The 113262-nt window shown below is 59.8% G+C and carries 103 protein-coding genes and 1 pseudogene (2 of these 104 running past the window's edge); 53 read left to right on the top strand and 51 right to left on the bottom strand.

Annotated features, from left to right (window positions below; genetic code table 11):
* Window positions 1-1201 carry the 3' portion of a VRR-NUC domain-containing protein gene (locus CFBP1590_RS15710; RefSeq protein WP_167383098.1) on the top strand. It extends 500 nt beyond the left edge of the window, so only the last 1201 of its 1701 coding nucleotides appear in the window; its start codon lies off the left edge, out of view; the stop codon is at window positions 1199-1201.
* Between the two features lie 88 nt (window positions 1202-1289).
* Here the strand turns inward: CFBP1590_RS15710 and CFBP1590_RS15705 are convergent, their stop codons facing one another.
* Window positions 1290-1595, bottom strand: coding sequence for a hypothetical protein (locus CFBP1590_RS15705; protein WP_025992972.1), 306 nt, complete (start codon window positions 1593-1595; stop codon window positions 1290-1292).
* A gap of 122 nt (window positions 1596-1717) precedes the next feature.
* Window positions 1718-2014, bottom strand: coding sequence for a hypothetical protein (locus CFBP1590_RS15700; RefSeq protein ID WP_004883970.1), 297 nt, complete (start codon window positions 2012-2014; stop codon window positions 1718-1720).
* A 526-nt stretch (window positions 2015-2540) separates the two neighbouring features.
* On the opposite strand from CFBP1590_RS15700, the gene pstS reads away from it, so the two are divergent.
* From pstS to pstB, 4 genes are all read left to right on the top strand, one after another.
* The gene (gene pstS, locus CFBP1590_RS15695) at window positions 2541-3560 is read left to right on the top strand and encodes a phosphate ABC transporter substrate-binding protein PstS (protein ID WP_025992971.1); all 1020 of its coding nucleotides are present in this window, start codon (window positions 2541-2543) and stop codon (window positions 3558-3560) included.
* Window positions 3561-3642: 82 nt separating this feature from the next.
* Window positions 3643-4638 carry a phosphate ABC transporter permease subunit PstC gene (pstC, locus tag CFBP1590_RS15690; RefSeq protein ID WP_029244210.1) on the top strand — a complete coding sequence of 332 codons (996 nt, stop codon included), beginning with the start codon at window positions 3643-3645 and terminating at the stop codon, window positions 4636-4638.
* A complete protein-coding gene (pstA, locus tag CFBP1590_RS15685) occupies window positions 4635-5519 on the top strand; it encodes a phosphate ABC transporter permease PstA (RefSeq protein ID WP_004883967.1) in 885 nt (294 codons plus the stop codon). The genes pstC and pstA overlap by 4 nt, the downstream gene beginning before the upstream one ends.
* The gene (gene pstB / locus CFBP1590_RS15680; RefSeq protein WP_004883964.1) at window positions 5519-6298 is read left to right on the top strand and encodes a phosphate ABC transporter ATP-binding protein PstB; all 780 of its coding nucleotides are present in this window, start codon (window positions 5519-5521) and stop codon (window positions 6296-6298) included. Before pstA ends, pstB begins: the two co-directional genes overlap by 1 nt.
* Here the strand turns inward: pstB and CFBP1590_RS15675 are convergent, their stop codons facing one another.
* Window positions 6299-7228: a LysR substrate-binding domain-containing protein gene (locus CFBP1590_RS15675; protein ID WP_088235467.1), complete on the bottom strand. Its 930-nt coding sequence runs from the start codon at window positions 7226-7228 to the stop codon at window positions 6299-6301.
* A gap of 243 nt (window positions 7229-7471) precedes the next feature.
* Between CFBP1590_RS15675 and CFBP1590_RS15670 the strand changes: the two genes are divergently transcribed.
* Window positions 7472-8470: an alpha/beta fold hydrolase gene (locus CFBP1590_RS15670; protein ID WP_088235466.1), complete on the top strand. Its 999-nt coding sequence runs from the start codon at window positions 7472-7474 to the stop codon at window positions 8468-8470.
* A gap of 264 nt (window positions 8471-8734) precedes the next feature.
* Here CFBP1590_RS15670 and CFBP1590_RS15665 read toward each other — a convergent pair whose 3' ends face one another.
* Complete coding sequence (locus CFBP1590_RS15665; RefSeq protein WP_025993125.1) at window positions 8735-9562, bottom strand: HDOD domain-containing protein; 828 nt, start codon at window positions 9560-9562, stop codon at window positions 8735-8737.
* A gap of 270 nt (window positions 9563-9832) precedes the next feature.
* Between CFBP1590_RS15665 and CFBP1590_RS28720 the strand changes: the two are divergent.
* The 16 genes and pseudogenes from CFBP1590_RS28720 to CFBP1590_RS15585 form a co-directional block, all read left to right on the top strand.
* A pseudogene (locus tag CFBP1590_RS28720) lies at window positions 9833-10870 on the top strand (HAMP domain-containing protein); the annotation flags it as partial.
* A gap of 90 nt (window positions 10871-10960) precedes the next feature.
* Window positions 10961-11725 (top strand): methyl-accepting chemotaxis protein, encoded by a 765-nt coding sequence (locus CFBP1590_RS28715; protein WP_407072014.1) that lies wholly within the window; start codon window positions 10961-10963, stop codon window positions 11723-11725.
* A 932-nt stretch (window positions 11726-12657) separates the two neighbouring features.
* On the top strand, window positions 12658-13491 hold the full coding sequence (gene phnC, locus CFBP1590_RS15650) for a phosphonate ABC transporter ATP-binding protein (protein WP_088235465.1): 834 nt from the start codon (window positions 12658-12660) through the stop codon (window positions 13489-13491).
* A 65-nt stretch (window positions 13492-13556) separates the two neighbouring features.
* Complete coding sequence (gene phnD, locus CFBP1590_RS15645) at window positions 13557-14564, top strand: phosphonate ABC transporter substrate-binding protein (protein ID WP_088235464.1); 1008 nt, start codon at window positions 13557-13559, stop codon at window positions 14562-14564.
* A gap of 61 nt (window positions 14565-14625) precedes the next feature.
* The gene (gene phnE, locus CFBP1590_RS15640; RefSeq protein WP_004888371.1) at window positions 14626-15414 is read left to right on the top strand and encodes a phosphonate ABC transporter, permease protein PhnE; all 789 of its coding nucleotides are present in this window, start codon (window positions 14626-14628) and stop codon (window positions 15412-15414) included.
* A gap of 37 nt (window positions 15415-15451) precedes the next feature.
* On the top strand, window positions 15452-16156 hold the full coding sequence (gene phnF / locus CFBP1590_RS15635) for a phosphonate metabolism transcriptional regulator PhnF (RefSeq protein WP_088235463.1): 705 nt from the start codon (window positions 15452-15454) through the stop codon (window positions 16154-16156).
* A 14-nt stretch (window positions 16157-16170) separates the two neighbouring features.
* Window positions 16171-16656 (top strand): phosphonate C-P lyase system protein PhnG, encoded by a 486-nt coding sequence (gene phnG, locus CFBP1590_RS15630; protein WP_088235462.1) that lies wholly within the window; start codon window positions 16171-16173, stop codon window positions 16654-16656.
* Window positions 16656-17252: a phosphonate C-P lyase system protein PhnH gene (gene phnH, locus CFBP1590_RS15625; RefSeq protein ID WP_088235461.1), complete on the top strand. Its 597-nt coding sequence runs from the start codon at window positions 16656-16658 to the stop codon at window positions 17250-17252. Before phnG ends, phnH begins: the two co-directional genes overlap by 1 nt.
* Window positions 17252-18331: a carbon-phosphorus lyase complex subunit gene (locus CFBP1590_RS15620; RefSeq protein ID WP_004888380.1), complete on the top strand. Its 1080-nt coding sequence runs from the start codon at window positions 17252-17254 to the stop codon at window positions 18329-18331. Before phnH ends, CFBP1590_RS15620 begins: the two co-directional genes overlap by 1 nt.
* Window positions 18328-19200, top strand: a complete 873-nt coding sequence (locus CFBP1590_RS15615; RefSeq protein WP_088235460.1) for an alpha-D-ribose 1-methylphosphonate 5-phosphate C-P-lyase PhnJ — start codon at window positions 18328-18330, stop codon at window positions 19198-19200. Before CFBP1590_RS15620 ends, CFBP1590_RS15615 begins: the two co-directional genes overlap by 4 nt.
* Window positions 19201-19208: 8 nt before the next feature.
* Window positions 19209-20018, top strand: coding sequence for a phosphonate C-P lyase system protein PhnK (phnK, locus tag CFBP1590_RS15610; protein WP_050575372.1), 810 nt, complete (start codon window positions 19209-19211; stop codon window positions 20016-20018).
* A 22-nt stretch (window positions 20019-20040) separates the two neighbouring features.
* Window positions 20041-20757, top strand: a complete 717-nt coding sequence (gene phnL / locus CFBP1590_RS15605; RefSeq protein WP_029242098.1) for a phosphonate C-P lyase system protein PhnL — start codon at window positions 20041-20043, stop codon at window positions 20755-20757.
* A complete protein-coding gene (locus CFBP1590_RS15600) occupies window positions 20751-21896 on the top strand; it encodes an alpha-D-ribose 1-methylphosphonate 5-triphosphate diphosphatase (RefSeq protein ID WP_029242097.1) in 1146 nt (381 codons plus the stop codon). Before phnL ends, CFBP1590_RS15600 begins: the two co-directional genes overlap by 7 nt.
* Window positions 21896-22462: a phosphonate metabolism protein/1,5-bisphosphokinase (PRPP-forming) PhnN gene (gene phnN, locus CFBP1590_RS15595; protein ID WP_004888387.1), complete on the top strand. Its 567-nt coding sequence runs from the start codon at window positions 21896-21898 to the stop codon at window positions 22460-22462. Before CFBP1590_RS15600 ends, phnN begins: the two co-directional genes overlap by 1 nt.
* Window positions 22453-23202 (top strand): phosphonate metabolism protein PhnP, encoded by a 750-nt coding sequence (gene phnP / locus CFBP1590_RS15590; protein ID WP_088235459.1) that lies wholly within the window; start codon window positions 22453-22455, stop codon window positions 23200-23202. The genes phnN and phnP overlap by 10 nt, the downstream gene beginning before the upstream one ends.
* A gap of 592 nt (window positions 23203-23794) precedes the next feature.
* On the top strand, window positions 23795-26155 hold the full coding sequence (locus CFBP1590_RS15585) for a glucose/quinate/shikimate family membrane-bound PQQ-dependent dehydrogenase (protein ID WP_050575370.1): 2361 nt from the start codon (window positions 23795-23797) through the stop codon (window positions 26153-26155).
* A gap of 40 nt (window positions 26156-26195) precedes the next feature.
* Here CFBP1590_RS15585 and CFBP1590_RS15580 read toward each other — a convergent pair whose 3' ends face one another.
* The 9 genes from CFBP1590_RS15580 to CFBP1590_RS15540 all read right to left on the bottom strand — a co-directional run bounded on the left by CFBP1590_RS15580 (window position 26196) and on the right by CFBP1590_RS15540 (window position 37060).
* Window positions 26196-27098, bottom strand: a complete 903-nt coding sequence (locus CFBP1590_RS15580) for an AEC family transporter (RefSeq protein ID WP_029242094.1) — start codon at window positions 27096-27098, stop codon at window positions 26196-26198.
* An 85-nt stretch (window positions 27099-27183) separates the two neighbouring features.
* Window positions 27184-28707 carry an amidase gene (locus tag CFBP1590_RS15575; protein WP_088235458.1) on the bottom strand — a complete coding sequence of 508 codons (1524 nt, stop codon included), beginning with the start codon at window positions 28705-28707 and terminating at the stop codon, window positions 27184-27186.
* Window positions 28708-29042: 335 nt separating this feature from the next.
* Window positions 29043-30191: a M20 family metallopeptidase gene (locus CFBP1590_RS15570; protein WP_058431739.1), complete on the bottom strand. Its 1149-nt coding sequence runs from the start codon at window positions 30189-30191 to the stop codon at window positions 29043-29045.
* Complete coding sequence (locus tag CFBP1590_RS15565; protein WP_088235457.1) at window positions 30188-31615, bottom strand: M20 family metallopeptidase; 1428 nt, start codon at window positions 31613-31615, stop codon at window positions 30188-30190. Before CFBP1590_RS15565 ends, CFBP1590_RS15570 begins: the two co-directional genes overlap by 4 nt.
* The gene (locus CFBP1590_RS15560; RefSeq protein ID WP_088235456.1) at window positions 31612-32622 is read right to left on the bottom strand and encodes an ABC transporter ATP-binding protein; all 1011 of its coding nucleotides are present in this window, start codon (window positions 32620-32622) and stop codon (window positions 31612-31614) included. The genes CFBP1590_RS15565 and CFBP1590_RS15560 overlap by 4 nt, the downstream gene beginning before the upstream one ends.
* Window positions 32619-33620, bottom strand: a complete 1002-nt coding sequence (locus tag CFBP1590_RS15555; RefSeq protein ID WP_088235455.1) for an ABC transporter ATP-binding protein — start codon at window positions 33618-33620, stop codon at window positions 32619-32621. The genes CFBP1590_RS15560 and CFBP1590_RS15555 overlap by 4 nt, the downstream gene beginning before the upstream one ends.
* Window positions 33621-33636: 16 nt before the next feature.
* The gene (locus tag CFBP1590_RS15550) at window positions 33637-34545 is read right to left on the bottom strand and encodes an ABC transporter permease (RefSeq protein ID WP_029242088.1); all 909 of its coding nucleotides are present in this window, start codon (window positions 34543-34545) and stop codon (window positions 33637-33639) included.
* Window positions 34546-34553: 8 nt separating this feature from the next.
* A complete protein-coding gene (locus CFBP1590_RS15545; protein WP_088235454.1) occupies window positions 34554-35471 on the bottom strand; it encodes an ABC transporter permease in 918 nt (305 codons plus the stop codon).
* A gap of 68 nt (window positions 35472-35539) precedes the next feature.
* Window positions 35540-37060: an ABC transporter substrate-binding protein gene (locus CFBP1590_RS15540; RefSeq protein WP_004885230.1), complete on the bottom strand. Its 1521-nt coding sequence runs from the start codon at window positions 37058-37060 to the stop codon at window positions 35540-35542.
* A 200-nt stretch (window positions 37061-37260) separates the two neighbouring features.
* Here CFBP1590_RS15540 and CFBP1590_RS15535 point away from each other — a divergent pair, with 200 nt between their 5' ends.
* The 4 genes from CFBP1590_RS15535 to CFBP1590_RS15520 all read left to right on the top strand — a co-directional run bounded on the left by CFBP1590_RS15535 (window position 37261) and on the right by CFBP1590_RS15520 (window position 41086).
* Window positions 37261-38169 carry a LysR substrate-binding domain-containing protein gene (locus tag CFBP1590_RS15535; RefSeq protein ID WP_088235453.1) on the top strand — a complete coding sequence of 303 codons (909 nt, stop codon included), beginning with the start codon at window positions 37261-37263 and terminating at the stop codon, window positions 38167-38169.
* Between the two features lie 180 nt (window positions 38170-38349).
* Entirely contained in the window at window positions 38350-39255 is a 906-nt protein-coding gene (folE2, locus tag CFBP1590_RS15530; protein WP_025995420.1) for a GTP cyclohydrolase FolE2, read from the top strand.
* 11 nt (window positions 39256-39266) lie between these two features.
* Window positions 39267-39827: a gamma carbonic anhydrase family protein gene (locus tag CFBP1590_RS15525; RefSeq protein ID WP_004885233.1), complete on the top strand. Its 561-nt coding sequence runs from the start codon at window positions 39267-39269 to the stop codon at window positions 39825-39827.
* Between the two features lie 92 nt (window positions 39828-39919).
* On the top strand, window positions 39920-41086 hold the full coding sequence (locus tag CFBP1590_RS15520; RefSeq protein ID WP_088235452.1) for an acetyltransferase domain-containing protein: 1167 nt from the start codon (window positions 39920-39922) through the stop codon (window positions 41084-41086).
* Window positions 41087-41410: 324 nt separating this feature from the next.
* On the opposite strand, the gene CFBP1590_RS15515 is transcribed toward CFBP1590_RS15520, so the two are convergent.
* The 5 genes from CFBP1590_RS15515 to CFBP1590_RS15495 form a co-directional block, all read right to left on the bottom strand.
* Window positions 41411-42139 carry a DUF4198 domain-containing protein gene (locus CFBP1590_RS15515; RefSeq protein ID WP_004885236.1) on the bottom strand — a complete coding sequence of 243 codons (729 nt, stop codon included), beginning with the start codon at window positions 42137-42139 and terminating at the stop codon, window positions 41411-41413.
* 24 nt (window positions 42140-42163) lie between these two features.
* Window positions 42164-44284 (bottom strand): TonB-dependent siderophore receptor, encoded by a 2121-nt coding sequence (locus tag CFBP1590_RS15510; protein ID WP_088235451.1) that lies wholly within the window; start codon window positions 44282-44284, stop codon window positions 42164-42166.
* Between the two features lie 206 nt (window positions 44285-44490).
* Window positions 44491-45030: a hypothetical protein gene (locus CFBP1590_RS15505; protein ID WP_231991729.1), complete on the bottom strand. Its 540-nt coding sequence runs from the start codon at window positions 45028-45030 to the stop codon at window positions 44491-44493.
* Between the two features lie 95 nt (window positions 45031-45125).
* Window positions 45126-46154, bottom strand: a complete 1029-nt coding sequence (locus tag CFBP1590_RS15500; RefSeq protein WP_082654230.1) for an ABC transporter substrate-binding protein — start codon at window positions 46152-46154, stop codon at window positions 45126-45128.
* 100 nt (window positions 46155-46254) lie between these two features.
* Window positions 46255-47232 carry an ABC transporter substrate-binding protein gene (locus tag CFBP1590_RS15495; protein ID WP_088235450.1) on the bottom strand — a complete coding sequence of 326 codons (978 nt, stop codon included), beginning with the start codon at window positions 47230-47232 and terminating at the stop codon, window positions 46255-46257.
* A 203-nt stretch (window positions 47233-47435) separates the two neighbouring features.
* Here CFBP1590_RS15495 and CFBP1590_RS15490 point away from each other — a divergent pair, with 203 nt between their 5' ends.
* From CFBP1590_RS15490 to CFBP1590_RS15475, 4 genes are all read left to right on the top strand, one after another.
* Window positions 47436-48251, top strand: a complete 816-nt coding sequence (locus CFBP1590_RS15490; RefSeq protein WP_088235449.1) for a class II aldolase/adducin family protein — start codon at window positions 47436-47438, stop codon at window positions 48249-48251.
* Between the two features lie 32 nt (window positions 48252-48283).
* Entirely contained in the window at window positions 48284-49291 is a 1008-nt protein-coding gene (locus tag CFBP1590_RS15485; protein ID WP_088235448.1) for an ABC transporter substrate-binding protein, read from the top strand.
* A 54-nt stretch (window positions 49292-49345) separates the two neighbouring features.
* Entirely contained in the window at window positions 49346-50254 is a 909-nt protein-coding gene (gene glsB, locus CFBP1590_RS15480; protein WP_004885243.1) for a glutaminase B, read from the top strand.
* A gap of 81 nt (window positions 50255-50335) precedes the next feature.
* Window positions 50336-51409, top strand: a complete 1074-nt coding sequence (locus tag CFBP1590_RS15475; RefSeq protein ID WP_032663943.1) for a DUF1615 domain-containing protein — start codon at window positions 50336-50338, stop codon at window positions 51407-51409.
* A 132-nt stretch (window positions 51410-51541) separates the two neighbouring features.
* Here CFBP1590_RS15475 and CFBP1590_RS15470 read toward each other — a convergent pair whose 3' ends face one another.
* Complete coding sequence (locus tag CFBP1590_RS15470) at window positions 51542-51967, bottom strand: DUF1810 domain-containing protein (protein WP_088235447.1); 426 nt, start codon at window positions 51965-51967, stop codon at window positions 51542-51544.
* 92 nt (window positions 51968-52059) lie between these two features.
* On the opposite strand from CFBP1590_RS15470, the gene CFBP1590_RS15465 reads away from it, so the two are divergent.
* From CFBP1590_RS15465 to CFBP1590_RS15450, 4 genes are all read left to right on the top strand, one after another.
* A complete protein-coding gene (locus tag CFBP1590_RS15465) occupies window positions 52060-53871 on the top strand; it encodes an ABC transporter ATP-binding protein (protein WP_088235446.1) in 1812 nt (603 codons plus the stop codon).
* 120 nt (window positions 53872-53991) lie between these two features.
* Window positions 53992-55029, top strand: a complete 1038-nt coding sequence (locus CFBP1590_RS15460; protein WP_025996125.1) for an NADP(H)-dependent aldo-keto reductase — start codon at window positions 53992-53994, stop codon at window positions 55027-55029.
* 73 nt (window positions 55030-55102) lie between these two features.
* Window positions 55103-55903, top strand: a complete 801-nt coding sequence (locus CFBP1590_RS15455; protein WP_004885259.1) for a glucose 1-dehydrogenase — start codon at window positions 55103-55105, stop codon at window positions 55901-55903.
* Window positions 55896-57722, top strand: coding sequence for a glycoside hydrolase family 15 protein (locus CFBP1590_RS15450; protein ID WP_088235445.1), 1827 nt, complete (start codon window positions 55896-55898; stop codon window positions 57720-57722). The genes CFBP1590_RS15455 and CFBP1590_RS15450 overlap by 8 nt, the downstream gene beginning before the upstream one ends.
* 25 nt (window positions 57723-57747) lie before the next feature.
* On the opposite strand, the gene CFBP1590_RS15445 is transcribed toward CFBP1590_RS15450, so the two are convergent.
* The 5 genes from CFBP1590_RS15445 to CFBP1590_RS15425 form a co-directional block, all read right to left on the bottom strand.
* Window positions 57748-59178 carry a hypothetical protein gene (locus tag CFBP1590_RS15445; protein WP_043305886.1) on the bottom strand — a complete coding sequence of 477 codons (1431 nt, stop codon included), beginning with the start codon at window positions 59176-59178 and terminating at the stop codon, window positions 57748-57750.
* A gap of 96 nt (window positions 59179-59274) precedes the next feature.
* Complete coding sequence (locus CFBP1590_RS15440) at window positions 59275-60234, bottom strand: lysylphosphatidylglycerol synthase transmembrane domain-containing protein (RefSeq protein ID WP_029242729.1); 960 nt, start codon at window positions 60232-60234, stop codon at window positions 59275-59277.
* Window positions 60231-60971, bottom strand: coding sequence for an SDR family oxidoreductase (locus tag CFBP1590_RS15435; RefSeq protein WP_088235444.1), 741 nt, complete (start codon window positions 60969-60971; stop codon window positions 60231-60233). Before CFBP1590_RS15435 ends, CFBP1590_RS15440 begins: the two co-directional genes overlap by 4 nt.
* Entirely contained in the window at window positions 60968-62284 is a 1317-nt protein-coding gene (locus CFBP1590_RS15430; RefSeq protein WP_088235443.1) for an FAD-binding oxidoreductase, read from the bottom strand. The genes CFBP1590_RS15435 and CFBP1590_RS15430 overlap by 4 nt, the downstream gene beginning before the upstream one ends.
* Window positions 62281-63732 (bottom strand): UbiA family prenyltransferase, encoded by a 1452-nt coding sequence (locus tag CFBP1590_RS15425; protein WP_088235442.1) that lies wholly within the window; start codon window positions 63730-63732, stop codon window positions 62281-62283. Before CFBP1590_RS15425 ends, CFBP1590_RS15430 begins: the two co-directional genes overlap by 4 nt.
* A 359-nt stretch (window positions 63733-64091) precedes the next feature.
* Between CFBP1590_RS15425 and norR the strand changes: the two genes are divergently transcribed.
* Window positions 64092-65645, top strand: a complete 1554-nt coding sequence (norR, locus tag CFBP1590_RS15420) for a nitric oxide reductase transcriptional regulator NorR (RefSeq protein WP_029242733.1) — start codon at window positions 64092-64094, stop codon at window positions 65643-65645.
* A gap of 112 nt (window positions 65646-65757) precedes the next feature.
* A complete protein-coding gene (locus tag CFBP1590_RS15415) occupies window positions 65758-65982 on the top strand; it encodes a DUF6555 family protein (protein ID WP_004885276.1) in 225 nt (74 codons plus the stop codon).
* 18 nt (window positions 65983-66000) lie between these two features.
* On the opposite strand, the gene CFBP1590_RS15410 is transcribed toward CFBP1590_RS15415, so the two are convergent.
* On the bottom strand, window positions 66001-67419 hold the full coding sequence (locus tag CFBP1590_RS15410; RefSeq protein WP_088235440.1) for an MFS transporter: 1419 nt from the start codon (window positions 67417-67419) through the stop codon (window positions 66001-66003).
* 316 nt (window positions 67420-67735) lie between these two features.
* Here CFBP1590_RS15410 and CFBP1590_RS15405 point away from each other — a divergent pair, with 316 nt between their 5' ends.
* On the top strand, window positions 67736-69043 hold the full coding sequence (locus CFBP1590_RS15405; protein ID WP_162234371.1) for an Nramp family divalent metal transporter: 1308 nt from the start codon (window positions 67736-67738) through the stop codon (window positions 69041-69043).
* Window positions 69044-69106: 63 nt separating this feature from the next.
* On the top strand, window positions 69107-70564 hold the full coding sequence (locus CFBP1590_RS15400; RefSeq protein ID WP_088235439.1) for an MFS transporter: 1458 nt from the start codon (window positions 69107-69109) through the stop codon (window positions 70562-70564).
* Here the strand turns inward: CFBP1590_RS15400 and CFBP1590_RS15395 are convergent.
* The 3 genes from CFBP1590_RS15395 to CFBP1590_RS15385 all read right to left on the bottom strand — a co-directional run bounded on the left by CFBP1590_RS15395 (window position 70561) and on the right by CFBP1590_RS15385 (window position 71641).
* Window positions 70561-70758 carry a hypothetical protein gene (locus CFBP1590_RS15395; protein WP_004885282.1) on the bottom strand — a complete coding sequence of 66 codons (198 nt, stop codon included), beginning with the start codon at window positions 70756-70758 and terminating at the stop codon, window positions 70561-70563. The genes CFBP1590_RS15400 and CFBP1590_RS15395 overlap by 4 nt on opposite strands.
* A gap of 121 nt (window positions 70759-70879) precedes the next feature.
* Window positions 70880-71083, bottom strand: a complete 204-nt coding sequence (locus CFBP1590_RS15390; protein ID WP_004885283.1) for a hypothetical protein — start codon at window positions 71081-71083, stop codon at window positions 70880-70882.
* Window positions 71084-71146: 63 nt separating this feature from the next.
* Window positions 71147-71641, bottom strand: coding sequence for a DUF3828 domain-containing protein (locus tag CFBP1590_RS15385; RefSeq protein ID WP_088235438.1), 495 nt, complete (start codon window positions 71639-71641; stop codon window positions 71147-71149).
* A 201-nt stretch (window positions 71642-71842) separates the two neighbouring features.
* Between CFBP1590_RS15385 and CFBP1590_RS15380 the strand changes: the two genes are divergently transcribed.
* Complete coding sequence (locus tag CFBP1590_RS15380) at window positions 71843-72427, top strand: LysE family translocator (protein ID WP_058431754.1); 585 nt, start codon at window positions 71843-71845, stop codon at window positions 72425-72427.
* A gap of 10 nt (window positions 72428-72437) precedes the next feature.
* Here the strand turns inward: CFBP1590_RS15380 and CFBP1590_RS15375 are convergent, their stop codons facing one another.
* The 3 genes from CFBP1590_RS15375 to CFBP1590_RS15365 form a co-directional block, all read right to left on the bottom strand.
* Window positions 72438-73259 carry a helix-turn-helix transcriptional regulator gene (locus CFBP1590_RS15375; RefSeq protein WP_058431755.1) on the bottom strand — a complete coding sequence of 274 codons (822 nt, stop codon included), beginning with the start codon at window positions 73257-73259 and terminating at the stop codon, window positions 72438-72440.
* 118 nt (window positions 73260-73377) lie between these two features.
* Window positions 73378-73686: an RcnB family protein gene (locus CFBP1590_RS15370; protein WP_004885291.1), complete on the bottom strand. Its 309-nt coding sequence runs from the start codon at window positions 73684-73686 to the stop codon at window positions 73378-73380.
* A 97-nt stretch (window positions 73687-73783) separates the two neighbouring features.
* Window positions 73784-74641 (bottom strand): SDR family oxidoreductase, encoded by an 858-nt coding sequence (locus CFBP1590_RS15365; RefSeq protein WP_088235437.1) that lies wholly within the window; start codon window positions 74639-74641, stop codon window positions 73784-73786.
* Window positions 74642-74728: 87 nt separating this feature from the next.
* On the opposite strand from CFBP1590_RS15365, the gene CFBP1590_RS15360 reads away from it, so the two are divergent.
* The 3 genes from CFBP1590_RS15360 (at window position 74729) to poxB (ending at window position 79177) form a co-directional block, all read left to right on the top strand.
* Window positions 74729-75169 carry a winged helix-turn-helix transcriptional regulator gene (locus CFBP1590_RS15360; RefSeq protein ID WP_088235436.1) on the top strand — a complete coding sequence of 147 codons (441 nt, stop codon included), beginning with the start codon at window positions 74729-74731 and terminating at the stop codon, window positions 75167-75169.
* Window positions 75170-75304: 135 nt separating this feature from the next.
* Entirely contained in the window at window positions 75305-77194 is a 1890-nt protein-coding gene (mrdA, locus tag CFBP1590_RS15355) for a penicillin-binding protein 2 (RefSeq protein WP_025996107.1), read from the top strand.
* Between the two features lie 264 nt (window positions 77195-77458).
* Window positions 77459-79177, top strand: a complete 1719-nt coding sequence (poxB, locus tag CFBP1590_RS15350) for a ubiquinone-dependent pyruvate dehydrogenase (RefSeq protein ID WP_043305900.1) — start codon at window positions 77459-77461, stop codon at window positions 79175-79177.
* Here poxB and CFBP1590_RS15345 read toward each other — a convergent pair.
* Window positions 79174-79596, bottom strand: a complete 423-nt coding sequence (locus CFBP1590_RS15345) for a GFA family protein (protein WP_058431760.1) — start codon at window positions 79594-79596, stop codon at window positions 79174-79176. The genes poxB and CFBP1590_RS15345 overlap by 4 nt on opposite strands.
* A 380-nt stretch (window positions 79597-79976) precedes the next feature.
* On the opposite strand from CFBP1590_RS15345, the gene CFBP1590_RS15340 reads away from it, so the two are divergent.
* From CFBP1590_RS15340 to CFBP1590_RS15305, 7 genes are all read left to right on the top strand, one after another.
* A complete protein-coding gene (locus CFBP1590_RS15340) occupies window positions 79977-80903 on the top strand; it encodes a LysR substrate-binding domain-containing protein (protein ID WP_004885300.1) in 927 nt (308 codons plus the stop codon).
* 135 nt (window positions 80904-81038) lie between these two features.
* On the top strand, window positions 81039-81665 hold the full coding sequence (locus CFBP1590_RS15335) for an antibiotic biosynthesis monooxygenase (RefSeq protein WP_004885302.1): 627 nt from the start codon (window positions 81039-81041) through the stop codon (window positions 81663-81665).
* A 145-nt stretch (window positions 81666-81810) separates the two neighbouring features.
* The gene (locus tag CFBP1590_RS15330) at window positions 81811-83649 is read left to right on the top strand and encodes an amidohydrolase (RefSeq protein WP_088236426.1); all 1839 of its coding nucleotides are present in this window, start codon (window positions 81811-81813) and stop codon (window positions 83647-83649) included.
* A gap of 69 nt (window positions 83650-83718) precedes the next feature.
* A complete protein-coding gene (gene ycaC, locus CFBP1590_RS15325; RefSeq protein WP_004885305.1) occupies window positions 83719-84348 on the top strand; it encodes an isochorismate family cysteine hydrolase YcaC in 630 nt (209 codons plus the stop codon).
* Window positions 84349-84868: 520 nt separating this feature from the next.
* The gene (locus tag CFBP1590_RS15320) at window positions 84869-85186 is read left to right on the top strand and encodes a hypothetical protein (protein ID WP_029242746.1); all 318 of its coding nucleotides are present in this window, start codon (window positions 84869-84871) and stop codon (window positions 85184-85186) included.
* Window positions 85187-85721: 535 nt separating this feature from the next.
* On the top strand, window positions 85722-86243 hold the full coding sequence (locus tag CFBP1590_RS15310; RefSeq protein ID WP_029242748.1) for a chalcone isomerase family protein: 522 nt from the start codon (window positions 85722-85724) through the stop codon (window positions 86241-86243).
* 17 nt (window positions 86244-86260) lie between these two features.
* On the top strand, window positions 86261-86800 hold the full coding sequence (locus tag CFBP1590_RS15305; RefSeq protein WP_088235435.1) for a DUF3833 domain-containing protein: 540 nt from the start codon (window positions 86261-86263) through the stop codon (window positions 86798-86800).
* Window positions 86801-86813: 13 nt separating this feature from the next.
* On the opposite strand, the gene moaA is transcribed toward CFBP1590_RS15305, so the two are convergent.
* From moaA to CFBP1590_RS15255, 9 genes are all read right to left on the bottom strand, one after another.
* Entirely contained in the window at window positions 86814-87812 is a 999-nt protein-coding gene (gene moaA / locus CFBP1590_RS15300) for a GTP 3',8-cyclase MoaA (protein ID WP_088235434.1), read from the bottom strand.
* A gap of 234 nt (window positions 87813-88046) precedes the next feature.
* Window positions 88047-89399 carry a cation:proton antiporter gene (locus CFBP1590_RS15295; protein ID WP_043305904.1) on the bottom strand — a complete coding sequence of 451 codons (1353 nt, stop codon included), beginning with the start codon at window positions 89397-89399 and terminating at the stop codon, window positions 88047-88049.
* A gap of 574 nt (window positions 89400-89973) precedes the next feature.
* Window positions 89974-91026: an ABC transporter substrate-binding protein gene (locus CFBP1590_RS15285; protein WP_043305905.1), complete on the bottom strand. Its 1053-nt coding sequence runs from the start codon at window positions 91024-91026 to the stop codon at window positions 89974-89976.
* On the bottom strand, window positions 91023-92240 hold the full coding sequence (locus CFBP1590_RS15280; protein ID WP_088235432.1) for an NAD(P)/FAD-dependent oxidoreductase: 1218 nt from the start codon (window positions 92238-92240) through the stop codon (window positions 91023-91025). Before CFBP1590_RS15280 ends, CFBP1590_RS15285 begins: the two co-directional genes overlap by 4 nt.
* Window positions 92237-93598: an FAD/NAD(P)-dependent oxidoreductase gene (locus tag CFBP1590_RS15275; protein ID WP_088235431.1), complete on the bottom strand. Its 1362-nt coding sequence runs from the start codon at window positions 93596-93598 to the stop codon at window positions 92237-92239. The genes CFBP1590_RS15280 and CFBP1590_RS15275 overlap by 4 nt, the downstream gene beginning before the upstream one ends.
* A complete protein-coding gene (locus CFBP1590_RS15270; protein ID WP_058432846.1) occupies window positions 93595-93903 on the bottom strand; it encodes a (2Fe-2S)-binding protein in 309 nt (102 codons plus the stop codon). The genes CFBP1590_RS15275 and CFBP1590_RS15270 overlap by 4 nt, the downstream gene beginning before the upstream one ends.
* Before the next feature lie 21 nt (window positions 93904-93924).
* Window positions 93925-94719: an ABC transporter permease gene (locus tag CFBP1590_RS15265; RefSeq protein WP_004886635.1), complete on the bottom strand. Its 795-nt coding sequence runs from the start codon at window positions 94717-94719 to the stop codon at window positions 93925-93927.
* A gap of 3 nt (window positions 94720-94722) precedes the next feature.
* Window positions 94723-95595 carry an ABC transporter permease gene (locus CFBP1590_RS15260; RefSeq protein ID WP_043305908.1) on the bottom strand — a complete coding sequence of 291 codons (873 nt, stop codon included), beginning with the start codon at window positions 95593-95595 and terminating at the stop codon, window positions 94723-94725.
* Complete coding sequence (locus CFBP1590_RS15255) at window positions 95592-96620, bottom strand: ABC transporter ATP-binding protein (protein WP_088235430.1); 1029 nt, start codon at window positions 96618-96620, stop codon at window positions 95592-95594. Before CFBP1590_RS15255 ends, CFBP1590_RS15260 begins: the two co-directional genes overlap by 4 nt.
* 241 nt (window positions 96621-96861) lie before the next feature.
* Between CFBP1590_RS15255 and CFBP1590_RS15250 the strand changes: the two genes are divergently transcribed.
* Complete coding sequence (locus CFBP1590_RS15250) at window positions 96862-97701, top strand: IclR family transcriptional regulator (RefSeq protein ID WP_032652160.1); 840 nt, start codon at window positions 96862-96864, stop codon at window positions 97699-97701.
* 45 nt (window positions 97702-97746) lie between these two features.
* Here the strand turns inward: CFBP1590_RS15250 and CFBP1590_RS15245 are convergent, their stop codons facing one another.
* The 5 genes from CFBP1590_RS15245 to CFBP1590_RS15225 form a co-directional block, all read right to left on the bottom strand.
* Complete coding sequence (locus CFBP1590_RS15245; RefSeq protein WP_088235429.1) at window positions 97747-98703, bottom strand: class I SAM-dependent methyltransferase; 957 nt, start codon at window positions 98701-98703, stop codon at window positions 97747-97749.
* A gap of 48 nt (window positions 98704-98751) precedes the next feature.
* Window positions 98752-99450, bottom strand: coding sequence for a YoaK family protein (locus CFBP1590_RS15240; RefSeq protein ID WP_122434749.1), 699 nt, complete (start codon window positions 99448-99450; stop codon window positions 98752-98754).
* A 57-nt stretch (window positions 99451-99507) separates the two neighbouring features.
* Window positions 99508-99735, bottom strand: coding sequence for a hypothetical protein (locus CFBP1590_RS15235; RefSeq protein ID WP_004886622.1), 228 nt, complete (start codon window positions 99733-99735; stop codon window positions 99508-99510).
* A 129-nt stretch (window positions 99736-99864) separates the two neighbouring features.
* Window positions 99865-100206 (bottom strand): FKBP-type peptidyl-prolyl cis-trans isomerase, encoded by a 342-nt coding sequence (locus tag CFBP1590_RS15230; RefSeq protein WP_004886620.1) that lies wholly within the window; start codon window positions 100204-100206, stop codon window positions 99865-99867.
* Window positions 100207-100325: 119 nt separating this feature from the next.
* Window positions 100326-100604 carry a hypothetical protein gene (locus CFBP1590_RS15225; RefSeq protein ID WP_029242761.1) on the bottom strand — a complete coding sequence of 93 codons (279 nt, stop codon included), beginning with the start codon at window positions 100602-100604 and terminating at the stop codon, window positions 100326-100328.
* Between the two features lie 632 nt (window positions 100605-101236).
* On the opposite strand from CFBP1590_RS15225, the gene CFBP1590_RS15220 reads away from it, so the two are divergent.
* The gene (locus tag CFBP1590_RS15220) at window positions 101237-102805 is read left to right on the top strand and encodes a TerC family protein (RefSeq protein WP_088235427.1); all 1569 of its coding nucleotides are present in this window, start codon (window positions 101237-101239) and stop codon (window positions 102803-102805) included.
* Window positions 102806-102962: 157 nt separating this feature from the next.
* Complete coding sequence (locus tag CFBP1590_RS15215; protein ID WP_004886613.1) at window positions 102963-103235, top strand: hypothetical protein; 273 nt, start codon at window positions 102963-102965, stop codon at window positions 103233-103235.
* A gap of 107 nt (window positions 103236-103342) precedes the next feature.
* On the opposite strand, the gene CFBP1590_RS15210 is transcribed toward CFBP1590_RS15215, so the two are convergent.
* From CFBP1590_RS15210 to CFBP1590_RS15190, 5 genes are all read right to left on the bottom strand, one after another.
* The gene (locus tag CFBP1590_RS15210; protein ID WP_004886611.1) at window positions 103343-103918 is read right to left on the bottom strand and encodes a GNAT family N-acetyltransferase; all 576 of its coding nucleotides are present in this window, start codon (window positions 103916-103918) and stop codon (window positions 103343-103345) included.
* Between the two features lie 122 nt (window positions 103919-104040).
* On the bottom strand, window positions 104041-105273 hold the full coding sequence (locus tag CFBP1590_RS28120; RefSeq protein WP_231991727.1) for a hypothetical protein: 1233 nt from the start codon (window positions 105271-105273) through the stop codon (window positions 104041-104043).
* The gene (locus tag CFBP1590_RS15200) at window positions 105270-108542 is read right to left on the bottom strand and encodes a hypothetical protein (RefSeq protein WP_088235426.1); all 3273 of its coding nucleotides are present in this window, start codon (window positions 108540-108542) and stop codon (window positions 105270-105272) included. Before CFBP1590_RS15200 ends, CFBP1590_RS28120 begins: the two co-directional genes overlap by 4 nt.
* Window positions 108539-110629, bottom strand: coding sequence for a type VI secretion system Vgr family protein (locus CFBP1590_RS15195; protein ID WP_088235425.1), 2091 nt, complete (start codon window positions 110627-110629; stop codon window positions 108539-108541). Before CFBP1590_RS15195 ends, CFBP1590_RS15200 begins: the two co-directional genes overlap by 4 nt.
* A gap of 61 nt (window positions 110630-110690) precedes the next feature.
* Complete coding sequence (locus CFBP1590_RS15190) at window positions 110691-111218, bottom strand: Hcp family type VI secretion system effector (protein WP_088235424.1); 528 nt, start codon at window positions 111216-111218, stop codon at window positions 110691-110693.
* Window positions 111219-111746: 528 nt separating this feature from the next.
* Between CFBP1590_RS15190 and tssA the strand changes: the two genes are divergently transcribed.
* Window positions 111747-113262: the 5' portion of a type VI secretion system protein TssA gene (gene tssA / locus CFBP1590_RS15185; protein ID WP_088235423.1), read on the top strand. It continues 32 nt past the right edge of the window; only the first 1516 of its 1548 coding nucleotides appear in the window; its start codon is at window positions 111747-111749; its stop codon lies off the right edge, out of view.

Below are 113262 nucleotides of genomic sequence, written 5' to 3'. Positions count from 1 at the left end.
GCTGTACTTCGGCAATCTTTATCAGGAGTGGTCGGAGTTCGTACTCGCCGATCTGGGTATCTATCGCTACGAGAAGGTCGAGTTTTCTGTCGATTCCCGGGCAATCACGGCGCGGGAAGACATCGATGTGTGCCTGCAACTGCATGCCTGCCGCGAAGCGCTGGAAACCAGTCTTGTCCTGCATGATCTGGCTGAGCAGGCCATTGCCATTCACTGTCGCAGTCCCTGGCTGCAGATGCGCCGCGCCAAGCTGCTGTTTCGCATCGGTCAACAGGCCGAGCGGTTGCAGGATTGGCCGCTGGCGCTGTCGGTCTATCGGCAGTCCAGTTATCCCGGCGCCCGCTCGCGACAGATTCGGGTGCTGGAGCGTCACGAACAATACGCCGAGGCCATGGAGCTGCTGCAACAGGCCCGACTGGCTCCGGAGAACGATGCCGAGGTACAGCATCTGGCGCGTGTGTTGCCGCGCCTGCAGCGCAAGCTCGGCCTGACAGCGGAACGTCGTCGGGCGGCAAGGGTGGTCGAGCGCATGGATGTGCAGGTCACGCCGCTGCCTGGCTGCAGCGTCGAATACCTGATCCGCGAGCACTTGCAGCAAGAGGGCGGCGAGGTGCATTACGTCGAGAATGCGCTGATCAATTCCCTGTTTGGACTGCTGTGCTGGTCGGCGATTTTCTCACCCTTGCCGGGTGCGTTCTTCCATCCATTCCACAGTGCTCCGAGCGATCTTTACAGCCCGGATTTCTATCAGCGCCGTGCGCACCTGTTCGATGCCTGTCTGGCCCAGCTCGAATCCGATGCATATCGCGCCACCATTCTTGAGAACTTCGTCGGCAAACACGGCCTGCAATCGCCGTTCGTATTTTGGGGCGCGCTGACGCCAGCCTTGCTGGATCAGGCGCTGGATTGTCTGCCTGCCGAGCATTTGCGCCATTGGTTTCGTCGTTTGCTGCAGGACATCAAAGCCAATCGCACGGGAATGCCGGACCTGATCCAGTTTTTTCCCGAGCAGCGCGGCTACCGGATGATCGAAGTGAAAGGGCCTGGGGATCGCTTGCAGGACAACCAGCTGCGCTGGCTGGACTTCTGTGCGGAGCACGGAATGCCGGTGCATGTCTGCTATGTGAAGTGGACGATGGACTGCGAGGTTGCGACAGAAGAAGGGACGGGCGTTTCGCAGGCGGATTGCATTCAGGTCTGACGGAAGGGAAGGGCGAGGCGGTCCTTGAATGCGCTAAAGCAGGCCGCCGCGCTATGCTGCATTTACAGTTTCGCGATCCAGATCAGCCTCACGGCGCGCTGTCGTCGTCATCGTCCTGATCGTCACCATCGGTGTCCATACCGGCCTTGCCAGCATCATTTTTTTTGTCCATGCCGCTGTTGTTGCCTGGCTGAGGGTCCATGCCCTTGGTTCCCGGGCTGGTGCCCTGAGTACCCGGAGTTGTGCCGTCAGTATTCTTTTCCATCCCGGTGCCCGGTACTTTCGGGCCGCTGCTGTCCGGATTGGTCGGCCCTGTCGAGCCCGCCATGGCCACTGCACTGACGCTGCCCATGATTGCGGCAAGTGTCCATGCGCCAACTGTCTTAAGTTTCATGTTCGAAAACCTCCTGTCAGTGTCCTTCGTGTTGTTGCTAAAGGCATTGAGTGATGATCGACGGTGCAAGTGCCGAACGGCCGACCAGTGGCAGGAGTGACCCGCCACTGTCGTCACACAGATCAGTTGACCTTTGGCTTCTCGGTCACACCGCTCTTGTCGTGGGTGCCGTGGGTGTTCTTGTCGTGCGTCATGGTGCCTGAGCCGTTGTTCATCGACTTGTTGGTCTGCTCACCTTGCTGCGTGCCCTTGGTATTGGACGAATTGCGATCGGCCGGTGCTGAATTGGTGCCCGGCAGCTTGGTCGCGTTGTCGTTAACAGGACTTGCAGGCGTTGGCGACGTTTCAGCAAAAGCTGCGCCCGATGCAACGGCCATCAGGCCAGCGAGAGTCAGGGCAGCGAATTTGGTCTTGATCATGAGGCTTACTCCGTTTTTTAAGATTTTTAACATACCCACGTTGGTCATTGGCCACTTGCCATAGGTGCCAGCGATTCCGACGAACGGTAGCACAATGATTGCGCTTGCTATTAATACCACCCCTTTAAATTCGTTTTTGAATAGCCCTCAAAGAGCGGGGAAGGAGCAGTAATCAGGGGGTGGATTACGCAGTTTTTCAGGCGATCTGGTTATAAGCATTTGCTGCCCGGAAAACCTGAGGGTCTAAAAGGGCACATTTTTTTACACTTTTATAACGGTGATGGCTTTGAGCTATGTAGAGGTGGCTGGCACATGGCTAGCCGTTGAAACAGGCCCTTTGAGCCCCGAAAACATTGGGTCCGATGAATGCTCGGGAAAAAACGCGTGTAGGAAATTGGCCATAAAAAGCGCCTTCATCCGACGTAGTTCGACGGATTGTCATTAAACAGAAACATTTGAGCGTTTAAATCCGCCTCGGGCCTCTTCAAGTGGGCCACCACACAATCTCCTGGACTGAGGTATTACCGTGATTCTGCTGACTAAAAAACGCTTGTCGCTTCTGATCGCTTCGCTGTGCCTGAGCGGTGTAGCCCACGCGACTGATGTTACCGGCGCTGGTTCGAGTTTCGTCTTCCCGGTCATTTCCAAATGGTCCCAGGACTACAGCAAAACTGCCGACAACCGCATCAACTACCAGTCCATCGGTTCGGGTGGCGGTATTGCCCAGATCAAGGCTGCTACCGTTGACTTCGGCGCTTCCGACGCCCCTATGTCCGCTGAAGACCTGCAGGCTGCCGGCCTGGGTCAGTTCCCAAGCGTCATCGGCGGTATCGTGCCGATCATCAACGTTGAAGGCATCGAAAGCGGCAAGCTGAAACTTGACGGCGAAACCCTGGCCAAGATCTTCATGGGCACGGTCAAGAAGTGGAACGACCCAGCCATCGTTGCGCTGAACCCGGGCGTGACACTGCCTGACACCGCAATCACTGTCGTTCACCGTTCGGACGGCTCGGGCACCACTTACAACTTCACCAACTACCTGAGCAAAGCCAGCTCCGAGTGGAATGAGAAGCTGAAGTTCGGTTCGACCGTGCAGTGGCCAGCAGGCGTGGGCGGCAAGGGGAACGAAGGTGTGTCGGCTTACGTGAAGCAGATCAAAGGTTCGATCGGCTACGTTGAATACTCCTACGCTGTAACCAACAAGCTGTCCTACACCCAGCTGAAAAACGCTGCCGGCAAGTTCATCGCGCCGACCGCCAAGTCGTTCGCTGCTGCTGCCGACACCGCTGACTGGGCGAACGCCAAGGACTTCGGTCTGATCATGACCAACGCTCCGGGCGAAGAGGCATGGCCGATCACTGCCACCACCTGGATCATCATGTACAAGAAAGCCAAGAACGCAGAGAAGAGCGCAGCGGCTTTCGACTTCTTCAAGTGGTCTCTCGAAAACGGTCAGAAGCAGGCTGCAGAGCTGGATTACGTCGCCTTGCCGAAATCGCTGGTCGATCGCGTAGAAAACTACTGGAAAGCTGAATTCACCAAGTAAGTGATTCAAGCTTGTACGACCCCTGTCATCGACCGCGATATCGGTCCGATGACGGGGGCTTTTCCTTGCGAGTGGACTCAACATGACTGAAAACACCCAATACCTGTCCGCTGCCGTCAAAGCTGTCGAGACCGAAGGCGAGAAGCGCGCCAAGCGGGATCATCGCCACGACCTGTGGTTCAAGCGTTCATTGCAGGCCGCAGCCATGCTGGTGCTTGCTTTGCTGGGTTGTATTGCCCTGTCGACCCTCTGGGGTGGCAGTCTGGCATTCCAGACGTTCGGGTTTGGCTTTCTGACCAGTACCGAATGGGACGTGAACGCCGGCAAGTTCGGCGCGCTGGTTCCGATCTACGGCACCCTGGTGACCTCTTTTCTGGCTTTGCTGATCGCCGTCCCGGTGAGTTTCGGCATTGCGATTTTCCTGACCGAAGTAGCGCCGCCGTGGCTTCGGATGCCCATTGCCTCGGCCATCGAGCTGTTGGCGGGCATTCCGTCGATCATCTACGGCATGTGGGGGTTGTTCGTCTTCGGTCCGTTCATGGCTGAACACATGTCACCCTGGATCACCGAAAACCTGGGCGCGCTGCCGCTGATCGGCCCGATGTTCCAGGGCCCGCCTCTGGGTATCGGCATGCTGACGGCCGGTATCGTGTTGGCAATCATGATCACCCCGTTTATCACTTCGGTGATGCAGGAAGTTTTCCGCACCGTACCTGTCGCGCTCAAAGAGTCGGCCTATGCGCTGGGCGGTACGACCTGGGAAGTGGTCTGGGACATCGTGCTGCCTTACACCCGTTCGGCAGTGGTCGGCGGTGTGTTCCTCGGCCTGGGGCGAGCGCTCGGTGAAACCATGGCGGTGACCTTCGTACTGGGCAACGCTCACCAGTTCTCGGCGTCGCTGATGATGCCAAGCAGTTCCATCGCTTCGGTCATCGCCAACGAATTCAACGAGGCATACACCGACATTCACCGTTCCGCGCTGATCGCTCTGGGCTTCCTGTTGTTTGTGGTCACCTTCATCGTGCTGGCCCTTGCACGTCTGATGTTGTCGCGTCTGTCGCGTAAGGAGGGGTTATGAGTAAGGACCTGGCAGGCAGCGAGCGCATTTACCGTGTTCGCAATATCAAGAACAAGATCGCCATGGTGCTCAGCTGTGGTGCCACGGCGTTCGGTCTGTTGTGGCTGGTCTGGATTCTGCTGACCACCATCATCAAGGGCATCGACGCCCTGAACCTGCAACTGTTTACTGGCATGACGCCTCCGCCAGGCACTGAAGGCGGTCTGGCCAACGCCTTCTACGGCAGCGTGCTGATGTCCGGCATCGGCCTGCTCATCGGCACGCCGATCGGCCTGATGGCGGGTATCTGGCTGGCCGAGTTCGCGCGCTACACCAAGCTGGGCAACGCAGTGCGCTTCATCAACGACATCCTGCTGTCGGCACCGTCCATTGTGCTGGGCCTGTTCGTGTACACCGTCGTCGTTCTGCCGCTCAACGCAGTGACGGGCCATCAGGTCGGCTTCTCGGCGATTGCCGGTGCACTGGCGCTCGCGCTGCTGGTGATTCCGGTGGTGGTGCGTACCACCGACGAAATGATGCAACTGCAACCCTCGACCATGCGCGAAGCCGCGCTGGCGCTGGGTGTACCTCAATGGAAGCTGACCCTGCAGATCGTTCTGCGCGCCGCCAAGGCAGGTGTCGTGACCGGCGTATTGCTGGCACTGGCACGTATCACTGGCGAAACCGCGCCGCTGCTGTTCACCGCATTCGGCAACCAGTTCTGGAGCAGCGATCTGCTCAAGCCAATCGCCAGTGTTCCGGTGGTGGTGTTCCAGTACGCAATGAGCCCGTTCGACGACTGGCACTCCCTGGCATGGGCCGGTGCATTGGTCATGACGCTGTTCGTACTGATACTGAGTCTGCTTTCTCGCTTAATTCTTCTGCGCAATAGGGCGTCCTGATGAACAACCTTTCCCTGGCCAACGAAAAGACCAAGATTCAAGTGCGCGGTCTGGAGTTTTTCTACAACAACCAGAAGTCGCTGAAGTCCATCGACATGACCATTCCCGAGAAGCGCATCACTGCGATCATCGGCCCGTCGGGTTGCGGTAAATCGACCCTGCTGCGTGTGTTCAACCGTATTTACGCGATGTACCCGAAACAGGAAGCGCGCGGCGAAGTGCTGCTCAATGGCGAAAACATCCTGGCGCCGGGCTACTCGATGAACCGCCTGCGCAGCCATGTGGGCATGGTGTTCCAGAAGCCAGTGCCGTTTCCGATGTCGATCTACGACAACATCGCCTACGCCATCAAGCACCATGAAAAACTGTCGCGTCGTGAAATGGAAGATCGCGTCGAGCAGGCGCTGCGTGGTGCCGCGCTCTGGGATGAAGTGAAGGACAAGCTCAAGCAGAGCGCCACCGGTCTGTCCGGTGGTCAGCAACAGCGCCTGTGCATCGCACGTACCATCGCGCTGCGCCCTCAGGTGCTGCTGCTGGATGAACCGACGTCTGCGCTTGATCCGATCTCTACCGGCCGTATCGAGCAGTTGATCACCGAGCTGAAAGAGCAATTCACCGTGATCATCGTGACCCACAACATGCAGCAGGCTGCCCGTTGTTCGGACTACACCGCGTTCATGTTCATGGGTGAACTGATCGAGCACGGCGACACCGACACCATCTTCACCAAGCCCTCCAAGACCCAGACCGAAGACTACATCACCGGTCGTTTCGGCTGATCAGCCGGCCAGGGCGGGCGCTTCCCGGCGCTCGCCCATGAATGCCTCGATCCTGCTGCGCAACCAGCGTTCGGCAGGGTCGTTGTCCATCACACTCAGCCATGTCATTGACAGGTCCAGCCCCGGCGTGGGGAAGGGCAGCGGCTCGTCGTATACCAACCCCAATGCACTCATGGCACTCGCCGCGTAATCGGACAGCCCCGAAATCAGATCGGTGCCAGCCATCAACGCGGGCAGGGTGGTGAACTGCGGCACCGACAACACCACCTGGCGCTTGCGGCCCAGCGCGGTCAGCCACTCATCAGCGAAACTGCTGACGCTGGCGACGTGCGACACCACCACATGCGGCCGCGAACAGTACTCATCCATCGACATCGGGCCTGACGGCTTGTCGGCCCGTACCAGACGTGGCTGCACGTTGCGCAGTGTCTTGCGTTTGGCGTTGGCGGGCAGCTCGCGGGTCAGGCACATGCCGACCGTGATGTCGCCCGACATCAGGACTTCGGAGATATTCAGGTAGTCGACATGCTTGACCACGATCACCACACCCGGCGCTTCCTTGCGGATCGCCTTGAGCATGGCGGGGAACAGGCCGAATTCGACATCGTCGGACAGGCCGATGCGAAAGGTCATCTTGCTCACCGAAGGATCGAAGTCCGTGGTCAGGCTCAGCGCTGTGGACATGGCATCCAGCGCGGGCGTCAGGTGTTTGAGGATTTCATGGGCGCGGGCGGTCGGCTCCATGCGATGGCCGACGCGGATGAACAGCGGGTCGTTGAGCAGGCCGCGCAGACGGTTGAGCGCCGCGCTGATGGTGGGCTGGCCGAGGAACAGTTTTTCCGCCGCGCGAGTCACATTGCGCTCCTGCATCAGGGTCTCGAAGACCACCATCAGGTTGATATCGGCCTTGCGCAGTTCATTGCGATTCATGTGGGTTCCTTGGCATCAGACATGTTCATCCGGATGGCGCCTGCAAGAGCATGCGCCAGTCTAGGGAAGCGCCGCAGTGGGCGTCCAGCCTTTTGCCTTGCAACGCAGAAACGTATTCTTACGTTTCTGTAGGTAGGAAAAGGGCGAATCTGTTGTGGGATCTGGGGTCTACTTGCGGGTCCGGAACGCGTTGTGCCAAGCGCTTCCGGCATTCCCGACCCACACCTTAAGGAGGTGCCCCCTATGCGGGCTGCAAAGATTGCCGGTCTGTTGATGTCGATGGCGTTGCCTTGTGCGGCGCTGGCTGAAACGCCCAGTTATGGTCAGCAACTGGAAGGCTTCACCTATCCCCACCCACTCAAGAAGTTCGACTTCCAGTCTCAGGGCCAAGCGCTGGAGATGGGTTATATGGATGTCGCGCCCACCGGCAAGGCCAACGGCCGCACTGCTGTCCTGATGCACGGCAAGAATTTCTGTGCCGCCACCTGGGAAGACACTATCAAGGGTTTGACCAGCGCAGGTTATCGGGTGATCGCCCCCGATCAGATCGGTTTCTGCACCTCGACCAAGCCTGGCTATTACCAGTACAGCTTCCAGCAACTGTCGATCAACACCCACGCGCTGCTGGAAAAGCTCGGCATCGACAAGGTGTCGGTCGTGGGGCACTCGACCGGCGGCATGCTGGCCACGCGTTACGCGCTGATGTACCCCAGGCAGACCGAGAAGCTGGTGATGGTCAATCCGATTGGTCTGGAAGACTGGAAAGCACTTGGCGTGCCTTACCGCACCGTTGATCAATGGTATGAACGGGAACTGAAAACCACCGCCGAAGGCATTCGTGCCTACGAGCAGAAGACCTATTACGACGGGCGCTGGAAGCCTGAGTACGACAAGTGGGTCGACATGCTGGCAGGGCTGAACAAAGGACCCGGTCAGAAAGCCGTTGCCTGGAACTCGGCGCTGATCTACGACATGATTTTCACTCAGCCGGTGTTCTACGAGTTCCCGAAACTGCAGGTGCCGACCGTGTTGATGATCGGTGACGCTGACACCACCGCCATCGGCAGCGACATCGCGCCGCCGGACGTGAAGGCCAAAATCGGTAAGTACAAGGTGTTGGGCAAGCAGGTCACCGAGATGATTCCGGGTGCCAAGCTGGTGGAGTTCAAAGGCATGGGCCATGCCCCGCAGATGGAAGAACCTGCCGCGTTCAACAAGGCGCTGGTCGAGGCGCTTCAGTAGCCATTTGTTGAGCGGTGATCGTGCCGACGCTCCGCGCTCATCGGTATACACAAGTCCTCCTGGAGGAATACGATGATGATCGTTCCCACGCTCTGCGTGGGAATGCCTCCCAGGACGCTCCGCGTCCGCTCTCGAATGTGGCGCAGATGTGTGCCCAAGCTCCAGCGTTTTCCACGTCATGCGCTCGGCTCACTGAATCCTCAGTCTGTGCCATTTATGACGCTCTGCGTCACATTCGAGAGCGGACGCAACGATCAGCAGCGATCAGCTCAACAACTGTGCAAACGCCTTGTCGGCCTCCAGTACTGCGGGCAGTCCGGCGAACAGGGCGTCCAGGTCGATGCCTTCCATGATCGGTCCGTCGGAAGCCTTCTGTGCTTCAGGCGTTGCGCCACCGTGGGCTTCCAATGCGTCGGAAATCACGATGGCCTGGGCGACGATGCGTGGCAAGGGCGCGTCATTGGGGGCTTGCATCGGTTTGGCCTGATACGCGATTGCCTCCTGAATCACCTTGGGCAGTTGCCAGCGTCGGGCCAGCTCGGTGCCCACTTCCGGGTAGCCAAAGCCCAACTGCACGGTTTCATTGGCCGCACGTCCGGCCGTTCCGGCCTTGGTCGCGCTGTTCAGACGTTCGGCCACTTCTGGCGCGCCGGTCTGGATCAACAGCTCGCCGATGTTGTGCATCACGCCACAGGTGAAGGCGATTTCCGCATCCGTACCGCTTTGTTTGGCCAGCATCCGGCAGATTCCGGCCACCTGGAAGCTTTTCAGCCAGAACGCCTTGAGGTCAAAACTCGGCCCGGCCTTGAACGCGCCGGTCACTGCCGAAGCCATCACCAGTGTGCGCAGGGTGTTGAAGCCCAGACGCATGGCGGCGTCTTCAATACTCGACGATTCGCGTGAGCCGCGGAAGCGCGCCGAGTTGGCCAGACGCAGGACCTTGGCGGCAATCACCGGGTCTTTCTCGATATTGCGGGCGATGCTTTCCAGATTGGAGGAGGGGTTGTCGAACTGCAGCATCAGGTCCTGAGCCACCTTGGGAATGCTCGGCAGACTGTGTAAATCGTCAAACAGCTTTTCAATACTCATCATAGCGGGACCATCCTCTGGACGACGGGATGATTTGACCATAGCCAGTTTTTTCCGCTCTGCACGTTTTGCCGTCATTTGTGGGAAGGGTTTCTCACCCGGATCGAAAATAAAAATAAAAGACTCTTCAAGCCTGGCCGATATACCACCAAGGGGCTGTTTGACTGTTCCGATTCGTGTCCCAGAAGCCCCTTCGAAAAAACGGCACCGTTTCCGAAGTTGACTGGCGTTTTTTGAATCGTCCTTATTGTTTATGCCGTGGAAGTACTCGCTATGATGAAAAGCCTGGGTTTCAGCAAGAAAATCCTCTTGGCCGCCGCTTTGATTGTGATTGTCGCGTTCAGTGTGTTCATTGTCGTCAATGACTATCGACAACGTCAGTCACTGAAATCCAGTGTTCAGTCCGAGCTGCAACAACTCGGCACCCTGACCACGCAGAACATTCAGACCTGGCTGGAAAGCCGCATCCAGTTGCTGCAGTCCATGTCCCAACAGATCGCCATCGACGGCAAGGCGCTGCCGCAGTTGCAGCGTGCCGTGGGTCTTTCGGTCTACAGCGATAACTTTCAACTGGGTTACTTCGGCACCACCGAAGGCGTGATGCTTTCCAACCCGTCCGCCACCCGTCCGGCTGACTACGACCCACGCGCGCGTGGCTGGTACAAGGCGGCGCAGAACGCGACAGGCACCATCGTGACCGAACCCTACATTGCCGCTTCGTCCGGCAAGCTGGTCATGACCATCGCGACCCCGGTCAAGATCCAGAACCAGTTGGCCGGTGTGGCCGGTGCCGACATCTCGCTGGACAGCGTCAGCAAGATCATCAACTCGTTGAACTTCAACGGCCATGGCTATGCGTTTCTGGTCAGCGCCGAAGGCAAGATTCTCGTACACCCGGACAGCAAGCTGGTGCTGAAAAACATCAGCGAAGCCTACCCGAACAACACGCCGAAGATCGCCACAGGCGTGACAGAGATCGATTCCGGCAACAAGCCGGAAATCATCTCGTTCACCCCGGTACAGGGCGTTTCCACGGCCAACTGGTACGTGGCACTGGTACTTGAACAGGACGCTGCCTATTCGATGCTCAGCGAATTCCGCGCTTCCGCGATTACGGCAATGGTCGTCGTGGTGGTCGTGATCATCCTGCTGCTGGGCCTGTTGATCCGTGTACTGATGCAGCCGCTGCACCAGATGGGCCGTGCGATGCGTGACATTGCTGACGGTGAGGGCGACCTGACCAAGCGACTGGCAATCACCTCGCAGGACGAGTTCGGCGCGCTGGCGCAATCGTTCAACCACTTCGTCGAGCGCATCCATGCGTCGATTCGTGAAGTTGCTTCGACCGCTGCTCAATTGGGTTCGGTCGCGACGCAGGTGGTAAAGGTCTCCAACGCGTCGATGAGCAACTCCGATCAGCAGGCAAACCGCACCGAGAGCGTGGCGGCCGCGATCAACGAGCTGGGTGCCGCCGCTCAGGAAATCGCGCAGAACGCTGCGCGCACGTCGCAGCAGTCCAGTGACGCGAGTGAGCTGGCCGGTGACGGTCAGGCCGTCGTGCAGCAGACCATCAAGGCGATGAACGAGCTGTCCGGCAAGATCAGCGAGTCGTGCGTGAACATCGAAAGTCTGAACGACAAGACTGCCAACATCGGGCAGATTCTCGAGGTGATCACCAGCATTTCCCAGCAGACCAACTTGCTGGCGCTCAACGCAGCCATCGAAGCGGCGCGTGCCGGTGAAGCCGGTCGTGGTTTCGCGGTGGTCGCCGACGAGGTGCGCAACCTGGCTCACCGGACTCAGGACTCGGCTCAGCAGGTCCAGAAAATGATCGAGGAACTGCAGGTCGGTGCCCGTGAAGCGGTTACCAACATGACCGAGAGCCAGCGTCAGAGTGAAGACAGCGTGGGCATCGCCAACCGTGCCGGCGAGCGTCTGGGCAGCGTGACCCGCCGCATCGACGAGATCAATGGCATGAACCAGTCGGTTGCGGCTGCGACCGAAGAGCAGACCTCGGTGGTGGAGTCGATCAATGTCGACATCACCCACATCAACACGCTCAACCAGCTCGGTGTCGACAACCTGCGTCAGACCCTGGAAGCCTGCAACTCGCTGGAAGAACAGGCTGCACGCCTGCAACAACTGGTGGGCAGTTTCCGTATCTGATCGCTCAACGACATGCGCTTATCGCCTCAACACTGATCGTGCCCACGCGATGGGCACGATCATTAACCTTATACCGATCGTTCCCACGCTCATCGTTATACACAAGTCATCTGGCTATCCAGTGAGACAGCGGCACTGCCGTGCTTTTTTGCGCGATAGTGCGGACACCGCCGATTGCGACGTGGGTGAAGGCTGAGTCCTGGCGCTGATTCGGGGGGCAATCGGCATGGATGCCGATTGAGCTGCACTGGGCCATGGATGGCCCATTTGCAGCGACCCCCGAATCAGTGTCAGGACGAAGGAACCCCGGCGAAGCCGGGGCCGGAACCGGAGCGAAGGAGTTTGCTCACTTTGCTCCGTCAAAGTGAGTCGCCGAGGGGCGAAAAGGTGACCTGAGCCGGGCGCTCGGCTCACTGAGTCCACAGTCTGTGCCATTTGTGACGCGGAGCGTCACGGGAGGCATGCCCACGCGGAGCGATGGGTACGATCAGTGTTGGGGCGGACTTGTGTATAACGATGAGCGCGGGGCATAGAAACGATCGGGTACAGATGCCAGCCCTCACACTGATCGTTCCTCACGCTCTGCGTGGGAATGCCTCCCAGGACGCTCCGCGTCCGCTCTTGAATGTGGCGCAGATGCTAGCCCAAGCTCCACCGTTACCCACGTCATGCGCTCGGCTCACTGAATCCGCAGTCTGTGCCATTTGTGACGCGGAGCGTCACGGGCGGCACGCCCACGCGGAGCGATGGGCACGACCAGTGTCGGGACGCTCCGCGTCCCGGCGTCGGTATTGGCGCACCTGCAACGCAACCTGCGCAAAACTGTTACGGGTTCGTCATCCTCGCTTCACGTATCTGCAACACGTCCGGTTCAGTCTGGCTGACAACCGAATACGACCTGCACCGGGCCGTAGGGCAGACAGAGACAGACCATGAACCCAGCTATCCATGTCGAAGGGCTGAACAAGAGCTTTTCCCGTAAAAGTGCTCTGGTTGGCCTTGAGTTGTCTATACAATATGGCGAGATGGTCGCGCTGATCGGTGCATCAGGCTCGGGCAAGTCCACCCTGTTGCGGCATCTGGCGGGGCTGGCGTGCTGTGATCGGGAAAACGGTGGTCAGGTCAAGGTGCTGGATCGCGAGGTGCAGGCCTCGGGTCGTCTGAATCGTCATGTACGCCGTCTGCGTGCCGACATCGGTTACATCTTTCAGCAGTTCAATCTGGTCAATCGCCTCAGCGTGCTAGACAACGTGTTGCTCGGCTGCCTCGGCCGCATGCCGCGTTGGCGTGGCAACCTCGCGCTGTTCAACACCGAAGAAAAGCAGCGCGCCATGGCGTCACTGGAGCGTGTCGGTCTGGCGGACCTTGCCGCGCAGCGCGCCTCGACCCTGTCCGGCGGGCAGCAGCAGCGCGTGGCCATCGCCCGTGCGCTGACCCAGCGCGCCGAAGTCATCCTCGCTGACGAGCCCATCGCTTCGCTCGACCCTGAATCCGCTCGGCGGGTCATGGAAATCCTCGCCGACATCAACCGCCGCGACGGCAAGACCGTCGTCGTTACCCTGCATCAGGTCGACTACGCGATGCGCTATTGCCCGCGGGCCGTGGCGCTTAAAGGCGGACGCATCCATTTCGACGGCCAGGCGCAGGGTCTCAGCGCGTCCTTCCTCGACGATCTCTACGGCGCCGAGCATGGCAGCAGCCTGGTCGGCACCGGGAAAAAGCTTCGTCTCGAAAAGCCTGCGCGTCTGGCGCTGGCCAAAGTCTGAACACTTTTGCTTCAGTCCTCTGACATCAACCGCTGTTGCACGAACCTCACCTCAGGAGTGCTTTCATGTTCAACCGTATCGGTCGCGTCCTCGCGTCTGCCGCTTTGCTGGCCACTTGCGCAATGGGCACTGCCCAGGCGGAAGAGAAGGTCATCAATTTCGGCATCATGTCCACGGAGTCGTCGCAGAACCTCAAAACCATCTGGCAGCCTTTTCTGGATGACATGAGCAAGAAAACCGGGCTCAAGGTCAACGCGACCTTCGCCTCGGACTACGCGGGCCTGATTCAGGGCATGCGTTTCAACAAGGTGGACGTGGCCTGGCTGGGCAACAAGGCCGCCATGGAAGCGGTGGATCGCTCCAATGGCGAGATCTTCGCTCAGACCTCCGCAGCCAATGGCGCGGCCGGTTACTGGAGCCTGCTGATCGTGCGCAAGGACAGCCCGATCAACTCCGTTGAAGACATGCTCAAGAACGCCAAGACTCTGACCTTCGGCAACGGCGACCCGAACTCCACCTCCGGTTATCTGGTGCCGGGCTATTACGTATTCGCCAAAAACCATGTCGATGCGTCCACCGCGTTCAAGCGCACGCTGAACTCCAGCCACGAAGTCAACGCGCTCAGCGTCGCCAAGGGCCAGCTGGATGTAGCGACATTCAACACCGAGAGCTGGGACCGTCTGGCTGTCACTCAGCCGGACAAGGTCGAGCAGCTGAAAGTGATCTGGAAATCGCCACTGATCCCGGCCGATCCAATGGTCTGGAGCAAGGCGCTGTCGGACGGGAACAAGGCGAAAATTCGCGAGTTCTTCGCCAGCTACGGCGATACCGATGAAGAGAAAACCGTCCTCAAGAACATGCAGTTGGGCAAATTCCTGAAGTCCAGTGACGACCAGTTGCTGCCGATTCGCCAGCTGGAATTGTTCAAGCAACGCACTGAAGTCGCGGCCAGCACCACACTCGACGCCAAGGAAAAGGAAACCCGGCTGAAGGAAATCGACGCCGGCCTGAGCAAGCTGCAGGAGCGTATTACCGAACTGAACCAGAAAACGGCATCCAGCACCGCTGGCTGAACGAGCGGGGCGCGGACCTCCCGTTCGCGCTCCGGCAACTGCCATCAGGACATCGATTGCTATGAACACTCACGTTGCATACACCCAGGTGGCGGGCAAGCGCACCTGGCCTCGCTACCTGGGCTGGGGGCTGTTTCTGGTCGCACTGGCCTGGGCCTGGCAAGGCGCTGAAATGAACCCGCTGTCGCTGGTTCGTGACTCGGGGAACATGGCGACTTTCGCTTCCGACTTCTTCCCGCCGGATTTCCGCGAATGGCGCAGCTACCTCACGGAAATGGTGGTCACGATTCAGATCGCTTTATGGGGCACGGTGCTGGCCATCGTCTGTTCCATCCCGCTGGGCATTCTGTGTTCCGAAAACATCACGCCATGGTGGATTCACTTGCCGTTGCGCCGCTGCATGGACGCCTTTCGCTCCATCAATGAAATGGTGTTCGCGATGCTGTTCGTGGTCGCCGTGGGCTTGGGGCCATTCGCGGGCGTGCTGGCGTTGTGGATCAGCACCACGGGGGTGCTGGCCAAACTGTTCGCCGAGGCCGTGGAAGCCATTGATCCAGGCCCGGTCGAAGGGGTGCGGGCCACCGGCGCCAGCGCGCTGCAGGAGGTGATCTACGGGGTGATCCCGCAGGTCATGCCGCTGTGGATCTCCTACGCTCTATACCGTTTCGAGTCCAACGTGCGCTCGGCAACGGTGGTCGGCATGGTCGGTGCAGGCGGTATCGGGGTAATTCTCTGGGAAAACATCCGTGCCTTTGCATTCGTCCAGACCAGCGCCGTGTTGCTGGTGATCATCGTCGTCGTCAGCGTGATCGACATCGCGTCGCAACGCTTGCGCAAGCAATTTATCTGACCGGAGAGGGGTGTCCCGATGGGCACTTTTTTTGACCATGCAGTTGTCTAGACAAACAGAGCCGTTGTACCGCGAACTGGCCGATACGCTGCGCGCGGAGCTGGGTACTTACCGCCCCGGCGACTATTTGCCGGCCGAGTTTCAACTGGCCGAACGTTTCAGCGTCAATCGCCACACGGTTCGCCGCGCTGTCGATGAACTGGTGCGCGAAGGCAGCGTGTTGCGTCGGCAGGGCAAGGGCACTCAGGTGCTGGAACGCCCGTTGATCTACCCGATGCAGGCCGACAGCGCCTACAGCCAGTCACTGTCGGCACAGGGCATCGGGGTCGAGGCGATCCTGTTGCTGCGCCGTGACTGTCAGGCCAATGCCGAGGACGCCATGCATCTGGGCCTGAACGAGCTGGCTCCGATCATCGAACTGCGCACGCTGCGCAAACTCGACGGGCAACCCGTGAGCCTCATTCTGCATCGGTTCAGCGCCGACTACCGCGAGCTGCTGGCTGAGTACAGCGGCGGCTCGCTGCGTCAGTACCTGGCCGAGCGCGAGCTGCCGTTGACCCGCAAACAGAGCCTGATCGGCGCCCGACTGCCGACCCGTGAAGAAGCGGCGCATTTGTTGATGCCGCGCCATATGCCCGCGCTGACGGTGTTGACCGTCTCCTGCGACCGGTCCGGTCAGCCGGTGGAGCTGTCCCGTTCCACCAGCCGCAGCGACCGCTTCCACTACCAAGTGACCACCTGATGCCGAGGTTATCCATGCAATCGTCTCAGCAATCCCCTCAAGCCGATCCTGAAACCGCCGCCCGCCAGCACTGGATGGGCGTCCTCGCCCGGGCGCATGTCGATGAGCACAGTCGCGAGCACATGAAGCGCCATGAAGCCGCCTTGCGCGACACCGACTACCAGATGATCCGTGCGCCGGAAATCGGCATGACGCTGGTGCGCGGGCGCATGGGCGGCACCGGTGCGGCGTTCAATCTGGGCGAAATGAGCGTGACCCGTTGCGTGGTCCGTCTGGCGGACGGGCGCACCGGCTACAGCTATCTCGCCGGACGCGACAAACACCACGCCGAACTCGCCGCGCTGGCCGACGCCCATTTGCAGGGCGCTCAGCAGGCATCGTGGCTGGCTGAACTGATCGAACCCCTTGCCCAGGCACAGGCCCGGCGCAAGGCCGCCAAAGACGCAGAAACCGCCGCGACCAAAGTGGAATTCTTTACCCTGGTCCGAGGAGAAGACTGATGAACGCCGTCCTTTTGCAACCTGCCTTCACCGACCCGGTACTCGACGCTCAGCGCAGTTTTCGCGCTGCTCTAAAGGCGCTGGCCGGCCCCGGCATTGCCCAGACCCTGAACGCCGCCCATCAGCCGCCCGCGTTGTCGGGACTCGACAGCGCCACCCACGCGCTGTGTCTGGCGTTGCTGGACCTGGACACACCGGTCTGGCTGGCTCCGGCTTTCGACACGCCAGCCATTCGCGCCAATCTCTCATTTCACTGCGGCTGCCCGATCGTCAGCGATCGGCAGAACGCCCGCTTCGCGCTGCTCGATGCCTCGGTGGCACAGGACCTGGCCGGATTCGACCTGGGTAACGACCGCTATCCGGATCAGTCCTGCACGCTGCTGATCCAGTTGCCAGCCCTTGAAGGCGGAACCCCGCTGGACTGGAGCGGCCCCGGCATCAAGCACCGCAATCGCGTGGCCTTGCCGCTGGAAAAGGAGTTCTGGACCGAACGGTCGGCGCGCAACGACTTCCCGCGCGGGCTCGATGTGTTCTTTCTGTCGGGCAGCCGGATGATCGGCTTGCCACGCAGCACCCGTGTGCAGGAGTGTGCCTGATGTATGTCGCCGTCAAAGGTGGCGAACAGGCCATCGATAACGCCCACCGCTTGCTGGCCAGCAGGCGTCGTGGTGATACCGCCGTCGCTGAACTTGACGTCGAGCAGATCCGCCAGCAACTGCCGCTGGCTGTCGCCCGGGTCATGACCGAAGGCTCGCTTTACGACGAGCAATTGGCCGCGCTGGCGATCAAGCAATCGGCGGGCGATCTGGTCGAAGCGATTTTCCTGCTGCGCGCCTACCGCACGACGCTCACGCGCTTTTGCGCCAGTTTGCCCATCAATACCTCGAACATGCAGCTCAATCGTCGTCTTTCCGCCACGTTCAAGGATGTGCCCGGCGGGCAGTTGCTGGGGCCGACTTTCGACTACACCCACCGTCTGCTGGATTTCACGCTGCTGGCCGAAGGCGAGCATCCGGGCCCGAGCGTAACGCCTGATGCTGCCTTGCAGCCGTGCCCTCGGGTACTGGGTCTGTTGGCGAAAGAAGGCCTGATGAAGCCTGAAGTCGACAACGATGAGCCGATTGCCGATATCACCCGCGAGCCGCTGGAGTATCCGTCCAGTCGCGCCGAACGCCTGCAGGCGTTGGCCCGTGGCGACGAGGGGTTTCTGCTGGCGCTGGGGTACTCGACCCAGCGTGGCTATGGCCGCAACCACCCGTTTGCAGGCGAGATTCGCATCGGCGAAGTGGAGGTGTGGATCGAGCCGGAGGAACTGGGCTTTCCCATCCTCATCGGCGACATCGAAATCACCGAGTGCGAAATGATCAACCAGTTCGTCGGCTCGGCCACTGTGCCTGCGCAGTTCACGCGTGGTTATGGTCTGGCCTTCGGCAATGCCGAGCGCAAGGCGATGGGCATGGCGTTGGTGGATCGCTCGCTGCGTGCCGACGAGTACAACGAAGAAATCCGTTCGCCAGCCCAGCAGGAAGAGTTCGTGCTGGCCCACTGCGACAACGTCGAAGCCGCCGGTTTCGTTTCGCACTTGAAGCTGCCGCATTACGTGGACTTTCAGTCCGAACTGGAACTGATCCGCAAACTGCGCAAACCCACCGCGACCGGGGAGAACGAGCAATGAGCAGCCTCAAACCGCCCGTTGAGCGGGACACCGCCTACAACTTCGCTTATCTGGACGAGCAGACCAAACGCATGATCCGCCGCGGCTTGCTCCAGGCCGTCGCCATTCCCGGTTATCAGGTGCCGTTCGGTGGCCGCGAGATGCCGTTGCCGTATGGCTGGGGCACCGGCGGCATGCAACTGACCGCCGCGATTCTGGGCGCCGAAGACGTGCTCAAGGTCATCGACCAGGGCGCGGACGACACCACCAACGCGGTCTCGATCCGGCGCTTCTTCGCCCGCACGGCAGGCGTAGCCACCACCGAACGCACGCCCGAAGCGACGGTGATCCAGACCCGTCACCGCATCCCGGAAACCCCGCTGCACGCTGACCAGATCATGGTGTATCAGGTGCCGATTCCCGAGCCGCTGCGCTTCATCGAGCCGTCCGAAACCGAGACCCGGACCATGCATGCGCTGGACGATTACGGGGTGATGCACGTCAAGCTCTACGAAGACATCGCCACCTTCGGCCACATCGCGACCAGCTATGCCTATCCGGTGATGGTCGATGAGCGCTATGTGATGGATCCGTCGCCGATTCCCAAATTCGACAACCCCAAGCTGGACATGAGCCCGGCGCTGATGTTGTTCGGCGCAGGGCGCGAGAAGCGTCTGTACGCGGTGCCTCCCTTTACCCGCGTGGTGAGTCTGGATTTCGAAGATCACCCGTTCGAAGTCCAGCGTTGGGAGCAATGCTGCGCAATCTGCGGCAGCCATGATTCCTTTCTCGACGAACTGATCCTCGACGACGCGGGCACCCAGAGCTTTGTCTGCTCCGATACCGATTATTGCGCCCAGCGGGCCAGCCAGCAGGAGAACGCCCGATGATCAGTGCCATGTCGGTCAATCCGACCAACGCGCCACGGCCTGAACTGGACGAAGCGCTGCTCAGGGTCCGCGGTCTGACCCGGTTGTACGGGCCGGAGAAGGGCTGTCAGAACGTCAGTTTCGACCTGTATCCCGGTGAGGTATTGGGCATCGTCGGCGAGTCCGGCTCGGGCAAGTCCACGTTGTTGTCAATGCTCAGCGGCCGCTCCGCGCCGGAGAGTGGCCGTATCGACTATCGCGGCCAGGACGGCAGCTGGCTCGATCTATACAGCGCCAGCGAGGCGCAACGGCGTACCTTGCTGCGCACCGAATGGGGCTTCGTCGAGCAGAATCCGCGTGACGGCCTGCGCATGGGCGTGTCGGCGGGGGCCAACATCGGCGAGCGTTTGATGGCCCAGGGCGTACGCAATTATCAGCAGTTGCGCGGTGCGGCGCTGGACTGGCTCGGTCAGGTGGAAATCGATCCGCTGCGTATCGATGATCTGCCGCGCACCTTTTCCGGCGGCATGCAGCAACGCTTGCAGATCGCCCGCAATCTGGTTTCCGGCCCGCGGCTGGTGTTCATGGACGAGCCGACCGGCGGCCTGGATGTCTCGGTGCAGGCGCGTCTGCTGGACCTGTTGCGCGGTCTGGTGCGCGAGCTGGACCTGGCGGTGGTGATCGTCACCCACGACCTGGCCGTGGCCCGGTTGCTGGCGGACCGGCTGATGGTGATGCGTCGCTCGCACGTGGTCGAGGCGGGGCTCACCGATCAGATCCTCGATGACCCGCAGCATCCGTATTCACAGCTGCTGGTTTCCTCGGTACTGCAGCCATGATCCGCACAGAGAGATGAGCCTGATGACTACCTTGATCGAGGTCCGTGACCTCTCGAAAAACTTCACGCTGCATCAACACAACGGCGTGGTGCTCAATGTGCTGCGTGGCCTGAATTTCTCGGTGCGCAGCGGCGAGTGTCTGGTGTTGGGCGGGGCGTCCGGTACGGGCAAGAGCACTTTGTTGCGCACGCTGTACGGCAACTACCTGCCTGCTGCTGGCAGCATTCGCGTGCAGCACGACGGCGAGTGGACCGAGCTGGTCGGCGCCACGCCGCGCCAGGTGCTGGAAGTGCGGCGCAGGACGCTGGGCTATGTGAGTCAGTTTCTGCGCGTCATTCCTCGCGTGTCGAGTCTGGACGTGGTCATGGAACCGGCGCTGGCACGTGGCTGGCCGCGCGAACAGGCGAGGGCGCGAGCCGAGTTGCTGCTCACCCGTCTGAACATTGCGCCGCGTCTGTGGCCGCTGGCACCCAGTACGTTTTCCGGTGGCGAACAGCAACGCATCAACATCGCTCGCGCCTTCATGGTGCCCTGGCCAGTGCTGTTGCTGGACGAGCCGACGGCTTCGCTGGATGACGCCAATCGTCAGGTGGTGCTGGAACTGATCGACGAAGCCAAACGTGAGGGCGCCGCGCTGATTGGCATTTTCCATGACCGCGACGCTCGTGAATCGGTGGCCAGCCGTCAACTGGACATGACCCCGGTGGACCTGACCGCCAAGGAGTTGCTGCAATGCTGAACGAACAGATATTCACCAATGCCCGTGTAGTCACTGGTGATGCGGTGTTTTCCGGCACTGTGGTGGTGCGCGACGGCCTGATCGCCGAGGTCGATTCGGGCCGCAGCCCGTTGAGTCAGGCGCAGGACATGCAGGGTGATTATCTGCTGCCGGGGTTGATCGAACTGCACACCGACAACCTGGAAAAACACCTGTCGCCGCGTCCCGGTGTGGACTGGCCGTCAACCTCGGCAGTGATCAGCCACGATGCGCAGATAGTCGCCGCAGGCATCACCACGGTGTTCGACGCGCTGTCGATTGGCGACATCAACCCCAAGGGCAAGCGCATGCAGCAACTGCCCTCGATGCTCGCTGCCATAGCGGCGGCCAGCGATGCAGGCCTGACCCGCGCCGAGCACCTGCTGCACCTGCGCTGCGAAGTCAGTCACCCGGACACCCTGAGTGTGTTTCGCGACCTGGTGGATCAGCCGCTGGTGAAGCTGGTGTCGGTCATGGATCACGCCCCCGGCCAGCGTCAGTTCGCGCTGGAGTCCAAGTACCGCGAGTACTACATGGGCAAGTACCACATGAGCAGTCAGGAGATGGACGGCTTCATCGTCGAGCAAGTGGCCAACTCCATCGAATACGCTGATCGATATCGTCGCGCGATTGTCGAACTGTGCCTGGCGCGCGGGTTGTCCATCGCCAGTCATGATGACGCGACCATGGCCCATGTCGAGGAATCGGCGGGCTTCGGCATGAACATCGCCGAGTTTCCGACCACCCTGGAAGCGGCCCGTGGCTGTCGGCGTCTGGGCATGAGCGTGCTGATGGGTGCACCGAACATCGTGCGCGGCGGCTCGCACTCCGGTAACGTGGCGGCCGCGTCGCTGGCCAAAGAAGGACTACTGGATATTCTCTCCAGCGACTACTATCCGGCGAGTCTTCTGCAATCAGCGTTCATGCTGGCCGAACAAGACAACGACTGTGGGTTGCCTCAGGCGATGAACATGGTCAGCCGCACGCCGGCACTGGCGGCGGGGCTGGCTGATCGCGGTGAAATTCGTATTGGCCTGCGTGCCGACCTGATTCAGGCGCGCAGTCACGGCAATCTGCCGGTTATCGATAAAGTCTGGCGACAAGGCAAGAGGGTATTCTGATGGCAGGCAGGTTGATCTATCTCATCGGGCCGTCCGGTTCAGGCAAGGACAGCCTGATGGACGCGGCTCGCGACACCCTGGCGGAGCGTAACTGCCGGGTGGTGCGGCGGGTTATCACCCGTTCCGCCGAGGCCGTGGGCGAAGCGGCACAGGCCGTGGACGTCGAGCAGTTCGAACACATGCGAGAGCACGGCGCGTTCGCGTTGAACTGGCAGGCCAACGGCTTGCATTACGGCATCCCGATTGTCATCGACCAGTGGCTGCTGGAGGGCCATGACGTGCTGATCAACGGTTCACGGGCGCACCTTGAGCGCTCGCAACGCCGCTATCCCAATCTGCTGGCGGTGCTGCTGACTGTGGATCAGGACGTCTTGCGTCAGCGTCTGCTGGCGAGAGGCCGGGAAAGCCTGCCGGAAATCGAGGCGCGACTGGACCGCAATCAGCAGTTTGCCGGTGATCTGCTGGCCAGCCACCCTGGCGTCTATCCGCTGGACAACTCCGGCGAGCTGCAGCAGACGGTTGCTGCGCTGGTTCGCTATCTGGAGAAACACCCGGCGTGCGCCTGACGCTGCTCGGCACTGGCGACGCTCGGCAAGTGCCGGTGTATGGCTGTCAGTGTCCGGCCTGTCTGGCGGCACTGAGCGACAAAGCGTTGCGTCGTCTGCCTTGCAGTGCGCTGGTCGAGTTCTACGATCAGCGCTGGTTGATCGACAGCGGTCTGACCGACCTCACCGAGCGTTTTCCGCCACGCAGCCTGAGCGGCATTCTGCAGACCCACTACCACGCCGATCACGCTCAGGGTCTGCTGCACCTGCGCTGGGGGCAGGGTCTGGTGATTCCGGTGCACGGTCCGGTGGATCCGGAAGGCCTGGCGGACCTGTACAAACACCCGGGCATTCTGGATTTCAGCCAGCCGTTCGCAGCCTTCGAAACCCGCGTTCTGGGCGCGCTGCAGGTCACTGCGCTACCGCTGCAGCATTCCCGGCCGACATTGGGTTACCTGCTGGAGGGCGACGGGCGACGCATCGCCTACCTGACTGACACAGTCGGCCTGCCCGAGGCCACGTACGACTACCTGCAACGCCAGCCGCTGCACGCCCTGATCCTCGACTGCTCCATGCCCCCGCAACTCCAGACCCCGCGCAACCACAACGACCTGACCCTGGCGCTGGACATCATCGAACGCCTGAAACCGGTCAAAGCCGTCCTGACCCATATCGGCCACACTCTTGACGCCTGGCTGATGGAACAACCGAGGCAACTACCGGACAACGTAATGATTGCTCGGGATGGGATGGTGGTTTGAACGTTTGGTGATCCATTGCCTGACACTACGCAGTCGCACAGCAGACACGTGACCGTAGGAGGCGGCTTGCCGGCGATGAACGATCACGCGATTTTCCCGACATACCGCGTCGACTGCATCGCCGGCAAGCCGCCTCTTATCAAACTACCTGTAACTTACTGAAGAAACGCGATTTTGTGGGAGCGGACCGGGCGGCGTTCCGTTTGTCCGCGAATACTGTATTTCAGGCGATGAATATTCGTCGGATGTATTGGCCTTTTCGCGGACAAGTCCACTGAGTTTGCTGCGCGACAGCGCTACGTCGAAGACGTGGTGGCGCCTCCCACAGTCCGGTGTTTGCTTCGCAACCGCGCCGTTTCAGTGATATGGCGCTATTGATCGGCTAGGGGCCGATATCGACCCTCCATAAATCGCCCTGTCCGATTCCGTTCGCTGATCGCCCACAACATCAATGTCGCGCCGTTCCAGGCGTGCAGGCAAATTTTGATGTGCTCAGAATCAGCTTTTCAAGCCGAAACAGCCTGCGACAATTTGTCATTATGAACTGGTTAGTACATTCTGCGCGGCTGTAAAAATCCGACAGGTTCGACACATGACTGGCAAACAAGACACAGGGGCGGGGAGCAGGGTGGGGATGCTCGTATTGGGGGCGCTTATCGCATTGATCGGGCTTGGCCTGGCGGGTGGGGGCGGTTATCTGGTGGCGTTGGGCGGGAGCTGGTTCTTCCTGCTCATGGGCCTGGCGATGCTGATCAGCGGCGCGTTGATTGCGAAGCGGCAGCCCAAAGGTGCGCTGATCTATGGTGTGGCCCTTGTTCTGACTGCGATCTGGGCAGTCTGGGATGCAGGGCTGCATTATTGGCCGCTGGTTTCACGCGTGCTGACGTTCGCCGTGATCGGTCTGGTGGTTGCGCTGATCTACCCGACACTGGTCCGCGCTTCCGGCGCTCAGGCAGGGCGGGGTGCCTATGGTCTGGCAGGCGTGCTGGCCATTGGCGTTGTGGCGACCATCGGCTATATGTTCGTGCCGACTCATGTGGTCAGCGCCAGCAGCGTGCCGGACGTTGTGCCGGTCGCTCCGGGCAGCGAGCAGAAGGACTGGGCGCACTGGGGCAACACCCCGGCGGGCAACCGTTTCGCGGCGCTGGATCAGATCAACAAAGGCAACATCGACAAGCTGCAGGTAGCCTGGACGTTCCACACCGGCGATATTCCGCAGAGTACCGGCGCAGGTGCCGAAGACCAGAACACGCCGTTGCAGATCGGCGACACGGTCTACACCTGTACCGCCTACGGCAAGGTTTTCGCGCTGGATGCCGATACCGGTGAGCAGCGCTGGAAGTTCGACCCCAAGGGCAGTGCGCCCAACTGGCAGCGCTGCCGTGGTCTGGGCTACTTCGCAACGCCTGCCGCCGAGGCGAGCGCTCAGCCTGCCGCCTGCGCCAGCCGTATTTTCCTGCCGACTGGCGATGCACGCCTGATCGCGCTGGATGCCAGAACCGGCGAGGCCTGCACAGACTTCGGCACCCAGGGTGTGGTTGACCTGAAGACCGATATGGGTGAAGTCAAGGAAGGCTATTACCAGCAAACCTCGACACCTCTGGTCGCTGGCAACGTTGTCGTGGTGGGCGGTCGTGTCGCCGACAACTTCTCCACGGGCGAACCGCCCGGCGTGGTGCGCGCTTTCGATGTGCACAGCGGTGAGCTGGTCTGGGCCTGGGATCCTGGCAACCCCGATACCACCAAACGTCCGCCAGCAGGCGAGACCTACACGCGTGGCACACCAAACGTCTGGTCAGCCATGTCCTACGACGAAAAACTGGGCCTGATCTACCTGCCGACCGGCAACGCCACGCCGGACTTCTTCGGTGGCACACGCACCGAGGCGGATGACAAGTGGTCGTCTTCGGTCGTTGCTGTAGACGTCAAGACCGGTCAGGTGCGCTGGCATTTCCAGATGACTCACCACGACCTGTGGGACTTCGATATTCCGGCCCAGCCGCTGCTGTACGACATCCCGGACGGCAAGGGCGGCACTCAGCCTGCGCTGGCGCAGGTCACTAAGCAGGGCGAGATTTTTCTGCTGAACCGCGAAACCGGCGTGCCGATTTCCCGTGTCGAAGAGCGTCCGGTGCCTCAGGGCAGCGTGCCGGGTGAGCGTTATTCGCCGACCCAGCCGTTCTCGGTGGACATGCCGTCCATTGGCAACCAGACCCTGAAAGAGTCCGACATGTGGGGCGCCACGGCGTTTGACCAGTTGATGTGCCGAATTGCCTTCAAGGGCATGCGACATGAAGGCGTCTACACGCCGCCAGGCATGGACCACGCGCTGCAATTCCCGGGCTCGCTGGGCGGGATGAACTGGGGCAGCGTGTCGGTCGATCCGACCAACAGCTACATGTTCGTCAACGACATGCGCCTGGGTCTGGCCAACTACATGATCCCGCGTGACAAGATCGCTGCCGGTGCCAGCGGCATCGAGATGGGCGTTGTGCCGCAGACCGGCACGCCGTTTGGCGCCATGCGTCAGCGCTTCCTGTCGGCGGTCGGTATTCCGTGTCAGGCACCGCCGTTCGGCACCCTGTCGGCCATCGACCTGAAGACCAAAAAACTGGTCTGGCAGGTGCCGGTCGGCACGGTCAAGGACACCGGACCGATGGGCATCCGCATGGGTCTGCCGATTCCGATCGGCATGCCGACCCTGGGCGCTTCGCTTTCCACGCAGTCGGGTCTGCTGTTCTTCGCGGGTACTCAGGATTTCTATCTGCGTGCCTTCGACAGCGGCAACGGCAACGAAATCTGGAAGGCCCGTCTGCCGGTTGGCAGCCAATCCGGCCCGATGACCTACGTGTCACCCAAGACCGGCCGACAGTACATTCTGCTCACCGCCGGTGGTGCCCGTCAGTCGCCTGATCGTGGCGACTACGTGATTGCCTACGCGTTACCCCAGTAACGTGTGGCAGGCCCGAGAGGCAGTGGCTGCCTCTCGGGTCTTATCCGATCAAGCTCACCAGCCACATCCACAAGGGCAGCGTCGCGGCCGACAGCACCGTGGTCAGGCAGATCGCCGAACTGGTTTTCTGCACATGCGGCACGCTACGGGCAAAGCCCAGCACGTTGACCCCGGCAGGGCCTGCGGCCATCAGCACCAGCACGCCTCGCGACAACCCCTCGATACCCAGCAGCATGCACGCCAGCAATACCAGCAGCGGCATCAGGAACAGCTTGCCGACGGTGATGCCCAGCGCCTGCGGGCTGGGTGTCAGTTTGAAACTGGAAAGGTTGGAGCCCAGCACGATCAAGGCGCAGGGCAGGGCAGCCTGGGCGAGCCAGGTGGTCAGATGATCGGCCCATTCGGGCAGCACTATCCCTGACAGGTTGACCCCAATCCCCAGCAACAGCCCGATGATCAACGGGTTAGCCAGGCTGGCGAACAGCGAGCGGGTGTTGAATGGTTGATCACCGGCCATGCTGTCGTACAGGCTCTGGAAGGTGAACAGGGTCAGGCTGTGTACCGCGATGACCGTGAACAGCAACACCAGCCCCTGATCGCCGAACACACCGACCACCAGCGGAATACCGATCAGGATGTTGTTGGAGAAGCTGGCGGTCAGGCCGAAGGGCGTCGAGGTGCTGCCAGACCGGTGCATGATCAAGTTGATCAAGACAAACACGATCAGGGCAGGAACGAAATACGCCGCCAGCACGCGCAGATCGAGGCCGTCGTGCAGCGGTGCCTTGACCATCCCGGTGAACAGCACCATCGGTAGAAACAGTTTGAAGGCCAGCACGCTCAAGGCCTTGGTGCTCTCGACAGTCAGGGTCTTGCGTTTACCCAGCACATAGCCGAGAACGATCAATAGAAAAACGGGCAGGATGGCTTGCAGAACGGCCACGGGCTCTGGCTCCTTGAGAACATGGCCGCGCAGTATGAACCAGCGTTGCAACTTTACCTATGCACCGCTGCGTATCAAATGGCTATCACATCGCCCCTATATCCGGCCTGACCGTCTGCGAGCCTTCATGGATCGGCGGATGGGTCACGATATGTTTCAGATCGACAGCCGATGCCAGCAGTTTCTGCAGATCGGGACGCGGGCGACACACACGTGAATCTGCCGAGGTGGCCTGTTCCAGTGCATGAGCGCAGGCCATCAACGCGGCATCGCCCCGGAAGCCGCCAATCAGTTGCAGGCCGAACGGCATGCCGTTGTGATCGGTGCCGCAGGGCAGCGACAGGGCCGGATTGGTGGTCAGGGTGATGGTGTAGCAGAGCGCCAGCCAGCGGTAATAATTGTCCAGTTGCACGCCGTTGACTTCACGCAGGTACAGCTCGCTCCACGGGAACGGCGACACCGGCGTGGTCGGCGCAAGGATCAGGTCGTAACGCTCGAACTGCTTTTGAAAGCTGCGGAACAGACGACTCTGCTCGGCATGCGCTTTTACGCAATCCTGCAGCGACATGGCCGCGCCCATGTCGAAATTGGCGCGGGTGTTGGGGCCGAGTGCGTCGGGATCCTTGTCGTGGGCGTCCTGCAAACCCGCAACGAAGGCCTCGGCGCGAAGGACGTCGAATGTGCGATGCGCAGTGCCGAGGTTCAGGTCGATGGGCTCGCAGGATTTGAACAGCGATTTCAGGACGCCGATCTTTTCCCGGAACACTGCGCGGATCTGCTCGTCCACCGCGCAGGTGCCGAAGTCTTCGCTGTAGCCGATGCGCAATTGGCTCAGGTCGACGGTGCGCGGCGCAAACTCGTTGTCTGCCACTGCATAGCTCAGTGGGTCGGAGTGCGCCAGACCGGCGCTGGCACGCAGCTGCAGCAGCGTATCGGCGACGTTGCGTCCCATGGGACCGACCACCGACAGCGGCGTCCAGCCAAGTTTTTTGCGCTCGCTCGGCACCAGTCCGGGTGAAGGGCGCAGGCCGACGATGCCACACAGCGCCGCAGGGATGCGTAACGAGCCACCCGTGTCCGAGCCGCTGCACAATGGCACCATGTCCACCGCCAGCGCTGCGGCGGAACCCCCGGACGAGCCGCCCGCGTTCAGCTCGGGATTGAACGGGTTGCCGGTTGCGCCCCACACCACGTTGCGGGTGTTGGCGCCTGCGCCCAACTCCGGGACGTTGGTCTTGCCGACCATGATCGCCCCGGCGCTGCGCAGACGCGTCACCAGCAGGTTGTCCTGACGCGGAATATTGTCGCGAAACAGTTGCGAGCCGTAGGTGGTGAGGACGCCTGCGGTTTCTTCCAGGTCCTTGATCCCGATCGGCAGACCATGCAGCAAACCCAGCGGCTTGCCTTGCATCACGGCCTGTTCGGCCTGCACCGCTTCCTCCCGCGCCCGCTCGAAGCAGGTTGCGGCGAAGGCGTTGATCTTTGGGTTTAGGGTCTCAATGCGTTCGATGCTGGCGTTCAGCAGCTCGAGGGGCGACAGCTGTCGATTGCCTATAAGCGTGCGCAATTCGGTGGCAGATTTTTCCAGCAGGTCGGATGAAAAAGGCATGTGGTTTCCTCAAATAATAGGGCCAGCCCAGAGATGACACTGATCGTTCCCGCCCTCGCGCTCAAAGTGGGCGCGCAAGCCTTTGATGATCGTTCCCACGCTCTGCGTGGTAACGCCTCTCAGGACGCTCCGCGTCCGCTCTGGAATGTGACGCAGATGCGCGCCCAAGCTCCAGCGTTATCCACGTCATGCGCCCGGCTCACCGAATCCGCAATCTGTGCCATTTGTGACGCGGAGCGTCACGGGATGCATGCCCACGCGGAGCATGGGCACGATCAGTGTCGAGGCGGAGTTGTGCATAACGATGAGCGCAGAGCTAGGGAACAATCGCCCGATCATTCCGCCAACCCCACGATGGTCGCTACCAGCGCCTGACCGCGCGGCACGAGGGTGTCGAGCTCCAGGTATTCGCGGTCTGTATGCACCTTGCCGCCCACCGGCCCCAGTCCGCACAGGGTCGGGATGCCCAGGCTTGCGGTGAAGCCCGAGTCGGCACAGCCGCCGGTGAATTCGCCTTCCACGCTGAACCCCAGTTCCGCCGCGACGCTCTGGTAGCGCTGCAACAGGTCGGTGCTGTGCTGCGCTTCCATCGGCAGGAAGGTCGTGGCTTCCAGCAGTCTGGCCGAGGTGCCGGGCAGTTCCTCCGCGTCGACGATGGCCTGAATGGCCGTGAGTATGTCGTCCCACTGACGCAATTCGATAAAGCGCACGTCGAGTCTGGCTGTGGCGGTCGGAGCCACGGTATTGCTGGAGGTTCCGCCCGACATCAACCCGACGTTGGTGGTGATACCCGCCGCGTAGTCGGTCAGCGCATGCAGCTTGATCACCTTGTGTGCCAGCGCCTCAATGGCGCTGGCACCGTCGGCATGGTTGACGCCGGAGTGCGCAGCCCGGCCGCTGACTTCGATGACCAGCGTGGCGCCGCCTTTGCGGGCGCTGACCACATTGCCGCTGGCCCGGCCCGGCTCGGGATTGAGCACGGCCCGGGCGGCTCTGGCGTGTCGTTCGATGTGCACGCGTGCACTGCCTGAGCCGATCTCTTCGTCGCCGGTATACAGAATCTGCACCGGAAACGGCAGCGGACCGGCGCGCTTGAGTGCCTTGAGCGCAAAACAGTTCAGCACCAGACCGCCTTTCATGTCGGCAACGCCAGGGCCATACGCCAGCTTCTCGTCCCGCGTGTAACCACGGGTCGTGGTGGTGCCCTTGGGGAATACCGTGTCGCGATGACCCAACAACAGGACCGGCTTGCCCGGTCCACCGGGCAGTTCAGCCAGCAACACATCGCCAAAGCCCTCGACTGCAATGCGCTCTACACCTATCCCGTCGGCCTGCAACTGCGCCGCAAGCAGGTCGCCGACGGCATCGACACCGGCCTTGTCGTAGCTGTTGGAGTCGATGTCGACCAGTTGTTGCAGTAATGCCTCCATGGCGTCGAATTGCCCGGACAGCCATTGTGTTGCGTTCAGTTGTGCCTGATTCATTGGCCTGTTTCCTGTGCCTGATGTTCACGGGCCAGACGAGCGCCGTCATTGCCCAGGTCCCAGAATAGACCGGCCATGATCTGCAGGCTTTCTTTCACCACCGGGGCCAGCAGATGTTCATCGGGTGCATGCTGTGAGCAGGCCGGGTAGGAATGGGGCACCCAGACCGTCGGCAAACCGAGCACCTCGGCAAACACGTCATTGGGCAATGAACCGCCCAGATTGGGCAGCAGCGCAGGTTTCTTGCCGGTGGTTCTGCTCAGTGACTCCAGCGCCCAGCCGACCCACGGGCTGTCCGGTGACAGGCGCGTGGCATGCATGACGTCCATGCGCGTCTGCTTCACCTCCACCTGAGTAAAACCGTGCGCATCCAGATGCGCCCGCACGGCCGGAATGAACGTCGTGTAATCGCTGTCGACCACGAAGCGTATGTGGCACAGCGCATGGGCCTTGCCGGGAATGGCGTGGACCGGAGCATCAGGATTGCCGGTCTTGAAGGTCAGAACGTCCAGCGTGTTCCAGCCGAAGACTTTCTCGCTCAATGAAAGATCCGGCTCGCCCCAGTGCGGATCAATGACCGGATCGCCGGGCCCGCCGCCCACTTCGATATCGGCCAGTGCCGTACGCACCGCCTCGGGAATGGCGGTCGGCATCAGCCCCGCAACTTTGACCCGGCCGTGTTCGTCGACGAGGCTGGCGATGGCGTTGGCCAGAATGATGCCGGGGTTGGCCAACAGCCCGCCCCAGTTGCCGGAGTGATGCGCGCCATCGCGCAAGTGCACGCTGAGCTCGAAGTTGAAGACGCCACGCGAGCCGAGAAACAGCGTTGGCCTTGCCGCCGCCAGACGTGGTCCGTCGGAGGCGATGAAAATGTCGGCGGCCAGGTCTTCTGCGTGCTGCTGGCAAAACAGGCTCAACCCCGGTGATCCGTCTTCTTCGCCCATTTCCAGCAGCAGCTTGACGTTGAAACCCAGCTTGCCGCCCCGTGCCTTGAGCGTCTGCTCGAGCGCCGTAAGGTTGATCAGGTGCTGGCCCTTGTTGTCCGCTGTGCCCCGGCCATACCAGCGCTCGCCGCGCTCGACCACCTGCCAGGGCGACAGGCCCGGCTGCCATTGCGCATCGTAGCCGCGCACCACGTCGCCATGCCCGTAACTGAGCAGGGTCGGCAGGGACGGATCTTCGATTCGTGTGGCAATCAGCAGCGGGCCGCGCCCGGCCACCGGGTTGTCGTGAAGGCTGGCTGTGAAGCCCAGCCGCTCGACCTGCGGCGTGATGAAGTCGGTGAGGTAGCGGTACAACTCGGACAGGCTTTCCGGCTCCTGACTCTGGGTCGGGTACGCGACGCTCTCGCCGAGCAGGGCGAAGAACGCGCCGTTGTCGAACTGTTCGGTGACGTTGTCGATGGCGTGCGAACGGCTAGTCATGAGGGCATCAGCTCCAGGGTTTTCGGGGTGTCACGCAAATGGCAACGGACGGTTCCGCCTTCCAGCGTGTCGGTGGCGGGGTACTGGTTCTTGCAGACCGTCATGCAGCTTGGGCAGCGTGGATGAAACGCACAGCCCGACGGCGGCGACATGGGGTTGGGAAAGGCGCCCTGCAGGCCCAGTTCGGGAATGCCCAGATGCGGATCGGGTGTGAGCATCGAGTCCAGCAGCGCCTGGGTGTAGGGATGACCGGGCAGGGCAAACAGCGATTCGCGGGTGCGCTCCTCGACGATCTTGCCCAGGTACATCACAGCCACTCGGTCGGCCAGATGTTCGATGACCGCCAGGTTGTGACTGATCAGCAGATAGGTCAGGCCGAACTCCTGCTTGAGGTCCTGCAACAGATTGAGAATCTGCGCCTGAACCGACACGTCCAGCGCCGAGGTAGGTTCGTCGCAGATCAGCACATCGGGGCGCATCACCAGCGCCCGCGCAATCGCCACACGCTGGCGCTGGCCGCCGGACAACTGGCTGGGGTAACTGTCGATCACCCGCTTGGGCAGGCCGACCACGTCCATCATGTCTTCGGTGCGCTTGCGGCGTTCTGCGTTGCTGCCGATGTCGTGCACGATCAGCGGCAGGGTGACGATTTCGCGCAGGGTTTTGCGTGGATTAAGTGAAGAGTAGGGGTCCTGAAAGATCGGCTGAATGCGCCGCGCCATTTCCTTGCGGTCGGTGCCCGCCAGATGCTTGCCATTGACCAGCACGTCGCCGCTGCTGGGCGCCAGCAGACCCAGCAGCATCTTCGCCAGGGTACTTTTGCCGCAGCCGGATTCGCCGACCAGCCCAAGAGTTTCACCGCGCATCAGGCGCAGCGACACGCCATCGACGGCTTTCAATGTGGCAGTCGGTTTGAAGAAGCCCCGGCTGATGGTGAACTCGCGCCGGATGTCACACAGCTCCAGGGCGATGTCTTTTTTTAAGCCGGTTTTCAGTGCCTGATTCATGACCGTGCGCCCTCGCGATGAAACACCGGTTCCGCGCCCGGTGCCGCAAACAGGCAGCGGGTCATATGGTCGTGGTCGTTGATGGCCGGAACGTCGTCGGCGCAGGCTGGAATCGCCTGCGGGCAGCGGTTGCGAAACGCACAACCGTGCTGCTCGCCAACGAGGCTGGGCACCAGACCGGGAATCGAGCCCAAGGGTTGACCCGGTTGAGTGCGTCCCGGAATCGGAATGCTCGCCAGCAAGCCACGCGTATAAGGATGCTGCGGGTTTTCGAACAGCTCGACGGCAGGCGCGGTCTCGACGATCTGCCCGGCGTACATCACCGCCACGCGGTCGGCAATGCGCGCCACCAGTCCCAGGTCGTGGGTGATGAAGATCACCGCCAGCCCCAGTTCTTTCTGAAGGTCGCGGATCAGCCGCAGGATCTGCGCCTGAATGGTCACGTCCAGCGCCGTGGTGGGTTCGTCGGCGATGATCACATCCGGTTCGCACATCAGCGCCATGGCGATGATCACCCGCTGACGCAGACCTCCCGAAAGCTGATGCGGATACTGGCGCAAGCGTTCGGTGGCGTTGCTGATGCCGACCTTTTCCAGCATCTGCGCAGCCCGCAGCAGGGCCTCCTTGCGTGACACCTTGCGATGCCGGGTCAGCACTTCGCTGAGCTGATCGCCAATGCTGTAGGCCGGGTTGAGCGAGGTCATAGGCTCCTGAAAGATCATCGCCAGCCGGTTGCCGCGCAGGTCGCACATCTGCCGCTCGCTCTGGCCCAGCATGTCGATGCCGTCCAGACTCAGCCGGGTTGCGGTGCGCCGGGCCTTGCGAGGCAGCAGGTCCATGAGCGCCAGCGAGGTCAGGGATTTGCCGCAGCCCGACTCGCCGACGATGCACAACATCTCTCCTCGTTCGACCTGAAAGTCCAGGCCGCGTACCGCGTGCAGCGTGTCCTGCCCCAAGGGGATGTCGACACGCAGGTTTTCAACATGCAACAGCGCCATGTCCGAATCTCCTCTGTCAGTTGCGCCCGTCGGGCAGGATCAGATCACGCAGGCCGTCGCCGACCAGATTGATGCCCAGTACCAGCACCATCAGTGCGATACCGGGAATGGCGATGACCCATGGGGAAAAGAACATGTACGGCTTGCCTTCGGCGATCATCAGGCCCCAGGACGGAATCGGCGGTTGCACGCCGACGCCGAGGAACGACAGCGCCGACTCCAGCAGGATGGCGTGGGCCATTTCCAGCGTGGCGACCACGATCAGCGCACCGACCAGATTGGGCAGGATTTCACTGGCCAGAATGCGCAGGGTCGAGCAGCCGAGCGCCTGCGCCGAAGCGACGTACTCGGCATCACGAATCTGTTGCACGGCAGCACGCACCACCACGGCGAAGCGGTCCCACAACAGGCAGCCGAGGAGGATGATCACCACCTTCAGCGAACCGCCGATCAACGAAGCGGAGGCCAGCGCGATCATGACCACCGGCATCGCCAGACGCGTGGTGATCAGGTAGCTGATGACAGCGTCCACCTTGCCGCCGAAGTAACCGGCGAGCAGGCCCATGATGGTGCCGATGACGCCGGAAATCAGCGCCGCCGAGAACCCGATGAACAACGAAATGCGTGCCCCGTACAGCAAACGCGACAGGTAATCGCGGCCCAGTTTGTCGGTGCCGAGTACGTAGTCCCAGGTGCCGTTGGCCATCCATACCGGCGGTTTCATGCGCAGCATCACGTCCTGGGTGTAAGGGTCGTACGGCGCGAGCCACGGTGCGAACAGCGCGCCCAGCACGATGATCAGCAGCAATACGGCACCGATGGCAAAGCCGCGATGGCCAAAGCTCAGGCGCAACGTGCGCAAGACACTTCTGGCGGGCGGCTGGTAATCGTTGATCACCAGCGGCGAAGCGGTGGTTGTGCTCATGGAACCTCCTATTTCACGCGGATGCGCGGGTCGAGCAGTGCGTTGAGCACATCGGCCAGCAGGGTGAGGACGATGTAGATGACGGCAATCAACAGCACCACCGCCTGCACCACCGGGAAGTCGTCACGGGCAATTGCGTCCCAGGCCAGTTGGCCGATGCCTTGCAGCGAGAACACAGTTTCGATGACTACCGAGCCGCCGAGCATGAAACCGAATTCCACGGCGGCCAGCGCCACCACCGGAATCAGCGCGTTGCGCAGCGCATGCTTGAACAGCACTGTGCCGGGGCGCAGGCCCTTGGCGCGTGCGGTACGGATGTAATCGGAATTGAGCACGTCGAGCATCCCGGCACGGGTCAGACGCATGATGGCGGGCGTGGCGTAGTAGCCCAGCGCAATGGCGGGCATCACGAAATGCGCCCAGGTTGAATTACCCGACACGGGCAGCCATTTGAGCGTCACCGAGAACACCACGATCAGCATCAGTGCGAACCAGAAACTCGGCATCGCCTGACCCAGCACAGCGATGCTCAGTGCCAGCCGGTCGATCCAGGTGTCGCGTTTCACTGCCGCCAGAACGCCCAGCGGAATGGCGATCAACAGCGCGATGCTCAGCGCCATGGCACCCAGCCCCAGGGTGATCGACAGGCGAGATGCGATGAGGTTGTAGACCGACTCCTGAAAGAAGAACGAGTCGCCCAGATCGAGGCGCAACACATCACTCAGCCACTCGAAGTACTGGGTGACCAGCGGTTTGTTGAGGCCGTATTGCATGCGGATCTGTTCGATCTGCTCGCTGGTGGCTTCTGGACCGCCAATGGCGGTGGCCAGATCACCGGACAGGTGCAGCAGGGAAAAGCTGATCACCGAGACGGTAATCGCGACGCACAGGGCAATGCCCAGGCGGCGCAGCAGAAATCCAGACATGGCACGTGACCTTGTATCCATGGGATGACGGGGTGAGCCGCGCGGAGGGCGGTCACCCGTTCAGGGCATTACTTCCAGCTCGACAAAACGAAGCGCGGCAACTCGTCCGGGTACGGCTTGAAGTTCAGGTCCGAGACGTAGGCGTAATTCATCGAGTAGTTGAACAGCGGCGCCCAGTAGGCCTGTTCGCTGATGCGCTGCAACGCCTTGCGGTAGTTGTCCTTGCGCACCTGCGGGTCCAGTGCATTGTCGGCGGTCTGCAGCCAGCCCTGGACTTGCGGGTCCTTGATGTTGTCGTCGGGATTGCCCTTGAACCAGGTGCCTGCCGAGGCCGACGTGTCGAGGATCGAGAACGACCCCCATGCCTGGAACGACATCGGCACCTTGCCGCCGCGTTGCTGGTCCCGCAGGGCGGCGTATTTCAGGTAGCGAAGCTTGGCGTTGATGCCGACGGCGCGCAGGTTGCCGATGATCGCCTCGACGTAGTCACGGTCGCGGTAGGCGAAGATCTCGGTTTCAAAACCATTCGGGTAACCCGCTTCGGCCAACAGCGCCTTGGCTTTGGCCGGGTCGTAGTTGTAGACCGTGGCCGCCGTGGTGTCGCAGCCGAACTGGCCCGGATAGCAGGCGACCTGCAGCGGTTTGCTTTCGCCGCCCACCAGTTGCGAGGCCAGACCTTCGCGGTTGATGGCGTGGTTGATTGCCTGCCGCACCTTCAAATGCTTCATGGGCGAGTCGGCCGTAGACGTGCCGCGGGCATCGAGAATCAGAAAACCGATGCGCATTGTCGCGCCGCTGGTGACCACCAGATTGGGCATGGCCTTGAGATTTTCGGCCTGATCCGGCGCAACGCGCCAGGTCCAGTCGATGCCGCCGGTCATCAATTCGGCGAGTCGTGTTTCGGCGTCGGCGATTACCCGGAAGTTGATGTGGCTGATCTTTGGCTGGCCCTGCGGGCTGTCCTTGAAGTAGTCAGGGTTCTTGTCCATCTTCACGCCTTCGCCGGTCGCGATGGCGATGACCTTGTAAGGGCCAGTGCCGATAGGTTTTCGACTGAAGCCTGCAAGCCCGACCTGCTCGAAGTACTTTTTCGGAAACATCGGCACCGCGTTGGACAGGTATTCCAGTGCGGGTGGGAAGGGCTTTTTCAGGTGCAGGCGGACGCTGTAGTCACCGAGTTTTTCGGCGCTCTTGATCCAGTCGACGTTCTGCACGGTGACCACTTTGGATTCGGGAGACACAACGTAGTTGAGGGTGAACACCACGTCGTCGGCGGTGAACGGATCGCCGTTGTGGAACTTCACGCCTTCGCGCAGCTGAAAATCGATGGTGGTGTCATCGACCTGCTTCCAGCTGGTGGCGAGCATTGGCTCGTATTGACCGTTGTCGGGGTTGCGATAGACCAGGTTGTCCCAGATCAGGCGACCGAGGATCACGCCTTCGCGCAAGTCGTTGTGATAGGGGCTGATGTTCTCCGGCTCGCTGTCGGAGGCGTAAACCAGTGTGTCGTCGGCCTTGCCGGCGAACGCGGAAAAGCTGCTGAACAGGCCCAACAGCGCAATGCTGCGAGCGAAACCCTTGATGCCCATGCCGTGGTCTCCCTAAGGCAAAGTGATTGGATCAAAGGGCAGTGGGATCGCAAATGCGAGAAGAGGGGTATGTCTTGAGCGGCCATGATTTTCTTTTGGTCTAGCCGACGGCCTCGACACGACTCTAGGCAAAGCGTATCAATGCCACAAGTACAATATTTCGAACCTTTCATTGCCAAAAAGGCAACACAGGAGTCGCGATGCAGCTCTACGGCGTTCAATCCACGGCCCTGCGCTACTTTCTGGAAGTGGCGCGGTGCGGTTCGATCAGCGAGGCTTCAACCCGGCTCAATGTCGCGTCCTCGGCGGTCAGCCGACAGGTCAGCAAGCTGGAGCGAGAGCTGGATGCGGTGTTGTTCGAGCGTCAGGCGCGAGGGATGGTGCTCAGCGAGGCGGGTACCCGGCTGGCGGCCTACGCGCGCAAATCGCAGCTGGAAGCCGAGCAGGTGGTGCTGGAAATTACCGAGCTGCAGGGGTTGCAGCGGGGGCATGTGCGGCTGGCCTGTTCCGAAGGGTTTGCCCTCGATTTTCTGCCCCAGTGCATCGCCCGTTTCCGGCAAATCTATGAAGGCATCCACTTTTCCATGGAAGTCTGCGCACCCGCGCAGGCTACCGAGCGGGTGCGCTCGGGCGATGCGGACCTGTGCCTGACGTTCAGTCTCACGCCGCAGAATGAAATCAAGGTCGAGCACGTGCACAGCGGCGCGATCTGTGCGGTGGTCAGCCCCAACCATCCGCTGGCGTCACGCAAGGAAGTGGCGCTGGCCGAGCTGCAGCCCTACGCCATTGCCCTGACCAACACCGATACCACGCTGCGACAATTGTTCGACATCTGCTGCGGCGTGCAGGGCCTGATGTTCGATCCGGTGCTGACCAGCAACTACATCGGCGCGCTGCTGCGCTTTGTGAGTGAGGAGGGCGGCATCAGTCTGTCCAGCGAGATGACCCTGGACAAGCGCGTGCAGGAAAAACAACTCGTTTCCCTGCCGATCAGCGACGAGGGCATGAAGGCGCGGCGCATCGAACTGCAAAGCATGGCAGGGCGCAACCTGCCTGCGGCCGTGTCGGCATTCCGGGACTTTCTGATCGAGGAATTGATGAAGACCTGAAACCTGTCGCCGGATTTTCCGGCGAGTGTGTCCGTTGCGGTCAGGGCGGACCGCGTGTTCGGTTGATGCTGTCGGTATTGATGATGTTATAGTGTAACGAATCTGTGCGGGCTGATGGATGGCCCATGACATCAGGCATCGCGTTCCAAGCGAGGCCAGCCAACGAGACGACCGACTCACATGAACAACTCTCTCCCTGATGTTGCCCTGACGGAAGCGTCTTCGGCCCTGATCGCTCTCGACTGGGTCGGCATGCAAGCCATCGAAGTGCCGATACGTTTGAGCGAAGAGGGTGTCAGCCACTCGGTGCATGCCTTCGTGGACCTGCATGTTGATCTGGCCGACCCGAGTGTCAAAGGCATTCATATGTCGCGGCTGTATCGCCTGCTCGACCGCTTTGCCGAAGAGCGTGAGCTCAACGTCGCGTCCTTGTCGGACCTGCTCGAAGCGATGGTGGAAAGCCACGCCAGTTGCCGTTCCACCCGCTCGCGCATCAGGCTGAATTTCAACCTGCTGTGTCGCCGACCTGCGCTGGTCACTGAAGGGCTCAGCGGCTGGAAATCCTATCCGGTTACCCTTGAAGGCATCTGGGAAGCGGGGCGCCTGTGCCTGGATCTGTCGGTGGGCATTACCTATTCGTCTACCTGCCCGTGCTCGGCGGCGCTGTCGCGACAGTTGCTGGAAAGCGCGTTCATCGCCCATTTCGACCGTCAGACCTTTGTCGACACCATGCAGGTCGCTAACTGGTTGCGCGCCAACGGCTCGGTCGCCACGCCGCACAGCCAGCGCAGCGTGGCGACGGTTCAGGTACGTATTCCGGAGCATGCTACCGAGCTTGGTTTGATGGCGCTGATCGACACCACCGAGCGTGCCTTGGGGACGCCGGTCCAGACCGCCGTCAAGCGCGCCGATGAGCAGGCGTTCGCCCGGCTCAACGGCCAGAACCTGATGTACGTCGAAGACGCTGCCCGCAAGATCCAGCAGGCACTGGAAGGCCTGTACGCCGCTTCCAGCGTCAGCGTGCGCCATTTCGAAAGCCTGCACCCACATGATGCCGCTGCACAAACGTCCAATTACCTGACCTGAGGTTTGCCACCGTGATCCGTAAGAACCCGTCCGGCCATTTGCCGGTGATTGCCGAATCCGCTTACATCGACAAGACCGCGATCATCTGCGGCAAGGTCATCATCAAGGACAACGTCTTCGTCGGCCCCTATGCAGTGATCCGCGCCGACGAAGTCGATGCCACAGGCGACATGGAACCCATCGTGATCGGCGCCAACTCCAACATTCAGGACGGCGTGGTGATCCATTCCAAATCCGGCGCGGCAGTGACCATCGGCGAGTTCACCTCGATTGCCCACCGCTCCATCGTGCACGGGCCGTGTCAGGTCGGTGACCGGGTGTTCATCGGCTTCAACAGCGTGCTGTTCAACTGTCAGGTCGGCAATGGCAGCGTGGTGCGCCACAACTCGGTGGTTGACGGCCGCGACCTGCCGGAAAACTTTTACGTGCCGTCCACCACCCGGATCGGGCCTAATACCGACCTTTCGCAGTACCCGCCAGTGAGCATCTCGGCTTCGGAGTTTTCAGAAGACGTGGCGCACACCAACATCGATCTGGTGCGCGGCTACAAGGCGCTGCAGAACGAGTTTTAAACAGGGTCGAGGGGCTTCCCGTTCTGGATCGGGAAGCCTGCAACAGCCAGGACAATCGACACTGCCCACCCACCCACGGACCTTGACCCTTCATGACGACAGCTGTTCATCCTTCCCGTGCGCCGGCTTCCCGGCTGCGTTCCATCGATGCTCTTCGCGGGCTGATCATTCTTTTCATGCTGCTGGACCATGTGCGGGAAACCTTCTTTCTGCACCGTCAGGTGCTGGACCCGATGGAGGTGGCAAGCACCGAACCCGAGCTGTTCTTCAGCCGCCTGCTGGCCCATCTGTGTGCGCCGTTGTTTGTCCTGCTGACCGGGCTTTCGGCTTACCTGTATGGCGAGAAATACAGCGGCCGGGCGGACGTATCGGCATTCCTGCTCAAGCGCGGCCTGTTCCTGATCGCCCTCGAGTTCACGCTGGTGAGCTTTGCCTGGACCTTCCAGTTCCCGCCGACCGTTATCTACCTGCAGGTGATCTGGGCCATCGGCCTGAGCATGGTGGCGCTGTCGATGATGGTCTACCTGCCGCGCTGGGCGCTGGTGGTGATTGGCGTGGTGATCATTGCCGGTCATAACCTGCTGGATTCGCTGCACTTCGGCGTCGAGTCGGCGATGCACATTCCCTGGGCCATCCTGCATGACCGTGGCTGGATCGACGTCTCGGATAATCTGCGCTTGCGCACCTCGTACCCGCTGCTGCCGTGGATCGGCATCATCGCGCTGGGTTACGCCGCAGGCCCATGGTTCTCGGCGGGTTATGACGCCGCGTCACGCCGCGCCAAACTGTGGATGTGCGGTCTGGGTGCGCTGCTGGGCTTCCTGGTGCTGCGCCTGATCAATGGCTACGGTGAAAAACCGTGGAGCGTGGGCGAGACCGAACTGCAGACTGTGATGAGTTTTCTGAACATCACCAAATACCCGCCATCGTTACTGTTCATCAGCCTGACGCTGGGCATCGGCATGCTGATTCTGATCGCCTTTGAGCGCTCTCAGGAAAAGGGCTGGCTGCGCCCGCTCGTGGTGCTGGGTTCGGCACCGATGTTCTTCTACCTGCTGCACCTGTACGTGCTGAAGATCCTGTACCTGATTGCACTGGCGATCTGGGGCAAGAATCAGGGCAGTTACTTCGGCTTCGACCACATGTGGGGCGTTTGGCTGACGTCGATCGTGCTGGCGGTGATGCTGTTCCCGGCCGTGCGCTGGTTCGCGTCGCTTAAGGCACGTCGTCGGGATATTACCTGGTTGAAGTATTTGTAAGTCAGTGCGGCCGTGACACGGAGCCAAAAATGTGGGAGGCGCCACTACGTCTTCGACGTGGCGCTGTCGCGCAGCAAACTAGGTGGGAGCGGACTTGTCCGCGAAAAGGCCGGTACATCCGACGCATATGCGGTGGCTGAAACACTGCATTCGCGGACAAGTCCGCTCCCACGACGGCCGGTGTTTGATGCGCGACAGCGCTACGTCGAAGACGTGGTGGTGCCTACCACAGTCTTTGTTTTGCTGCCAGACAGTGCTGTGTCAGACGTAAAGAAGCATTTCGCAACCCTGTGTTCGCTGCGCATCAGCGCAGCGTGTCAGGCATCAATCGTGATGCGCTTCACCCACGAAAGTCAGCGAGGTGAACAGCCCACGCTCGGCGATATCGGCGTTGTCCTTCACCGGCAGCGTCACTTCGGCTGCGATGATGTTCAGGCCTTCGTTACGCACCACCACAGTGGCCATGCCCTGAGCATCGGTCTCGGCGCTGACCACGTCCGGCGCGCTGCGGTAATCACCGATCAGCTTGATGCCCGCAGCAGGTTTGCCATCGACCAGAACCTTGACCGGCAGCGGCTTGCCAACGCCGACCTTCAACGGATCGGCCTGCGGCACGATGACGAAGTTCAGCTTCTCGAACGTCGGCAGCTTCGCGCCTTCTTCGTAGATGGCCACGCTGTACTTGAAGGTGTGGATCGAGTCGGTGCCGTTGGGCACCTTGCTGCGTCCCTCATTGATCCATTTCTTCTCGGCGTTGCGGGTCCACATGCCGTTGTCCAGCGCGACCGACATCACGGCCGGCGGCTTGATCGGCACCAGGCGCGCGTGGTCGTCGAGACGTTGCACGGTCACCGGAATCATCCGGCCCTGAAGGTCATACGCCCAGGCGCCGCTGACTTTCTGCGCCTTGAACGCGTTGTCCTCGGCGCCGTGGCCGTAGACCACTTCGATGTTGCCGCGACGCTGTTCGGTCCACAGTCCATGGGCACTGACCTGAGCGGCGAACAGTGCGCTGAGCAGGCTCAGGGCCACGAGCGGTTTCGATGAAAGCATGATGCATCCTTGTTGTTTTAGTGATCAGAGATTCAGTGTGAGGCTGACCGTGAAGTTACGCGGCTCGCCTGGTGCGACCCAGTAATTGCTGAAGGAACGCTCGTAATATTTCTCGTCGAAAATATTGTTGAGGTTCAACCCCACGGTCACGTTGTCGCTGGCCTTGTAGTGGGCGAGCAAATCGACGGTCTGGTACGCAGGCAGCTCGAAGCGGGTGCCCGACTCGCCGGAGCGGTCGCCGACATAGGTGTAGGCGGCACCGATGTCCGAACCGCGCAACACGCCTTCCTGGAACTCGTAGACACCCAGCAGACTGCCGCTGTGCTTTGCCACGCCGAGGATTCGGCTGCCGGTTGGGATCGTGCGGTCACCCTTGGTGACTTCGGCGTCAATGTAAGCGAAGGCACCGATCACGCGAACCGCTTCGGTTACTTGCCCGGTGAATTGCAGGTCGAAACCCTGGCTGCGCGCTTTGCCCACGGCACGGTTGGTGTCGGTGGACGGGTCCAGGGCCAGCACGTTTTCCTTCTCGATGTGAAACGCCGACAGCGTGGTGCTCAGACGATCATCGAACAGTTCACTCTTGATACCCGCTTCGTAACCAATGCCTTCTTCCGGATCGAAGGTGTTGCCTGACGCGTCGAGCCCGTTATTGGGTTTGAACGAGGTCGAGACGTTGGTGAACAGACCGACCTGCGGCGTGAGCTGATACAGAAGCCCCGCACGCTGAGTGAACGCGTCGTGCCGCTGGCCGGACGTCCGGTTGGTGGTGTAGTCGTCGATCTGCTGATCGAAATGTTCGAAGCGCGCACCGATCATCCCGCGCAGCTTGTCGGTGAAAACGATCTGATCCTGCAGATTCAACGCACGGCTTTCGACATGCTCGAAAAAATCGGTGCCCGAGCGGGCACCATTGGGTTTCGGTTGGCCGTAAATTGGGTTGTAAAGATCGATGGCGTAGGTGGTGCCCGCTACCGGTGCGATGTTTGTGACGCGCTCGTTCTTGCGGTAGTTCTCGTATTCGGTGCCGATCAGCACTTCGTGCTCAAGGCCCATGCCCTCGAACCGGCCACGTAGTTCAAGCTGGGTGATGCTGTCGTGCCAGTTGTTGTCGCGCTCACGATAGCGGCGGTTGACGGTGCGGCCGTCGGCGCTCAGAGGACGCGATTCGCTGGCGTAACCCGACATCTCGCCCTGTTTGTAATGACTGGCCAGGCGTAACGACCAGGTGTCATTGAGCTGATGATCCAGCGCGAACTGGACCATGTTGTTGTCGTTATCGATGTCGTCGTCGGGTTCGCCGAGAAAGGTCGAGCGCGACACGCCGCTCCATTTGTTGTTGGGCGCGACGACGCCGCGGTCGAAGGTCGACGTATGACGGACGAACTCGGTTTCCACCAACAGGTGAGTGTCAGGATTCAATTGCCAGCTGAAGGAGGGCGCAACGAACACCCGTTTGCTTTCGACATGATCGCGAAAGCTGTTGTTGTCTTCGACTGCCAGATTGACCCGCGACAGCAGGTTGCCTTCCTCGTCCAGCGGCGTATTCACGTCCAGCGCCGTGCGGTAACGATCCCAGCTGCCAGCACTGGTCTGCAGGGTGGTGAAGGCTTCACGCTGTGGCTTCTTGGTGACGATGTTGACGGTACCGCCTGGATCACCACGGCCATACAGACTGGCAGCGGGACCCTTGAGGACCTCGATACGCTCGATGTTCGCCGCGTCGGGCGTGGCGGGGTAGCCACGGTTGGCGCTGAAACCGTCCTTGTAGAACTCGGAGGTGGTGAAGCCGCGAATGCTGTACTCGTAGAGCGTCAGACCACCGAAATTGTTCTGCTTCGACACGCCGCCAGCGAAGTCCAGCGCACGGTCGACGCTGTTGCTGCCCAGATCCTTCAGCACCGACGCAGGCACCACACTGATCGACTGCGGGATGTCCTTGATCGCGGTGTCGGTCTTGGTTGCGGTGGCGGAGCGGGTCGCGCGATAGCCCTGTACGGGGCTGGTTGCCGTTTCGTATTGATAGTCGGAGGTGACGTTGACGCTTTCCAGCTCGATGGTTTTTTGTTGTTCTTCCGCAAAACCGGTATTGCCGAGCATCCCGATGGCCAAGCCTGCCAGAGACGCAATTCTACGAGACGACATGTGAGACTTCCTGATAGTTATAGATACAATATAACATCTCTTATGAGAATTGTTTCCATACAGGCATGTCGTGAACGAACAAATTTTGCAGCGCCCGACGCAGCAGAATGCTTGACGATTCAACGCATCAGAACGGGGGGGAGAGGATTCAAGATTCAAACGAACGGAGCGCGGCCCCGTTCGTGTCCTGCCGGGATGAGACGTGATTACTTGACGCGGTTGCTGAGGGTGCTGACCGTGCCTTTCAGCGAATTGAGTTCACTTCGCGTGTTGCTGATATCGTTTTTGAGGCTGGAAAGGTCGCTGCTGCTGGCGCTGGAACCGGAATTGCGCTTCAAGTCACTGACCTGACTCTGCAGCGCTGCGAGCGCGCGGCTCTGATCGTCGATCTTGCTTTTAAGGCCGGAAACATCACTGTCGCTGCTGCGCGACTGGCTGCTGTTGTTGCGCTTGAGTTCCTCGATCAGGCGCGCCTGGGCCTCGACGGTCTGTTTCAGACTTTCAATCTTTGCCGCATTCTGTTTGGAGTCGTTCAGCAGCGCCTGCAGATCACCCAGGGTGACGTTGGTGCTGCGTACGGAGTAAGCCGAACTGACCGCCTCGTAATGGGTCGCGGCCAGATTGTCCTGACTGGACGCGCTACCAGAGTTGAATTCGAGTGCTTGCGCCTGCGAAAAGGCCAGACTGCTTATCAATAACGCCGCGAAACGAAAACCCCAACGCGATGAAAAAGAATGACTAGCCATTACCTGAATTTCCTTGTCGGGTGCCGAAAGTGGCACATTGATATGACTGAAATTCAGGTGTCTGGTTCATGACCTGCCAAGGTTTATTTCTGTCCTCAACTGCCCTGTAACGGCTTCTCATCCTGGAAGAAATAGTCCTTCCATGACGCCGGCCTGTTCTTGATCGCGCCGACGCGGTACAGGAACTCGGCCAGTGGATAGGTGTTTTTCGGGGTGATGGTGAACTGGAGTTCCGGCTGGTCGATGATCTTGAGCAGCTCGGCCCGGTCGATTTTCGATTTCGTCACGCGGATGTAGGTGTCGGCGGCGGCACCGATATCCTTGCGGACGAACTGCTCGGCTTCGCTCAGCGCCTCGATGAACGCTTTGTAGGTCTTGGGGTTCTCGTTACGGAATTTTTCGGTGGCAAACAGCACGGTCGGTGAGTTCGGGCCGAACAGGTCGTAAGTGTTCAACACAACATGCACGTTGGGGTTGCGCAGTTCCTGATCCTGGTAGGGCGGGTTGGAGAAGTGTCCGGTCAGCTCAGTGCCACCGGCAATCAGGCTGGCGGCGGCGTCCGGGTGCGGCAGGCTGATAGTGTATTTGTCGAGCCGCGCGAACTCCTTGTCGCCCCACTGTTTGGCCGCAGCATATTGCAGGTAGCGTGACTGCACCGAAACGCTGACGGCGGGCACGGCGATTCGGTCTTTTTCGGTGAAGTCGGCGATGGTCTTCACCTTGGGATTATTGCTCACCAGGTAATACGGAAAGTTGCCGAGTGATGCGACAGCTTTGACGTTCTGCCGACCGTGGGTGCGGTCCCAGATGGTCAGCAGCGGGCCGACGCCTGCACCGGCAATGTCGATAGAGCCGGACAGCAGGGCATCGTTGACGGCCGAGCCGCCGGACAATTGGGTCCAGTCGACCTTGATCTCCAGACCGTCTTGCTTGCCATGTTTTTCAATCAACTGTTGATCGCGCACCACGTTAAGCAGCAGATAGACAATCCCGAACTGCTCGGCGATGCGGATTTCCCCTTCGGCCTGTGCCGTGGCCGGAGCCAGCAGTGAACCTGCAATCAGTGTGGCCGCAAGGCCTAGGGCCGTGGCGAGACGTGAGGTTCGTTTGTCGATCGTTGCCATGTGCTGCTCCAGTCACAGGAATGTTTTTCGAGATTAACGCTATAAGAAATATTTTTTAAATAACGTTAATGAATAACCATAAGCCGCTCTAACAGGCGATTCATGCCAGCTGAAAGTGCCGGTCCCACAGCGGCGATACGTCAATCCGTTCGTTCAGCACCCCCGCTTCGAAAAACACATCAGCCACTTCCTGTTGCGAGGCGATGGCCTGATCGTCAATCGCCCTGAGCTTCCATGGTTGGCTGCGGCTGGCGATCTGATCGGCGAACACGGCCTTGTCGATGCCCAGCAGTTGCCCGGACTTCTCTGCCCATTCCTCAGGGTGATCGTTGATCCATTCCAGCGTCTGGCGCTGACGCGTGAGGTAGTCGGTGATGGCCTGACGACGCAGCGGATCGGCCAGTGCGGCAGGACGGGCGGCCAGCAGGTAGTTGCCGGACAAATAGCCCTGCGCGGTTTTCAGCACCCGCGCACCGCTGCGAAATTTGGCGAGCTGGATGAAGGTGCCGTACGTCACCCAGGCGTCGAGCTGGCCGCTTTGAAAGGCGGTGAAGCCGTCCTGCGGTGTGAGCGCGATGGCCTTGACGTCATCCATGCTCAGGCCCTGTTCCTTGAGCGCCTTGATCAGGAAGTAATGGGCCGTGGTGGCTTTGACATAGCCGACACGCTTGCCCCGCAACCCGGCGACCGATTCGATGCGTGAGTCTTTGGGGATCAGAAACACCTGGTTGTTGACGTCGCCTTCCATCACCGCGATCAGTCTGGGTTGACGATGGCTCTGGATCGAAAAGATCGGCGGTATCTCGCTCATCGAGCCAATGTCGATACTGCCCGAGGCTATCGCTTCGACAATGAGATTGCCGCCCGGAAACTCGGAAAACTGCACCGTGTAAGGCCGTTTGTCGTTGCCGGCGTTTTCATTGAAATTGGCGTCTCCGCCTCGGTAGGTCGCGACCTGTAGGGTCAGGTCAGCCAGTGGATCCTGAGCGAACAGGCGGGGCGTCAGACCCAGTGTCGTGGCACCGAGGGTCACGGCGCTGGCCGTCAGGAAACTTCTTCGGTTGAACGTTTTGCTCATTCGGTCTCGTCCATGCGGTCCGGCTAGCCAGAAAGGAGTCCTGTTTCTGAAGCAATCAGAAACGTCGAGCATCGATGTAAGCATAACGTCGAGTTTTAATATTCTACTTTTTTATAATTAGCTTATAAGTAAATGTGCTTTTTAAATGATTTCTTAGGCGCATAGTCTTGCTCCATCGCCTTCGCATAGTCAGGGACATCATCATGAGCAACGTCAGCGCATTGCCGATTCAGCCGGACACGGCATCCTCGTCCGGCGTCAGCGTGCAGAACAGGGTTTCGCCGCAAGAGTGGGAGGTCCGGGTCAAGCTTGCCGCGGCCTATCGGCTCGCATCCCTCAAACGCTGGACCGATCACATCTACACGCACTTTTCCGCCCGCGTGCCGGGGCCGGACGAGCACTTCCTGATCAATCCCTTCGGCCTGCTGTTCGACGAGATCACGGCCTCCAATCTGGTCAAGGTCGATATCGATGGGACGGTTGTCGATGACCCGACCGGGCTGGGCATCAATTACGCAGGCTACGTGATCCACAGCGCCATTCACGCTGCGCGTCACGATTTGCAGGCTGTGCTGCACACCCATACCCGCGACGGCATCGCGGTGTCGGCGCAAAAAGACGGCCTGCTGCCTATTTCCCAACACGCCATCGCCTTTTCCGGTCGCGTGGCGTACCACGGTTATGAAGGCATCGCGCTGGATCTGGACGAGCGCGAACGGCTGGTGGCGGACCTTGGTGACAAGAGCGTGATGATCCTGCGCAACCACGGGCTGCTGACCGGCGGCGTCAGTGTCGAGCACGCCTTTCAGCAACTGCACAATCTTGAATACGCCTGCAATATCCAGATTGCCGCGCAGTCGGCGGGCAATGCGGAACTGGTGATTCCGCCGCGTGAGGTCATTGCCAAGGTGGAAGAGCAGGCCAAAGTCATCAAGGACGGGCACGGTCCGGGTGTGTCGCGACACTGGAACGCGCTGATCCGTGAACTGGAACGCACCGGCACCGACTACAAGACCTGAATGATGGATCACCCGCACAAGGACGCACAGTAATGGGTTTCACCTATTGGGTCAGAAGCTGCGCCGCCGTGCTGGCATTCAGTGCGCTGATCGGCTGCGGTAATGAAGACCGGCAAGTGGTTTCCAGCAACGAAACCGTGGACTGGTCGAAGGTAAAGCTGGTGCTGGGCGATCAGGCGAAGGGACTGCGCACAGTGGTCGAGGCATCAAAGGCTTTCGACGGCGTGCCCTATCAGATCGAATGGGCCAACTTTCAGGGCGCAGCTCCTTTGTTCGAAGCCTTGCGCGCCGGTGCGGTCGATCTGGCACCTGCCGGTGACACGCCGGTGCTGGCGGCGGCAACGGGCGGCGCGCCGTTACGCATCGTTGCGGTACGTCGCAGCCAGGCGCGCAGCATTGCCATTCTGGTGCCCAAGGACTCCCCGATTCAGACCGTGGCCGACCTGAAAGGGCGCAACGTGGTGATCTCATCGGCGCGTGGCAGCATCTCTCAGTACCTGTTGATCCGGGCACTGGCCAATGCCGGTGTCAAAGAAACGGATGTGAACATCGGTTTCGTCATGCCGACTGACGCGCTGCCCGCCTTCAATGCGGGCAAGATCGAAGCCTGGGCAACGTTCGGCGTCTATCAGGCGTTTGCCGAAGAGCAGGGTGCCCGCGTATTGCTCAGCGGCGAGGGCATCAATACCGGCCTGACCTTCATCACCGCCTCGGACGAAGTACTGATCGATCCCGTCCGGCGTCAGGCCATCAACGACGTGCTCAAGCGTCTGGCCAAGGCGTTGGACTGGGCACGCAACAACACCGATCAGTACGCCGAGGTCTTTGCCAGGGTCAACGACATTCCGCTGCCGGTGTCGCGTCGATTGCAGAGCTGGGGCATCGAAGCACTGGAACCGGTCGAAGACCGTGACGTCGACGCCCTGCAGCAAGTCGATGATCTTTTCGTCGAGAAGAAAATCTTTCCTCATGCCGTCAAGGTTGCAGAGCTGGTGGACCGGCAGGCATTCGAGAAGAGTCGGGATATCACCTTGCGATGATGCCAGCCGCCTGTTGTTGGTGTAGTGTGCGCACCCAAAACAAGGGGCGCTTAGATGCAAGACCTGCTGAACGAAATCCTCGATGAAGTGAGACCCTTGATCGGTCAGGGCAAAGTGGCCGATTACATTCCGGCACTGGGTGGCGTCAGGCCCGATCAACTGGGCATCGCGGTGTACGGCAACGACGGCCAGATGTTCAGCGCAGGCGATGCTGAAACGCGGTTTTCGATCCAGAGCATTTCCAAGGTGTTCAGTCTGGTGCAGGCCATCGGGCACTCGGGCGAGGATATCTGGCAGCGTCTCGGTCACGAGCCTTCCGGCCAGCCGTTCAATTCGCTGGTGCAGCTGGAGTTCGAGCGGGGCAGGCCGCGCAACCCGTTCATCAACGCCGGTGCGCTGGTGATCTGCGACATCAACCAGGCCCGCTTCGCGGCGCCCTCGTTGTCGATGCGTGACTTTGTCCGGCGCCTGTGCGGCAACCCGTCGATCACCTCCGATTCCAAAGTCGCCGAATCCGAATACCAGCACCGTTCGCGCAACGCCGCAGCGGCGTACCTGATGAAGTCGTTCGACAACTTTCATGGTGATGTTGAAGACGTGCTGCGCAGCTATTTCCATCATTGCGCCCTGAGCATGAGCTGCATCGACCTGGCCCGCGCCTTCGGTTTTCTCGCCAATCAGGGTTTTTGCATTCACAGCGGCGAGCAGATACTGAGCGCCCGACAGGCCACGCAACTGAACTCGATCATGGCCACCAGCGGTCTTTACGATGAGGCAGGCAACTTTGCCTACCGGGTCGGTCTGCCGGGCAAGAGTGGCGTAGGGGGCGGCATTGTCGCTGTTGTGCCAGAGCGGTTCTCGGTCTGCGTATGGTCCCCGGAATTGAACGCAGCGGGCAATTCGCTTGTCGGTATGGCTGCGCTGGAAAAGCTCAGTGCGAGGATCGACTGGTCAGTGTTCTGACGCAGGACACTGAGTCTGGACTCAGAAGAGCACACGTAGCGGGGTCAAGGATTGAATCAAGGTCTGTTCAAATCGCTCACGATGAGCGTCGCATTGATGCTGCTGGCCGCGTGCGGCACGCAGCGCCCACAGGAACCCGAACTGAGCCCTGATCAGGCGCGGACGCGAATCCTGCGCCTGATGCCGACCACGGTCAGCGACCGTCAGGCGTGGGCCACGGACATCCAGGCGGCCTTCACAGCGCAGAAAATCCCCCTGACCACCGAGAATGTCTGTTCAGTACTGGCTGTGACCGAGCAGGAGTCAACCTATCAGGTCGACCCTGCCGTTCCTGACATGGGGCGCATTGCACGCGCCGAAATTGATCGGCGTGCGGCGCGTCTGCATATTCCAAATGCCTTGATCGCCACCGCGCTGCGCGTTCGCTCACCCGATGGCAAGACCTACGGCAAGCGTCTTGATGCGGCCCGCACCGAGAAAGAGCTGAGCGCGATCTTCGATGACTTCATCGGCATGGTCCCGCTGGGGCAGGCGCTGTTCGGCAACTTCAACCCAGTGAAGACCGGCGGCCCGATGCAGGTCAGTATTGCCTTCGCAGAGAAGCGTTCCGAGGATTATCCCTACACGGTCGATGGCACCATCCGACGCGAAGTGTTTACCCGGCGCGGCGGCATGTACTTCGGTATCGCGCACTTGCTGGGCTACCCGGTGAGCTATGACAAAACCCTGTACCGCTTCGCCGATTTCAACGCCGGTTGGTACGCGAGCCGCAACGCTGCGTTTCAGGCTGCGGTGAGTCAGGCGACGGGCATCGATCTGGCGCTCGACGGCGACCTGATTCGTTTCGACTCCACCTCGCCGGGCTCGACCGAGCTGGCGGTGCGCACGCTGGGTGACCGGCTGGGCATGAACAAGTCGCAGATCTGGAGCCAGCTCAAGCAGGGCGACACCTTCGAATTCGAAGAAACCGATCTGTACCGCAAAGTGTTTGCGATGGCCGACAGAGCGGCCGGCAAGCCATTACCCCGTGCGATCCTGCCCGGCATCACCCTGAAGAGCCCCAAGATCACCCGCAAATTGACCACCGCCTGGTTCGCCGAGCGCGTGGATGACCGGCGTGAGCGCTGCGTACAGCGAGCTCCGGCAGGGATGTAACGAAGCCAAATGCATACCTGTGGGTGGCGGCTTGCCGGCGATTGCCTCAGACCAGCCACCGGCGGATCAACTGAGAAAAAGCATCGCCGGCAAGCCGCCTCCCACAGTCAGATGTGTACCGTGAAAACCGATTCAACCGCCTGCCAGCTTCACCGTCATCGCATCCGGCTCACCATCAAAGAACGTATCCAGCACTTCCTGAAACACCGGCCGGTCAGGCGCTGCGAGTTTGAACAGGGTCATGCTCGAATGCAGCTTCAGGTCGTCAGGCGAACTGAATATTTGTCGCGCCGTACGTTCTACCTGTGGGGCGATGAGGTGCGCGCACTGTTCAAGGCGCGGGCCGAGTAAGGGATGCTGAAGGTAGGCCCGTGCTTCATCGAGGCTGCTGATGGCATAGCGCTGGGCCATGTCACTACGACCCAGGCCACGGATCTGCGGAAACACGAACCACATCCAGTGGCTGCGTTTCTTCCCGGCTTCAAGCTCCGCCAGCACCTGTGCAAATACCGGTTGCTGGGCATCCACAAAGCGTTGCAGGTTGTAAGCATCGTTCACGATGAGCCTCCTGTTTTTGAGCGAGCCTGCGTATGCGGCCGTATGATGGCCGACCTTCAGGGGTTGGTCCGGTATCAAGAGTTCTATTGCGTATGCCCGTTTTCAAGCGTTTTTCGTCGTTCATGCAGCAGGCCTTTCGGGCGATGCAACTGGTCTGGACCACCTCCAGATGGCTGTCGCTGGGCCTGATCCTTGCCACGCTGGTGGCCGGTCTGTTGCCCGCACTGGCCGCCTGGCTGGGTCAGCGCATTGTGGATGCCGTGGTCAGCGCCATGCAATTGCATGCCAGCACCGGCGAAGCGCCGCTCTGGCCGGTGTTGCGCTACGTGCTGTTCGAGGCGGGCGTTCTGGCCTCGCTGGCCGCTGCCCAGCGAGGCCTGTCGGTTCAGCAAGCGCTGTTGCGGGTACTGCTGGGGCAGAAGGTCAACACCCTGATTCTGGAAAAGGCCCAGACCCTGTCGCTGATGCAGTTCGAAGACTCGGAGTTCTACGACAAGCTGGTGCGCGTGCGGCGAGAAGCCTCGACAAGACCGCTGGCGCTGGTCACCAAATCGCTGGGCCTGCTGCAGAACCTGATCTCGCTGATCAGCTTTGCCGTGCTGCTGGTGCATTTCTCGCCCTGGGCGCTGGTAATTCTGGTGCTCGGCGCATTGCCGGTGTTCTTTGCCGAGGCGCATTTTTCCGGTGATGCATTCCGTCTGTTCACCCGCCGCGCTCCGGAAACACGCCGCCAGAACTACATCGAAACGCTGCTTTCTCACGAGGGCTACATCAAGGAGGTCAAGCTGTTCGGGTTCGCGCCGCTGCTGCTCAAGCGCTATCGCGAGACCTTCGAGCGACTGTACGCCGAAGACCGTCGCCTGACCGTTCGCCGCGACGGCTGGGGTTTCTTACTTGGACTGTTGGGCACTGCCGCGTTTTATCTGGCCTACGCCTGGGTGGTGGTCGATGCGGTGCACGGCCGTATCACGCTCGGCCAGATGACCATGTACCTGGTGCTGTTCAAACAGGGGCAGGCCGCCGTCAGCAGCAGCCTCAGCGCGATCAGTGGGCTTTATGAGGACGGACTGTACCTGGCCGATCTTTATGTCTACCTCGCCCAGCCGGTCGTCGTGCCGGCCGGAAGTCTGACGTACGGCGCCTTGCCGGGTGATGGCCTGCGTTTCGAAGACGTGAGTTTCACCTATCCCGGCACCAGCCGTCCTGCACTGGAGCACATCGACTTGCACCTGGCGCCGGGCCGCAGTGTGGCGCTGGTCGGCGAAAACGGTTCCGGCAAGACCACGCTGATCAAGCTGCTGACCCGTCTCTACAAGCCCGATCACGGGCGCATTCTGCTCGACGGCAGCGACCTTCAGGAGTGGGATGAAGAGGCGCTGCGTACCCGTATCGGGGTAATCTTTCAGGACTTCATTCGCTACCAGTTTCTGGTCGGCGAAAACCTCGGCGTCGGTGACACTGACGCGTTTCATGACGAAAGCCGCTGGCGCGAAGCCGCAGCGCAGGGCATGGCTGCACAGTTCATCGAACAGCTCGACAAGGGGTACGAAACGCAATTGGGCCGCTGGTTCGCGGGCGGCCAGGAGCTGTCCGGTGGCCAATGGCAGAAGATTGCGCTGTCACGTGCCTACATGCGCCGCGATGCCGACATTCTGATTCTCGACGAGCCGACGGCCGCGCTGGATGCCGGGGCGGAAGCGGCAGTGTTCGATCATTTCCGCGAGTACGCCAAGGGGCGCATGACCCTGCTGATTTCCCACCGTTTCTCCAGCGTGCGCAACGCCGAACACATTGTGGTGCTGGAACACGGCAAGGTCCTGGAACGCGGCAGCCATGACAGCCTGATCGAGGCGCAAGGCCGCTATGCGGCGCTTTTCGACCTGCAGGCTCAGGGCTATCGCTAAATGAAGACTGTCATGAAAAGCAACAAAAGTCCTTGCAGTGCATCATCGACAGGCGTTTTATAGGGCTCGTTTTTATGGCACCCCTGTGTGCTTTTTTTCTGAAACCGGATGGAGTCATCAATGCAATTTCGTTCATTGGGCAAGACTGACCTGTCGGTCAGCGCCATCACCCTGGGCACCATGACCTGGGGCGAGCAGAACACGCAGGAAGAGGCATTCGAACAGATTCGCATGGCCAAAGAGGCTGGCGTCAACTTCCTCGACACCGCCGAGATGTACCCGGTGCCGCCGCGTGGCGAAACCTACACCAAGACCGAAAGCATCATCGGCGAGTACTTCAAGAAGTACGGCGACCGCAGCGACTGGGTGCTGGCCAGCAAGGTTGCCGGGCCGGGCCGCATGGACCATATCCGCGATGGCAACCCGCGTCTGGACCGCCACAACATCACCGCCGCGCTGGATGCCAGCCTCAAGCGTCTGAATACCGATTATCTGGACCTGTATCAGTTGCACTGGCCGGACCGCAAGACCAACTTCTTCGGCGTTCTGGGCTACACCCACGACCCGGACGATCAGTCGGTCGAGATCGAAGAAACCCTGTCGGTGCTGGGCGATCTGGTCAAGGCTGGCAAGATTCGTCATTTCGGCCTGTCCAACGAAACCCCGTGGGGCACCCAGCGCTTTCTGCATCTGGCTGAAAAGCTGGACTTGCCGCGCGCCGTGTCGATTCAGAACCCTTACAACCTGTTGAACCGCACCTTCGAAGTGGGCCTGGCGGAAATCGCCATTCGTGAGCAGATCGGTCTGCTGGCGTATTCGCCGCTGGCGTTCGGTGTTCTGGCTGGCAAATACCTGGACGGCGCACGTCCGGCCGATGGCCGTCTGACCCTGTTCGAGCGCTTCCAGCGTTACAACAACCCGCAGGCCGTCAGTGCAACAGCCAAGTACGTGGCATTGGCCCGCGAGCACGGCTTGGACCCCTCGCAGATGGCACTGGCCTATGTCACCAGCCGGCCTTTTGTAACGAGCAACATCATTGGGGCTACCAAGCTGGATCAACTGGCTGTCAACCTGGCGAGCATCGATGTCACGTTGTCCGACGAGGTGATTGCCGGGATCGAAGCCATACATATTTCGCAACCTAACCCGGCGCCGTAAGCGCAACGGTAATGAACTAACTTTCGGCCTCGCAAGTCAGCATCTAGGGTGCTTACTTCGAGGCTGAAAACCGATGCATATCTCTCTCAAGCAACAAGTCGCACTCGTCACCGGCGCCAGTTCCGGTCTGGGCGCTGCGGCTGCCCGCGCTCTGGCAGATGCCGGGGCGGCGGTCGTGATCAATTACCACTCCAAGGCTGAACCTGCTGAAAAGCTCGCGGAAGAAATTCGTGCGGCGGGCGGGCAGGCAATCGCCATTGGTGCCGATGTTTCCAAGGAAGACGAGGTCGAGCGGCTGTTTGCCCAGACCATCGAGCAGTTCGGTGCGCTGGACATCCTGTTCGCCAACTCGGGTCTGCAAAAGGACGCCGCGTTCGTCGACATGAGCCTTGAGGACTGGAACACGGTCATCAACGTCAATCTTACCGGCCAGTTTCTCTGTGCCCGCGCTGCCGTGCGTCAGTTCATCAGCCAGGGCATGCGCAAGGATGTGTCACGGGCAATGGGCAAGATCATTCACATGAGTTCGGTGCACCAGCTGATTCCCTGGGCGGGGCACGTCAACTACGCGGCCTCCAAGGGCGGCGTCGATCTATTGATGCGCAGCATTGCCCAGGAAGTGGGCGAGCAGAAGATTCGCGTCAACAGCATTGCACCTGGTGCCATCCGCACCCCGATCAATGCCGACGCGCGGCAGGGCGATGCGGAAAAGAAAATGCTCGAACTGATTCCCTATGGCCGCATCGGCGAACCGGAAGACGTGGCCAATGCCGTGGTCTGGCTGGCGTCCGACGCTTCGGATTACGTGCATGGCACGACGCTGTTCATCGACGGCGGCATGACCCTTTATCCGGAGTTCCGCGGCAATGGCTGACTTTCCAGAAGAGGCGCAGAACGCGATCGAGAACCACGGCATCATTGGCGACATGCGCAGTGCTGCGTTGATCGCCGACACCGGGAGCATCGATTTCTGTTGCTGGCCGGACTTCGACAGCCCCTCGATCTTTACCGCATTGCTGGACACCAACGACGCGGGCATCTTTCAGCTGGCGCCGGACCTGCCCGATGCGCGGCGCCTGCAGATTTATCTGCCGGACACCAACGTGCTGCAGACCCGCTGGATATCAGAAGAAGCTGTCGTGGAAGTGACTGATCTGATGCCCATCGGCGAGGATCAGGACGACCTGCCGCGCATCGTGCGGCGCGTTCAGGTGCGCTTCGGCAAGGCCACGATCCGCATGCGCTGCAAGGTGCGCATGGATTACAGCCGCGCCGACACCACGGCGCATCAGGACGGCAATGACGTCTGCTTTCAGGCCGAGGGCCAGCCCGGCATGCGTCTGTCTGCGGCGACGCCTTTGCATGTGGAACACGACGCAGCGGTCGCCGAGTTCCAGATGGAAAAGGGCCAGACCATCGAATTCATTCTCGGCGGTGTCGATGATCCGCACGTGGCGGCGGGCAAGTGTTCACGCTATTTCGACGACACCCTGGCGTTCTGGCGTCGCTGGGCGGGCCAGTCCGAGTACAAGGGCCGCTGGCGCGAGATGGTCATGCGCTCGGCGCTGGCACTCAAGCTGCTGACGTCGCGCAAGCACGGCGGCATCATCGCCGCAGCGACCTTCGGCCTGCCGGAAACCCCCGGCGGCGAGCGTAACTGGGACTACCGCTACACCTGGATACGGGATGCATCCTTCACCGTGTATGCCTTCATGCGGCTGGGCTATACCGACGAAGCCAACGCTTTCATGGGCTGGATGCGCGGTCGGCTGGATGACAGCTGCGAGAGCACGCAAAGGATGGGCATTCTCTATGCCCTGGACGGTCACGATAAGCTGCCTGAGGAACACCTGGATCACCTGACCGGCTACGGCGGCGCGTTACCCGTGCGCATCGGCAACGAAGCCTACGAACAGACGCAACTGGATATCTATGGCGAACTGATGGATGCCGTTTACTTGGCCAACAAGTACGGCGACGCCATTTCCCATGATGGCTGGAAGCACGTGGTGCGTCAGGTGGATTATGTCTGCGAGCACTGGAGTGACCGTGACGTGGGCATCTGGGAAATGCGCGGCGGCGATCAGCACTTTCTGCATTCGCGGCTGATGTGCTGGGTGGCGCTGGACCGGGCGTTGCGCCTGGCGTTCAAACGTTCGCTGTCCGGGCCTTTCGAGCGCTGGACCAAGGTGCGCGAGCAGATTCACGACGACATCTGGGAAAACTTCTGGAACGACGAACTGGGGCATTTCGTGCAGCACAAGGGCAGCCGCAATCTGGATGCCTCGATGCTGTTGATGCCGCTGGTGCGTTTTGTCGGGGCCAGCGATCCCAAGTGGCTGGCGACACTGGATGCCATCGAGCGCACACTGGTGCGTGACGGCATGGTGTTCCGCTATCGCAACGACGACGATCATGACGACGGCCTGGCAGGCGAAGAGGGCGCGTTTGTCGCCTGTTCGTTCTGGTACGTCGAATGCCTGGCCCGCGCCGGGCGGGTCGGTCAGGCGCATCTGGAGTTCGAGCAACTGCTGCGCTACGCCAACCCGTTGGGTCTGTACGCCGAAGAGTTCGACCCGCACGCCCGTCATCTAGGGAATACCCCGCAGGCGCTGAGTCATCTGGCGCTGATCAGTGCGGCCAGTTTCCTCGACCGCAAACTCGGCGGTGGTCAGGCGCTCTGGCAGCCCTGATTCACTTGGTAGCACGGGATTTGCGTTACTTGGTGTGTAACGCAAATCCCACTGACTTGTCCTCCAGCGCGTAATTGTCCGCAATCATCCCGCAGTAGCTCAGGCGCGCCAGATAGACGCCCGGGTTGCCCAGATAGGCGCGGATGTCGATGTTGTCGCCGCACATCGCCAGCCTGCGACCGCGCAACAAACCTACCGCCTGCCCGGAGCGTATCGCGCCCATCGGCGTCCAGTCTGCGATGATCAGCGCGCCTTCCGGCACGGACTGCTCGTACGCGTTCACGAACTGCTCGGCGGACCGGTCGGGCAGGTAAGGCACCATGAAGTAATGAATGTCCTCGCGAAACGGCAGCTTCTCTTTGTGGGTCGGTAAATTGACCACGCCGCTGGCGTAGAGCGACCAAGCCAGCATGATTACCAGTGGCGACGTCAGCACCGAGGCATTGAGCAGCGCAGTGCCAGCTCGATTGCGAGGCAGCAGCGCAGGCAGCTGGATCATGCCGATAACGCTCAACATTGCGATTCCCGGCAGGAAGAAGGTGAAACGGTCGGTGACATTGTAGGAAATCGCGAAGATCAGATTCAGCAACGCTGCGCTCCATAGCAGGCGCAGTCGGCTGTCTCTGGGAAACAACAGCAGTCCGGCGATCTGCGGACCCATCAGCGACAACATCAGCAGCACCACCGAGTTTTTCTCGTGCCACATGTCGTCGAAACGAAACAGGCTGCCTTCCCACTCAGGTCCGGCGATAGTGGTCGAGGCACCTGTCAGGTAGCGGCGGGCGATATCGATCAGGCTCAATCCGGCATTCAGGTCGTTGAACACCGCCACGGCGGCGGTGGCGAACCCGAGCGCGAATCCGGGCACCGTCATCAGCACCCGCGCCTTGTGCTGGATCAGCAGCTGGATATAGAGCGGTAGCATCACGATGAAGGTCAGTTGATGAATCGAAGCGCTTATGCCGGTCAGGACACCGATGACGAACAACTTCTTCAACGGCGTCCATCGCGAATGGGCGCTGAACTGCACGGCATAGGCCAAGAGTACGAACAGTGTGTGCAGCAGATACACCTCGGCTTTGGTCGACACCCAGAACACCGCGTGGGCCAGTACCGTGGCGGTCGCTGCGAGCAGCGCCTGACGAGCGGTGGCACCGACGCTGATGGCCAGTCGGTAGATGATCCACGCCAGTGGCAGCAGGAGCAGCGAGTTCATCAGGCTGAGCGCCTGAGAGCCAGACAGGGCGTAAAACATCGAGCTGAAGAAGTGATAGAACGGATGATCCAGCGGGCCGAGTGACTGGCTGAAATACTCGCCTGTGGTGGCATCCGCCAGAAACACACCATTGTCCATCCACTGGATCGGGCCGCTGGAAGCGATGAAGCTGGCTGTGATAGCAGCGCATAGCAGCAGCAACGGTATGACGACTGAATGCCTGGCGTTGAATGAACTCATTGAGCGGTTCCTCCTTGAGATGAGCAATGGGTAGTCCTTTGTTTGCTGCGCAACAGCGCTACGTCGAAGACGTGGTGGGGTCTGCCACGGCGTTGTTCAGCGGCTATAGCTTGTCGAATCCCTGAACCGCCCCAGCATCACCGCACCAATCGCTACTGCAAACCACAAGGTCGCGAGACGAATCAGGATGGTGGCGGCAATCGCGTCGGCAGCCGGCATGCCCTTGAACATCAGCAGCCCGATCATCACCGCCTCGGCACCGCCCAGCCCGCCGGGCATGAAGCTCAGGGCACCGGCGAGCATCGCCAGTGCATAGGTGAACACCGCGAAGGTCAGTGGAATCTCTGCGCCCATCCAGCCGAGCACCCAATGAAACGCCAGCGCCTCGGCACTCCAGGCGATCAGGCTGAGCAGGCTGGCACCCAGCAACACATCCAGCCGATGGCATTGGCGAGCGGCCAGCAGCACGTCGAACAGGTGCCTGAACAGTGTCGGCAATCGAATCGCTGTTACCGGAATCATCCCGCGCAGCCATTCCAGCAAGCGCCGCTGGGAAAGGACCAGCAAGCCCAGTAGCACCAGAACCAGACCCATCGCGATCATCGGTTGCGCGGACGGATACCAGGACAGGCCGAACAGCGTCAGCAGGGCAATCGCCAGCAGGTCGGACAGACGCTCACTGACAAACGCCGCAAAACTCTTCGGGTAGGGCACGCCCAGCGGCTTGAGCAGAACCCCGCGCAACGCTTCTCCCGCTTTACCCGGCGTGGTGGTCAGGGCGAATCCGGCGAGATAGGCACCGAGGCTGGGACGCCAGGGCAGCGGATGGCCGAGCACGCGAAGGTAGAGCTGCCAGCGCACGAAACGCAGCCCGTAATTGACGGCTGACATCAACAGCGCAAGGGCGATGCCCATCGCGCCAACCCTTGCTGCGGCCTGCGCTACCTCGTGCCAGCCGCCCCACAGACAAAAAGCCAGATAGCCCAGCGCCGAGCCGATGACCGACAGCACCACGGCCCGGTAGCGCCAGCCGGACAGCCAGGGCGCGGCCGTCACAGGTTCAGCCTCTTGAACAACGGCTGCGGAATCGAGCGGATCACCAGCATGATCAGTGCCCAGAATCCGGGCGCATACAGGCTGGTGGACTGCCGCGCGATACCGTTGACGATCCGTTCGGCGACCTGTTCCGGCTGCGCGAGCAACGCCGCTGGCAACGACAGGCCCTGAGTCATCGGCGTATCGACAAAACCGGGCTTGATAGTCAGCACGTGCACGCCGACCTTGAACAGGCGCGCCTGCAGACCGTCGCAAAAGGTCGAGACCGCAGCCTTGGCGGCCCCGTACAGGTAATTGGAAGGCCGGCCCCGTTCACCTGCGACCGACGAGATGACCGCCAGTGTGCCGCAACGCTGGAGCTCGAAATGCTTGGCAAGCAGGGTCAACAGCGCGATCACCGACGCGCTGTTGGTGATGAACTCCTGCAGGGCCAGCCCGACATCCTGCTCGCAGGCTCGCTGGTCAGGCAGGGTGCCATGGGCGATCAGTACCACATCGATCTGGCCGAGCACCTGGAGGCAATCGGCGAGCATTCTCGGGTGCTCGGCAAAGTGCGTGGCATCCATTTCGTGCAGGGTGACGGCCCTGGCGCCGCGCCCCTCAAGATCGGCCGCCGTGACTTGCAGCCTGTCGGCACTGCGTGCCACCAGAAAGAAATCGCAGCCTTGCGCAGCCCAGAGACGGGCGCAGGCATGGGCAATGGCCGAGGTAGCTCCGATGATCAGAATTCGTTTCATGGCAAGACTCGTTTCCAGAAGCGGGACATCAGGGATGGGTCGCGCAGGGCTTCCAGTCGCTCCCAGGCCGGGTAGGCCTGGCGGAAATCGCTCCCGTTCATGTGGGCGTCCTTGGCCGGATACAGACGTCCGCCCGCGTCATGGACAATGGCGTCCAGACGCGGGAACAGCGAGCCGGCAAGGTCACGGTGTTGCGGAAAATCCAGCGCCAGCGAGGTGCCCGGCATCGGGAACGACAGCAACCCCGGCGAGGCAATATCGCCGCAGCGTTTGAGCACCGCCAGAAACGAGCCCTGACCGGACTCGGCGATGGTATCGAGCAGTGCCTGCATGGCGTCCTGCGCACAGTGTTCGGGGATCACGCACTGGTACTGCTGAAAGCCGCTGCGCCCATAGATCCGGTTCCAGTGCAGCACGCGGTCCAGCGGGTAGAAAAAGGGCTCGTAATCGCTGCGCTTCGGCGTCGGTCGGGCAGGGTGGGCATGCCAGTACAGCGAATTGAACAGACGCAGCGACAGGTTATTGATCAACGACAGCGGCGGGGTGACCGGCACGCTCAGTTTGCTGCGCCGCTCGACCTCAAGCGAGCCGAAGCGTGCATGGTCGCCCACGATGTATACGCCGCGCCCGCTGTTGCTGCCCCGCGCCAGACAATCGACCCAGGCCACGCTGTATTCATGCTGATGGTCGAGTTCCCGAGAGAGGGCGAAGAACTCACCAAGGTTCGCGAAACGCACCACCGTGCTGTCGATCTGGCTGGTGCGGATCGGCATCAGCTGAATATCTGCCCAGTGAATCACCCCGGTCAGCCCCAGTCCGCCGATGCTGGCGGCATACAACAGCGGGTTTTCCACGGGCGAGCAGATCATCGCCTGCTCACCCTGACGCAGCAGGCCGAAGCGCAGGGTATGGCAGCCGAACGTGCCGCGCAGATGGTGGTTCTTGCCGTGCACATCGTTGGCAATCGCGCCGCCCACGGTAACGAACTGGGTGCCCGGTGTGACCGGCAGAAACCAGCCGTGCGCAATGGCCGCCGCGAGCAGTTGAGCCAGGGTCATGCCTGCTTCAACGCGGACGATGCCGGTTTTCCAGTTGGCAGCGATGAACCGGTCCAGCCGATGCATGTGCAGCACATGGCCGCTGCTGGCCAGGCAGCTGTCGCCGTAGCTGCGGCCATTCCCAAACGGCAGGCTGGTTTCATGCCGGTCCAGTGTGGCCGTCAGGTGCCGTGGCAGGTCATCGATCCACGTGCATGCGTGGCCCTGCTGCGCGACCTGGGGATACCGACCCCACGAATAGAGAGGCACGGTCATGCGGCAATCCAGAACACGAGCAGGAACAGCCCACCGATCCCCTGGCTGATGCGGTCGCGAATGGCGAAGACCACGGGGTCATCGTTCATCAGTCCGCGATGGGTGAGCATCCAGATGCGGGTGATCCAGAACAGCAGCAACGGACACGCCAGCCAGATGACATGCGGGTGCTGATAGAGCGCGACGGTGGCGCCTTCGTGGATGTAAAGGGCCAGAACCATCACCGCGAGATTGCCGGAGGACGCGCCGAGGGAAGCGATCATGTCCAGGTCGCCGGGGTAGTAACCACGGCCGCGAGTCTTGCCTTCCACCTCGCGCACCCGCGCTTCCCGCAGTTCAGCGTAGCGCTTGACCAGCGCCAGGCTCAGGAACAGAAACATGGAGAACGCCAGAATCCAGAACGTCAGTGGCAGATGGAACGCTGCCGCGCCTGCGAGAATGCGTGTGGTGTAGAGCATCGCGAGCACGATGACGTCCACTGCCATGTGCCGCTTCAGGTACAGCGAGTACACCAGCGTCAACAGGTAATAAGCGCCCAGCACGGCCGAAAACTGCCACGGCAGGAACACCGCAGCACCCGCGAAGGCCAGCAGCAATAAGGTCGGTACGGCAATCAGCCCCGACTTGATGGGCAGACGGCCGCTGGCAAACGGGCGATTGCGTTTGCTGCGATGGTGACGATCATCCGCCAGATCCAGCAAATCGTTGAGCACGTACACGCTCGACGCACACAGGCCGAAGAACAGAAACGCCAGCAGGCCATCAATCACCTGCTGCGTTTGCTGAATCTGATGGGCCGCCAGCAGCGGCACGAAGATCAGTGCGTTCTTGAGCCATTGATGCAGGCGCAGCGCCTTGCGCCAGTCCCCGAGGCTTGCTGCGCCCGCATTGAGCACTTGATCGACATTGCCCTGCGCCTGCGCCCGCCGCTGTACGCCAGCGTGCGGATTGGCAACGATGGCTTTTCGCGCTGCCGCCCAGATGCACAGATCGTCCGTGGAATTGCCGATGTAATCGAAGCCGCTCTGGCCATAGTGATCGATCAGCAGGTCACGCTTGCGATGGGCCGACAGGTTGATCTCGCCATCGGACGCCCACACCTGATCGAACAGATTGAGGTGCCCGGCAATTCGTGTGGCCAGTGTTTCGTGAGCAGCGGTCGCGAGGACGATCAGTCTTCCTGTGTTGCGCTGCACCTGAATGTACTCGATGACCTCCGCGTCGTAAGGCAGCAGGGCGATGTCGAGCCGGGTGGCCAACGCGAGCCCGCGCTTGAGGGAGGCTTTGCCCTGTAACAGCCAGAGCAACAATTTGAACACCTGTAGCGGATGTTGCCGTATGAATGCCATGGCGGTTTCAAACAGCAAGTCTGAACGCAACAGTGTCCCATCCAGATCGACCACCAGCGGTGGGTGGGTTTGCAGAACTCTTCCCTGAATTCCCGACATGGACGGTGGCTCCTGTGAAAGTGAGCGCACTATGGAACGAAAACGGACAATCGCCTCTTGAATAAAATTAAACACAATGGATTTTATTGCCGTCGTCATGACGTCAGAAAATGCCCGTGTTATTGAGCTATTAGAGCGCTGACTCTATTGTTTCATCGAAGTTACACTTTCATCGGACGGTACCCATTATTTGAACGCTATAAACGCCCGTGACGGCGGGATATTGAACTGAATATATGTCTCACTCTTGATATCACGCTGGCGGCATCGGGAGCACGGATGTAAGGCCGTTGAGACAGGTGTCGGGGTGATAGCAAATCGGGTCATAATGACACCTTCGCTTTCACTGTCCTGGAGTCATGATGACCCATCCACTGCTGCGTGCGCTGGTGCCGCTGGTTGCCGATCTGTCCCGTGAACTGCCGGATGAGGAACGGTATCGACGCTTGTTGCAGTCATTGCGTCAGTGGTTGCACTGCGATGCCGCCGCGCTGCTCAGACTGGATGAAGACGTGCTGATTCCGCTGGCGGTGGATGGCCTGAGCCCCGACACGTTGGGTCGCCGCTTTCGGGTCGGAGAGCATCCTCGCTTCAAGGCACTGCTGGAAAGCCCGGTCCCGGTACGCTTCTCCTATGACTGTCCGATGCCCGACCCCTATGACGGTCTGGTGGAGGGGCATGGCCCGCTGGAAGTCCACGACTGCGTTGGCTGCGTGCTGCACTTCCAGGAGCGGCCGTGGGGGCTGATCACGCTGGATTCTCTGGACCCGTCGAGCTTCGGCAAGGTCGATCTGGATAATCTGCAGGCGTTTGCCAGTTTGGCTGCCGCTACGGTCATGGCCAGCGAGCGTATTCAGCACCTGTCGCGCGGGGTCGAGGATCAGCGGCAATTGGTCGAGGTCTACAAGCGTGCTGCAGGCGGTCGGGCGCCTCGCGAACTGATTGGCCAGAGTGAGGTGCTGGAGCGCTTGCAGCAGGAAATCCAGCTGGTCGCCAATAGCCCGCTCACCGTGCTGGTGACCGGTGAAACCGGCGTCGGCAAGGAGCTGGTGGCCGAGGCCATCCACTTGCATTCTCCCAGGGCTCACAAGCCGCTGATCAGCCTCAACTGCGCGGCACTCCCGGAAACGCTGGTCGAGAGTGAGCTGTTCGGACACGTCAAAGGTGCGTTCTCGGGCGCGGTCAACGGGCGCAGTGGCAAGTTCGAACTGGCTGATGGCGGCACGCTGTTTCTCGATGAGGTCGGCGAGTTGCCGCTTTCCGTTCAATCCAAGCTGCTGCGAGTGCTGCAGAGCGGCCAGTTGCAGCGGGTCGGCTCGGATCAGGAACATCGTGTGGACGTGCGCATTATCGCTGCCACCAACCGCAATCTGGCTGAAGAGGTGCGCTCCGGTCGGTTTCGCGCCGATCTGTATCACCGCCTGAGCGTGTATCCGTTGCAGGTGCCGGCATTGCGCGAGCGGGGCCGTGACGTGTTGCTGCTGGCCGGATACTTTCTTGAAGAGAACCGTCTGCGCATGGGGTTGCGCAGCCTGCGTCTTAACCCCGAGGCGCAGCGGATGCTGCTGGCGCATGCCTGGCCCGGCAATGTCAGAGAACTTGAGCATCTGATCAGCCGTGCCGTGCTCAAGGCATTGTCCGGCCATGCACAGCGGCCGCGTATTCTGACCATCGAGCCTCAATCCCTGGGACTGGATGAGGCGATCGATAGCTTGCCGCTGTTACCACAAGCCCTGGAGGTTGCCGCGGGAGTCGAAGGGCAGGGGCTCAAGGCCGCGGTGGATGCCTATCAACGTGCATTGATTGCCAATGCACTTGATCGACATCAGGGACGATGGACCGAAGTTGCCCGCGAGTTATCGGTAGATCGCGCCAATCTCAACCGGCTTTCGAAACGACTGGGGATCCGCTGATATACCGTGACGCGTGTTATTGGTCGCTGAACGTTGAAAAAGACTGAATTTTTTCATAGTGACTTGGGTCACCTGTTACTCAAGCCACCACTGAAAAAGGATCAGGCTTTCAATGGCACTGCCCAAACACTATCGAATCGATTATCTAATGAACGGCTCTTTCAAGAGTTTCTATATACGAACCGAACATATGGATAACGTTGAGGCCTGGCATTACGCGAGTGTTGATGCTGGCCTTGCGCGTATCCCGAAATACCGTCTGGAGAAAGTGCCCCGCGTCTCCAAACCCTACGCAGAACACTTTGGCGTGACTGATGTGGAGTGGGCTCAGGCCTGAGCCCACTGTCTGCGTGATCTAGCGATGGGCGATATTTTCCAGCGCCAGATTACGGGTACGAGGGCCGAAACCACCGATGGTGATGATCACGATCAGCATGCTGCTGACGATGAACGCCAGAACGCCCGGTGTGCCGAAATGCTCCAGAAATATCCCGATGAGCAGACTGCTGAAAACCGTCGACAGGCGACTGAATGAGTAGCAGAAGCCCACGGCGCGCGCACGAATGTTGGTTGGAAACAGCTCACCCTGATAGGAGTGATAACTGAAACTCAGCCAGGCGTTGCTGAAGGTGATCATGATGCCGCAGAAGATCAGCCCTGCTGCACTGGTCTGAAACGCGAACAGCGTGCCGAAGATCATCGAACTCAGCGCCGAGCCCACAATCTGCCATTTGTTTTCGAACCGGTTGGCGAACTTCACGAACAGCAGCGGACCCAGCGGATACGCCAGCGTAATCACGAAGGCGTAGCTCAGGCTGTGGGTCACGCTTACCCCTTGGCCCGATAACAACGCTGGCAGCCAGTTGCCGAAACCAAAGAAACCAATGGCCTGGAAAATGTGGAAGGCGATCAACATCAAAGCGCGACGTCGGAACGGCGGCTGCCACATATCGGCGAAGCGACCCTTACCCTCGACTGCGACGGTTTGCGGCTCAGGCTGATCCAGCGGCTGTTTGTGATCCTTCAGGCAGCGCGCTTCCAGATCATCCACGACCCGTTCGGCCTCCACGAAGCGCCCATGCTGGGCCAGCCAGCGCGGCGACTCGGGCAGGGAAGAACGCAGCCACCAGATGAACAGCGCAAACACCGCACTGCTGATCACCACCCAGCGCCAACCGGCATAACCGAGCGGATCCTGCGGCACCAGCCACCACGACATCAACGCCACACTGGGCACGGCCAGAAATTGAATCGAGAAGGCAAACGCGAAGGCCGAACTGCGTATGCGTTTGGGGACCAGTTCCGACAGGTAGGCATCAATAGTGACCAGTTCAACACCCAGGCCGATGCCGACCAGAAAGCGCATGCCGATCACGCCCATTGCCGAGGTCTGCAGGCCCATCATCACAGTCGCTACGGTGTACCAGATCAGCGCGCAGGTGAAGATGGCGCGGCGGCCGAAACGATCAGCGATTGGACTGACCAGACTGGCGCCGAAGAACAGCCCCAGAAAGGTCGCCGAAGCGAAGGCTGCCTGATCGGAGAAGCCGAACAGCCCCTGGCTGCCGGTGGCAAAGATACCCTCGCGAATCAGACCGGGGCTGATGTAGGCCGTCTGGAACAGGTCATAAAGCTCGAAGAAGCCACCGATGGAGAGCAGGGCAATCAGTTTCCAGATGGTGGCGGCGGCAGGCAATCGGTCGATCCGGGCCGAGATGAGGGCGGCGCGAGCTGGGTCGGCGTGCGTATTATTGTTTGAGTTGGAAGAGGCCATCGTTGGACCGTCCGGCAGGATAGGGACCGTCATCGTACTGGTTTTACATTTGGTAATACTTGCGAAATAAAGCGATTTTAGTGCCGGTTTTGGCGAATTATTGCTTTGAAACTTAGAGTCGCGATTTTTTCTGAAGGCGCGATAAAGATTTTTTTACAAATCCAGTAGCAGCTGATTTTGCCTTGAATGCATGATCAACGGCATATGAAACGACGGGAACCGACCGTTACCGGCCACTTATGTATCAAGATGTGTAACAAAACCTTAGGATAGGCGCATCGATTTTTTGCCCTCCCGGATTCTCGTGACGTACAAACTGCCTACTACGGCGACAGCGCCGTTTTGCCCTTCGGCGACCACCGACAGTGTCTCCATCCCGGCCAATGCTTCGCCACTGCGCAAGATGATGTTGTTCATCGGCCCCGGCTTGCTGGTGTCGATCGGCTATATGGACCCCGGCAACTGGGCCACGGCCATTGAGGCAGGGTCGCGCTTCGGTTATTCACTGCTGTTCGTGGTGGTGCTGGCGAGCCTTTCCGGCATGGTGCTGCAAAACCTGTGTTCGCGTCTGGGCATTGCCACCGGTAGGGATCTGGCGCAACTGTCTGCGGCGCGTTACAGCCGCAACGTCGCCAAGGGGCAATGGCTGTTGGCAGAGCTGTCGATCATCGCCACTGATCTGGCCGAGGTGCTGGGGGCCGCGCTGGCGTTTCATCTGCTGCTGGGCGTATCGATCACCGTGGGTGTCGGCCTGACGGCGTTCGACACGCTGATCGTGCTCGCTTTGCAGGGCGCCAATTTTCGTCGCCTCGAAGCCATCGTACTCGGGCTGATCGCGACCATCGCCGCATGCTTTGCTGTAGAGCTGATCCTGATCAAACCGTTCTGGCCGGACGTGGCAGCAGGTCTCAAACCCAGTTGGGATGTGCTGAGCAGCCAGGAGCCGCTGTACATCGCCATCGGTATTCTTGGTGCGACGGTGATGCCGCATAACCTGTACCTGCACTCATCTGTGGTGCAGACACGCGTCAACGGTTCTGATCTGGCGAGCAAGGCCACCGCCATCCGTTACGCCCGCCTGGACACCATCGGTTCGCTGAGCCTCGCACTGCTCATTAACGCTGCGATCCTGATTCTGGCTGCCGCCGCTTTCCACAAGACCGGCCATACCGATGTGGTCGAGATCCAGGACGCCTACCACCTGCTCGATCCACTGGTGGGCGGCGCGATTGCCAGCGTGCTGTTCGGCGTAGCTTTGTTGGCAGCGGGGCAGAGTTCGACCTTTACCGGCACCATCGCCGGACAGGTCGTGCTCGAAGGTTTTCTGCAGGCGAAGATTCCCTGCTGGCAGCGGCGTCTGATCACCCGTGCGCTGGCCCTGATTCCCGCGCTGATCGGTGTGGTCTGGCTGGGTGACAGCTCGGTAGGGCAGATGCTGGTGCTCAGTCAGGTGGTGCTGAGTCTGCAGCTGCCTTTTGCCCTGTGGCCGCTGATCCGTTTCACGAGTGACAAAAGTTTAATGGGCCCGTTCGTCAACGGGCGGCTGGTACAGATCGCGGCCTGGGGCCTGTTTGGTCTGATCTCTGCTGCCAACCTGACGCTGTTGTGGTTCTGGATCAGCTGAACTTAGGGTCTCGGGTGCGGCTCTCAATCCTGACATTCAGGTCCGCCGTGAAGGAATCCCGAGATGACAACGATCCAGACGCCGGAAAAGGGCAAGGTGTTCGAGACGGATTTGCCTGCTCGACTGGATCGATTGCCCTGGGGACGTTTTCACACGCTGCTGGTCATAGCGCTGGGCATCACCTGGCTGCTTGACGGCCTGGAAGTCACGCTGGCCGGCTCGGTCGCTGGCGCGTTGAAGGCCAGTCCGGTACTGAACCTCAGCAACAGCGAGATCGGTCTGGCAGGCGCCGCCTATATCGCCGGGGCGGTGCTGGGGGCCTTGTTCTTCGGCTGGCTGACCGACCGTCTGGGGCGGCGCAAGCTGTTCTTCATCACTCTGGCGCTTTACATCAGCGCCACTTTCGCCACGGCATTCTCGTTCAGTGTCTGGAGCTTCATGCTGTTTCGGTTTTTGACCGGCATGGGCATCGGCGGTGAATACACGGCCATCAACTCGACCATTCAGGAGTTCACCCCGGCGCGTTATCGCGGCTGGGTGGACCTGACCATCAATGGCACCTTCTGGCTGGGTGCCGCATTGGGTGCGGTCGGCTCCATCGTGTTGCTGGATCCGCAGTGGGTCGGCGCCGAACTGGGCTGGAGGTTGTGCTTTGGCATCGGCGCAGTGCTTGGCCTGTTCATCATGCTGATGCGCCTGTGGCTGCCGGAGAGTCCGCGCTGGCTGATGATTCATGGCCGCTCGGAGGAAGCACGCAAGATCGTCGAGCAGATCGAAGCCGATATGCAGCGCCGCGGACATGTGCTGCCAGCCATCGAAGGCAAGCCGTTGCGATTGCATGCCCGCGACCACACGCCGCTGGGCGAGATATTCCACACGCTGTTCGTGTCGTTCCGTCAGCGCTCGCTGGTCGGTCTGACGTTGCTCACGGCTCAGGCGTTTTTCTATAACGCGATCTTCTTCACCTACGCGCTGGTGCTCACCGACTTCTATGATGTGCCCTCCGAGCGCGTTGGCTGGTACGTGCTGCCACTGGCACTGGGCAACTTTTGCGGGCCATTGTTGCTGGGTCGGCTGTTCGATGTGGTCGGACGGCGGATCATGATCAGCCTGACCTACGGACTGTCGGGCGTCCTGCTGGCGATCAGCGGCTATCTGTTTCAGCAGGGCCTGCTGGACGTCACCCAGCAGGCCATCGCCTGGATGGTGATTTTCTTCTTCGCGTCGGCCGCCGCCAGCTCGGCGTACCTGACCGTCGCCGAAACCTTCCCGCTGGAAATACGCGCGCTGGCGATTGCCGTGTTCTACGCCTTTGGCACGGGACTGGGCGGAATCATCGGGCCGACATTATTTGGTGAGCTGATCGAAACGCACGACCGCAGCAATGTGCTGATCGGTTATCTCATCGGGGCGGGGTTGATGCTGTTGGCGGCGTTCGTGCAGTCGATCTGGGGCACGGCGGCCGAACGCAAATCGCTGGAAGAAGTGGCGCGACCGCTGTCTCAGGCGAAGGATGACTAGCTGAAAACGCCCCGCAGGTCCATGACGGACGCCTTCAGGCCCTGGATCTGCTCGCTGACCGCCTGAGCCTCATTCGACCGTGAATTGTTCTGCAGGTAGGCGAGGTGGCCGGACATGTTGCGCGAAACGCGCTCAAGGTCGTCAGCGGTGCGCTGTACATAAGCCTGAATGTCTTTGAGCTGCTCGATGTGCACGAATGCATTCCTGTAGGTCGCATCCGAGCGCACTGATTGAAGAGGGTTTATCACACTGCTGACAGTCTATCGGCGCTGATGGCGGGTTGCTTTAGGCCAGGCGATAAATAAATCGATGCACCTAATCTTCGTCCTCATCGTCCTGCTCCGAATAGGAATCGAGCAGTTCTGCCAGCGCCAGTGTGCGTTTCAGTCCGCTCATGCTGGACATGATGTCAGCCACTGCTTGTGTCGCCGCAATCCTCGCGGCTTCGCGTTCGGCATCAGTGTTATTGGGCGTGGCATCCTGCGCCGCTTCAATAATCGACTGCTCAAAGGTATTCATGTAGCTCGCTCTTGGTATCCGGCAGACTGTGATACAGACAATGACCTATTGTTTCAAGAGCCATCAGTCCCCTTCGTACGGGAAGTCCTGCAAGGTCTGCGTCAGCGCGACTTCCTGCGGGCCCTGCAGATCGTCGAGTGCCCAGCAGCCATTGGGGTTCTTCACCAGTCGCAGACGCGACGTCTGACTCGCGGGCGCCTGTTGCGGCGCATCCTTGTAGCCCAGCAGGTACGTCATCTCGACCACGGCCTGTTTGTCTTCGCTGGAGACCAGCTTCCATTCGATGGGCTTCTGTACGTCGCCGTCCTGCGCGTCGGTCCATGGATTGGCGGTAATGGCGCACTGATCCCCACCGGGGCCCTGGCACGTCCAGTCTCGCTTCAACAGGCCCAACAGCGGTTTGGACAGATAGTCCGGCGCGCCTTTGCCGTTGATGTAGAAGTCCTGATGTTTCTCATAGATCCATCGGCCCGTATCAGCTGGTGTGGTCGCCGGGCAGGCGGCATGCGCAGTGGAAGAGATTAGGCAGGCAAGGACGAGCGCAAGAGGTCGGGACATGTAGCGGACTCGCAGTGAGATAAGAATTGATTACACAGTGATGACATCGCATTTGTAGTCCACACGGTCAAAAAAGCAATCGTTTTGTTCTATGCACGGGTTACGTTTGAAAACGTCAAGGAGGGTAATTTCCTTCAATACACCCGTGTTTCGGTCGGCTTACCTTGGCCTGGTCTTTCTGATCGTGGTCGAGGAGCTTTCATGAGCCTGTTCATTTCCATGGCCGCCTTTGCGCTGGCGTCGTCCATCACGCCGGGGCCGGTGAATATCGTTGCCCTGAGCACCGGCGCACATTATGGATTCTGGTCCGGCATGCGCCACGTGCTGGGCGCGACGCTGGGGTTCACACTGTTGCTGGTGCTGATCGGTTTCGGCCTGCACGAAACCTTGCGCGAATGGCCGTTTCTGACCCGGATCATTCAATCGGCGGGCGTGGCGTTTCTGCTGTATATGGCTGTGCGGCTGGCGATGGACGACGGCCAACTGGCTGTGTCCGGGTCGGGGAAGGCTCCATCGATGCTGCACGGAGCGATCATGCAGTGGCTCAACCCCAAGGCGTGGCTGGCATCCATAGCAGGCATGGGCGTGTTCGTCGCCAATGGCGAGGCATTATTGATCGGCCAGTTTGCAGCGATCTATTTCGTTGTGTGTTACCTGTCTTTGGGCTGCTGGGCTTATGCGGGCAGCTTTTTGAGCCATTACCTGCGCAGTGCCAGAGGTGTGCGGGTGTTCAACCGGCTCATGGCGTTGATGCTGGCGGGGTGTGCCCTGTATCTGGTCGTCTGAACCCGGTGGCTCATAACCGGTACTGCCCGGGCGTTGCAGCCAGGTGTTTTTTGAACTCGCGCTGGAAGTGCGCCTGATCGGCAAAGCCTGTTTCCTGCGCCACGTCGGCGATCACTCGCCCTTCACGCAACCGGTTGCGGGCGTGTTGGATGCGGCGATTAAGCAGGTAGGCGTGGGGTGTCATGTGATAACGCTGCTCGAACGCACGAATCAGGTAGGAAGCCGAAAGGTTGGCTGCTTCGCAGATATCGGACAGCCTGATGGCCTTGGTGAAGTGCTCGTTGATGTACTCGGCTGCGCGGCTCACTTTGGGTGAGCGCGGCTCGACGACGGTTGCTTCGCCGCCCAGCTTTTTGTGCATGAGGGCGAAGAATGACACGGCCGTGCAGTGCTTCTGCAGCGTATCGGCCTGCGTATCGATCAGGGTTTCATACAGTGCCGTCAATGCGGCGAACAGCGCGGGGTCGCGACTGTGGGTCGGTGTCAGCGGTCGAAAGGCCGCGCCTGGTTCGTCCTGGACAGAACCCAGCCAGTCACTGTCGACGTACAGCATCAGGTATGACCACGGCTGATCCTCGATTGGATTGCAGGCATGCACATCCCCCGGGTTCATCAGCACCACGGTGCCCGCAGTCACACGCTGGGAGGTTTTTTCGTGCAGGTAGGTGCTTTGGCCACGAGTGATCGCGCCAATCGAGAAAAGGTCGTGGGAATGACGTGCGTAACACACCTTGCGGCCGTCCTGAACCGAACGTGCTTCGATGAACGGCAAGCGCTCGTCACGCCAAAAGAACGGCGTACTGTCAGACGGGCTGAGAGGATGGGTGGTCATGCTGATGTCCCTTCGGCTTGATGTTCTTGTCTGCCGAGGGTAGCTGATTTGGGCCAGGCACGGCCATTGAACCGGATGAAGCGGGAACGACGCTGGGCCGCTCCCGTGCACCTGCTGCTTACTTCTTGACCGGTACGATATCGACGATCTGTCCGTTGACCTTCTGGAAACGCACGTACTTGTCGTTGATCTGCACCCACTCGCTTTCCTTGGCAGGCTCTTCCAGACCCTTGGCTTTCCAGTCCTTGATGCTGGAGTCGCTGCGGCGGTACTTCTCGGGCACGCGCGAACCCATTTCAAGCTCGTGGGTATTGTCCTTGGACTCGGCCACTTTCGGCTCGGGCGCATCGGCAGCGTGAACGGGCAGGGTGGCGACCGAGAAGCAGCCGAGCAGAGTCATGCAGGCGATCAACGATTTGCTTTTCATGTAAAGACTCCCAGTCTTTGTCGTAATGCGATGGCTTTATGCCTCGTAAAGACTGGGACCCTCAGCGGTGAAAATCATTCGATCAGGTTTTCCCGCGTCAGCTTTTCAGGGCGTCGGCGATGGTTGCGGACAGTGGCGTGGTCGGACGGCCGATCAGGCGGCTCAACTGGCGGGTGTCGTCGAACAGCGCGCCCTTGGCGGCTGCCGTGTCCGAGTCGGCGAACAGATGGGCGTAGACCTCCGGCACACCTGCCTTCACCAACGCCGCCTCGAAATCAGCCTGCGAAAGATTCACGTAAGGCACGTCCTTGCCGCTCTGTTTTGACAGTTCGGCGGCGAATTCGGACAAGGTGTAGGTCTCATCACCGGCCAGTTCGTAAACGCGCCCTGACTGATCGTCTTGAGACGTCAGCACAGCCACGGCGGCCTCAGCGTAGTCAACACGCGCGGCCGAGCTGATACGGCCCAGGTCCGCGCTGCCGATGAACGCGTCATGGGCCAGCGCGCCGGGAATGGAGGCGGCGTAGTTCTCGGTGTACCAGCCATTGCGCAACAGGGTGAACGGCACGCCGCTGGCGCGCAGGTAGGCTTCGGTTTCAACGTGTTCATCGGCCAGCCCCAGCGCCGACGTGTCCGCTCGCAGAACGCTGGTGTAGGCGATCAATTTGACGCCAGCCTTTTTGGCAGCATCAATGGCGGCCCGGTGTTGGGGTAAGCGCTGGCCTATTTCGTTCGAGGAAATCAGCAGCACTTTGTCAGCGCCCGCGAACGCACTGTCCAGCGTCGCGGGTTGCGAATAATCGCCGTGGCGGACATGCACGCCCAGCGCCGCAAGGTCAGTGGCCTTTTCCGGGCTGCGCACTGCCGCGACGATTTGGTTCGCAGGGACGGTTTCGAGCAACTGTTCAATGACGAGACGACCCAATTGGCCGGTGGCAGCAGTGACAACGATCATGACGCGTGTCCTTGTATTGATTTGAAAGAAAGGCGAGCATAGCGACAGTGCTTACCTTTCGTAAGTACGTACGAAAAGGTAAGTGCCATGCGCGATTCAGATACCTCAACCGCAGTCAGTGCTGGCGAGTCCCTGTTGGCGACAATCCGTCAGGGGCGGGTCCTGGCCAGTGACTGTCCATCCCGTATCATCCTCAACCACGTGTGCGGCCGCTGGGGTGTGCTGGTGCTAATCGTGCTGCGCGGTGGCATGCATCGTTTCAGTGAAGTGCGGCGCAAGATCGGCGGAGTCAGCGAAAAGATGCTCGCGCAGACCCTGCAACAGCTGGAGCACGACGGGTTTGTCGATCGCAGGGCGCTGCCGGTGGTGCCACCCCATGTCGAGTACAGACTGACTGCGATGGGGGAGGAAGTGGCGTTGCAGGTCGAGACGCTGGCGGTCTGGGTCGAAACGAACCTGCCTCGGATCATGCAGGCACGTGCTGCCTCGGAACGGGCCGATACGCACGCACAAGCCGAGCCTGCATAACGCTTCGCTGACAGATTTTTCATCCAGTGACAGTCAGGTCGGCCCCCTGCAATCATCACTTCTTGGTATCGTGCGCGCCGAAACATTCATTTACATGTTCCGTTGTATCGTGACCTTCACCGAGAAGCTGTAGAAATGCCCGAACCGATTCCTTTAAAGGACCATGAAAAAGAGACGCGACTGGTCAATCAGCGCCTGATTGCCTGCGCCATACTGGTCGCCGTACTGGCTGGCTCCCTGATCGCGCGGATGTATTTCCTGCAGGTCACCGAATTCGAATACCACTCGACCATTTCCGAAAACAACCGGGTGCACGTGTTGCCGATCCCGCCCGAGCGCGGGCTGATTTACGACCGCAATGGCGAGGTCCTGGCCGACAACCGCCCCAGCTTCAACCTGACCCTGACCCGCGAGCGCGCCGGTGACTGGCACAAGGTTATCGATGAACTGATGACCTTGCTGGAACTGCCCGATGAAGACCGCATCCTATTCGACAAGGAACTGAAACAGGTTCGCCATCCGTTCGAGCCTGCGACGCTGCTGTACGAACTGACCGAAGAGCAGATTGCCATTCTGGCCGTCAATCAGTACCTGCTGCCGGGCGTCGATGTAGCCGCGCAGTTCGTGCGCCATTACCCGTTGGGCGACCACTTTGCTCACTCCATCGGCTACGTCGGGCGTATCAACGAGAAAGAAGCCTCGCAACTGGACAACGAGTATCGCGGCACGCAATCCATCGGCAAGACCGGGATCGAGCGCTTCTACGAGTCCGAACTGCATGGCCACGTAGGCTACGAAGAAGTCGAAACCAATGCCCAGGGCCGCGTGTTGCGGGTGCTGAAACACACTGATCCGGTGCCGGGCAAGAACATCACCCTGAGCCTTGACGTGCATCTGCAGGAGGCTGCCGAGAAAGCGCTGGGTGACCGCCGTGGTTCCGTGGTGGCGCTGGACCCGGAGACGGGCGAGGTGCTGGCGATGGTCAGCAAACCCAGCTTCGACCCCAACCTGTTCGTGACCGGTATCAGCTTCAAGCAGTACGCCGCACTGCGGGATTCCATCGATCGGCCGCTGTTTAACCGCGTACTGCGTGGTCTGTATGCGCCGGGCTCGACGGTCAAGCCGGAAGTGGCGATTGCCGGGCTGGACAGCGGGGTGGTCAATGCCTCGACCAAGGTCTTCGACCCCGGTTATTTCCAGCTGCCGGATTTCGATCACAAGTACCGTAACTGGAACCACAGCGGCGACGGCTGGGTGGACATGGACACGGCGATCATGCGGTCCAACGACACCTATTTCTACACGCTGGCACACAAGCTGGGCATCGACCGTCTGCACGACTACATGACCATGTTCGGCATCGGCCAGAAGGTCTCGCTGGACATGTTCGAAGAGTCGGCGGGCCTTATGCCGTCTCGCGAATGGAAGCGCGCCACACGCCGTCAGGCCTGGTTCCCGGGCGAGACCGTGATTCTCGGTATCGGCCAGGGCTACATGCAGGTCACGCCGTTGCAACTGGCTCAGGCAACCTCGCTGATCGCCAGCAAAGGCGTCTGGCACCGTCCGCACCTGGCGATGGACGTGGGCCATGTGGCACCGGTGGACGAGCACCCGATGCCCAACATCGTGCTGCACGACCCGCGTGAGTGGGAGCAGGTCAACGAAGGCATGCAGATGGTCATGCACGACCCGCGCGGTATTGCGCGCGATGCAGCCAAGGGTGCGCAATACCGCATCGCAGGCAAGAGCGGCACGGCGCAGGTCGTGGCGATCAAGCAGGGCGAGCGTTACAACCGCCTCAAGACGCTGGAACGCAACCGAGACAACGCCCTGTTCGTCGGTTTCGCCCCGGCAGAGCATCCGAAAATCGTCGTATCGGTGACCATCGAAAACGGCGAGGCGGGTGGTCGTGTGGCAGGCCCCGTAGTCCGCGAAATCCTCGACGCCTGGCTGCTGGACAACGACGGCAAGCTCAAACCGCAATACGCCGCACCGACCAAGCCTGCAGGCAATCCGCACGCCTGATCATGCCCAGGCCCCACTGATCGTGCCCATCGCTCTGCGTGGGCATGCCTCCCGTGACGCTCCGCGTCACAAATGTCACAGACTGCGCATCCAATGAGCCTGGTACTTGGCTTCTCAGGCTCTGGTGCGCCCAATCTGAACACCCCTCAGTTTCCCGGAACTGTCGAGAACGCAACAGGTCGACCACAACAGGCGTAGCAGAGCGCTGCGCAGTTTCTTCCAGTACGGAAGCTGAACCCTATTTGCCTCGACAAGGAACCCCGCATGTCCAAGACCATTGCCGACCATCTCGCGCAAACCCTCGCAGCGGCAGGTGTTTCTCACATCTGGGGCGTTTCCGGTGACAGCCTCAACGGCCTGACCGACAGCCTGGAACGCACCGATTCGATCCGCTGGATGCACACCCGCCATGAAGAAGTCGCCGCTTTCGCCGCAGGCGCTCAGGCTGCCAGCAGCGGCAAGCTGGCGGTTTGCGCGGGCAGTTGCGGACCCGGCAACCTGCACCTGATCAATGGCCTGTACGACTGCCATCGCAACCGCGTCCCGGTTCTTGCTATTGCTGCCCACATCCCGTCCTCGGAAATCGGCCTGGACTATTTCCAGGAAACCCACCCGCAGGAGTTATTCAAGGAGTGCAGCCATTTCGTCGAACTGGTCAGCAATCCCGAGCAGTTCCCACGTGTGCTGGAGCGTGCGATGCGCGCCGCGATCAGCCAGAAGGGTGTGGCGGTGATCGTATTGCCGGGTGACGTGGCGCTCAGTGCTGCGCCCGACGTTCCGGTCAAATGGGTTGAACCCACGCCACCGACTGTCGTTCCGGCTGAAAACGATCTGCAGGCCATGGTCGAGCTGCTCAATGACTCCAAAGCCACGACGCTGCTGTGCGGCGCTGGCTGCGCGGGTGCCCACGAACAGGTCGTTGCGCTGGCCGAAAAGCTCGGCGCGCCCATCGTGCATGCCCTGCGCGGCAAACAGCATGTCGAGTACGACAACCCGTTCGACGTCGGCATGACCGGGCTGATCGGCTTCAGCTCCGGCTACCATGCCATGCTGTCCTGCGACACGCTGGTAATCCTTGGCAGCAGCTTTCCGTACCGAAACTTCTATCCCGAGAAAGCCAACGTCATCCAGATCGACCTGGACCCGACCCAACTCGGCCGTCGCACTCCGGTAACGCTGGGGCTGACCGGCGGCGTGCGGGAAACCCTCGACGCACTGCTGCCCAAACTCAAGCCGCACTCGGACCGCCGTTTCCTCGACAAGGCCCTCAAGCACTACGCCAAGGCCCGCGAAGAACTGGACGAACTGGCTACGCCCACGCCCGCCGATACGCCGATCCACCCGCAGTACCTCACGCGCCTGATCGACGAACAGGCCGACGCAGACGCCATCTTCACCGTTGACGTCGGCACGCCGACACTGTGGGCGGCGCGCTACCTGCACATGAACGGCCAGCGCAGCCTGCTAGGCTCGTTCAACCACGGCTCCATGGCCAACGCACTGCCCCAGGCACTGGGCGCCAAGGCCGAACACCCGGATCGTCAGGTTGTGGCGCTGTGCGGCGACGGTGGGCTGTCCATGCTGATGGGTGACCTGCTGAGCATTCGTCAATTGAACCTGCCGATCAAAATGGTCGTGTTCAACAACAGCTCCTTGGGCTTCGTCGACATGGAAATGAAAGCCGCTGGCTACGTGCCCCACGGCACCGATTTCCACGAAACCAACTTCGCCGGTGTGGCGCTGGGCGCCGGTATTCTGGGCATACGCGTACAAAGTGCCGAAGAACTGCCCGGTGCCTTGCGTAAAGCCTTCGACCATCCCGGCCCGGTGCTGATCGACGTCGTGACCGCCAAGCAGGAGCTGGGGATCCCGCCAAAAATCAAACTCGCCCAGGCCAAAGGCTTCAGCCTGTACATGATGCGCGCCGTGTTCAGCGGACGTGGCAGCGAAGTACTGGAACTGGCCAAAACCAACCTGCGTTAATCACACAAGGGCAGGGGCTCGTCAGGCCGGTCGGCGGGGTGATTGACCCCGTCACTGGTCTGCACCGGTCCCAGATCGAACGGGTTCACACTCTCCAGGCACGCGACGTTGTAGCCAAACTCATGCGGATTGGAGCGTCGCCGATGGTGCGTATAAACCCCGCACCGGCCGCAGAAATAATGCTCGGCCGTGCGGCTGTTGAACTGATACAGCTTCAGCATCTTCTGGCCGTGAATCACGCGAATACCATCTTCCGCCACCGTCGCCACGATAGCCCCACGCCGTCGACACAACGAACAGTCGCAGCGTCTGGGGTCTACAATGCCGTCTGGCAAATCCAGTTTCAATACGACTGCTCCGCAGTGGCAGGATGCGAGATGGATGGGTTTGATCTCGGTTGGGCCGACTGATTTGATCATGGGGGATCCCTCCTTGTTGTTTATTGAGGTTACCCCGCGAGCATCGTTTTACTGACACCTTTGGTCAGGCAAATGACCCGTCGACGCCGATCAGGTACTGCGCCAATCATTCAGGGAATGTGATCACCTCCTTGGCGACACCGGCCCGTAGGAGCGGACTTGTCCGCGAAAAGGCCCGTAGCGCTATTCGCGGACAAGTCCGCTCCCACGAAATCATGCTCCTCAGGAGGGCAGGTTGTTCGATAAGACGCGGACGGCGATTTGATCCTCGAGCTGCCACTCAGCACACCCATACAATCCCCGCGCCCCACATTCGTGCCTACTGACGTCAAAGCCTCGCCTCGCAGGCACTTTGATCATCAGCCCACGGAATCCTTCTCATGAATCGCAACGACCTGCGCCGCGTCGACCTCAATCTGCTGGTGATTTTTGAAGCGTTGATGTTCGAACGCAATCTCACGCGTGTGGCGGAAAAACTGTTTATTGGTCAGCCCGCCGTAAGTGCGGCGCTGGGGCGGTTGCGTGATCTGTTTGATGACCAGTTGCTGCTGCGCAACGGGCGGGCGATGGAGCCGACTGTGCGGGCGCTGGACATTCTCAAGGAGATACGCCCGGCGCTGGACACCATTTCCGGGGCGGTGAGTCGGGCCAAGGAGTTCGACCCGTCGACCAGTAACGACGTGTTCCGCATCGGCCTGTCCGATGACGCGGAGTTTGGCTTGCTGCCGCCACTGTTGTCGCGTCTGCGGGAAGAGGCGCCAGGCATCATTGTGGTGATTCGTCGGGCCAATTACCTGTTGCTGCCTGCGCTGCTAGCCTCTGGGGAGATTTCGGTCGGGGTCAGTTACACCGTCGATCTGCCGGCCAATGCCAAGCGCAAGAAGCTGCGGGACATCGGTTGCAAGGTCATCCGGGGCGACGCGCGACCGGAGCCGTTGACGCTGGACGAGTACTGCGAGCGGCAGCACGCGATGGTGTCGTTCTCCGGCGATCTGAGCGGCAATATCGATCTGGACCTTGCTCGTGTCGGACGCGCACGCAAGGTGGTGCTGGCGGTGCCCCAGTTCAATGGGTTGCGGGCGTTGCTGGCCGGTACTGAGTTGATCGCCACGGTGCCGGATTACGCCGCGTGTGCGCTGATCGAAGGCTGTCAGTTGCGCGCTGAAGAGCCGCCGTTTCCGATCGTCCCCGCCGAGCTGTCGATGGTGTGGAGCGGGGTGCATGACAACGACCCGGCCGAGCGCTGGTTGCGTGGGCGTATTGCCGAGTACATGGCAGGTCCGCTGGACATCAAGACGCCGCAGTAAGGCAGGCAAAAACAAAGACAGCACATACGTTCAATTTCTGACGCTGGTTTGACGGCAGTATCGTCGACATCCTGAGCCGTACAGATTCGACTGGCCAGGATCCGAATTCAATTTCTGTTTCTGGAGCCTCTGGCCATGTCCGAACCCATCCGTCTTGATACCGAAGCTCGTGTCGTCGGCAGTGCGGTCTTCAATGAAGTCGTCACCCTGGTGATCAAGCACCGGGTCAAGACCGGGCAGGAGAGTGCCTACGAGAGCTGGCTGCGTCGCATCGTGACCATTGCCAGCGGCAAACCCGGTCACTTGGGCGTCGACGTGATCCGCGCCAAGGAAGGCGGACTGCAGATGTTCACCAGCGTGCTGCGTTTTCATTCGACGCAGGCCATGCAGGACTGGCTGGACTCCGATGAACGGAAAAAGCTGGTGCAGGAGGCCGAGCCGATGCTTGCCGATGGCGACCAGACCCTGGTCAATCCGCATAACGAATTCTGGTTCACCCCGACCACCGAAGAAGGCAGTCCGCCGCCGCGCTGGAAGCAGGCGTGCGTGTCGTTCATGGTCATTCTGCCGCTGACGCTGTTCGTGCCGCTGTTCTGGGGGCCGATTTTTGCCCGTGTCCCGTGGCTGTCCAGCTACTTCGTCAGCACTGCGCTGGTAACCATCACCATCGTGCTGCTGGTGGTGTACCTGATGATGCCGGCCGCGACCCGCCTGATGGCGCCATGGCTCAACGCGTCTGCGAAAAAATCACAGGGGAAGTGATCCGATGACAGACGACAAAACCGATCTGCAACGGCGTCGCTTCATTGCCAAAGGCTCGTTGTTGAGCGCGGCTGCGGCAATTCTTCCTTCTCTGTCTTTCTCCGGCCTCGCCGGTGCCTCTCAATCTTCCGCCAAAGGTGTAGCGATGAATGTCGAACTGATTCTGTTCAATGGTCGATTCCATACGGTTGACCGCGAAAAACCCAAAGCCAGTGCTGTGGCGATCAGCGGTGGCCGGTTTGTTGCGGTGGGCAGTGATGCTGAAGTCATGGCCATGCGCGGCAGTGCGACACAGGTGATCGACCTCAAGCAGCGCACGGTGATCCCAGGCCTCAACGACTCTCACCTGCACCTGATTCGTGGCGGCCTGAACTACAACCTCGAACTGCGTTGGGAAGGCGTGCCCTCCGTGGTCGATGCGCTGCGCATGCTCAAGGATCAGGCTGATCGCACGCCGACGCCGCAATGGGTGCGTGTAGTGGGTGGCTGGAACGAATTCCAGTTCGCCGAAAAACGCATGCCGACGCTTGAAGAACTGAACCAGGCCGCGCCCGATACGCCGGTGTTCGTCCTGCATTTGTATGACCGCGCTTTGCTAAACCGCGCTGCGTTGCGCGTTGCAGGTTATACCCGCGACACGCCGAACCCGCCGGGTGGCGAGATCGTGCGTGATTCGCAAGGCAATCCGACCGGCATGCTGGTGGCCAAGCCCAACGCGATGATTCTGTACTCGACGCTGGCCAAGGGGCCGAAGCTGCCGCTGGAATATCAGGTCAACTCGACGCGGCAGTTCATGCGTGAACTCAACCGTCTGGGCCTGACCAGCGCCATCGACGCCGGTGGTGGTTTCCAGAACTACCCCGATGATTACGCCGTCATCGAGCAACTGGCGCGTGAAAAACAGCTGACCGTGCGTATTGCCTACAACCTGTTCACCCAGAAGCCCAAGGAAGAGCTGGCCGACTTCAAGAACTGGACCAGCAGCGTCAAGCTGCATCAGGGCGATGACTTCCTGCGGCACAACGGGGCAGGGGAGATGCTGACCTTCTCGGCTGCCGACTTCGAAGACTTCCTCGAACCTCGCCCGGACCTGCCGCCTGGCATGGAAGGCGATCTGGAGCCTGTGGTGCGGCATCTGGTCGAGCATCGCTGGCCGTTCCGTCTGCACGCCACCTACGACGAGTCCATCAGCCGCATGCTGGACGTGTTCGAGAAGGTCAACCGCGATATCCCGTTCAATGGTCTGCCGTGGTTCTTCGACCACTGCGAAACCATTACGCCGAAGAACATTGAGCGTGTTCGTGCGCTGGGCGGCGGTATCGCGATTCAGGACCGCATGGCATTCCAGGGCGAGTATTTCGTGGAGCGCTACGGCGCCAAGGCTGCCGAAATGACGCCGCCGATCAAGCGCATGCTGTCCGAGGGCGTGCCAGTCGGCGCGGGCACCGATGCCACGCGGGTGTCCAGCTACAACCCGTGGACTTCGCTGTACTGGATGGTCAGCGGTCGCACGGTCGGCGGTCTGGAGCTCTACCCCGAAGGGCTGCCACGCGAGACAGCGCTGGAACTGTTCACCCACGGCAGCGCCTGGTTCTCGTCGGAACAGGGCAAGAAAGGCCAGATCAAGGTCGGGCAACTGGCCGACGTAGTGGCGCTTTCTGCGGACTACTTCAGCGTCGAGCCGGAAGCCATCAAATGGATCGAATCGGTGCTGACCGTGGTTGACGGCAAGGTCGTATACGGCAGCGGCGATTTCGAAACCCTCGCGCCGCCAACCCTGCCGGTGTTGCCGGACTGGTCGCCGGTGGCCAAGGTTCCGGGTCACTGGCGTCCGACTTCGCCGATGGTCGCCCAAGTGCATCAGTGCAGCGGCCCTTGCGCCGTGCACTCCCACAGCCATGAGCGCGCGCGACTTTCCAATGCGCCGGTCAGCGATTTCCAGGGTTTCTGGGGCGCATTCGGCTGTTCCTGCTTCGCTTTCTGATCGGATTACCCAGGACGCACGGGGCCGCCGCGCCCCGTGCCATTAGCGACAACCTTAAAGGAGTCAACCATGAGCACCGCAACCCCTTACAACCGTTTGAACAAAGACGACGCCGCCGTTTTGCTGGTCGATCATCAGACCGGTCTGATCTCGCTGGTGCAGGATTTCTCGCCCAACGAATTCAAGAACAACGTACTGGCACTGGGCGATCTGGCCAAGTTCTTCGGCCTGCCGACCATCCTGACCACCAGCTTTGAGTCCGGCCCGAACGGTCCGCTGGTGCCTGAGCTGAAGGAGATGTTCCCGGACGCGCCTTACATCCCGCGTCCAGGCCAGATCAACGCCTGGGACAACGATGATTTCGTCGCAGCGGTCAAGGCGACCGGCCGCAAGCAATTGATCATTGCCGGTGTCGTGACCGACGTCTGCGTAGCGTTCCCGACCCTGTGTGCGCTGGCTGAAGGCTTCGAAGTGTTTGTGGTGACCGATGCTTCCGGCACCTTTAACGAAACCGTTCAGAAAGCGGCCTGGGCACGCATGAGCGCGGCCGGCGCACAACTGGTCAACTGGTTCTCGGTGGCCTGCGAGCTGCAGATCGACTGGCGCAACGACATGGAAGGCCTGGCCAACCTGTTGTCCCAGCGCATCCCGAACTACCGCAACCTGATGAACAGCTACAGCGCTTTTACCGCCAAATAACCTACGGTTCCAGGCGGCACAGTGACTATACGGTCACTGTGCCGTTTTTTTTTGCCTTGTCGGACAATTATGTAGTGCGTAAAAATATTCACTACATAATGATTGACGATCCCGGTTTCCTTTTGCATTATGCAGCTGTCTCCCTGATCGGGAGCGCCGCAAAGATGTATTGAACAGGCTCGGCAAGCCGTCGAGATGTTCCCGGATGTAGGCTGCCCACAAGGCAGATTGATGAAGCTGAACTGGCATGATCGTCCTGATGAGCAGGCGAAAGGCTGGCGAAACGTTCTCATGAAGCTTGTGGTTGATCGTTCGATGATCATCAGGCCTTTGGGTTTCGCGACTTCTTCTCTCTTCGATGACGCTGCCATGTAGCGGCTTTACATCAAGGCTACCTGCAATTCCTTGAGGGCTGGATCTGCATTCGACGAACACTCCATCGTGTTTCGTGCATGAATCGTCTGGCACATGAACTTGATGTATCAACCATTGAACTGCTTACGAGCGAAGGAGCATCAACATGAACATGAACAATCAGCCGAACATTGATGAACTGGCTCGTCTGTTTGCCGCCCGCAAAGATACGCTGGATAACCACATTGCATGGATTACCGATTCCGGCGAAGTTCATGTGGACCCCATGACGCCGCACACTCAGGAAGATGAGTTCCGCGACGCTCATCCCGAGCTGCGCGCCGCGCTGGGCATGTTCCGCCGGGGTCTGGGCTACGTCGGCAAGAAGGCGGCCGCTGACCGGTCCTACATGGAAAGCACGCTGCAGGCGCTGAAGAACGAGTGGCAGAACAGCCGCCGTCAGGCGCACAGTCGAGTGGCCTGAAACGATTGAAGTTTCGTACGGGAAGTTTTACCTCTACGTTGCCAGCTGAAGAACAGGTCCGCTTCCTTGTCAGGCAGGGTGGCGGACTTGTCACTGATCAGCCAATTAACTAACGACGCTTTGACAGGGGACATTTCGTTCAACTGAAGAGTGTTTTTCTCCACGTTGTACATCCCCAATCCTTGTCTAACTTCCTTGCGAGGTGGTTGCTGCCGGTCGTGATTGTAGAGGGTTTTTTGCGTTTATCGCTTCCTCGCCGTTTTTTCACGGTCCAGACACGTTGCATCAGCGGAGCCTGCCAATTTCCGGTGTTTCCAGCAGTCTCTTTGTACCAGCCCGGCTAACTGGCTGTTTCAAATCTGAAAAAAAATCTTGTCTTATTGTTGTACAAAGCTATGTCACTGGTATAGATTTTTACTACGAGTCAGCGTGTTTGGCGCTGTTTTTGCCGGTTTCGGTATAGACCACACCGCTGACTCTACTGACTTTCTTCACCCGCTGGCGTCCTTGCCAGCGGTCCTGCAAGAGGCTGACGATGGTTGCGCCGAGATGGTTATTGATCGTGGTGCTGCTGCTCAGTGGCGGTGTTCAGGCCAGTTGGCGTGAAGCGCTGCCGAATGCTCAGGTCGTGGGTTCCGGCGAGCTCACCCTGTTCGGGTTCCGGATCTACACCGCCAGACTTCTGAGTCCCGCTACGCCTTTCACCGTCAATTCGCCCATGGCGCTTGAACTGACCTACCACCGCGACATTGACCGGCAAGATCTGGTCGACGCCAGCATCGATGAAATCAAGCGCATTTCCGGCAAGTCTGTCACGGCCGAGCAATTGGAAGCCTGGCGGCAGCAGATGAGTCAGGCGTTTGTCGATGTCCAGCCAGGCATGAAAATTACCGGTGTCTATCTGCCTGGACGCGAGGCGCGGTTCTACGTGGGCGAGAAGCTTCAGCACGTTGTGCCGGACAGTGCGTTCGCCAAAGCGTTCTTTGACATCTGGCTCGACCCGAAAACCCGCAATCCTGAACTCCGGGAACGTTTGCTGGGCAAGGCGCAATCTTGAGAATTCATGGAGGGCTCATGCTCAGAAAATGGTTAGTGTTGTTGTGCCTCGGTTCAGTCCTTGCGGGCTGTGGCGGCGTTCCGGTTACCCGATACAGCCAGGAAACGCCAAAGCTCGATCTTCGTGAGTACTTCTCAGGTCGCACGGAAGCCTGGGGCATGTTTCAGAAACGCTCGGGCGAGGTCACCAAGCGCTTTCACGTGATCATCAATGGCCACAGTGAAGGCGAAGTGCTGGTGATGCATGAGGCCTTCAGTTACAGCGATGGCACCAAGCAGGTTCGCGAATGGCGCCTGCGTCCGGACGGGCCGGGGCGCTGGACGGGTACGGCGGGTGATGTAGTGGGGGTTGCCAGCGGCGAGGTGTCCGGCAACAGCTTTCATTGGCGCTACGTGCTGAGACTGCCGGTTGACGGCACCGAGTATGACGTGAGCCTGGATGACTGGATGTACCTGATCGACAAGCAGACCATGGCCAATCGTTCATCCATGACCAAGCTGGGCGTGGAAGTCGGTCAGATCACTCTGTTCTTCCGCAAGCAGGACATGCCGAAATAATCGTGAACCGGCGTTAACCGCCGGTCATGTTCATGAAGCGCACGACCTGTACACCATCGTCATGGGTGAAGTTGTGGCTCCACGGCTTGATCTGCATGGCATCGATGATTGCCTTTTCCAGCTTGTGCGGCTGACCCGGGTTGGCTCTTAACACTGACTTCAGGTCAATCGAGTGCTCGTTGCCCAGGCACAGCAACAGGCGACCTTCTACCGTCAAACGAACCCGATTGCAGGTGCCGCAGAAGTTGTGGCTGTGCGGAGAGATGAAGCCGATACGAATGCCCGGCGCCTCGGCCAGTCGCCAGTAGCGTGACGGGCCTTGCGTCGAGTCTGTGGAAGGCACCAGCGTGTAGCGTTCGGCAATGCGTTCACGCACCTGATCGCTGGAGCAGAAGGATTCAGCGCGGCTGTGCTCGCTGATGATACCCAGCGGCATTTCTTCGATGAACGACACATCCAGATTGCGATCGATGGCGAAGGCCAACAGATCGTTGACCTCATGATCGTTGCGACCCTGCATCACTACACAGTTGAGTTTGGTGTGGGTGAAACCGGCGGCGTTCGCTGCATCGATACCGGCGATGACGTTGTTCAGGTCGCCGGTCCGGGTCAACTCACGAAAACGGGCCGGGTCCAGGCTGTCGAGGCTGATATTCAAACGCGTAACGCCCGCGTCGAACAGCGGCTTGGCCAGTTTGTCGAGCTGCGAGCCATTGGTGGTCATGCACAGTTCGCGCAAGCCGGGCAGGGCAGCGATGCGCTCGCACAGGCCCACCACACCGGCGCGTACCAGCGGCTCTCCACCGGTCAGACGAATCTTGCGCGTTCCCAGCGCAACAAAGCGCTCGGCCACCTGAAGAATTTCTTCCAGCGAAAGGATCTGTTGCCGAGGCAGAAACGTCATCTCTTCGGCCATGCAATACACGCAGCGGAAATCGCACCGGTCGGTCACCGACATGCGCAGATAATCGACTTTGCGGGCAAAGCGGTCCATCAGGACGGGTTCTGACATTTAACCTTCTTACTTGATCGATCAATGAAGTGGCTGCCCGATTTGGACGCCACTGCATGGAAGGAGTTTGATTTTTCGAGCGTGCCGTACAGACCCATAGTAGCCACAGGTCCCGATTATTGCACTGCTATTGAACTGGCTTCATGCCAGCAACGCTACCGAGTCGAAATGCCGCAGTCCAATCGCTTGTTCCAATGGCCTGATCGACTTGATCTATGGCATCCCCCGTGCCCTTTATTCCGGGGCAATACTGGCCTTGGAACTGCGCTCGTAGCGCTCCAGCAGTGGCTGGATACTGATGCCGTGTACCAGAATGCTCAGCGCCACGACTGACAGCGTCATGCCGATCACCAGATGGCCTACATCTTCAGCAAGGCCATGGGACAGGGCAAAACACAGGTAATACAGGCTGCCGATGCCGCGGATCCCGAACCAGCCGACCAGCGCTTTCTGTCGTTTATTGAGCAGGCGTTTGCTGATCAGCAGCCAGACACTCACAGGCCGGATGATGCAAAACAGCGCCAGCCCCAGACCGATTGCGCGCCAGTCCCAGTAAATGGCCAGCGCTGCGCCCAGCAGTGTGATCAGCAGCACTTCCATGGCCCGCTCGACGAGACTGCCGAATGCCAGCATGTCGCCCATCATGACGCCAGCGGCCAGTTGCGAGTCGCTCAATTCCTCGGCTTCGGCCACCGTGCCTTTTTCAAGCGAAGCAGTCATATGGCCGAGCACGGGTTGCGCGACGTGTTCGGAAGGCACCTCCGAGCGAGTGATGCGCGCTTCTGCCTGACGCAAGCCAACCCCGGCCGCGAACACCGAGAGAAAGCCAAAGGCGTTTACGCTTTGTGCGACCACGTAAGACAGCGCGATCAGGGCGAGTGCCAGATAGTCGTTGGGCGACGAAGTGCTGTCCGAATTTCTGATGCGCAGAAAAATCATCAAATGCCCGACGCCACGACCCATTCCGTAACCAATCAGCAAGCCGGCAGGGACGGCCCATATCAGGTGCTTGAAGAACCACAGTTGCACCCAGTCTGCCGTGCTCTCGCCAGAGCTCAGGTACAGCAGCGCGAAGATCACGAACGGGAACGCCGTGCCATCGTTCAGCCCCGCCTCGCCGGACAACCCAAAGCGCAGGCGATCCTGGTCCTGAGCATTATTGACCTGCACCATCCCGGCCAGTACCGGGTCAGTCGGCGACAGCACCGCGCCCAGCAGCAACGCGATCCCCCACGTCAGGCCGAACAGGTAATGGGCCGCGATGGAAACACCGGCAATGGACGCCAGCATCACCGGACCTGCGAGCCAATACGCCGAATGCCAAGCCTTGCCGCGCAACGGCAGGCGTAATTTGATGCCGGTGCTGAACAACGAAAACAGCACCGCGGCTTCGGTGAGGCGTTCCAGCCATTCGTAGGACTCCTTGAAGTCCAGATCCAGAACCCCAAGCCCCATGGGGCCAATGCCGAAGCCAAACGCCAGGCACACCGCCGAGGTGGTGACCGGCATCCAGCGCAAATAGGAAGACGTTAATGCCAACAGCATCAACAGCGCGCCAAGCACGCTCATGCAGACAATGAAACTCATAATGGAAGGTTCGCCGTGAAAGCGCCTTGAAAAGAGGGCGTAACCTTGGGACTGCACTCAGGGGAAATAAGTTGAAATAATTTGTCCACGGATGGATGAGCGTGCTTTTCGCTGATCAGATCACTCTGATCGTTCCCACTTTTGCGCTCATCGTTATACACACGTCAGCCTCAACACTGATCGTGCCCATCGCTCCGCGTGGGCATGCCTCCCGTGACGCTCCGCGTCACAAATGGCACAGATTGCGGATTCAGTGAGCCGAGCGCATGACGTGGATACGCTGGAGCTTGAGCGCGCATCTGCGCCACATTCGAGAGCGGACGCGGAGCGTCCTGAGCGGCATTCCCACGCGGAGCGTAGGAACGATCAGCGTGATCTCAAGCACGCCGATCATGCCCACACCGGTGCTCAGCGTTATACCCGAGTCTTGCTGCGACCACGGGGTATGCATTCAGTCAGTCACTTTCGTCTCGGCCCCCTTTTTGCGCGTCTTCCGGACTTGTGTATAACGACGAGCGCGGAGCATGGGCACGATCAGTGTTGAGGCAGACTCATCATTCTGCGTCAGTCATTACTACCGCTCGATACTACGACTCCAGCGCGCGTTCCACTCCGGACGAATCTGATTCACCTGATCCCAGTCGATGGTCACGGCTGTTTCAAGGTACTTGTTCATCGCCTCGACCTGAGTGCGGGTCTTGTCGGTGGTCGGGGTTTTCGGGTTGGACGGGATCTGATCACCGAACTCCAGCGCCGGGGCCTGCGCTTCGGGCGTCAGCAGATAAGCCGCGAGTTTCTGAGCCAGTTCCGGCTGGGTGTTGTTGGCGATGGCGCATTCCGCCACGTTCAATACCACACCGCCTTCCTTCGGCGCTGCGTACTCCACCGGAACGCCCTTGATTTTCAAGGCGGTCACCTGGGTCGGTGTCAGCGGGAACAGCGCGGCTTCGTCGGTCTGCACCATCTCGGAAATCTTCGCCGAACTGGCGATGTACTCCAGCACGTTCGGCCCGACGGTTTTCGGCCATGCCTTGAAGCCCGGCTCGACATCCTTCTCGCTGCCACCCTGAATGCGGTTGAACATCAGGAAGCCATGCAGGCCGAAGGTCGAGGAAGCCAGCGACTGAAACACCACCTTGTCCTTGAAACGCTTGTCCGCCAGGTCCATCCACGAGGTCGGCGCAGCCCAGCCTTGCTCCTTGAACATGCGCGTGTTGTACGCCAAGCCAGTCACCCCGAGGCTGACCGCAGCAGCCTGTTCCTTGATCTTCGCCTTGTCCGGCAAGTCGTTGAGCGCCGCGCTGGGCTGCAGGGTGTCGCACAGACCCATGGAAATGGCGCGGTACATGATGCCGTCGTCGAGAAAGATGACGTGCATCTGGGGGTTGTCCTTGCTGGCCTGAACCTTGGCCAGAATATCCGCCGAGGTGCCCGGCACAATCACCACTTTCACGTTGTTGGCTTTCTCGAAGGCGGGCAGTACCTGATCGGCGTAAAGACGCTCCATCGTCCCGCCATTCATGCCCAGATAGAGCGTGGTTTCGGCGCTGGCGGGCATGGACGTGAGCAAAGCCGCCAAGGGCAGACAAGACAGACCGGTGAGGGCGACACGTTTGGCGATGTTCATAAAGGCGACCTTCCTCTGTGCAATGGGATGACGTTCGAAACGGGTTCGGGAGCAGAGCGGGGTGAGACGATGAGCGTTGAGTCGGCAACGGATAGAGCCTGTTCGGTCCGGAACCGGCCGATTGAAAAGGCATTGAGTGATATCGACGAGTGACCGGCGCAGACCCATTCAGCCAGTGCTTCGCCCGCTGCAGGCCCGATCTGGAAACCTGCACCGGCAAAGCCGAAGCCATGCAACAGGCCCGGTTGGGCAAGGCTTGGACCCAGCACCGGCTCACGATCCGGCAGATAGCCCTCGGTACCACTCCAGGTACGAATGGCCTGAGCACCCTTGAGCGGGGGATACAGTTCAACGGCGTTGCGCAGGATATCCAGCACAGCAGCCTGACCCGGCCTTGCGCGCGCCGGATCCAGCGCAAAACCCTGACCGCCACCCAGCACGCAATTGCCTCGCGCTACCTGACGTGCATAGATACCGCCGCCTTCGACGCCGGTGCTGACGTCCATGAACATAGGCAGCGGCTCGGTGACCAGCATGGCCGGGTGTCCTGAATACATGGGGACCGGCTCGTTGAATTGTGCGGCAAGCTGACCGGCCCAGGCCCCCGCGCAATTGAGCAGCCAGGGTGCGCGCAGTTTCAGGCCGTTGGCGGTTTCGACGATGAACGCCTGCCCGTCGTGATTGACCTGCGTCACCTGGGCCTGCTCGAAGACCTGAGCACCGGCCAGACGTGCGGCGCGGGCAAAGGCGGGTGAGACCAGACGCGGGTTGGCGTGTCCGTCATCGGCGCACAACGACGCGCCGACCGCGACATCACCGGCCCAGGGAAAACGCGCCCGAAGCTGGGCGCGATCCAGCAACTGCAAATCCAGTCCGAAACCCTGACTGGCCTGGGCATAGGCGCGTAGCGCGTCCATGTCCTGGTCGGAGCGGGCCAGCTTGAGATGCCCGGAGCGCTGATATTCGCCATCAATGCCGATCAGATCACGCAGATTACTCCATATCTGGTGGGCGCGTTGTGACAGCGGGAGCTGTGACAGCGGACGACCCTGACGGCGAACGCCGCCGTAGTTCACGCCGCTGGAGTGCGAGCCGCAAAAGTCACGCTCGAGCAGGGCAACGCGCTTGCCTTTCAGGGCCAGTGTCAGCGCCGCCGAAGCACCGACAATGCCGCCGCCTATGATCAACGCATCGGTTTCGATCAGCGTGCTCATGCCTGTGTCTCCACACCAAACGGAATCGGCTTGATCGGCGATTGCCCGCGCAGGCGACCGACCTCCTGCACCGGGCGCCCGCTCTCACACGCGACCAGTTCTGCCGCCGCCAGGCCACACATGCGGCCCTGACAGCGTCCCATGCCGACCCGGCACATGGCCTTGACGCGGTTCATCTCCCAGTGGCCTTCCTGCACCGTACGACGTAAATCGCCTGCGCTCACTTCCTCGCAGCGGCAGATCAGCGTTTCATCGGGAACGTTAGCCGCCCAGTCATCCGGGAACGGGAAAGCAGTTTCCAATCCATGACGAAAACGTGTGATGCGCTTGAGCTGTGCTTTCAGCCGGTCGATGCGATGCTCTTCCACGTCGCGACCACAATCCTGCAACAGACTCAACGCGGCCAGTTCTCCGGCCATTTCGGCTGCGTCGGCGCCTATGATTCCGGCTCCGTCGCCCGCCAGATAAATCTGCTCCACGCTGCTGCGTCCGGCATCGTCTCGAACCGGCAGCCAGGCGCGGTTCAGCGGGCTCCAGTCGAACCCGCAGCCCAACAGGTCGGCGAGTTGCGTCTCGCTGCGCAAGGCATGGGCGAAGGCGACAGCGTCGCACTCTAGGTCTCTGGTCTGCCCGTTGCGCTCCCAGCTCACACTGCTGACCCGTTGCTGTCCCTCGACACGCTTCAGGTGCGCCCCTTGATGCACTGCAATGCCGTGCGCCGTCAGCCAGGCGCGGTAATAAACCCCTTTGGCGAGGGTCGCGGGCTGACCAAGCAGCGCGGGAAGCGCACGGCATTGCGCGGAGAACGGTGCGCTGTCGAGCACCGCCAACACCTTGGCACCGGCCTTGGCGTACTGATAGGCGACCAGATACAGCAACGGTCCGCTGCCGCAGAACACCACCCGCTCACCAATGGCGCAGCCCTGATATTTCAGGGCAATCTGCGCTGCGCCCAGGCTGTAAACGCCCGGCAGGGTCCAGCCAGGTACAGGCAGGACCCTATCGGTCGCGCCTGTGGCCACGATCAGATGGGAGTAGTCGACATGGCCGCAAAGCCCGTCCTGAAGAACGTCGAGTCGACCCTGTTCGGCGCTCCAGACCAGCGTTTGCGGGCGATAGTCGATACTGTCCGTCAGCGCATCCAGCGTCTGGTGCACGGCGACAGCCTTGTGTGCTTCAAAGCCGTAGAGCGCTTTCGGTGAACGCTTGAAATTTTCGGGCTGGCGACGGTAGATCTGTCCGCCCCCGCGCAGCCCCTCGTCGATCAGGCAAGGCTTGATGCCATGAGCCTGTAACGTTTGCGCCGCCCGGATACCGGCAGGACCGGCGCCGATGACCACTACTCTTTCAGTGCTCACGAGCGTGGCTCCCCGGAAAGACGCCGCCCGGGCTCACGAATGACTGTCTGGCCAGCCTCCAGCACTGTCGAACAGGCGCGTACCCGCTGACCGTCACCCAGGCGTACCCAGCAATCCTGGCAGGCGCCCATCATGCAGAAACCTGCGCGTGGTTCGGCGCTGAAGTCGCTGCCGCGCAAGTGATCACTCGCAGTGAGCAGCGCAGTCAGCAGCGTGTCGCCCAGCAGGCCGCTGGCCGGCTGCCCGTCGAGGGTGAAGGACAGCGCCGGGCGGTCTTGCTCGGCCAATCGTTTAAGCAGTGCCATCGTCATGCTCCAGGCCCGGAATCAATGTTTGCCGACCAGCACGCGGTCGAGTCCGTAGACCCGGTCGAGCAGTATCATGGTGGCGGCCGTGAGGGCGATGACCAGCGCCGAAACGGCAGCCATCATCGGGTCGATGGATTCGGTGGCGTACACGTACATGCGCACCGGCAGGGTCTGTGTCGCGGGCGAAGTGACAAAGATCGACAACGTCACCTCGTCAAAGCTGTTGATGAACGCCAGCAGCCAGCCACCTGCAACGCCGGGCAGAATCATCGGCAGGGTGATCTGGCGAAACAGCGTGAAGCGACTGGCACCCAGCGATTCGGCGGCGTGTTCGGCGCTGCGATCAATGCCGATGGCAGCGGCCAGTACCAGGCGCAGCACGTAGGGCGTGATGACCAGCACGTGGGCGAAGATCAGCCAGGTGAAGCTGCCGTTGACGCCCATTAAGGCAAACAGGCGCAGCATCGCCACACCCAGCACCAGATGCGGAATGATGATGGGCGACAGAAACAGGGCGTTGAAAAAGTTGCGTCCCGGAAAGCTGTGCCGAGTGATCGCCAGTGCGGCAGGTACCGCTATCAGCGTGGCCAGCGTTGCCGACACAAACGCCAGAATCAGGCTGTTGTAGAACGAGTCAATGAAGTCTGCCCGTTCGAATACTGCCTTGAACCAGCGCAGCGAAAACTCTGTGGTCGGCAGGCTCAGGGTGTTTTCCGGCGTGAACGCCACCAGGCAGACGACCACCAGTGGCGCCATCATGAACACCACGACCAACGCATGAAACGACAGGGCCAGAGGACCGTTCTTGGACATGGATCATTCCCCCAGGGTTTTCTTGTAACGGCCTTCGATCATGCGGTTCCACGACAGCATCACCAGCAGGTTCACCAGCAACAGCGCAACGGCCAGCGTCGCGCCCATAGGCCAGTTCAACTCGGACAGGTATTGGTCGTAGATCACCGTGGCGACCATTTTCAGGCGGCGTCCGCCGAGCAGACCGGGAATCGCGAACGAACTGGCAGCCAGACCGAAAACGATCAGCGATCCCGAAAGCACACCGGGCATGACCTGCGGCAACACAATCAGTCGCATGACTTTCGCCTGACTGGCGCCCAGTGACAGCGCCGCCTGTTCTGCGGTGGGGTCGAGCTTCTGCAGCGAGGTCCAGACCGGAATGATCATGAACGGCAGCATCACATGCACCAGCGCGATGACCACTGCGAACGGGGTATACAGAAGCTTGACCGGACGTCCGCCCAGGGCTTGGATGCCCTGATTGATCAGCCCGTCCGCGCCCAACAGCAGGCTCCAGCCAAAGGCCCGCACGACCACTGAAATCAGCAGCGGCGTGAGAATCAGGATTAGAAAGATCGAACGCCATGGCGTGCCCATGCGACTCAGGATGTAAGCCTCGGGCACACCGATTACCACGCAGAGCAAAGTGACCAGCGCGCTGATCCAGAAGGTGCGCAGAAAGATTTCGTAGAAGTAGCTGTCGGTCAGCACCGCGCCATAGTTATCCAGCGTGTAGCTGTCGCTTTTGACGCCCACCTGATAGTCGAACACGTTGAACGACAGCAGCAGCGTCAGACCCAGCGGCAATACCAGCAGGCCGATATACAAGGCCAGCGCCGGAGCGGACAGCCAATAGCCGCGCCGACCCTGGCGCATTTGAGTCAGCAGGCTCATGCGCGCACCTCGTCGGCGTCCAGCACGCGCAGCAGTTCGGAGGACCAGTCCAGACCCACCGCTGCGCCTTGCTCGAGCGGTGGCTGCCCGTCGTTGCGGCGCACCACGGTCAACTCGCCAACGCCGGTCTGAATGCTGTACAGCCATTGGCTGCCGAGAAAGTAGCGGGTGACGATGCGTCCCGACAGACGGCCACAGCCAGGCGCGACCAGATCGATCTTTTCCGGCCGCAGACTGAGGGCCAATGCACCTTCGCCCGGCAACTGACGTATCTGCGGCACGCCGCTGCCGTCCAGATCACCCGGCAACATGTTGGCCTTGCCGACGAAACCGGAGATGAAGCGTGTACGCGGATGCTCGTAGAGTGTGTAGGGTTCATCGATCTGAGTGATACGTCCGGCCTGCATGACCACCACCCGGTCGCTGATCGACAACGCTTCTGCCTGATCGTGAGTCACCATCAGCGTGGTGATGCCCACTTCATTCTGGATCCGACGAATCTCGAACTGCATTTCTTCGCGCAGATTGGCGTCGAGGTTTGACAGCGGTTCATCGAGCAGCAGCACCGGTGGCTCGATCACCAGAGCACGCGCCAATGCCACACGCTGACGCTGGCCGCCGGATAACTCTCTTGGATAGCGTTCTGCGTGCTGATCCAGGCGGACCAGTTTCAACACCTTGCCGACTCGGCTCTGGATCTCGGCGGCCGGCACCTTGCGCATGCGCAGGCCGAACGCCACGTTGTTGGCAACCGTCATGTGCGGGAAGAGCGCGTAACTCTGAAACACCACACCCAAGCCACGGCTGCTGGGTTTGGCGTGAGTGATGTCGCGTCCGTCGAGCACGATGCGTCCGTCACTGACGTCGACAAAGCCGGCGATCATCTGCAGGGTGGTGGTTTTACCGCAACCGGACGGGCCCAGCAGCGAAACGAATTCACCCTTGTCCACGTTCAGGTCGGTGGCAACCACGGCATTGATCGAGCCGTAGCGTTTGGAGAGACCTTCGAGCTGCAGAAATGCCATGCCTGCTTCCACCTTATATGCACGCGCGCCGGAGCACGCTTTTGTCATGGGCAGATGCGAAGTGAGCCTTTGCAGCATTGGACGTTGGTGCTCGATCTGGGTCGGCTACCGGTTGATTGTTCAAATCGCCCCTGTGGACTGAGAGTAGGACGAAGGCTAGGATGCGCTCAATCAGGAATTTCACTGAACAACATCTTTTTTCAAATTCATTCATTGAGTGAAAAACTGTATGAGCAAGGGAATAAAAGATTCCACTGATCGGAACCATGAGCACAAGGATGTGGGTGTCGGAGCCGTTTCCAGATTGTTCGCGGTACTGCGTTGCCTGGGTGAATGCGATGAGGGCGGCGAGCGGGTGACGCAACTGGCGCAGCGCGTCGGCCTGTCCCAGCCCACGACTCACCGTTTGCTGCGCAGCCTGATGGACGAGGGCATGGTCGAGCAGGATCTACTCAGCAAGCGCTACCGGCTGAGCATCGAGTTCTTCGCGCTGGCCGCGAAGGCAGGCAATACCGGCAACCTGCGGGATCTGGTCAGGCCCAGCCTGCTTAGGTTGTCCGCCTCGCTGGGTGACTCGCTGTTTCTGCTGGCGCGCAGCGGCTTTGATGCCATCTGTCTGGACCGCAGCGAAGGACCGTACCCGATTCGCACGTTTACCGGCGACATCGGCGGGCGCGTTGCCTTGGGCGTGGGGCAGGGCAGCCTGGCCATTCTGGCGTTTCTGCCCGAAGACGAGCGCGAAACAGTGATCGCCTACAACCTGCCCAGACTCAAGGATTTCCATCTGTACGACGAGGTCTTCCTGCGCTCTGAAGTCGAGAACGTCAGGCGTCTGGGTTATGCCGCGCGCAACACCGGTGCATTGCCGGGAATGGCCGGGCTGGCGGTACCCATTCTGGACCGTAACGGCCGCGCTGTCGCGGCGCTCAGTGTCGCCACTATCTCTGACCGTCTGGGCCCGGACCGGCTGACGACAGTGGTCGAATTGCTCAAGCGCGAGGCCACGGCGATCAGTGCTCGCATCAACCCGTTTGATCCGTCATTGAGGCGTCCGAGTCAGGTTTTCGGGCAGGCTGAATAGCGGTTCGCAGCGCGCACGCCGATCTGCATGAAAAGCCGGTCAGGCCTATCCCGACCGACTCAATCCCTCGGCCTTGAACACCAGTGCCTTCAACCCGCCGTCCACGCGCGCATCGGGAAATTCCGGTGGGTTCTCCAGACGCTGCTCGTAGCGCAGGCAGGGCGCTTCGGTGGCTGTGTGTTCGATCAGAAACTCAGGCCCTACCGCCGGATCGTTCATGCAGGCCAGCACCAGACCGTCTTCCTCCAACAACTCCGGCAGGCGGCGCAGGACACGCTGGTAATCCTTGTCGAGCATGAAGCTGCCTTTCTGGAAAGAAGGCGGGTCGATGATGACCAGATCATAAGGGCCGGAGCGCGTGACCTTGGCCCAGGACTTGAACAGGTCGTGGCCCAGAAAGGTGACGCGACTCAGGTCATGTTCGTTCAGGCGATGGTTTTCGCGGCCTCGATTGAGCGCGGCGCGGGCCATGTCCAGATTCACCACATGGTCGGCGCCTCCGGCAATCGCTGCGACCGAAAAGCCGCAGGTATAGGCGAACAGGTTAAGGATGCGCTTGCCCCTGGCCTGGGCCTGCACCCATTCCCGGCCATAGCGCATGTCCAGAAACAGTCCGCTGTTCTGCTTCTTGCCGAAATCGACTTTGTAGCGCAGACCGTTTTCAGTGATGACCCACTCATCCACTTCCTCACCCGTCAGCCACTGGGTGGTGCTCTGCGGCAGGTAACGGTGTTGCAGCAGCAAGGTATGAGCCTGACTCTGTTGCCATTGAGGCGTTTCGATCAGCGCCAGCAGCAGACGATTCAGTGCGGCAAGCTCGGATTCCTGCGGCTCCTTGAACACCGACACGAGCACCACGCGTTGCATCCAGTCGACAGTGATGTGCTCCAGCCCGGGCCAGACGCGCCCGCGGCCGTGAAATAACCGGCGGGTTTCAGTCGGGACGTCGCTCAGGGCGTTGAGCAGGTGCTGTTGCAGAATGGCGAGCGCTTCGGGAGTCATGGGGCAGGGTCGGTCGGAAAAATGGCGCGTATGGTAAACCTATTTGCTTCACCGCGGCATGTACAGGCGCTGCCATCGATGCGGGATGCCGAGCGAGGCGAGCCCCAGCAATGCCGACAGGCTGGCGCTGACCAGAAGGGCGTTCAGCCCGAGTTTACGTTCGATCAGCGCCCCGATCACTGCGCCGACGAACATGCCGAACCAGGGAATCAGTTGAACCTGCCAGCCATTCTTCCGCTCACCCATCAACCAGCGACCCAGGCCACGTCCGAAGCGGGACAGGGCACCGGTCACGTAGGTCAGCCCAACCGACTGGCCGTTTACCTGCTCAACCGCAGCGTTGAGCATGCCCATCGCCAGAATCGCCCAGACCAGCGCCAGCAGATTCTTCTCCATTGGCCAGGCAGCGGCCGCACACAACAGCGTCGCGACGACCAGCAGCAGCGGCAATGCACGACGATTACCCAGTCGGGCTATGACAATTCCCAGCGCGTTGCCCGCAATGAACACGCCGATCGCCAGCGTCAGGCGAGCGGTCATGCCCATGTCTCCTTCGCTTAGCGCCACTGCCAGTCGCGTGGTGTTGCCGCTCATGAAGGAAACAAAATCGCCCGTTGCCATGAAGCCAATGGCGTCCGTCATGCCCGCCAGAACCGAAAGACTGGCGGCCAGAGTCATGCCGACCCCGGTCCGCCGTTTCTGTAACGCCAGGTATCGAACACGGGTATGAGTGAACGCTGACGGCATCGACGGCTCTCTGAAACGTTAGGACTGCGGGATCAACAGGCTACTTGGGTCAGCGATTCAAGGCAGTTTGGCGCGGACGATTCGCTTCGCCCTGACCTCATCGGCATAAGCCTTGAGCTGGTCGGCGTCGCTGTAAAGGCGATTGACCATTTGCAGAACGGCCGTGACATCGACCTCTTTCATCTGTGAAGCGAGCTTGAGAATTTCATCTGCGGTGGTTTCGAGGTTGGTGGCCGTGCCCTTGAGGTGCTTTTTCAGCTCCTGGGTCGACTTGTTGAGCGCCATGGGGTGTCCTGTCAGAAGTCGTTGAATTCCATACCCTGAGCATGGCTTTTTCTGCGTGTGTGCGCAATCCGACAAACGAAGTGTGATCGGGATGCTGAGAATAAACACGCAGCACGCCCGGCCGCACGGTCAATCGTCGCGTGTCAGGACTTCCAGCAGTTCTATGTCGAAGCTCAGGTCGGATCCCGGCTGAATGTGGGCGCCCATTTTTCGGTCGCCGTAGGCGAGGTGAGCCGGAACGAACAGCGTGCGCCGGCCTCCGACTTTCATGCCCATCAGGCCCTGATCCCAGCCCTTGATCACGCGCCCCGTGCCGATCACGCACTGAAAAGGCTTGCCGCGCTCGTGGGAAGAGTCGAACACCGTGCCGTCGGACAGGGTGCCGGTGTAGTGGGTAGTGATCAATGCGCCCTTGACCACGGTCTTGCCGTCGCCAATCTGCAGATCGGTTATGAGAAGTTCGTTGTTCATTGCCCTATATCTCCTTGCGTATGCGGGCAGCTTTCTCGCAGAAACTTAAGCATCTGACAAGCACTGAAACGCAAACGGGGAAGCCTCAGCTTCCCCGTCCGGTGTTGCAGGCTGGCCGCTTACAGATTCTGCGAGCTGACAACCATCGCCTGAGCGATATTGGCTTTCTGTTCCTGAGTAAAGCCGTCCCACACATTGACCTTGGCGTAGTAGCCCAGACCGGCCAGGCAATACAAACTCAAGGTCAGAATGATAGCGACGGACACGAAGGTCCAGCGGCCTTCATCGTTTTCACGGGTGAAATCACGGGATTCGCTGTACTGCGATCCTCGGGAGAGCAGGCCGGAAGACAGGCGCTTGAGCCACTGGAACAGATGAACGACAACGATACGCAACATGAAGCAAGATCCTCAAAGGTCAGAAAACGGGTTGGTTGCCATGCGTGCGATTCATCGGCCGCATGGCCTGCAAAAGCTGAAAACGAAAAAAGCCCGTCTATGACGGGCTTTCTTTTTATGATTCTTGTCAGGTGGCGTCAGGGATTAGCCCTGCGCAGGTGTGACGTTATTGCAACATTTTAAAACAATTGCTCAGCGCCATCTACCGTACATCGGGCGTCGTCAGACAACTGGTCGTGCATTCGGGTGCGACAAAACGTCGCCAGGCAGGGCTTACGAGAAGTAGGGCAGCGGTTCAGCAGTCAACTCTTGTAATACTTATTCCGCGCGCGGATTCGATCTGTGTATTGTAGGATCATCGCCCGTATCAAATTTCAGGACCGTATGAACACCCTCCAGGAACCTCCGAGTCGTTTTCCTTCCTCAGCATCAGGCTGGCCATTCCTCTGCACCCCATGCGGTATAACGCCTAATTCAAGCCTTGCTTCATCCCCTTTCTCGCGTATTGCCTCTGCCCAAGTCTATTCAGCCTGTCTGGATGCATCTCAGCATTCGGCGCTGAATCTCCGTGCGCAGCTCAACGCATCAGGCGCTCCCGCCCACTATTCTGTTCAGAAGGCTGAATAACTCCCATGGAATGGATTGCTGACCCCACGGCCTGGCTTGGCCTGCTGACTCTGATCATTCTGGAACTGGTACTGGGTATCGATAACCTGGTGTTCATTGCCATCCTGGCCGACAAGCTTCCACCCGCACAACGCGACAAGGCACGTGTGATTGGTCTTTCGCTGGCACTGATCATGCGCCTTGGCCTGCTGGCCAGTATTTCCTGGATGGTGACGCTGACCGAACCCCTGTTCGAGGTCTTCGGCAAGACGTTCTCCGGCCGTGACCTGATCATGCTGTTCGGTGGTGTATTCCTGCTGTTCAAGGCCACCATGGAACTGCACGAACGACTCGAAGGGCACGTCAGCCAGAAGGCTGGCAATGCGGGTTACGCGTTGTTCTGGCCTATCGTGGCGCAGATTGTGGTACTTGATGCGGTGTTCTCGCTCGACGCGGTGATTACTGCGGTGGGTATGGTCGAGCATCTGTCGGTGATGATGATCGCGGTGATCTTCTCCATCGGCCTGATGATGATCGCCAGCAAACCGCTGACCAAGTTCGTCAACAGTCGCCCGACCGTCATCATGCTGTGTCTGGGCTTCCTGATGATGATCGGTTTCAGCCTGACCGCTGAAGGCCTGGGCTTCCACATTCCGAAAGGCTATCTGTATGCGGCCATCGGTTTCTCGATCCTGATCGAGGTCTTCAACCAGATCGCTCGCAAGCGCAGCAAGAAGTCCGCTCATGGTCATCTTCCACGTCGCGAACGTGCTGCCCATGCGGTCATGCGTCTGTTGGGTGGTCGCCGACTGGAGTCGGGTGATGTCGACGAAGAAATCATCGAAATGATGGAAGGCGAAAGCACCGAGCCGGTGTTCGACCGCCGCGAGCGGGTGATGATCAGCGGTGTACTGCAATTGGCAGAGCGTCCGATCCGTACCGTCATGACGCCGCGCGCCGAGATCGATTACATCGACCTGAGCGAAGACGCCGACAAGATCCGTCTGAAACTGATGCATTCATCCTATTCACGCCTGCCGTTGATCGGCGAGGGCGGTATTGATGAACCGCTGGGCTTCGTTCACAAGAAGGAACTGCTCAAGGAGCTTCTGTCCGGTAACGAGCCTGACCTGAAGCTGCTGTCGCGCAAGGCCATCAACCTGCTCGACAACTTCACCATCCTCAATGCACTGGAACAGATGCGTAAGGAGTCGACCCATATCGCGTTCGTGGTCAACGAATTCGGTGATTTCATCGGTGTGCTGAGCATGACCGACATTCTGGAATCGATTGCCGGCCAGTTGCCTGATGCCAGCGAAGTGGAAGGGCCGGACATTGTTGCGCAGGGTGATGACTTCATCGTCTCGGGCGCGTTGAACCTGAGCCTGATCCGCGAGCGGACCGGTTTCCAGGCCAAGGCCACCGACGATTACCAGACGCTGGCCGGGCTGGTCATGAGCCTGCTGGATCGTCTGCCAACCATGGGCGACAGCCTCCACTGGCAGGGTTGGGACCTCAAAGTGGTCGGTGTTGAAGAGCGCCGCGTCACCCGTGTGCTGCTGCAGCGCCAACCCGAAATGGGTGCTGGCAAATAGCGATATGAAACGTGAGTGAGAAACGGGCCGAAAGGCCCGTTTTTCGTGGCGTTGCGGTTTGTCGTCCGGTCGCAATGAAGGCATTTCAAGCGTGGTCTATTCTGCGTCAACCACGTGGCTTCACCGTGCAGTCAGCCACTTCATAGCGGAGACTGCCATGACTGCTGCCTTCATCTTCAACCCCAACCTGACCTATGACGTTATCTCCAGCCGCAAGCGCTATCCGGTGTGGCGCATTCGCGAACGCAAGGTCTACGCCTACCTCGAACATGACCCGCGACGGGACTGGAGTGGCGAAATAGGCACGCTTAGCCTGGGGACCCCGCAACGGCTGGTCGACCACGACGGGCAGACCATCGCCTACATCGTCGGGACCGAAGTGCGTGACACCAAGGGACACCGATTCTCGCTGAGCGAGGTCAAGGAATGAGTCGCCAGGCACAATGCAGCTTCAAGGGATGAAAAACTGAGGGATGCAGGGAAGATGGCTCCCATCAAGGTCGCAACCGGACCAGACGTGAGGGAGCCTGCACCAGATTATTTGCGGCGTGGGCGTGACACAACAGACTCGATATTCTTGCGACCGATCAGCAGGGTCCGCGCAGGTTCCTGAACTTCAGGGGCATCGCCCAGCCACTTGAACATCACCAAACAATCCACCAGCCCCAGGCGGGCATGCCGATAAGCCTTGGGCAGGCGACCCACTGTCTCAAAACCGAGCTTGTGCCACAGCGCGACCGCCACTTCATTGGTGGCAACCACTGAATTGAACTGCATGGCCAGAAAGCCGCTGTCGCGCGCCAACTGCTGCGAGTGCTCACACATCAACCGCGCCACCCCACGACCCCGCGCTGCGTCCGTCACCATATAGCCACAGTTGCAGACATGACTGCCCGGACCTGCCGCATTCGCCTTCAGGTAATAACTGCCCAACACCTTGCCATCCTCTTCCGCAATCAGCGTGTGCTGTGGCAGCTTGAGCCACAAGTCACGAGCCTGCTCGAACGTCAGCGCCGGGTCGTAGGCGTAGGTTTCCCGGGCCTGAACGACTGAGTGGAAGGTCGGCCAGAAATGGTCGAAGTCGTCCGGGGTCATGGGGCGGATGTGGATCATTGGAGGACCTTTGGTGAAAGTGTTTCGGGCTGAGCGCGATGGAGAGCACCTTATTCGTTGGGTGGGGAGGGTGCAAGGGGAGCAGTGATCCGCGATGACTGCGGTTCGTATGGGCGAGCCACTCACCGTGCACCCTGATCCACTTGATACAGGAAGGAAAAGTTGTCCGCCTTGGGGGATATATCGATTCCTTCGGCTTCCAGAGACCGATAGTACTCTTCAATGTTCAAGGTATCGCTTAGGCGAGCTTTCACGATGCACGGTGATTGCTGCCATGAGTAGCGCTTCAACTGCTCGGTGAGCTGTTTTGCACCACTTGCTTTCCAGCCGTTTATCGTTTGGTCCCGCCATCGGCGTTCAGGTCTTCCGGTTTGTACATCATGAGCGGCAGTAACTGGGTCCAGATGCCGACTTTGTTCCAGCACCGGCAGGTCTGGCAGAGGATGAGTAACGTCCATGTAACGCTGCAGGCAATCCCAGAATGCCAACGCATTGACCCTGTCCAGCCCCAGCGCATGTACCTTGACGGCCAGGCAAAGTTTTTTATTGGTATAGCGGTGGTACAGCCAGATGGCATAGTCATGAGAACCATGGCCTGTCGGCATGACCCGGAGTACCGGATCAAACTCCTCGAACGGTGCGACGAACAATTTTCTGAAGCGCCGCTTGAAGCGCACCATCCCGTCGATGCGGTTGAACTCACTGCCATCGTGCTTGCTGAACAGGCTGTAAAGGTGCAGCAGAGCATCGCACCCTATAGCGCCCATGAAGTAAAGGAAGGTGCCGATCCAGAGTGAGATGTGCATTTCGGTCGAGCCCCATAGCGTGCCGGTAACCCATAGGACAACGCTGGAGCAGACAACGAAACCCGAGAGATTTAAATAGTGCCCGGCTTTTCTGGTGGTTATGGAAAGTAATGGAGAGGCGAAAAGCAAGACGGCTGATAGTGTGGCAATCAGGGTGGCAAGCGCAGTGCCAGGGTTGCCGTTACCAACTTCGGATTCTATATCTGCGAGAATACCTACCCCCCAAAATAACCATAAAAAAGAAAAACAAACTATTTTCAAGGCAAACATCAACTGTGGGATGTTCCCAGAGTATTGGAAACGCCAACGCTGAGCATCACAATAGGCTTCCGGCTCTTTGTCTTTTTCCTGGTTTTCGTAGATTTTATGCTCATTCGCCTGAAGCTGGGCTGTGACCTCCATTGCGGAATCCCAACCGGCGTAATGCCCAAAAGAGAGGGGGGTAGCGCTCTTGGCATTGCAGTGGGAATTCTTGATAGGCGAGGGAAGGTGCTTTGTCCTATCGCTACGGTAGGCGGTAGTTTTGTAGGCGATGATACTCGGCTTCATAGGGGATGCTCATTTATTTCAACCTGCCAATACAGTGCCTCTTTATCTGATAGATCACCTCTTGGTAGGCGACGATTGGCGTTTGTGAAAGGTTTCCAATTTGCAGGTGTTGGCTGTGGCAGGATGAGGGGGTGTTTGCCAGGCTCCGCGTAAAGCTCGGCTTGCAGGAAAATTTTTACACCTTCAGTCATTTGGTACCGGTAACGCTGTCTCATACTGAGAACAGGCGTTTCGAAAAAAGAAGGCAGCACGTAGATTATGCTAGTGGCATCCAACGCTATCGCCCCGAGCTTCGGCGAGCCTGTAGTCTGTTTTCTATATTGTCGGACAGCGAATGCCTGACCAGTGTCCAGACTTGACAAGAACTCTTCTCCGAATAGTTGAAGCCGCTGGTCTTCGTGACCAAACATCGCCAGTAAAGGGGATGTGACCAGTACCAACCAGTCGCTATCATGGAGGGGTTTCATGTCGGGACGAGATGTTTTTGAATAGGCACTGGGTGCGCTGAGATGCAAGCGTGTTTGATCTGCATGCTCAACAACTGTTAGATGTTCGGCCGACGCTTTGTCACGCCAATCTGCGAGCCGCATAGCTGTGATCTTCGGTTTGCCAATGATCCCTAAAAGTTGTTGATAGGCCGTAAACGGGTCGCTCAGGTGTTTGAAAGGGTCTTCGCGTCCGGCGGCTTCTTCCTGGATCGTGGAAAAATGAATGCCAAAAGGGCCATTTCGAGTGATCAGCTCGGCATCGCTGTCGGTGAGCAGATTGGCAACGATTGCTCCGCCAAGGGCGAACACTGCACCGATTATCAAAAGGTAGGGATTAATTGAAAGACCAAGAGCATAGGCTCCCCATGCGGCGTTCCCAACTGCAACAGAAATATAGGCCACAGCCAGTGAGCCGTTACCTGAGTTGTAGGCTCTGTAGCTGTCCCAGAGAGCGAGCGACGCCCCTACGAGTGTTGCGATAGCACCCGCCATCCTTAACAAGGGAAGATTGGGACTTCCAGTTTGTCTTTTCAGATTAGCGGCCCACCCCGCTGAAAGCTTCGCGACCTGTATGCGAGGCGTCAATAAATACGACTCGGCAGCACTACCAAAAAATAATTTACTGTGATTCCCCAGCGCTGCAATCAAATCAACAGCTGCTGACAATGAGCCCATAAAGCCTCGTTTTTTTTCTCCTCTGCTTTCAAAGTCTGTATAGGCTTCCACCTGCACCATCAAGTTATAAATTGCAAAACCCACCATCAATGTAGGCACCACCTTGGTCGCCTCCAGCTTCCGGCTGGCATCACTTAACGCAAGCCGGAAATTGCTGTAACGCGCCAGTTCCGGGTGGTCTTTTGCCACAGCTATAACATTCAGATTACGCGTCAGAGGCTTGTTGGTCTGGCTACCCTTGGGGCTCGTGCTGGCCAGTTTTTCTCCACTGAGACTGTGGAGTGAGGCGTAGCGATAGTTTTTTCTAGTTAACGCCGAGCGTTCAACCTCTGTCAGGCCATTTCGCAAGCCACCACCCTGTACACCTATGACTACGTAATCCCGCTCCAGCGCCTCGCCGAAGGTAATGAGACGGATGCCCGCCATTTTTTTCGACAGGCTTGAAAGCGTGGTGAACGTAGGGGAAAAGACGCGATCAAGGCTGATATTAGATGCGCTTTGCGACAGCCGGCTGATATGCGCAACTACGTTGGCACCAAAGATATCCAGCAGATCGCCAATGAAGTAAGACAGCCCTTTACCTGCACCGGCCCAATCCACATCTCCCATGAGTGATGCACCGAGCATGAGCGTGCTCAGGCCCATTGCTTCGGGCTTGGGGGGTTGATCGTTGTCACGCAATGCCATCAGACGTTTGACTGCTTCAGGGGTTTGCTCAGCAGTTCTGGATAGCAGCAAATCACCCAAGGGATGTTCTGCTTTCAGCAGTCCCTTTATCAAGCTGTCAACGGATTTGAGCAGCGGTTCGGATTCCTTACTGATACACATGGCGTCTGCTCTGGTCGGCAGTTGGTTCAGTACACCCAATACCTCAGCCATCAGGCTGTAAGGCTCCAGCAAGGCTTCGTCGTAACGATGCGTCCAGTCCAGTAGAACGTCAGGTAGTTTTTTGTCGAGCAGGCCAATCAAGCGCTCGAGGTGCACAGCTATCTGGATGCGGCAATTTTTACGGTCCTGCTCGAATACGGCCTCGTACAACCTGGGTATATCAATCTCATCCTTCAGGCTCGATAACGGCCCGGCAAGCACGCTGTAAAGCACCTGCGCGTAACGCCCATAAGGTTGATGCAGCACCAGCGCGTTGAGGGTCTGCAGATAAGCCGCGTGATGTCGGATCTGCGAGGTGGCGTGGCGTACCGCAAACAACGGATCTTCCAGGATGACACCCACGAGATGGTTATTGCTCCGCAAGTTGTAAGTATCAAGCAGATCAGCACTTGACTCGGTCTGCGGAAGAGGCGGTGGAGGTGTTTGCTTGAGGTGCGCTGCCAATTCCTCCTGACGAGTCTGCAAGCGTTTCATAAGCGTCGTTTCATCGAATGTTGTGAATGCAGGAGTAAAATCCAGCGGATCTTCCAGTGCACTTTCGATGTTGAAGTCCCGGGCACGCAGCCCGGATTTAAGGCGTGTCATAGGCACGCTTGGATTGGCCTGAGTGGTTTTCCAATGCTCGGATCCCACCACGGCCGTATCCCACGCTCTTGCGATGTGCTGGCAGCGCGATTTGATATGAGCCGGATCGCTTTCAAGCCACTTTATGTACTCCCAGGTCCATGGCAATTCGCTGTAGGCCATCATGAACTGGTCGGCGACAAACCGGCTCTGCAACAACATGGGCAGAAGAATGGCGTGCTGCTTTATCCCAATCGCTTCTCGCTGATCCGCATCGCCGTTACCCTCTGCCATGGCTCGCCAATGAGAAATGTCCACTTCGAACAGTTGCCCTTCGCCATCTGCCTCAAGCTCTCTCCAAAGCACGCTCTTCCAGAAAACATAAATCCGACCGCGTCGAGGAAAAGCCCCGCGAGGTGATTGTCGAGGTTCATCGTAGCCCGGCAATCTTGCCAGCGGCACGATAGCGATAAGGGTGTTGCGCTGGATGTCCTCCTGTTCCTTTGTAGCCTTGGTGTCACTCAATAAGGGAATCTGCACTACACCGCCATCTTGACGCGGGATATGTAAGGCGATACGTGCTCGCCTATCGTCAAGGTATTCGGTTCTCTTGCGTGTGCCGCGAAGGGTTTCGCTGTCGCTGAACTCATTCATACATCTTCCTCTGGAGCCAGAATTTGCAGTTGGCTTCCCATGGCAGGATCCCCCCAGACATCAACGATGAGAGCTTCCAGAACAGGCTGCTCTGTGTTCTCAGGTTTGGTATTTGCAGGGTTGGGACCTTTGGTATTGTTTCCAGATGCTGATGTATCAGCGGCCTTGGGTGTTTCAGGCAGCAACGCAGCGACCCCGGAGCCAACGCCCGGAGAGCCCTCGCTGTTGAGCTTTACCAAAGGCCCGCTTACCGTCACTCCTCCCGAATCGATCTTGATAAAGCTACCGCCCACCTTGAAGGTGATCTCCAGTCCGGCCTCGATAACCACCTGATCGCCCGCCTCTAAATGAATCTCATCTCCGACGTCCGCGAGCAGGGCTTCGCCGACCTTGATGTGTTGCTTGCCGCTCACGGTGAGGTGATCGTCCATGCGTACTTCAGTCAGGCGGCTGCCGTCGATCGCGCGATGCTCCTCGGCCTTGAATTCGCTGTAGCTGTTGGCCTCGACCCGGTCATGCCGTTCGTGACCGACGCGGATTTTCTGGTCGTGCTGGATGTTCTGGTCCCAATCGCGCTGGGCATGAACGTAGATTTGCTCCTGACCGGCGCGATCCTCTATGCGCAGTTCGTTGGAACCTTTACCGCCTGGGCTGCTCAGGGTCTTGAACACGCTGCGGGTCTGGTGGGCGGGCAGCGGGTAGGGCGGGGTGTGTTCAGCGTGGTACAGACAACCGCTGATCAACGGACGGTCGGGATCGCCTTCGATGAAGGTCACCAGCACCTCCATGCCGACCCTTGGAATGATCATGCCGCCATAGCGGTCACCCGCCCAGCTCGAAGACACGCGCAGCCAGCAACTGCTCTGATCCGTGACCTGACCATCGCGATCCCAGTGGAACTGGACCTTGACGCGGCCATGTCTGTCGCAATGAATCTCTTCACCCGCCGGGCCAGTCACGACGGCTGTCTGGCTACCGGCAATGCGCGGTTTGGGATGGCGCAGGGATGGCCGAAACGTGACTGATCCGGGTATGGCCCTGAAGGTGTTGCGATAGCCCTGGCGCAACTCGCCTGCGCCCGAGTGTTCGTTTGATGCTGCCGCTTCCAGCACTTGCGGCTGACGACCTTCATGCCGGATCTCGGTCAGCAGCCAGAGTGCGTTCCACACCGCCTGAGGATGCTCGCTCAGTGGCAGGAAATGCCCGCTGACCAGCCGTGGCTGATCACTGTGCCCTTCGGCGAGCTGGAAGTCGTGGCGATGGCGCTCCAGAGCGCGGGCGGCCAGATGGCTGCCGCGGTCACGATGGGTGAACAGGCCGGGGTAATCGTAGTCCTCAAGGTCCGGCTGGGCGTCGCCGGGTACTGCGCCTTGCATGGTCAGGCGCGGTTTTTCGAAATGGTAATCGCGGCGCGTGGTGCGGCTCGGTCGGGTTTCAAGCCGCAGGTTGAAGCGCTGGATGACGGGCGTGTCGGCGACCATTGCGCTGTCTTGTCGATACACCACGGGCGCCAGTGTGGGAAACACCGCCTGATCTTCGCCGAACACCAGCAGATGGGCAGTCGGACTGTGTTCGAAGTGGTAATGCAGGCCTTCTTCCTCGCAGAGGCGCTGTATGAAGTGCAGGTCCGATTCGTGGTACTGAACGCAGTACTCGCGCTCGGGATAGACGCTGGCGAGCTGGAAGCGATAGGTGGTGGCCAGCAGGCCGTGCTCTTCCAGAATCCGGGCAATAATCTGCGGCACCGTACGGTGCTGAAAGATCCGTTGGTTGGTGCGGTGGCTGAGGCGAGCCAGATGCGGACGGAGGGTGACCGAGTAGCGGGTCAGGCGTTGCCCCGAATCGCCCTGGGCGACACGGTCGATCAGCCCGTGAATGCCACTGTTATCGGGTGCAAACTGCAGAAAGGCAGGTCTGTTCAGCAGGCTTTCCAGATACAGTCCTGACGACTCGCTGACCAGCTCCAGCGTAAACGCGAAAGGCTGACTGATCGCTTCGTGGCCTTTGAAGGCGAGTACCTGAAAGCCATGATCGATGCCATCAAGGTTGAGCGTGAAATGACGTTTGCTTAAAGATTCAGACCTCATGGCTTAGTCCCATGTTGAAGTGAGCCAAGAACCATCGACCCTTTCGGGTCGATGGCGTTAATTACTCAGCTTTCTCTTTCCCATGGGTGCGCCAGTCGTCAGAACCAGAGGTTCCGCACGTTTCATGAGTCCAGGTGATTTTCCGGTAAGCGAAATGTACGTCCTGAAGGTGGGTGAAGCTGGCCTTGGCAGGATCCTGGCAGTTGTGCATGTAGTCCTTTATTTGGACGATCGTGGCGTCGGTCAAAAGAGTTGTGTAGTAAAGCTCCTGATTGCCTTTGACTGATGTGCGGTACCACTGGATCTTGACTTCACTCAAGCACTCGCCCGACGTCAGTGCTGCCTGGAGCAACGGTGAGGCTTTATCGAAAATTTTCGTGATACATAAAGGCTTGTGTATCCGCAGTCCGCTGGGTTGGCCCGTCTGGGGATCGCAAGGAATGACAACCTCATGGCTGAAAGCTTGCACCAGCGCCTGATCTTCGTGACCTTCTTGGTAAATATTGCCCACTGAATGCGCCGTGAACGCGTCTCTAGTTATAAGTTCCTGATTGGTCCCTGTGATGGATATGTAAGCAGGTGTTGCCATTATAAAGTCTCCTGATATTTGATTGGTCAGCCAGAACTCAACGTGCCAGCTATTCGGTTCCTAACAAAAACTATGCCAATTAATGGTATGCCCAGTATCTCAAGGCTTTGATCAAACACCGATGGGGCTTCTTGTTCGCAGGGCGCTACTGGGATGCCGAAAAACGCGCATGTTCTTGCGCACTTGGGAGATTCTCTGCGCAGTCGTATGGATACCCCAATATCTATTAGGCTAGGAAGGTTGGGTTTGGCGCAGTATTCGGTGAGGGTGCGCAAAAAGCAGCGCAGTTGATCAAGCGTCAAACAGTAGGGTGCGTAATTTATGCGTTCGAAAACGTATTATATGAGTTCACAAGCATCATCTGCTTTTGCTTCCTACATTTAAGCTATTCGGCGGTGTAGGAAAAATCTGAAAAGATGCTGTGTGGTATTGGTTTGCTTGTTAAACGGATTCTGAGCAGTTACTGTTTGCGCCGTTGACCAATAGCGGCCATTAACAATACTTGACGCGTAAAGGAGGTAACAGCTAATGACTCATTTTGATACATTGTCTGGGCGTTACCTCCACTTGATAAAAAGTCCTGTTTCCAGCCATGGTTATGCGGGCAGCGATGTGCGATTTTCCGAAGAGTTTGAGGCCTTGGAGGCACGATTGAGTAGCGAGCAATCGGTTCTGGGTACTGGAAATGTCGACTGGTTAAAGGTTCGTGAAGAAAGCGAAAGAATTCTGCGTGATCAGTCTAGAGATCTTCGTGTCGCCTGTTGGCTGACGTGGGCGCTATATAAAGCTGAAGCGTTTCCAGGATTATTGGCGGGTACTTGCATGTTGCGTTATCTCTGCGAACACCACTGGCCAGTGTTACACCCGGTCAAGCACAGGACTCGTATTGCCGCTTTTTCATGGTTAGTAACCAGGCTTGACAGGGTCCTCGTCGACGATGTGTCGATAAAACAACAGCTTTCGTTGTTCCAGCGTTTGTCCGATCATCTGGAAGGACTGGACGAATTGCTGAGGCATCATCTGGGTGAAGAAGCGCCATTGATCTTGCCGACTCGCAGGCGATTGGCCCGAATGCTCCAGGCCGCCTCGCAAAAAGAAAGCAAGCCCACGATTGCTGAGCAGGTCAAGGAAGTAGCCACTCAGTTTTTCAGCCATCCTTCTGTGGAGAATGACAAGGATGCCCGCAAGGCACTTGGTACGCAGCAGGATATAACCCAGTCATTGTGCGCCTGGTGGTTAAGGCAAAAGGCTACTGATGTCCGAGCGTTGCGTCTGAATCGCACGGTGCTCTGGCTCACGGTTGATACCGCCCCGAAGTGTAACGCCGAGCGCATAACAGCATTGCGTAGCGTGCCCGTAGATCGATTGAACAATTATAGAGAACGCTTTGAACAAGGCAAATATGCGGATCTGATTGTGGATCTGGAGTTGAGCATCGCCCGCTCTCCCTTCTGGTTCGACGGTCAGCGCAGGGTATGGGAATGCCTGCAAGCGCTCAACGCGGAACTCTCAATGCGTGAAGTTGAAGTTCAGTGCGCACTTTTTTTGCACCGAGTACCTGGCATCGCCGAATTGCGTTTCCATGACGGAGTGCCCTTTGCTGACGATGAAACACAAGGTTGGATATCGACGCATGTGATGCATCACGTACTTCCTCCCCAGCCTGAACCCGCTCAGACCAATACCGGCGTTCAGCCAGCATGGAATGTTGTTATGGGCGAAATCATTCAAAGGCTACATAAGGACGGCCTGAAGGCTGCGGTCAAGGAGTTAACGTGGCACCTGACAAATGCGAAGAGTGAGCGTGAACGTTTTTTCTGGCAATTCAACATTGCTCGTGTCTGCCACCGTGCCAAAAAATATGAGTTAGCCAGGGTTCAACTTGAATTGCTTGATCAAGAGCTTGAGATGAAGGGGCTTGGAAGCTGGGAGGCCGAAGCATTCCTAGAGATTTCCCGGCTTCTATACAGTTGTCACGAGAAGCTTCCGCCTGATCGGATTTCACGAGTGAGTAAGGACGAAGTCTACCGGCGGTTATGCAAGT

The sequence above is a fragment of the Pseudomonas viridiflava genome (assembly GCF_900184295.1).
Classification (GTDB): domain Bacteria; phylum Pseudomonadota; class Gammaproteobacteria; order Pseudomonadales; family Pseudomonadaceae; genus Aquipseudomonas; species Aquipseudomonas viridiflava.
The sequence above is the reverse complement of the archived record's forward strand: the minus strand, read 5'-3'. Positions and strand labels throughout refer to the sequence as shown.

What these genes read in the sequence shown, in the direction of transcription:
- CFBP1590_RS15705 (WP_025992972.1), bottom strand. Translation starts at nt 1,595, where the DNA reads ATGAAACTTAAGACAGTTGGCGCATGGACACTTGCCGCAATCATGGGC.
- CFBP1590_RS15700 (WP_004883970.1), bottom strand. Translation starts at nt 2,014, where the DNA reads ATGATCAAGACCAAATTCGCTGCCCTGACTCTCGCTGGCCTGATGGCC.
- pstC (WP_029244210.1), top strand. Translation starts at nt 3,643, where the DNA reads ATGACTGAAAACACCCAATACCTGTCCGCTGCCGTCAAAGCTGTCGAG.
- pstA (WP_004883967.1), top strand. Translation starts at nt 4,635, where the DNA reads ATGAGTAAGGACCTGGCAGGCAGCGAGCGCATTTACCGTGTTCGCAAT.
- pstB (WP_004883964.1), top strand. Translation starts at nt 5,519, where the DNA reads ATGAACAACCTTTCCCTGGCCAACGAAAAGACCAAGATTCAAGTGCGC.
- CFBP1590_RS15675 (WP_088235467.1), bottom strand. Translation starts at nt 7,228, where the DNA reads ATGAATCGCAATGAACTGCGCAAGGCCGATATCAACCTGATGGTGGTC.
- CFBP1590_RS15670 (WP_088235466.1), top strand. Translation starts at nt 7,472, where the DNA reads ATGCGGGCTGCAAAGATTGCCGGTCTGTTGATGTCGATGGCGTTGCCT.
- CFBP1590_RS15665 (WP_025993125.1), bottom strand. Translation starts at nt 9,562, where the DNA reads ATGATGAGTATTGAAAAGCTGTTTGACGATTTACACAGTCTGCCGAGC.
- CFBP1590_RS28715 (WP_407072014.1), top strand. Translation starts at nt 10,961, where the DNA reads ATGAGCAACTCCGATCAGCAGGCAAACCGCACCGAGAGCGTGGCGGCC.
- phnC (WP_088235465.1), top strand. Translation starts at nt 12,658, where the DNA reads ATGAACCCAGCTATCCATGTCGAAGGGCTGAACAAGAGCTTTTCCCGT.
- phnD (WP_088235464.1), top strand. Translation starts at nt 13,557, where the DNA reads ATGTTCAACCGTATCGGTCGCGTCCTCGCGTCTGCCGCTTTGCTGGCC.
- phnE (WP_004888371.1), top strand. Translation starts at nt 14,626, where the DNA reads ATGAACACTCACGTTGCATACACCCAGGTGGCGGGCAAGCGCACCTGG.
- phnF (WP_088235463.1), top strand. Translation starts at nt 15,452, where the DNA reads ATGCAGTTGTCTAGACAAACAGAGCCGTTGTACCGCGAACTGGCCGAT.
- phnG (WP_088235462.1), top strand. Translation starts at nt 16,171, where the DNA reads ATGCAATCGTCTCAGCAATCCCCTCAAGCCGATCCTGAAACCGCCGCC.
- phnH (WP_088235461.1), top strand. Translation starts at nt 16,656, where the DNA reads ATGAACGCCGTCCTTTTGCAACCTGCCTTCACCGACCCGGTACTCGAC.
- CFBP1590_RS15620 (WP_004888380.1), top strand. Translation starts at nt 17,252, where the DNA reads ATGTATGTCGCCGTCAAAGGTGGCGAACAGGCCATCGATAACGCCCAC.
- CFBP1590_RS15615 (WP_088235460.1), top strand. Translation starts at nt 18,328, where the DNA reads ATGAGCAGCCTCAAACCGCCCGTTGAGCGGGACACCGCCTACAACTTC.
- phnK (WP_050575372.1), top strand. Translation starts at nt 19,209, where the DNA reads ATGTCGGTCAATCCGACCAACGCGCCACGGCCTGAACTGGACGAAGCG.
- phnL (WP_029242098.1), top strand. Translation starts at nt 20,041, where the DNA reads ATGACTACCTTGATCGAGGTCCGTGACCTCTCGAAAAACTTCACGCTG.
- CFBP1590_RS15600 (WP_029242097.1), top strand. Translation starts at nt 20,751, where the DNA reads ATGCTGAACGAACAGATATTCACCAATGCCCGTGTAGTCACTGGTGAT.
- phnN (WP_004888387.1), top strand. Translation starts at nt 21,896, where the DNA reads ATGGCAGGCAGGTTGATCTATCTCATCGGGCCGTCCGGTTCAGGCAAG.
- CFBP1590_RS15585 (WP_050575370.1), top strand. Translation starts at nt 23,795, where the DNA reads ATGACTGGCAAACAAGACACAGGGGCGGGGAGCAGGGTGGGGATGCTC.
- CFBP1590_RS15575 (WP_088235458.1), bottom strand. Translation starts at nt 28,707, where the DNA reads ATGCCTTTTTCATCCGACCTGCTGGAAAAATCTGCCACCGAATTGCGC.
- CFBP1590_RS15570 (WP_058431739.1), bottom strand. Translation starts at nt 30,191, where the DNA reads ATGAATCAGGCACAACTGAACGCAACACAATGGCTGTCCGGGCAATTC.
- CFBP1590_RS15565 (WP_088235457.1), bottom strand. Translation starts at nt 31,615, where the DNA reads ATGACTAGCCGTTCGCACGCCATCGACAACGTCACCGAACAGTTCGAC.
- CFBP1590_RS15560 (WP_088235456.1), bottom strand. Translation starts at nt 32,622, where the DNA reads ATGAATCAGGCACTGAAAACCGGCTTAAAAAAAGACATCGCCCTGGAG.
- CFBP1590_RS15555 (WP_088235455.1), bottom strand. Translation starts at nt 33,620, where the DNA reads ATGGCGCTGTTGCATGTTGAAAACCTGCGTGTCGACATCCCCTTGGGG.
- CFBP1590_RS15550 (WP_029242088.1), bottom strand. Translation starts at nt 34,545, where the DNA reads ATGAGCACAACCACCGCTTCGCCGCTGGTGATCAACGATTACCAGCCG.
- CFBP1590_RS15545 (WP_088235454.1), bottom strand. Translation starts at nt 35,471, where the DNA reads ATGTCTGGATTTCTGCTGCGCCGCCTGGGCATTGCCCTGTGCGTCGCG.
- CFBP1590_RS15540 (WP_004885230.1), bottom strand. Translation starts at nt 37,060, where the DNA reads ATGGGCATCAAGGGTTTCGCTCGCAGCATTGCGCTGTTGGGCCTGTTC.
- CFBP1590_RS15535 (WP_088235453.1), top strand. Translation starts at nt 37,261, where the DNA reads ATGCAGCTCTACGGCGTTCAATCCACGGCCCTGCGCTACTTTCTGGAA.
- folE2 (WP_025995420.1), top strand. Translation starts at nt 38,350, where the DNA reads ATGAACAACTCTCTCCCTGATGTTGCCCTGACGGAAGCGTCTTCGGCC.
- CFBP1590_RS15520 (WP_088235452.1), top strand. Translation starts at nt 39,920, where the DNA reads ATGACGACAGCTGTTCATCCTTCCCGTGCGCCGGCTTCCCGGCTGCGT.
- CFBP1590_RS15515 (WP_004885236.1), bottom strand. Translation starts at nt 42,139, where the DNA reads ATGCTTTCATCGAAACCGCTCGTGGCCCTGAGCCTGCTCAGCGCACTG.
- CFBP1590_RS15510 (WP_088235451.1), bottom strand. Translation starts at nt 44,284, where the DNA reads ATGTCGTCTCGTAGAATTGCGTCTCTGGCAGGCTTGGCCATCGGGATG.
- CFBP1590_RS15505 (WP_231991729.1), bottom strand. Translation starts at nt 45,030, where the DNA reads ATGGCTAGTCATTCTTTTTCATCGCGTTGGGGTTTTCGTTTCGCGGCG.
- CFBP1590_RS15500 (WP_082654230.1), bottom strand. Translation starts at nt 46,154, where the DNA reads ATGGCAACGATCGACAAACGAACCTCACGTCTCGCCACGGCCCTAGGC.
- CFBP1590_RS15495 (WP_088235450.1), bottom strand. Translation starts at nt 47,232, where the DNA reads ATGAGCAAAACGTTCAACCGAAGAAGTTTCCTGACGGCCAGCGCCGTG.
- CFBP1590_RS15490 (WP_088235449.1), top strand. Translation starts at nt 47,436, where the DNA reads ATGAGCAACGTCAGCGCATTGCCGATTCAGCCGGACACGGCATCCTCG.
- CFBP1590_RS15485 (WP_088235448.1), top strand. Translation starts at nt 48,284, where the DNA reads ATGGGTTTCACCTATTGGGTCAGAAGCTGCGCCGCCGTGCTGGCATTC.
- glsB (WP_004885243.1), top strand. Translation starts at nt 49,346, where the DNA reads ATGCAAGACCTGCTGAACGAAATCCTCGATGAAGTGAGACCCTTGATC.
- CFBP1590_RS15475 (WP_032663943.1), top strand. Translation starts at nt 50,336, where the DNA reads ATGAGCGTCGCATTGATGCTGCTGGCCGCGTGCGGCACGCAGCGCCCA.
- CFBP1590_RS15465 (WP_088235446.1), top strand. Translation starts at nt 52,060, where the DNA reads ATGCCCGTTTTCAAGCGTTTTTCGTCGTTCATGCAGCAGGCCTTTCGG.
- CFBP1590_RS15460 (WP_025996125.1), top strand. Translation starts at nt 53,992, where the DNA reads ATGCAATTTCGTTCATTGGGCAAGACTGACCTGTCGGTCAGCGCCATC.
- CFBP1590_RS15455 (WP_004885259.1), top strand. Translation starts at nt 55,103, where the DNA reads ATGCATATCTCTCTCAAGCAACAAGTCGCACTCGTCACCGGCGCCAGT.
- CFBP1590_RS15450 (WP_088235445.1), top strand. Translation starts at nt 55,896, where the DNA reads ATGGCTGACTTTCCAGAAGAGGCGCAGAACGCGATCGAGAACCACGGC.
- CFBP1590_RS15445 (WP_043305886.1), bottom strand. Translation starts at nt 59,178, where the DNA reads ATGAGTTCATTCAACGCCAGGCATTCAGTCGTCATACCGTTGCTGCTG.
- CFBP1590_RS15435 (WP_088235444.1), bottom strand. Translation starts at nt 60,971, where the DNA reads ATGAAACGAATTCTGATCATCGGAGCTACCTCGGCCATTGCCCATGCC.
- CFBP1590_RS15430 (WP_088235443.1), bottom strand. Translation starts at nt 62,284, where the DNA reads ATGACCGTGCCTCTCTATTCGTGGGGTCGGTATCCCCAGGTCGCGCAG.
- CFBP1590_RS15425 (WP_088235442.1), bottom strand. Translation starts at nt 63,732, where the DNA reads ATGTCGGGAATTCAGGGAAGAGTTCTGCAAACCCACCCACCGCTGGTG.
- norR (WP_029242733.1), top strand. Translation starts at nt 64,092, where the DNA reads ATGATGACCCATCCACTGCTGCGTGCGCTGGTGCCGCTGGTTGCCGAT.
- CFBP1590_RS15415 (WP_004885276.1), top strand. Translation starts at nt 65,758, where the DNA reads ATGGCACTGCCCAAACACTATCGAATCGATTATCTAATGAACGGCTCT.
- CFBP1590_RS15410 (WP_088235440.1), bottom strand. Translation starts at nt 67,419, where the DNA reads ATGGCCTCTTCCAACTCAAACAATAATACGCACGCCGACCCAGCTCGC.
- CFBP1590_RS15400 (WP_088235439.1), top strand. Translation starts at nt 69,107, where the DNA reads ATGACAACGATCCAGACGCCGGAAAAGGGCAAGGTGTTCGAGACGGAT.
- CFBP1590_RS15390 (WP_004885283.1), bottom strand. Translation starts at nt 71,083, where the DNA reads ATGAATACCTTTGAGCAGTCGATTATTGAAGCGGCGCAGGATGCCACG.
- CFBP1590_RS15385 (WP_088235438.1), bottom strand. Translation starts at nt 71,641, where the DNA reads ATGTCCCGACCTCTTGCGCTCGTCCTTGCCTGCCTAATCTCTTCCACT.
- CFBP1590_RS15380 (WP_058431754.1), top strand. Translation starts at nt 71,843, where the DNA reads ATGAGCCTGTTCATTTCCATGGCCGCCTTTGCGCTGGCGTCGTCCATC.
- CFBP1590_RS15375 (WP_058431755.1), bottom strand. Translation starts at nt 73,259, where the DNA reads ATGACCACCCATCCTCTCAGCCCGTCTGACAGTACGCCGTTCTTTTGG.
- CFBP1590_RS15370 (WP_004885291.1), bottom strand. Translation starts at nt 73,686, where the DNA reads ATGAAAAGCAAATCGTTGATCGCCTGCATGACTCTGCTCGGCTGCTTC.
- CFBP1590_RS15365 (WP_088235437.1), bottom strand. Translation starts at nt 74,641, where the DNA reads ATGATCGTTGTCACTGCTGCCACCGGCCAATTGGGTCGTCTCGTCATT.
- CFBP1590_RS15360 (WP_088235436.1), top strand. Translation starts at nt 74,729, where the DNA reads ATGCGCGATTCAGATACCTCAACCGCAGTCAGTGCTGGCGAGTCCCTG.
- mrdA (WP_025996107.1), top strand. Translation starts at nt 75,305, where the DNA reads ATGCCCGAACCGATTCCTTTAAAGGACCATGAAAAAGAGACGCGACTG.
- poxB (WP_043305900.1), top strand. Translation starts at nt 77,459, where the DNA reads ATGTCCAAGACCATTGCCGACCATCTCGCGCAAACCCTCGCAGCGGCA.
- CFBP1590_RS15345 (WP_058431760.1), bottom strand. Translation starts at nt 79,596, where the DNA reads ATGATCAAATCAGTCGGCCCAACCGAGATCAAACCCATCCATCTCGCA.
- CFBP1590_RS15340 (WP_004885300.1), top strand. Translation starts at nt 79,977, where the DNA reads ATGAATCGCAACGACCTGCGCCGCGTCGACCTCAATCTGCTGGTGATT.
- CFBP1590_RS15335 (WP_004885302.1), top strand. Translation starts at nt 81,039, where the DNA reads ATGTCCGAACCCATCCGTCTTGATACCGAAGCTCGTGTCGTCGGCAGT.
- CFBP1590_RS15330 (WP_088236426.1), top strand. Translation starts at nt 81,811, where the DNA reads ATGAATGTCGAACTGATTCTGTTCAATGGTCGATTCCATACGGTTGAC.
- ycaC (WP_004885305.1), top strand. Translation starts at nt 83,719, where the DNA reads ATGAGCACCGCAACCCCTTACAACCGTTTGAACAAAGACGACGCCGCC.
- CFBP1590_RS15320 (WP_029242746.1), top strand. Translation starts at nt 84,869, where the DNA reads ATGAACATGAACAATCAGCCGAACATTGATGAACTGGCTCGTCTGTTT.
- CFBP1590_RS15310 (WP_029242748.1), top strand. Translation starts at nt 85,722, where the DNA reads ATGGTTGCGCCGAGATGGTTATTGATCGTGGTGCTGCTGCTCAGTGGC.
- CFBP1590_RS15305 (WP_088235435.1), top strand. Translation starts at nt 86,261, where the DNA reads ATGCTCAGAAAATGGTTAGTGTTGTTGTGCCTCGGTTCAGTCCTTGCG.
- moaA (WP_088235434.1), bottom strand. Translation starts at nt 87,812, where the DNA reads ATGTCAGAACCCGTCCTGATGGACCGCTTTGCCCGCAAAGTCGATTAT.
- CFBP1590_RS15295 (WP_043305904.1), bottom strand. Translation starts at nt 89,399, where the DNA reads ATGAGTTTCATTGTCTGCATGAGCGTGCTTGGCGCGCTGTTGATGCTG.
- CFBP1590_RS15285 (WP_043305905.1), bottom strand. Translation starts at nt 91,026, where the DNA reads ATGAACATCGCCAAACGTGTCGCCCTCACCGGTCTGTCTTGTCTGCCC.
- CFBP1590_RS15280 (WP_088235432.1), bottom strand. Translation starts at nt 92,240, where the DNA reads ATGAGCACGCTGATCGAAACCGATGCGTTGATCATAGGCGGCGGCATT.
- CFBP1590_RS15270 (WP_058432846.1), bottom strand. Translation starts at nt 93,903, where the DNA reads ATGGCACTGCTTAAACGATTGGCCGAGCAAGACCGCCCGGCGCTGTCC.
- CFBP1590_RS15265 (WP_004886635.1), bottom strand. Translation starts at nt 94,719, where the DNA reads ATGTCCAAGAACGGTCCTCTGGCCCTGTCGTTTCATGCGTTGGTCGTG.
- CFBP1590_RS15260 (WP_043305908.1), bottom strand. Translation starts at nt 95,595, where the DNA reads ATGAGCCTGCTGACTCAAATGCGCCAGGGTCGGCGCGGCTATTGGCTG.
- CFBP1590_RS15255 (WP_088235430.1), bottom strand. Translation starts at nt 96,620, where the DNA reads ATGGCATTTCTGCAGCTCGAAGGTCTCTCCAAACGCTACGGCTCGATC.
- CFBP1590_RS15245 (WP_088235429.1), bottom strand. Translation starts at nt 98,703, where the DNA reads ATGACTCCCGAAGCGCTCGCCATTCTGCAACAGCACCTGCTCAACGCC.
- CFBP1590_RS15240 (WP_122434749.1), bottom strand. Translation starts at nt 99,450, where the DNA reads ATGCCGTCAGCGTTCACTCATACCCGTGTTCGATACCTGGCGTTACAG.
- CFBP1590_RS15235 (WP_004886622.1), bottom strand. Translation starts at nt 99,735, where the DNA reads ATGGCGCTCAACAAGTCGACCCAGGAGCTGAAAAAGCACCTCAAGGGC.
- CFBP1590_RS15230 (WP_004886620.1), bottom strand. Translation starts at nt 100,206, where the DNA reads ATGAACAACGAACTTCTCATAACCGATCTGCAGATTGGCGACGGCAAG.
- CFBP1590_RS15225 (WP_029242761.1), bottom strand. Translation starts at nt 100,604, where the DNA reads ATGTTGCGTATCGTTGTCGTTCATCTGTTCCAGTGGCTCAAGCGCCTG.
- CFBP1590_RS15220 (WP_088235427.1), top strand. Translation starts at nt 101,237, where the DNA reads ATGGAATGGATTGCTGACCCCACGGCCTGGCTTGGCCTGCTGACTCTG.
- CFBP1590_RS15215 (WP_004886613.1), top strand. Translation starts at nt 102,963, where the DNA reads ATGACTGCTGCCTTCATCTTCAACCCCAACCTGACCTATGACGTTATC.
- CFBP1590_RS15210 (WP_004886611.1), bottom strand. Translation starts at nt 103,918, where the DNA reads ATGATCCACATCCGCCCCATGACCCCGGACGACTTCGACCATTTCTGG.
- CFBP1590_RS28120 (WP_231991727.1), bottom strand. Translation starts at nt 105,273, where the DNA reads ATGAAGCCGAGTATCATCGCCTACAAAACTACCGCCTACCGTAGCGAT.
- CFBP1590_RS15200 (WP_088235426.1), bottom strand. Translation starts at nt 108,542, where the DNA reads ATGAATGAGTTCAGCGACAGCGAAACCCTTCGCGGCACACGCAAGAGA.
- CFBP1590_RS15195 (WP_088235425.1), bottom strand. Translation starts at nt 110,629, where the DNA reads ATGAGGTCTGAATCTTTAAGCAAACGTCATTTCACGCTCAACCTTGAT.
- CFBP1590_RS15190 (WP_088235424.1), bottom strand. Translation starts at nt 111,218, where the DNA reads ATGGCAACACCTGCTTACATATCCATCACAGGGACCAATCAGGAACTT.